Source organism: Caenispirillum salinarum AK4 (assembly GCF_000315795.1).
GTDB lineage: Bacteria > Pseudomonadota > Alphaproteobacteria > Rhodospirillales > Rhodospirillaceae > Caenispirillum > Caenispirillum salinarum.
The window spans coordinates 54,790-143,460 of record NZ_ANHY01000014.1 but is presented as its reverse complement, the minus strand read 5'-3'; the positions used below and the strand labels follow the sequence as shown (position 1 = coordinate 143,460).

Here is an 88,671-nt window from a genome sequence, read left to right as displayed (position 1 = left end):
CTCGCCCACCGGCTGGCTGGCCGGCGCGGGAACGGGCGGCGGAGCCTCGGCCGGGGCCGGCGGCGCGGCGGGCGCCGGAGCCGGCTCGGGACGGGCCTGCGGCTGCGGCTGCGGCTGCGGCTGCGGTTCCGGGCGCGGCGGCGGCGTCGGTTTGCGGGCCGGCTCGGGAGGCGGCTCAACCGTCTCGACCGGCTCCACCGTTTCGACCGGCTCCACCGTTTCGACCGGCTCCACCGCCTCGACGGGCTCGACGGGTTCGGGGGGCTCGGCGGTCTCGACCGGCAGGGTGTCGACCGCCTCGACCGCCTCCACAGGTTCCACGGCTTGGACGGGCTCGGGCACGGGCGCCGGCTCGACCGGCTCCACGGGGTCCACCATCTCCATCGGCTCCACGGCTTCGGCCGCGTCCACGGTCTCCGGCGGCACCTCGGATGCCTCGGGCACGGCGGCGGCCTGGGCCGCCCCGGCCGCGGCCCCGGACGGGCCGAGATCCACCAGCATCCCGCCGACCCCCGGCGCCTGGGCCGTGGCCGGCGTCGGCGGCTGGCGGCTCACCCACCAGGCGAGCCCCACGTGCAGGCCGACGGCGAGGCCCACGGCCACGGCCACATGCAGGCCGCGACGGCCGCCGGCGGGCAGGACATGCGCGGTCATCGGCCGCCCTCCGTCGCCAGCAGGACCACCTGCTCGATGCCAGCCGCCCGCAGGTCCTCCAGCAGGCCGACCACGGCCAGCGCCTCAGCCGCGGCATCGGCCTTGACCTTGAGGACCGTCTCGGGATTGGCCGCGCGCCATGCCTGCACGGCGGCGGCCAGGTCATCCTCCCCGACCACCACGCCGCCCAGCGCCAGCCGCCCGTCGGCGGCCATGAGCAGCAGGCCCTGCCGGTCCTCGGGCTCGGCGTCGAGGGCCGCCTCGGGCGGGGTCACCTCGAACAGGTCGGCGCGTTCCAGCGCGCCCGCCACCATGAAGAAGACCAGCAGCAGGAACACCACGTTGATGAGCGGCAGGACGTTCTCGCCGTCCGGTGCGGGGCGATGGCGCTGACGGAACCGCATGGCTCAGCCCCCCGGCCCGCGCACGATGGACACGCCGGACAGACCGGCGGCCGTGACGGTCTCCATCACCGTCACCACGCGCTGCAGCGGGACGCCGGCATCGGGCTGCACCGCCACCCGCCGGTCGGGATTACGCTCGGCGACGGACGTCATGCGGGCGGCCAGCGCCTCCGCGTCCAGGCGCTCGCCGGCGATGTCGAGGCCGCCGTCGGCGCGCACCCGCACCAGCACCGCCCCTTCCACCGACGCCGCCGACACCGCCTTGGCGGAGGTGGCGAGGTCGATGGCGCGCCACTCGGTAAAGCTTGATGCCAGCATGAAAAAGACCAGCAGGATGAAAACCACGTCGATAAGCGGCGTCAGGCTGATGAGTGCCCGGCCGCCGCGTTTCTTGCGCACCACCTGCATGGGGTCACTCGGCGCCCTGGACCGCCACGCCGGCGTCGGAGACCGGCTTGCGGAACGCCGTCGCCGGCTGGCGGGTGAAGACCTGGGTCGCGGCATCTTCCATGGCGCGGCCGGCACGCTCCACCACGCCTTCCAGCCACTGGTGGGCGGCGGCGGCGGGAATGGCGACGACCAGCCCGGCGGCGGTGGTCAACAGCGCCACCCAGATGCCGCCCGACAGGATGGAGGGATCGACCTTGCTGCCGGCGCTCTCCAGCGCCTGGAAGGCGTCGATCATGCCGATGACCGTTCCCAGCAGGCCGAGCAGCGGGCTGAGCGTGGCGATCACCGCCAGCAGGCGCAATCCGCCCGTCAGGCGGTCGATGTGCAGGGCCGCCACGCGCTCCGCCTCCTCCCGCGCCTCTTCCGCCCGCATGTGCGGGTTGAGGCGCATGTGCAGGGCGACCAGCAGGACCTGGGCGACCGGCCCGCGCTCGCGGCTGAGCACCGGCGCCGCCTCGTCGGCCCGGCCGGCGTGCCACAGTTCCAGCGCCCGCCCGACACCGCGCCGCGCCCAGACACCGGCGGTCAGGAACTGGATGACCTTGTAAAGCACCACCGCCAGCGTCACCACCGACAGCGCCGCGAGAACCAGCATGATCGGTCCGCCGGCCGCCAGCAGCTCCACCACCTCGCCGAAGGGACCGACGGGCGCCGCGGCTGGAACCGCCTGCCCCTCCATGCCGCCCGGAAGCGGCGCTCCGTCGAGGGAGCCGCCACTGGCTTGCGGAGCGGCCGTCGGAAGGCTGCTGGGTGCGTCGGTCATGGGTGTCGCTCCCCGATGGGCGCCGCAACGGGCGCGAATATCACTGAATGAACGGAACGGCGGCGCGCGATGCGGTGCCGGGAACGGTGGCGCAGGCGTCGGCGCCGGCGTCCGCCCCGGTCTCACAGGTCAGGACGCCGTTCAGAAGAAGACGGCTGATGCCCTGGCAGGTCAGCCCTGCCAGGTCGAACAGCTTCACCCGCGTGGCCTCGGCCGGCAGCGGCCCCATCTCGGCGCCAAGCCGCTTCGCGACCACGCCGTTGGCGTCGAATGCCACGATGTCGAGCTTGAGCCGGTCGTAGTCGTGCGACGAGGCGTTGTTCAGCACCCACGTCACGCGGCAGTCGCCGCCCGCCGTCTCGAGCTTGTTCAGTTCCACGGTGACGGGGCGTGCCGGCTCTTCCGCCTGGGCCGGCAGGCAGACGCCTAGCGCCCCGCACAGGGCCACCGGCGCCAGCAAGTGCTTGCAGCGCATTCCTGTCCTCCTCTGAGGCCCCAATAGGAATGCGAGTCATTTTCATTGTCAAGGCAAAACAGCCCGACCACCGCTAAGGAATTGAGCCGCCGCCCCCCGGTTTGCCGGCGATTCACCCGGCGGCAGGCGGGGACAGACCTACGCGGCGGCAAGCGCCTCGCGCTTTCGGCGAACCTTGGCCAGCCGCTTCTCGAGCTTACGAATCTTCTTGTCCATCTTCTTGACCTTCTTCGAAGACGGCTTGCCGCCGGCCGTCATCAGCGGGCGGACGCGGAGGTTGACGCGGATCTTGTCGGCGTCGCTCATCTTCTTCCAGCCGCGCACCTCTTCCCTGGTGCGAAAACAGCCCCGGCACGGTTCAGCGCCCGAGAACTTGCAGACCCCGGTACAGGGACTCTTGGTGGATCGGTCACTCATGAGGTCGTTCCGTGCAGATCATTCGTGCGAGCCAGAACGGCGGCGGCAGGCCGGGGGTCACAGGAAAAGCGGGCATTTTCGTGGCGGCGGCGGCCGCTTGTCCGCGGAAAACCGCCTGCGGCCAGCGCCGAAAGGAGGGGTTGATTCGTCAGCCGATTGGCATGCATGACCTTCAAGCGATTCCACGGCTAAAAAAGTTACACATCGAACGCTAAATGCGTTATGACCTTACCTTATCGCGCACAGCGTCGAAATGAGCCTTTTTGGGGGGAAGGGTGCGTTCGAATGCCCGGCACCCCCGCGCGAACGGGGAGACTGGATGTTGGAGACGTGCCGTTTTTCAGGCGTTTTCAAATCCGCACGAGAAGCCGTCGCCGTCCAGGGCGCACGGCCGGGAGCCTTTTCGGCACCCGGGCGTCGCATCCGTCTGGGCCGGGACAACGGCGCCTCGTCCGGTTCGCTTCCTCCTGAAAGGTCGACAGTGCGACGATTCGGGGCCCGTGGCGTTCCAGCCGACCGGCTGGGACCCTGCGCCTTGACCGCACGGATCACCGACACGGGCCGCAGCCCCGGCGATGACCAGGCGACCTCGGACGCCGGGCCCGCCCCTCATTGCGCCTGCGAATCACCCCCTGCGATGGCAAGGCTGCGCCCGATGATAAACGGAGCGACGGCAGAATCGTACCGGAGCGCACGCCATACCCGTGCCAATGCCGTCGATGTTGCGGCGTCGGGCAGCGGCCCCGCGAGAGGTGGACCCGTTTGGGGTCCAGATGCAAGCTTGGCGACGATCCAGTGAGACTGTAAACAGATTCCGTCGTGCCCCGGCACGACAGGGAGCGAGGAGGCCAGGCCCGGGGGGCCGGCTTGGAAGGAAATTGGGAGACGTCATATGTCAGACACATCGGCTGCCGCTTACTGGAAAGCGAACGTGCGCATAATCTCCATTTGCATGGCGATTTGGGCACTGGTGTCTTTCGGGTTCGGCATCGTTCTTCGCCCGCTGATTTCGGGCATCCCCATCGGCGGTACCGATCTTGGGTTCTGGTTCGCGCAGCAAGGCTCGATCCTGACCTTCATCGCGCTGATTTTCTATTACCGCTGGTACATGAACAAGCTTGACCGCAAGTTCGACGTCGACGAATGAGGGGTGCCTGACCAATGGATCAATTTGTACTTAACCTGATTTTCGTGGGCGCGTCGTTCGCCCTCTACATCGGGATCGCGATCTGGGCCAAGGCCGGATCGACTTCGGACTTCTACGCCGCCTCGCGTGGCGTCAACCCCGTCGTCAACGGCGCGGCCACGGCGGCCGACTGGATGTCGGCGGCCTCGTTCATCTCCATGGCGGGCCTGATCGCCTTCGTCGGCTACGGCAACTCCACCTTCCTGATGGGCTGGACGGGCGGCTACGTGCTGCTGGCCATGCTGCTGGCCCCCTACCTGCGCAAGTTCGGCCGCTTCACCGTGCCCGACTTCATCGGTGACCGCTTCTACAGCCGCACCGCCCGCCTGATGGCGGTGGTGTCCCTGCTGGTCATGTCCATCACCTACGTGATCGGCCAGATGACCGGCGCGGGCGTCGCGTTCTCGCGCTTCCTGGAAGTGGACAACACCACGGGCCTGCTGATCGCCGCGGCGGTCGTGTTCGTCTACGCCGTGCTCGGCGGCATGAAGGGCATCACCTACACCCAGCTCGCCCAGTACGTCGTGCTGATCATCGCCTACACCATTCCGGCGGTGTTCATCTCGATGCAGCTGACGGGCAACCCGCTGCCGCAGCTCGGCCTGTGGTCCGACCACGTCGGGTCCGGCGAACCGCTGCTGAAGACCCTGAACGAAGTGCTGGTGGAACTGGGCTTCCAGGACTACACCGGCCATCACGGGTCGACCTTCAACATGGTGCTGTTCACCCTGTCGCTGATGATCGGCACGGCCGGCCTGCCGCACGTCATCATCCGCTTCTTCACCGTGCCGCGCGTGGCTGACGCCCGCACCTCGGCCGGCTGGGCGCTGGTGTTCATCGCCCTGCTGTACACCGTTGCCCCGGCCGTGGGCGCCATGGCCCGCCTGAACATCATCACCACCATCTACCCCGAGGGCGTTCAGGAGCAGCCGATCTCCTACGACGAGCGTCCCGACTGGATGCGCACCTGGGAAGAAACCGGCCTGCTGGCGTTCGAGGACAAGAACAACGACGGCCTGATCCAGTACTACAACAGCGAAAATCCGCCCGCCTTCGCCGCCGAGCGCGGCTGGGAAGGCAACGAGATGGTCACCTTCAACCGTGACATCCTGGTGCTCGCCAACCCCGAAATCGCGCAGCTTCCGGGCTGGGTGATCGGCCTGATCGCCGCCGGCGGCCTGGCCGCGGCGCTGTCCACGGCGGCGGGTCTGCTGCTGGCCATTTCCTCGGCCATCAGTCACGACCTGCTCAAGCGGACCTTTACGCCGAACATCTCTGAAAAGTCCGAACTTCTGGCCGCCCGCATATCCATGGCCTTCGCCATCGCGTTTGCGACGTGGCTGGGCCTCAACCCGCCGGGCTTCGCGGCACAGGTGGTGGCCCTGGCGTTCGGTCTGGCGGCATCGTCGCTGTTCCCGGCCATCATGATGGGCATCTTCTCCAAGACGATGAACTCCACGGGTGCGATCGTGGGCATGGTCGTCGGCCTCGGCTCGACCCTGCTCTACATCTTCACCTACCTGGGCTGGTTCTTCATCCCGGACACCAACATGCTGGCCAACACGCCTGACAACTGGCTGTTCGGCATCTCCCCGCTGAGCTTCGGCGCCGTGGGTGCGGTCCTGAACTTCATCGCCGCCTACATCACCCTGAAGATGACGCAGGAAGCCCCTGCCGAAATTCAGGAGCTGGTGGAATCCATCCGCGTGCCCAAGGGCGCGGGTGCGGCGTCGGACCACTGATCCAGTCGACGTAAATGCTACGGCCTGCCCTCTTCTAACGGGGGCAGGCCGCCCTACATCCAGACGATGTACACAGGACAGCAGGACGGGCAGGCGACATGACGCAAGACACCCAACAGGTACGGGAGTTCCTGCAAACCGTTCCGCCGTTCAATTCGCTGCCGCTGGACGAGCTGGCCCGCGTGGCCGGCTCCTTCAGCCGCAGGGACGTGCCCAAGGGCACAGTCATCCATGCCGAAGGGGAACCCATCGCCTCGGTCTGGCTGGTGCAATCCGGCAGCGTCGAGCGAACCGATGCCAACGGCGCGCTGGTTTCGCTGCTCAACCCTCGCGATTTCTTCGGGGTCCGCGGTTTTTTGCGCGACGGCCGCGTCATGACCACGGCCACGGCCGCCTCGGACGCCGTGCTGCTCTGCCTGCCGGGGCGCGAGCTGCACCGCCTGATCGACGCGCATTCGGCCTTCGACCGCTTCTTCAGCCGGGGCGGCGGGTCCAGCGCCAGGGTGGGACGCCAGACCGATCTGGCGACGCTGAAGGTGACCGACCTGATGGTCAGCAAACTCCTCAGCGCCGCGCCGCAGACAAGTGCCCAGGACGCGGCGCGGCTGATGCGGGAAAACCGCATTTCCAGCCTGCCGGTGGTCGAGGGGGAAAAACTGGTCGGCATCGTCACCACCCGCGACCTCTCCGGCCGCGTGCTTGCCGAAGGGCGGTCCGCCGACACGCCCCTGGCCGACATCATGACGCCCGACCCGCTGACGCTGTCGCCCCAGTCACTGGGGTCCGACATCCTGAACATGATGCTGGAAAACCGCGTCGGGCATTTGCCGGTGGTGCGCGACGGCAAGCTGCTGGGCATGATCACCCAGACCGACGTGACGCGGTATCAGGCCACCAGTTCGGCGCATCTGGTGCGCGATGCGGCGATGGCCGGCAGCTTCACCGACCTTGCCGAGGTGACCGAGCGCATCCCGCAGCTTCTGGCGCATCTGGTCGGGGCTCACAACGCCCATGACGTGGTCACGCGGCTGATCACCGACATCGCCGACGCCGCGACGCGGCGCCTGCTGAAGCTGGCCGAGGAGAAGTTCGGTCCGGCGCCCGTTCCCTTCGTCTGGGCGGCCTGCGGCAGCCAGGGGCGCCAGGAGCAGACGGGCCTCAGCGATCAGGACAACTGCATCATCATCGACGACAGCGCGTCCCCCGATGACATGGCCTACTTCACCGAGCTGGCGCGCTTTGTCTGCGACGGGCTGAACGCGGCCGGGTACTATTACTGCCCCGGCGACATGATGGCCTCCAACCCGCGCTGGTGCCAGCCGCTCAAGGTGTGGCGGCGCTACTTCCAGGGCTGGATCAACACGCCCTCGCCCGAGGCGCAGATGCTGGCGTCGGTCATGTTCGACCTGCGCCCGATTGGCGGGAAGGCGAGCCTTTTCGAGACCCTTCAGGAAGAGACGCTGGAGTCCGCGTCGAAGAACTCCATCTTCGTCGCCCACATGATCTCCAACTCGATCAAGCACACGCCTCCGCTGGGCCTTTTCGGCGGCCTTGCCACCATCCGGTCGCGAGAACACAAGAACCACGTCGACGTGAAGCTCAGCGGCGTCGTCCCGGTGATCGACCTCGCGCGCGTCTACGCCCTGCGCGGGCGGATTCCCGCGGCCAACACGCGGGCGCGCCTTCTGGCCGCCGAGGAGCAGGGCGTCGTCTCGGCGTCCGGGGCGCGGGACCTGATCGAGGCGTTCGACCTGATCGCCGATCTGCGGCTCAAGAACCAGGCCAACCAGGTACGCATGGGGCGCAAGCCGGACAACTTCCTGGCTCCCGCCGATCTGTCGGATTTCGAACGGTCCCACCTGCGCGACGCCTTCGTCGTGGTCCGCACCATGCAAAATGCGGTCGGCAGAATCGCCGGCACGCTCGGTTAACAGGAAAAACACGTACATGCTTATCGAATTTCTGGCGGTCATCATGGCGGGGTTCGGCGGTGCCGGCACTGCCCTGATCCTGCGCAAGTTGACCGCGCGGCGACTGCCAGCCTGGCTGGTGCCGGGCTGTACCGCGGCCGCGATGCTGGCCATGGTGATCTACCTGGAATACTCCTGGGCCGACCGGTTCGAGGCGGGACTGCCCGAGGAGATGGTCGTGGTCAGCAAGAATGAAGACCGCAGCTGGTATCGCCCGTGGACCTATGCCGTGCCGCTGACCACCCGCCTCATGGTGGTGGACAACCGAATCCGCAAAACCAACCAGGCCGACCCTGATCTTGTCCTGACGGGCATCATCCTGCAGGAGCGCTGGGCGCTGGCCTTCGGATTCAAGTCGCTGTTCGACTGCGCCGGCGCGCGGCGGGCCGACCTGACGGAAGGAACGAAGCTTGATGACGACGGCATCCCTCTGACCGCTGAGTGGTACCAACTGTCGCCTCAGGACCCGGTTTTGATCGCTGCGTGCCGAGGAGGAACGCATGGAGGACCCAGCGAAGAAAGTTGACATCCTGGTGGTCGAGGATGAGGACAACATTGCCATTGCCCTGAATTTTCTTCTGACCCGCGAAGGATATAACCACAAACGCCTGGAAACCGGGACGGGCGCGGTAGACGTCATCCGCGAGAGCAAGCCCGATCTGGTACTGCTGGACGTGATGCTGCCCGGCGTCTCGGGATACGACATCTGCCAGACCGTGCGTGCGGACCCGGAGTGTGCGGGGGTCCGCATCCTGATGATGACGGCACGCGGATCGGCCGCGGAATGGCGCAAGGGCATGGCCCTTGGCGCCGACGGCTTCATTTCGAAACCCTTCGACCTGGACCAATTGCGCAAGGAACTGCGCAGGCTGCTGGACGCTCCGCCCGGCGGCGCCCGTCCGCCGGAGGGCGACGCCGATGCTTGAAACCCTCAGCCTTCGCCTTCGCATCCTTCTTTTTTTCATTTTTCTCGCGGTGGGGTCCATTGGCGCCGTGGCGCTGGGCGGTGCGGTGGTGCTGTCCCGCAGCGACCTGCCGGGCCTGGACGGCGCCATGCTCCAGGCCGCCATTCTCAGCGGCATTCTGATCCTGTTCCTGGTGACGGGCATCTGGTACCTGTTCGACGCCCACGTCGCGCGGGCGATCGACAGCCTTGCCAACGCGATCCGCACCCGTGCCCACACCGACGTGTGCGAGGAGATCCGGGCCGAGCGCGAACACGCCAAATACCTGGGCGATCTGGCACCGGCGGCGGCCGCGATCACGCAGTCGCTGGCCGAAACCCGGTCCGCTCTTGCCGAATCCGTGGCGCGCGAAACGTCCCGCCTGTCGGCGGAAAAGGCGTGGCTGGAAAAGCTTCTCGCCGATGTGCCGGTGGCCGTCTTGATCTGCACGGCCGACTACGAACTGGTCTTCTACAATGGTCAGGCGGTTCACATTCTCGAGGCCGGGGCGGCGGCGGGTCTGGGCCGCAGCCTGCTCGACTATGTGCGCGAAGGTCCGGTGCGCTATGCCTACGGGCGCCTGAGCGACCTGAACGACCCCGAAGCCGCTTCGGATCTGGTGTGCGCCACCACGGGCAGCGGCCGGATGCTTCTCGGCCGGATGCGCATGCTGCGGCGCACGGACAACACCCGCCGGCCCGGTTTCGTGCTGACCCTGCGCGACGTGACCGCCGACCTGGCGACCCACGCCACGCGCGAGGCGCTGCTGGCCGAGGTTTTCGATCGCGTGCGGCGCCCCGCAGCCAACCTGCAGGTCGCCATCGAGGTGATCGCCGAGAGCCCGGACATGGCGCAGTCGCCGGACCTGCTGGCGGCCGTCGGCTCGGAGGTGAAGGCCCTGAGCGCGGCGATCGTCGACCTGGGCGCCCGCTATGACGAAGGCCGGGCCGACTGGCATCCGAAGACGGAAATCCGCTCGCCGGACCTGTTCGACGTCATCAGCGCACAGTTCAATGCGCAGGGCCTGCGGGTGACGACCGAGGGCCCCGAGTTGATGCTGACCTGCGACGGGTTCGAACTGGCGACGTTGTTCCGGTGGCTCGGCAACCGGCTGGCGCAGTCCGGGCGGGGAAATGCGTTCCGGCTGGTGCTGTCCGAGGACAAGGGCCCCGGCGCGACCATCGACCTGGTGTGGGAAGGGGCGCCGCTGCCCGTGGGGGAACTGGACAGCTGGCTGACCGAGCGCATGGATGAGGAACTTCCCAACCTCACCGCGCGCTCCGTTCTCAATGCCCACGCCACGGAAACGTGGACCGAGACCCGTCCGGGCAATATTTCGGTCGTGCGCCTGCCCATTCCTTTCGCACGCCACACCACCCACCGGCCGCCGCCGATCGAGCGGGAAGTGGTCTACGACTTCGAGCTGCTGTCCAAGGAGCGCAACGCCGACGTCCTGGAAAGCCGGCTGGAGGACCTGACCTACGTGGTGTTCGACACGGAAACCACGGGCCTCACGCCCTCCACCGACGAGATCGTGCAGATCGCCGCGGTCCGCATCGTCAACGGCCGCCGCGTGCGCGGCGAGGTGTTCGATACCCTTGTCGATCCCCAGCGGTCCATTCCGCCGACCTCGACCGACGTTCACGGCATCACCGAAGCCATGGTCGAGGGCGCGCCCACCATTGCCGAGGCAGGACGGCGGTTCCACGAGTTCGCACGCGGCGCGGTCCTGATCGCCCACAACGCCCCCTTCGACATGGAGTTCCTGCGCCGCCACGAGGAAGACATCGGCGCCAGCTTCGACCATCCGGTCCTGGATACGGTGCTTCTGTCGGCCGTCGTTTTCGGACAGCTGGAGCAGCATTCCCTGGATGCCTTGACCGCACGGCTTGGCATCACCATCCCCGAGGAGGCGCGCCATACGGCCATCGGCGACACGATTGCCACGGCCGACGCCTTCCTCAAGATCGTGTCGATGCTGAAAGCGCGGGGACTGGAAACCTTCGGGGACGTCCTGACGGAGGTGCGCCGTCACGGGCGGCTGTTGAAGGACCTCAACACCACCTGACGCAACGCGACACCCCCGCTCCAGGGGAACGGGGGTGTCGCCTGCCAAAACACGAATGTTCTGGACGACCGGGCGGCCTTATTCCGCGGTTTCGTCCGCCATGGGGCCGGCGCCACCGGCGTAGTAATCGCCGTTCGCCCGCAGGGTGCCCCAGTCGGCGTCGATCATTTCTTCCTCGTCCCAGTCGCGCAATTCCGCCGTCTGGTCTTGCGTCATGGGAACCTGTACGGCCAGGTCGACTTCGTCCAGCCTGAAGGACACTTCGCGATCCTCACCATCCAGTTTGACCACGACCATGCGAGCCTGGCCGTCCGGATCGATCACCACGTCGGCCACCTGACCAAGCTCCTCACCGGTCGATCCCAGGACCTTCTTGTCCATCAGGCTTCGCGCATCCATCTGCGGAGTCTGCGCGGCCTGCTGCATCTGGGTTTGCTGCATCCCCTGGTTCTGGTCCTGGGTCTGGGCTTCCTGGGCGTTCGCCGCCGTTCCCAGCGCCATCGCCGAAACCATCAGAGTGCTGAGGATGGGAAAACGCATGTCGGTCGACTCCCTTTTCTGAGTGCCTTTAGGAAACGAACGCGACAAGGCGCCGAATGTTGCGCAACGGCGGGATCATGAACAAGGCTCGCCGTCGCGACGGCCTCGGCCGCCGGGCCACTGCGGTCGCCAGGGACCCGGTCGGACGGGGCCTGTCAGGTCGCTTCAGACGCGGCATCACGTCCGAATGGATAGAACGTGCGCCGGCCCAACTGAAGGTCGGGCCCGATGGTCACGGTTCCACCGCCGCGCGCGGGAACGTCGCGCGGCGCGTCATGGGTCCCGATGACGGTCACGTCCGCCTCGGGAACCGGCACCCCCAGGGACTCGACTGCCGCCGCATACAGGTCGTCGCGGAAGACGCGCCGTGCCAGGGCCGTCGCATCGGCGGCGGACAGGGCGGCCTGGCCGGCCTCGACCATGCGATCGAGCAGCCATATCGCGCGCGACGGCCAGGGATAGGTCGCCTGCCAGCGATAGAAGATGTGGCGGTCCAGCGCCTCCGCCGGCGCATCCGGTCGCAGCACCGGACGCCCCGACAGCGCAGGCTCCAGGATCTTCGGCGAGACGCCGACATAGCGCATGTCAGCCAGGATTGCCGCCAGTGCCGGACGGTTCTCCGCAGCGTCGGCCCACTGCGCCGCCCGCACCAGGGCACGCACCAGCGCCGCCGTCGTGTCCGGCCGCTCCGCCGCCCAGTCCTCGCGCACGCCCAGCACCTTTTCCGGCGCATTGGGCCAGATGTCAGCCTTGGCCGCCACCACCACGCCGACCCCGCGCTGCACGGCGCGCAGGTTCCAGGGCTCGCCGACGCAATAGCCGTCGATCCAGCCCATGTGGAGGCTTTCCGCCATGCGCGCGGGGGCGATGATGCCCAGGTTGACGTCGCGGTCGGGGTCTATGCCGGCGTCGGCCAGCCACAGGCGCAGCTCGTAGGTATGGCTGGAGAACGGGAAGACGCTGGCGAAGGACAAGCGCGGACGTCCCGCTGCCCGGTCGGCCTCGATCACCTTCCCCAGCGCGCGCGCCGACTGACCGCGCGGTCCGGCCATGACCTCGGGAGCGGCCTCTTTCATCCGCTCGAAAAGGGCGGTTGAGACCGTGATGCCGTTGCCGCCCAGCCCCAGCGCCATGGGTGCGACCACCGGCACCGCCGGCGTGCCGCCCAGCCCCGCCGTCATGGCAAGCGACAGCGGCGCCAGCAGATGGGCGGCGTCCAGAAGTCCGAACGCCAGCTTGTCGCGCACGGCTGCCCATGACGCCTCGCGCACCAGGTCCAGGGCCAGCCCTTCCTCGGCGGCGAAGCCCATCTCGTGGGCGACGACGGGAATGGCGCAGTCGATCAGCGGCACGACGCCCAGCTTGACGGTCTCGGACATTGCTCAGAACTCCATCTCGAAGGCGGTGATCACGCTCTGCGCGATGTCGGAGAGCTTGCGGTTCTGCTTCATGGCGGTGCGGCGCATCAGGGTGTAGGCCTCCTCCTCCGCCAGCCCCCGGTTTTTCATGAGAAGCCCCTTGGCGCGCTCGATCAGCTTGCGGTCTGCCAGCCGGGCCTGGGCCTCGTCGCGCTCCCTGATCAAGCGGTCGAAGGTGTTGAAGCGCGAAATCGCCATGTCGACGATGGGCTTGATGCGCTCCTGGCGCAATCCGTCCACCACATAGGCGCTGACCCCCGCTTCCACCGCGCCGCGGATCATGGCGCTGTCGCTCTGGTCGACGAACATGGCGATGGGCCGGCGCACGGCGCGGCTGACCTGGAACATCTGCTCCAGCGTGTCGCGGTCGGGGTTTTCCAGGTCGATGATGATGACGTCGGGACCCAGCGCCTGCACCCGCTGCAACAGGTTGACCGACGGCCCGATGACGCTGACCCGCAGCCAGCCGGCCTCCACCAGGCCCCGCTCCACCACGGCGGCACGGTCGGGGTCGCCGTCGATGACCAGGATGGTGAGGTCCGCCTCGGCGGTTGCTGCCGTCATTCCCCCTCCTCCCCCTTGTCCGGCGACGCGGCACGACGGCCCGGCCGAAGCCGGACCGCCGCACGCGCGGCATTATCGACGCGCAATCCCGTCACTCGGCCGGCACCCCGACCGGTGCGGCGGCGTTGCGCTCGGCCATGGCGTCGTCGAAGCGGCGCTTCTCGTCGGCCGCCGTCTCCGGCGAGAACCGCACCGCCAGCGCGAAGAAAGAGCACACCACCACGGCCATGCCCAAATACAGCAGGCCCTCCTGATAGGTCAGCGACTCCGACTTGAACAGGAAGCCCGCCGCCACCGCACCGGCATTGCCGCCGGCGCCGACGATGCCGGCCACCGCGCCCAGCGCCCTGCGGTTGATGAAGGGCACCACGCCGAAGGTCGCGCCCTCGCTCATCTGCGTGAACAGCGAGAACACCACCATGGCGCCGATGGCGACGATCAGCACGCTCATCTGCGAGAACAGGATGAGCGCGAGGCCCTCCAGCAGCAGGACCAGGAACAGGAACGTCACCCGGCCCTTCAGCCCGGCGCGGCCGGCGAAGCGGTCGGAGAACACGCCGCCCAGCGTGCGGGCGAAAATGTTCATCAGGCCGAACAGGCCGGCGATGATGCCCGCCGTGGCGAGGCTGAGGTCGAAGGTGTCGTAGAAGTAGATGGCGGCGATGTTGTTGATGGTCAGTTCGACGCCGAAGCAGGCGCCGTAAACCAGGAACAGCGCCCAGACGCGCACGTCCTTGGCGGCGGCGAGGAAACCGCGCGTGGCGCTGCCCTCGCCCTTGGCCTCGGGCAGCTCGCCACGGGCGCGCAGGTCCTTGAAGTCGCCGTCGGGCGCGTCGGTGGTGAACATCCAGTAGAACGCGGCGGCACCCAAAAGCACCAGGCCGGGAACAACCATGGCGAGGCGCCAGCCCAGCGTTTCCCCGACGCCGAACATCAGGATGCCGGCGAAGACCAGCGGCATGACCATCTGCGTCACGCCGCCGCCCAGGTTGCCCCAGCCGGCCGTCGTGGCGTTGGCGGTGCCGACCACGTTCGGCGCGAACATGACCGACGTGTGGTACTGCGTGATGACGAAACTGGCCCCGATGGCGCCGATCGCCAGCCGGAACAGCAGGAACGTCTCGTAACTGTCGGCCAGGCCGATGGACATGACCGGGATGCTGCCCAGCGCCAGCAGGCCGGTGTAGGTGCGGCGCGGGCCGATCTTGTCGCACAGCGGGCCGATCAGCAGCCGCACCACGACGGTGATGGCGACAGAAGCGATGATGGTGTTGCCGATCTCGCCCTTGGTCAGGCCCAGGTCGTCGCGCACGACGGCCATCAGCGGCGCGATGCCGAACCAGCCGAAGAAACACAGGAAGAAGGAAAGCCACGTCAGGTGGAAGGTGCGCATCTGAACCGTCTTCAGGCTGAAGAGGGTGATGCGCGGGGCCTTATGCCGGAGTTCCATGGTGCAAGCCCTTCACGTCGGGGCCGGCCCGCCCTTCTCTCGGTGACGCGGAACCGGCCGAATGTCGTCCCAAGGCCAGCCGCGATCCTGTCGGTTCTCGTCCCGCGGCGGCCACGCATGAAGACACCGTGACCTTCGACGGCCCGCCGTCTGCGCGGTGCCGTCTGGATGGTCAGGCGCCTGTGCCTGGTCGTCCGCCGTTGGACGATCTGTATGAAGAGCCCCCGCCGTCGGAGGCCGCGCGCTTCCCGGCCACGCCGGAAAGGCACCGGAGTATCAGCAACCCTCGTGCCAAACCTCCGAAAGGCTGAGTGCGGTGCGGTAAGACGCTGTTAATGAACTCTTTTCCCGCCACGTCCCACGGCCGGAGGAAGCGTCGAACAATCCGCCGGCGCCTTCTCAATGTCTATTTTTTAGACATTGTGCAGTGAAGCGCACAAGATTTAAGCATTGCGCACAAGCCCCGCGACCACCTCTATCAAGCCATCGGTATCATTATTCGCGCGGAAACAGGCACTTACGGCTATATCGGCGAGACGGCCCGATTTGGCACGCAGCTTGTAAGAGGAGGGGCGGCAGCGGGTAACGACGCCCGCGCCACCGCTCAGATGGCGGATAGACATACTGGGTGCCCAAGGCCGGGCCCCACCGGATAACGGCGTCCGACCATGCAGTTGCCTCACGGGGCGGCGGCACGGTCGGGCGCCTTTTTGTTTCGCACAGAATTTGTGCACCGCGAGATGGAGCACCAGACGATGACCCACATCTCCCACCCCTCCCCCTCCGGCGCCGGCCGTCCTCGGCTGGTGGTGATCGGCAACGGCATGGCGGGCATCCGCGCCGTGGAGGACCTTCTGGACCGTGCGCCCGGCCTCTATGACATCACCGTCTTCGGCGCCGAGCCCCGCGTGAACTACAACCGCATCATGCTCTCGCCCCTGCTGTCGGGCGAAAAGAGCTTCACCGACATCGTGCTGAACGACGCCGACTGGTACACGGCCAACGGCATCACCCTGCACGCGGGCGACCCGGTGGTCAGCATCGACCGCCTGGGCCGCAAAGTGCTGGCCCAATCCGGTACGGAAGTCCCGTACGATCGTCTGCTGATCGCCACCGGCTCCGGCCCCGTCATCATTCCGGTGCCGGGCCACGACCTGCCGGGCGTCGTCACCTTCCGCGACGTCGACGACGTGGACAAGATGCTGGCGGCGGCCGGCGGCGGCGGATCGGCCGTCGTCATCGGCGGCGGCCTGCTGGGGCTCGAGGCCGCTGTCGGGCTCCAGTCCCAGGGCATGGACGTCACCGTCCTGCACCTGGCCGACCACGTCATGGAGCGCCAGCTCGACGCCTCCGCCGGGCACCTTCTCGCCGAGGAGCTGGAGCGCCGCGGCGTGCGCGTCATCACCGGCGCCGACACCGCCGAGATCGCCGGCGACGATCACGTCCGGGCCGTCCGCCTGAAGGACGGCACCGAGATCCCCGCCAGCCTGGTCGTCATGGCCGTCGGCATCCGCCCCAACACGACACTCGCCGCCGAGGCCGGCATCGACGTCGAGCGCGGCATCGTCGTCGACGACTTCATGACCACCTCCGACCCAGCCGTCCTGGCGGTCGGGGAATGCGTCCAGCACCGCGGCCAGTGCTACGGCCTCGTCCAGCCGCTGTTCGAGATGGCGAAGGTGGTCGGCGCGCGGCTGGCGGGGCTGGAGACCGACGGCTACGCCGGCTCCGTCACCTCCACCAAGCTGAAGGTGACCGGCGTGGACGTGTTCTCGGCCGGGGACTTCTCCGGCGGGCCGGGCACCGAGGACATCGTGTTCCGCGACGCCGGGCGGGGCGTCTACAAGCGCCTTGTGCTGGAGGACGGCCGGGTGAAGGGCGCCGTGCTCTACGGCGACACCGCCGACGGTGCCTGGTACTTCCAGCTTCTCAAGGCCGGCGAGGACGTCAGCGACCGCCGCGATACCCTCCTCTTCGGCCAGGCCTTCGCCGCAGCCGGAGGAGCCGGCACGGCAAACCCTACCGACGCCGTTGCGGCGCTGCCGGATGATGCGGAAATCTGCGGCTGCAACGGCGTCTGCAAGGGCACCATCACCAAGGCCATCGCCGAGCACGGCCTGACCACGCTGGAGGAGGTGAAGGCGCGAACCAAGGCCAGCGCCTCCTGCGGCTCGTGCGCCGGGCTGATGGAAGGCCTGCTGGCCCACGCGCTGGGCGACGGATACGAGGCGTCGGAGGTCAAGGCGCTGTGCACGTGCACCGACCATGACCACGACAGCATCCGCCGCCTCATCAAGGCCAAGACGCTGAAGAGCATACCCGCCGTCATGCAGGCGCTGGAGTGGAAGACACCCGACGGCTGCGCCTCTTGCCGTCCGGCGCTCAACTTCTACCTGCTGGCCGCGTGGCCGGGCGAATACGTCGACCACGCCGCCAGCCGCTTCGTGAACGAGCGCCTGCACGCCAACATCCAGAAGGACGGCACGTATTCCGTCGTCCCGCGCATGTGGGGCGGCCTGACCAACCCGCGCGAGCTGCGCGCCATCGCCGACGTGGCCGACAAGTACGACATCCCGACCCTGAAGGTCACCGGCGGCCAGCGCATCGACCTCTTGGGCGTGAAGAAGGAGGACCTGCCGGGCGTGTGGGCCGCCCTCAACGCCGCCGGCATGGTCTCGGGCCACGCCTACGGCAAATCCCTGCGCACGGTGAAGACCTGCGTCGGCAGCGAGTGGTGCCGCTTCGGGACGCAAGCCAGCATGAGCATCGGCATGTCGCTGGAGCGCATGACCTGGGGGTCCTGGACACCGCACAAGTTCAAGATGGCGGTCTCCGGCTGCCCCCGGAACTGCGCGGAAGCCACCATCAAGGACTTCGGCGTGGTGGCGACGGACGGCGGCTTCGACCTGTACGTCGGCGGCAACGGCGGCATGAAGGTCCGCGCCTGCGATCTGCTGTGCAAGGTGACGACCGAGGACGAGGTCCACGAATACGTCGGCGCCTTCATGCAGCTCTATCGCGAGGAAGCCCGCTATCTGGAGCGCACCGCGCCGTGGATCGAGCGCGTCGGCCTGGACTTCGTCCGGTCCCGCATGGTGGACGACGCCGGGAACCGCGCCGCCCTGCACGCCCGCTTCCTGGACAGCCAGAGCCACAGCCAGTCCGACCCCTGGGCCGAGCGCGCCACGCCCTGCGGCCAGCACGCCAATGATTTCAAGACCCTGGCTTCGGTGGAGTAACGCGACATGGATCAGATCATCACCTGGACCGACATCGGCCCGCTGACCGACATCCCCCGCCAGGGCGCGCGGACCGTCGAGCATCCGGCCGGACGCATCGCCGTCTTCCGCACCATCGACGATCAGGTCTTCGCCCTCCGCGACGCCTGCCCCCACAAACAGGGCCCTCTGTCGGAAGGCATCGTCCACGGCCAAGCCGTCACCTGTCCGCTGCACAACTGGGTCATCGACCTGGTCTCGGGACAGGCGACCGGGCCGGACGAGGGCTGCACCGGCACCATCCCCGCGCGGCTGGAGGACGGCCGCGTGGTCCTGGGTCTCGTCCCCTGGCGCGAGGGGGCGGCCCATGGCTGAGGACACCGTCAAGACCACCTGCCCCTACTGCGGCGTCGGCTGCGGGCTGATCCTCAGCCGGGGGCGCGAGGGATGGGAGGTCGGGGGCGACCCCGACCATCCTGCCAACAAGGGCCGCCTGTGCTCCAAGGGCGCGGCGCTCATGGACACGGTGCGTGCCGAGGATGCCGGCGGCATCCGCCTTCTGCACCCGGAAGTGGACGGCCGTCGCGCCTCGTGGGACGAGGCCGTCGCCGCCACCGCCGCCCGCCTGCGGGAGACCGTCGAGGCCCACGGACCGGACGCGGTGGCCTTCTACGTCTCCGGCCAGTTGCTGACCGAGGACTACTACGTCGCCAACAAGCTGCTGAAGGGCTTCATCGGCAGCCCGCACATCGACACCAACTCGCGCCTGTGCATGGCCTCCACCGTCGCCGGCCACAAGCGGGCCTTCGGGGCCGACGCCGTGCCCGGCACCTACGAGGACCTGGAGCTGGCCGACCTTGTGGTGCTGGTGGGGTCGAATCTGGCGTGGTGTCATCCGGTGCTGGCCCAACGGCTGCGGGCGGCGCGGCGGGATCGGGGGACAAAGGTCGTCGTCATCGACCCGCGAGAGACCGCCACCCGCGACCTCGCCGACCTGCACCTGAAGATCACGCCCGGCTCCGACGTCGCCCTGTTCAACGGCCTGCTCGCCCATCTGGCGCGGACGGGCGCGGTGGATGGGGAATACGTCGCCCGCCACGTCTCCGGCCTCGACACGGCGCTGGAGGCGGCGGAGGCCGACGCGGCGGCGGTCGCGGAGACCTGTGGCGTCGACGGCGCCGACCTCGCGCGCTTCTACCAGTGGGTCGCCGCCACGCCCCGCACCGTCAGCGTCTTCAGCCAGGGCGTGAACCAGTCCAGCCGGGGCACCGACAAGGTCAACGCCATCCTGAACGTTCACCTGGCGACGGGCCGCGTGGGCAAGCCGGGCGCCTCGCCGTTCTCGGTCACCGGCCAGCCCAACGCCATGGGCGGGCGCGAGGTGGGCGGTCTCGCCAACCAGCTCGCCGCGCACATGAACCCCGACGATCCCCACGACGTCGACCGCCTCCGCCGCTTCTGGAAGGCTCCGGCGCTGACCGGCGGCCAGGGCTTGAAGGCCGTCGACCTGTTCCGCGCCGTCCGCGACGGACGCATCAAGGCGCTGTGGATCATGGCGACCAACCCCGCCGTCAGCCTGCCCGAGGCCGGCCTGGTGCGCGCGGCGCTGGAGGCGTGCCCCACCGTCATCGTCTCCGACGTGGTGGCCGACACCGACACCATGCGCCACGCCCACATCCGCCTGCCCGCCGCCGGCTGGGGCGAGAAGGACGGCACCGTCACCAACTCCGAGCGCCGCATCTCCCGCCAGCGCGCCTTCCGGCCGCTGCCCGGCGAGGCGCGGCCCGACTGGCGGATCATGTCCGACGTCGCCCGCGCGCTGGGCCACGGCGCGGCCTTCCCCTACAAGCGCCCGGCCGACATCTTCCGCGAGCACGCCGCCCTGTCGGCGTTCGAGAACGACGGCGCGCGGGCCTTCGACATCGGCGCCTTCGCGGCCATCAAGCCCAAGGCGTTCGATGCCCTGGCCCCGGTCCAGTGGCCGGCGCCAATGGACGCGGCGCGGGGCACCGAGCGGATGTATGGCGACGGCCGCTTCACCCATTCCAACGGGCGCGGCCGCATGATTGCCGTCCGGCACGCCGCACCGATGGAGCGGGCTTCCCTGCGGTATCCGCTGATCCTCAACACCGGCCGGTATCGCGACCAGTGGCACACCATGACCCGCACCGGCCTGTCCCCGCGGCTGTCCGCCCACCGGCCGGAACCGCTGGTGGAGGTGCATCCCGACGACGCCGGAGCGCTCATCGACGGCGGTCTGGCCCGCGTCACCAGCGGCCTTGGCAGCCTGCTCGCCCGTGTGGCGGTGACCGAGGCCCAGCGGCCGGGCGAGGTTTTCCTGCCCATGCACTGGAGCGACACCACCGCCGCTGCCGGCGCCGTCGGGCGTCTGGTGGCGGGGCATGTGGATGCCCTGTCGGGCCAGCCGGAAAGCAAGCATGTGCCCGTGCGGGTGGAGCCCTGGGCGCCGGCGTGGGAAGGGCTGCTGCTCTGCCGCGCCGCGCCGGACCTGTCCGCCCTGCCCTATTGGGTGCGGCAGGCGGCCGGGGAGTGCCTGGCCTTCGACCTGGCGGGCGACGTGGCACCGGACCTGGACTTTCCCGGCCTGACGCCGCTGGAGTTCACCGACCCGCGCCACGGCGTCGTCCGCCGTGCCTGGATGGACGGCGACCGGCTGGAAGCTGTGCTGTTCACCGGCGCTGACCGCCCGCAGGTGGCGCGCTCCTGGCTGGTCGAGCTGTTCGCCGCCGAGACCCTCTCCGCCGCCGACCGCGCAGTGCTGCTGGCCGGCCGGGCGCCGGACGGATCGGGGGCCGAGGACGGAGGCATGGTGTGCTCCTGCCATGCCGTGTCCCGCGAGGCCATCACCGTCGCCGCCGAAGACGGCGCCGCCAGCGCAGAAGACATCGGCCGGCGGACCAGGGCCGGCACCGGGTGCGGCTCGTGCGTGCCCGAGATCAAGGACATCCTGCGCCGTGCGAAACCCGCCGTCGCGGCCTGAGGAGGCTTTCACGATGACCGACGACACCCTCATGCCCTACTTTCCGGTCTTCATGGACCTGCGCGGCCGCAAGGTGCTGCTGGTCGGCGGCACCGAAGCCGCCGCTTCCAAGGCGCGCCTACTCACCCGTGCCGGCGCCGCGGTGACCGTTGTGGCCGACACCCTGTGCGAGGACCTGGCGGCCATGGTCCGCGAAGACCGCGTGACCTGGGAGCGCCGCCCATTCACCGCCGACATGGTAAACGGCGCGCGGCTGGTCATCGACGGGGCGGGCGACGCAGGCCTGACCGATGCGGTGCAGGCCGCCGCCGAGGCGCGGAACGTTCCGCTGAACGTGGTCGACGTGCCCGAGCGCTGCGACTTCACCGTGCCGGCCATGCTGGACCGCGCGCCGGTGATGGTCGCCATCTCCACCGGCGGTGGGGCGCCGGCCCTGGCCCGGACCCTCCGCCAGCGCCTGGAAACCGCCATTCCCGCCGGCACGGGACGGCTGGCGGCGGCGGCCGAGGCCTGTCGCCGGCGGGTGAAGGACGCGCTGCCCACCACCCGCGCCCGGCAACGCTTCTGGGACTCCGTCCTCACCGGCGAAGTGGCCGATACCCTCATGGGACTGACCGAGGCCGAGGCCACGGCCCGCATCGAGACGGAGCTTGAGCGTTTCGCCGCTGCGGGCACGGCCGACACCGGCTCCGTCACCCTGGTGGGCGCCGGTCCGGGCGACCCGGGCCTGCTGACGGTCAACGCTGTGAAAACCATCGGCACCGCCGACGTCATCCTGCACGACGCCCTGGTGCCCGAGAGCATCCTGTCGCTGGCCCGCCGCGAGACCCGCCTGGTACCCGTCGGCAAGCGGGCCGGGCGACCGTCGGTGCCGCAAGGATTCACCAACCGCATGATGGCGACCTGCGCACGACGCGGCCTGCGGGTGGTGCGCCTGAAGGGCGGCGACCCCTTCATCTTCGGCCGCGGCGGCGAGGAAGCGGCCTTCCTTAGGGAAGCGGGCATCGCGGTGCGTATCGTGCCGGGCATCACGACGGCGGTCGCGGCGGCGGCGGACCTGGGCCTGCCGCTCACGCACCGGGGCGTGGCGCGATCGCTGCGGCTGGCGACGGCCTCATGCCGGACGCCGCAGGAGACGGCGGCGGTCGACTGGCGGGCCATGGCTGATCCGACGACGACCCTGGCGGTCTACATGGGCCGGGACCAGATCGTCGGAATCGCCCGGTCGTTGATAGCCGCCGGCCTTCCGGCCGCCACCCCGGCGGTCATGGCCGCAAGCGTCTGCCGTCCCGACGCGGCGCGCGTATGGGCGCCTCTTTCGGATTTGGCGGACCGCGTGATGGAACGCCCCCTGGACACGGCAGCACCCGCCCTGCTGCTGATCGGCAACGCCGTGGCCGAGGCGCCGGGTTGGCCGGCGCAATCTCGCCTCGACAGCGCCGCCGCGTTGTGACGCAGGGCTTTTCCGGCAGGCAGGCACCCGGTATGCGGTGGCAGCGCTTCCCCCATCGGCCCTGCCCGCCCCCTGACGATCTTCATGTTCCGCCGCCGATTGCACAGTCGTTCCTGTTTCCGTACCATGCAGCAAATGATACTCACTCGCAGCGCCGACTGCGGGCGCCTGCATGAACGACGTGAACGCCGGGACGAGATGACGAAAGAGCCGCGGATGCTACAGGTCTACCTCAGCCATCGGGACGCCCTGCTTGGCTATGCAGCCCAGATCACCGGCTCCAGGGCGGAGGCCGAGGACGTCGTTCAGGATGCCTACGTCCGGCTGATGGGCTCCACCGCCACCGCCGGGTCGCCGCATCACCTGCGCAATCCGGCGGGGTACCTGTACAAGATCGTCCGCAACCTGTGCCTCGACACCAAGCGACGGTCCCGCGCCCAGGTTCATGACCTGCCCATGAGCGACCCGACCTGGAACGCATCGGCCGATGAGGCCCTGCTCCGCGACGAAGTGCGCTGCATCGAGAAGGCGCTGACCAGGTTGCCCGAGCGGACGCGCACGGCTTTCGAGCTTCACCGCCTGCATGGCTACACGCTTCAGGAAACCGCGGCCGAGTTGAACGTCTCCGCCGCCAGGGTCCACCAGATGATACAGACCGCCATGCTCCACTGTGCCGCGGAGTTGCGGGACGGCGATGTGGACAGAAAGGAAACAGACGCATGAGTCACGGAGGCAGCACCACCGGCCGCCGTCCCGCGCCAGCCATCGCCGCGGCAGCCGAGGACGATATCCGGCTCCAGGCCATGCAATGGTTCACCCGCCTGCGGGAGCGGCCGGACGACCCGGAACTGGCGGACAGGCTCGCCGACTGGCTGGCCGCCGACCCCCACCATGCCGCCGCCTACACCGAGGCGGAACGGGTGTGGCGCGTGGCCGGCCATCTGCGGCCGTCCGCCGCGTCGACGGCCGTGCGGCCGGCATCCCCGACCCGCCGCCGACGTGCCGAGCCGCCGCGCCGCGCCTGGGCTGGCGCAGCCCTTGCCGTCGCGGCGACGCTTCTCGTCGCGGTCCTGAACTGGCCGACGCTGCACCTGCACCTCAACGCCGACGCGGTCAGCGGTACCGCCGAGATCGCGCACCTGGACATGCCGGATGGCAGCACCATCACGATGGGGCCCGAAAGCGCGGTGTCGACGCACTACGCCGCCGGCGCCCGCACGATTTCTCTCCACGCCGGCGAGGCCTTCTTCTCCGTGACGCCCGATAAGGACCGGCCATTCTCCGTCCGCACGGGGGACCTGACGGTCACCGCCGTCGGAACCGCCTTCGACGTGCGCGTCGGGCGGGACACCATGACGGTCGAGGTGGCGGAAGGCACCGTCCGGGTGGACGCCCCGCCGTCGTTCGCCGAGACCGTCACCACCCTTTCGGCGGGGCAGCGCCTGATAGCAGCACCGTCCTCCGGAGCGATGCACGTCGAGCCGATCCCGCCGGCGCAGGTCGCGGCGTGGCGGACGCACCGGCTCGTTGTGGAAGGCACGACCCTCGGCTCGTTCCTGCACCGCCTGGAGCCGTACCTGCACGGCCACGTCGTGGTGACCGCACCGGCCCTGCTGGACCTGTCCATCAGCGGTGTCTACGACCTGGAACGGCCGGTCGACGCGCTGCGGGCGGCCTTCGGCACCCATGGAATCACGGTGTCGAAGGTCGCGCCCTACCTGTTCGTCGCGCACCGCTGGTGACCCGCTCCGCCGCCCGATAAAAATTTTTCCCTCTTGCCCTTTAAAAATCTGTGGGTTGCGCGTCTTTCTCCTGAAGTCGCGATTGCATCGCATTTTCAGATTGCCGCTCAGGCACGCAACAAGAGGGAATGATCAATGGGAACTGGGGTTAACGGGAAGGGGCTGCGGTCCGTCACCGCGGCCGGCCTGGGGGCGGCGGCACTAGCCATGGCGCCTGCGCCGGCCTGGGCCGCCCCGACCTCGGGTGAAAGCGCGCCGACGCAGGTCGCGCAGGCCGAACAGGCTCTTGCGTTCGACATCGCGGCGCAGCCGCTGCGCCAGGCTCTGCTGGACTTCGGAACGCAGAGCGGCCTTCAGGTCGCCTTCGCCGCCGGCATCGGCGAGGGCCTGATGGCGCAGCCCGTCCGGGGCCGCCACACCCCGGCCGAAGCGCTGCGCCTGCTGCTGGGCGGGTCGGGCCTGTCGTTCGAATTCACCGACGGGCGCACGGTGACCGTCACGGAACCCGTGCAGGGCGCCGCGGACACCATGATCCTCAACCCCCTCCTCGTCGAGGCGGAAAGCGACCAGATCCTGGTGCAGGACGGATACGTACCCCTGGCCGGCCGCATCGGTTCGAAGACCGACACCCCGCTGATCAAGGTCCCGCAGGCCGTGTCGGTGGTGACCGAACGGCAACTGGACGACCGCGAGCCCCAGACGCTGAACGAGGTTCTCGAGTACGTTCCCGGCGTCAACACGACCAACTTCGGCTTCAATCCCCGCTATGACACCTTCGTCGTGCGCGGGGTCGACGGCACCTACAACGGCGTGTTCCGCGACGGCCTCCGCCAATTCCAGGGCTCGACCGCCGTCTACACGAGCGAGCCCTACGGCATGGAAGGCGTGGCCGTTCTCAAGGGACCGTCCTCCACGCTCTACGGCGCGACGTCCGCCGGCGGCTTCGCAAACGTCATGACCAAGCGTCCGACGAAAGACCCGTTGTACGAGATCGAGGGCATCGTCGGCAGCCACGACAGGCTGCAGGGCAACGTCGACGTCTCGGACGCCGTGACCGAAGACGGAAGCCTGCGCTACCGCGCCACCGCCGTGCTGCGGGATGCCGAGACGGAAATGCCCGGCGTTCCCGACGACCGCCAGTACATCGCGCCGGCCCTGACGTGGGAGCCCAGCGAGGATACGCGGGTGACCGTGCTCGGCTCCTACCTGCACACGCTGCAGGGCGGCGCCAACACCTACTACAACGCCAACAACACGGCGACCGACATCCCCAACCCCCATCCCGACCATAACGAGTTCGACCGCGAGCAGTACCGCGTGGGCTGGGAAATCGACCACCGCATCAACGACACCTTCACGGTGCGCCAGAACGCCCGCTACTCCCAGATCGACATCGACCTGACCTGGAGCGTCCTCACCAATCCCGCCACCGCATCCTACTTCGGCGGCCGCGTGCTCGAGGAGTCGGATGCCTTCGTCATCGACAACCATGTCGAGACCCGCTTCGAGACCGGGGCGCTGTCCCACACCGTCCTGACGGGCATCGACTACGGCATCACCGACCGCTTCCAGCAGCAGGGCATGGGCGTTCTTCCCATCGCCACGCCGAAGTTCACCATGAACCCGGCAAGCGACGTCGAACAAAGCCAGGAACTGACCGGCGTTTACATGCAGGACCAGATGGCGGCCGGCCCGTGGCTCTTCGTTCTCGGCGGCCGCTACGACTGGCTGGATGCGGAAACCGTCTCGGCCGGCGGCGCGCCGGTTGAGCACGACGCCAGCGAGTTCTCCTGGCGCACGGGCATTTCTTATGTCACGGATTTCGGTCTGGTCCCCTACGCCAACTACACGACGTCCTTCACCCCCAACGTCGGGACGGTGGTCGGCGGCGACCCGGCGAAGCCGACCACGGCCGAGCAGGTCGAACTGGGCGTGAAGTACGAATTCCCCGACCGGAACGCCCTGCTCACGGCCGCCGTCTATCAGATCGATCAGACCGACGGCGTCGTCTGGGATGCCGCCACCGGCGTCAACCGGATGGTCCAGCAGGACCTGCGGTCGCGCGGCGTGGAGATCGAGCTGGTCGCCTCCCTCGCCGAGGGCCTCGACGTCACCGCGTCCTACGCCTACAACGACCTCGAGATCGTCGAGGGCGCCACAGGCACCGACGGCAATACCCGGTCCGGCTCGCCGCACCACATGGCGTCGGTCTACGCCGACTACACGGTCCAGAGCGGCGCCGCCGCGGGTCTGGCCGCCGGGGCCGGCGTCCGCTACCAGAGCGAAAGCTGGGGCAACGACGCCAACACGTTCAAGAACGATCCGCGCTACTTTGTGGACGCCAACCTGCGGTACGACCTGGGACAGCTCAGCCCGCAGTTGCAGGGGGCGGAATGGAAGCTGCATGTGGACAACCTGCTCGACCAGGATTCCACGACCTGCACGGACGGCTACTGCTACCGCGATCCGGGCCGCACCTTCCTCACCAGCGTGCGCTACCGGTTCTGACGGCGTGACCGTGCATCGTCACGCCCCACCGACCGACGTCCTGTTCTCCGGCCGCGACCTCAGTTTCGCGGCCGGAGGCAGGACCGTGCTGCATCCGCTCGACGTCGACCTGACGGCGGGCGGGACCTACGGCCTGATCGGTCACAACGGATCGGGCAAGTCGACCCTGCTCAAGCTGCTCGCCCGGCAGGTCAGGCCGACGGCGGGCCGGGTGCGCCTCAATGGCCGCGACCTGGAGGACTGGGACGGCCGCGGCTTCGCCCGCACCGTCGGCTATCTGCCGCAGGAACCGGCCGCGCCGCCGGGCCTGCTGGTCCGCGAACTCGTTGCCTACGGCCGCTACCCCTGGCACGGCACCTTCGGCCGGTTTTCCGACGCCGACCGCACCGCCTGCGCCGAGGCGATGACGCTGACCCATGTCGACCACCTGGCGGACCGCACGGTCGAAACCCTGTCCGGCGGCGAACGGCAGCGCGCCTGGATCGCCATGCTCGTGGCCCAGCGGGCCGACTGCCTGCTGCTCGACGAACCGACGTCGGCGCTCGACGTCTCCCACCAGATCGAGGTGCTGGCCCTGGTCCGTGACCTGTGCCAAGCGCGGGGCCTGACTGCGCTGATCGTGCTGCACGACATCAACATGGCGGCGCGCTTCTGCGACCGGCTGATGGCCCTGAAGGACGGCCGCCTGATCGCCGAGGGTGATCCGGCGGCCCTGCTGAAGCGGGACACGCTGCGGACGATCTTCGACATCGGGATGGGCGTGATCCCCCATCCCGCGGGCCACGGCATCATCACCTATGTCGACTGAACGCACCGCCCTTTCCCGCCGCCATTTTGCCGGCGGCCTCCTGGCGGGTGCCGCGTTTCTGGCCGCGCCCCCTGCCAAGGCGGCCGGAGGGGCGGCGCCGCGCGTCGCCGTTCTCGACTACGGCGCCGCCACTACGATGCTCGCCCTGGGGGTGGAGCCCGTGGGCGTCGCCTCGGCCGATGCCTGGGACCGCTGGGTGAAGACGCCGGAGTTGCCGCCGGGGACCATTGATCTCGGGCAGGACCTGGCCGTCAACCTGGAACTCCTCGCCTTTCTGGAGCCCGACCTGATCGTCATCAGCCCCTATGTCGCCGCCGCCCGCCCGGCGCTGGAGCGTATCGCACCCGTCGAAATGGTCACGATCTACGCGCCCGACGGCCCCTCGCCGCTGGAGCGCGCCGTCGCCGAGACGCGGCGCCTTGGCGCTCTCCTCGGCCGCACGGGCGCGGCGGATGCTTATCTTGACGCGACCTTCGCGGAGCTTGCCGACATGCGCGCCCGGCTGTCGCGCCTGCCGCTTCCTGCCGTGGCGCTGGTCAGCTTCATGCTGGATGCGCGACATGCCCGCATCTACGGGCGCCACAGCCTGTATCAGGACGTGCTCGACCGCCTGGGCGTGGAGAACGCCTGGACCGGCGCAACCAATTTCTGGGGCTTTCAGACCATCGGCCTCGAACGGATGGCGAGCATGGCGGACGCGGCGGTCGAGTTGATCGTCTTCGAACCGATTGCCGACGAAATGCGCCCGACCCTGGAAAAAAGCCCGTTGTGGCTGAGCCTGCCGTTCGTTCGGCGTGAGGACTTCGTGATGTTTCCGCCGGTGCTCATGTTTGGAATGGTGCCGTCCGCCATCCGGTTTGCCCGCCTGTTGACGGAACATCTGGAGGCACGCTTCTCATGATGGCCGAGACGCGGGACAAGACACCCGCCATTGCGCTGACCCTTTTCGCCGCGGCCGCCGCCGCGGCGTGGCTCCTGCTGCGGGAAGACCTGCCGCACCTGCTTGAGCCGGCGGCCGGATACGGCGCCGACCGGATGGTCCTGCTGTACTCCCAGTTGCCGCGGCTGGTGGTCAGCCTGCTGTGCGGCGCGGCATTGGCCCTCTCCGGCGCCATCCTGCAACGGGCCCTGCGCAACCCTCTGGCCTCGCCGACGACATTGGGGCTGTCCGCCGGCGCCAGCCTGGCGCTGGTGCTTGCCGGCCTGGTCGCACCGGGCCTGCTGGTGGCGGGGCGCGAGATGGTGGCTCTTGCAGGCAGTGCCGCCACCGCCGGCGTCGTGTTCGCCATCGGCGCCCGGCGCAATTTCGATCCGGTGGCCCTGGTCCTGGGCGGACTGATCGTCAGCCTGTACTGCGGGGCGCTGGCGACGCTGCTCATTCTCCTCAACGATCGCTATCTGGTCAGCCTGTTCATCTGGGGCTCGGGTTCGCTGGCGCAGCAGGATTGGTCGACGGCCGTGACACTGGGGCCCCAGCTTGCCGTGCTTTGTCTCGGCGTCGCCTTGATCGCCCGCCCCCTTGGACTGCTGGAGCTGGGCGAGGCGGGCACGCGATCGCTGGGGCTTTCCCCGAGCGCCGTTCGGGTCCTGGCGGTCAGCATCGCGGTGGCCTTGGCGGCCGCCGTCGCCAGCGCCGTCGGCGTCATCGGCTTCATCGGCCTTGCCGCCCCCACCGTGGCGCGCCTTGCCGGCGCGCGCCGGGTGGGACCGCAGCTGGTCTGGTCCGCCCTGATCGGCGCGGCCATGCTGTGGCTCACCGACACAAGCGTCCAGCTGCTGGCCGCGGACATGGGCGCCTTCATCCCGACCGGCGCTGTCACGGCGCTGCTCGGGACGCCTCTCCTGCTGCTCGTCCTGCCGCGCCTGAAGCTTTCGTTCGCCGGCGGCATGGCGGTGCTCAGCGCCCGGCGCTGGCGCGGGCCGACCATGCCCGCCGTGGCGGTCGCGCTGGGTGGCCTGGCCCTTCTTGCGCTCGCCGCGCTGTTCATCGGCCGCACGCCTGCGGGTGCCTGGCAGGTCAATGGCCTGGAGGATTGGGACGTCCTGGCCGACTGGCGGCTGCCGCGCGTGGGCGCCGCCCTGGCCGCCGGCGCGATGCTGGCGGCTGCGGGCGCCATCCTGCAGCGGCTTACCGGCAACGAGATGGCAAGCCCCGAGGTCCTGGGCATCAGCGCGGGGGCGATGATCGGGATGGCGGCCATCCTTTTCCTGATCACGGACCCTGCCTATCCCGTGCTGATGACGGGCGCGGCGGTCGGCACCGCGCTGGTGCTTGGCGCCCTGTTCATCCTCACCCGGCGGAGCGGGTTCCTGCCCGAACGCCTCGTCCTGGCCGGCATCGCGCTGGGTGCCATGCTGGACGCCTTCATCGGCGCCCTGGCGGCCACCGGCGACCCGCGCTCGCTCGTTCTGCTACGCTGGATGAGTGGCACGACCTACGGCACAGGCACGGCCTCGGCCCTGGTCAGCCTGGTGCTGGCGGGGGGGCTGGTCGGGCTCACCGTCGCGCTTGCCCGCTGGCTCGACCTTCTGCCGCTGGGGGCCTCCGGAGCACGGGGCCTCGGCCTTTCCGTCCCCCGCGCGCGTGGCGTGTTGCTCGTCCTCGCCGGCCTGATGACAGCCGCCGCGACGATCATCGTCGGGCCCTTGAGCTTCGTCGGCCTCATGGCGCCGCAGATCGCGCGCGCCGCGGGCTTCGTGCGTGGTGGGCCGCAGATCCTGGTCGGCGCGGCGGCGGGCGGCGGACTGATGCTGACGGCCGACTGGTTGGGGCGGACGCTGCTGTATCCCTACGAGATGCCGGCCGGCATCGTCTCGGCGCTGGTCGGTACACCGCTCCTCCTGGCCCTCATGCGACGGACGTAAGGCGGGCAATCGGGCTCTCCCGGCCGGTCCCTACAGGATTGACCAGCGTCAAGGCCTGCCATCCCGTCCCGTGGCACGACCCTCTGGACAGGAGGCACCGCCTCTCGCTTACACTGCAATTGCAACGCATTTTCATTCGTGATAGCCATTTTTGCAGCAGGCGATGAAACAAATGGGCCCGAAACCGAAGCAAGGAAGAGTAGCCATGACCAGCATGACGCGCCGCGGCCTGTTCACGGGCGTCGCGGCCTTGGGGTGTGCGGGCCTCCTGGCGGGCCGCGCCCGTGCCGACGCAGCGATCCCCGAGTTGACGGTCTGGGGACCGCCGGCGGGACCATCCGTGACCGTCGTTCACGCCATTGAAACCGGGCGCCTGCGCGGCATCGCCGATACCGTGACGTTCCGCGCCTGGCGCAATCCCGACGAACTGCGCGCCGGCCTGACGTCGGGCACCATGAACGTGTTCGTCCTGCCCACGCAGTCGGCGGCGAACCTGTTCAATCGCGGGCTGGACGTCCGGCTGGTCAACGTCATGACCAACGGCCTCCTGCATGTGGTGTCGGCCGATCCGGCGCTGACGTCGCTGGAGGCGCTCAAGGGCCGGAGCGTCGCCGTGCCCTTCCGCAACGACACCCCCGACATCATCTTCCGCCGCCTGCTGACGGCCCGGAACATCGGCGAGGACGACCTGGACCTGCGGTTCGCCGGCACGCCGCTGGAAGCCGCGCAGTTGCTGGCAACCGGCCGCATCGACGCCGCCCTTCTGCCCGAACCGGCGGCCAGCGCGTCGATCGTCAGGGGCGCGATGGCCGGACGGGCGCTCACGCGCGTCATCGACATCCAGGACGCCTGGGCAAAGGCCATGGACCTGCCGCCCGCCCTGCCCCAGGCGGGGCTCGGCGTGACCGGCGCCTTCCTGGAGGCCCACCGCCCGGCGGTGGAAGCCCTGCACCAGGGGCTGGCGCAGGCGGTCGAAGCCGTCAACGCCGCCCCGGCCGAGGCCGCCGGCATCGTCGCCGGCACGGTGGGCCTGCCGGCCCCGGTGATCCGGCAGGCGATCCCCCACTCGAACCTGGTGGCGACGCGGGCCGGCGCCGCGCGTCCCGTCCTTGAGCCTGTCTTCAAGGCGCTCGCCGATACCGATCCGGCAATTCTTGGCGGCAAGCTGCCCGACAGCGCCTTCTATCTGTAGGAGCGGATCATGGCAGCGGCGCTTCTGGACCGGCTGGGCCGCCTTGGCCGCTTCCTGTGGTCGGGCTGGGCGGGGCTGACCGGCCTTGCCCTGTTCGCCGCCCTGTGGCAGGCCGGGCACGAGTTGTACGGCGACTTCATCCTGTCCGCGCCGGCCGCCACGGTCCAGGCCGCGGCGCTTATCCTCACCGATCCGGCAAGCCTTCTGCTGGTGGTGGAAACCGTGCGCCGCGCGGCGGAGGGCTTCCTGCTCGCCGTCGCCTGCGGTGCGGCCGGGGGCCTCGCGGCGGGCTATTCGGCAGCGACCATGCGGGTGGCGCGCCCCATCCTGACCGTTCTGCTGGGTGTGCCGCCGATCGCCTGGATCGTCCTGGCGATGATCTGGTTCGGCTCGTCCGACGGCACCGTCACCACCACCGTCGTCGTCGCGGCCACGCCCATGATCTTCCTCGGCGTGGCGGAAGGCGTGATGAGCCGCGACCGCAAGCTGGACGACATGGCGCGGGCCTTCGGCGCCGGTCCGGTGCAGCGCCTGCGCACCCTCGGCCTGCGTCACGTCTCGGCCTATCTCTTCCCCGTCCTGACGGTCGCCCTGGGCACCGCCTTCAAGGTGGCGGTGATGGCCGAGCTTCTGGCCAACACCGGCGGCATCGGCGGCGCCCTGGCCATGGCGCGCGCCAACCTCGACGTCACCACGGCGCTCGCCTGGGTCCTGGTCGCCGTCGGCGGTCTGATCGCGGTGGAGTACCTTGTGGTCCACCCGGTCCGCGCCGAGTTCGAACGCTGGCGGGAGGCCAGCCGCCCCTGGGGCGTCAAGCGATGAGCGGGCGGTGCGGCCCTGCGCGCACGCCGCGCGCAGCGGCATCCCTCGAAGCGGCGGACCGCCGGACGATCCGCCGCGCAAGCATTTTCGGCGCACTCGATGACGCCACCTTCGACCTGCTCGTGGAGCCGGTGCGCGTCGAAACGGTGGCGGAAGGGGGAACGCTGTTCCTTCAGGGCGATCCGGCAGAGGCCTTCTATGTCGCCGTCGACGGCTGGCTTCAGATGGTCCGCGACACCAGCGACGGTGCCCGCACCGTCATCAAGCTGATCGGGCCGGGGGAGTCCTTCGCCGAAGCCCTGATCATGCCGGGCGCCCGCTATCCCGTCGCCGCGGAAGCCGCGACGCCGGTGCGCGCCGCCCGTTTCGAAGCGGCCCGCTTCCGTGCGCTGGTGGAGCAGACGCCCGGCCTGGGATTGTCCATCGTCGCCGCGACCTTCCGACAGATGCAGCGGTTGGTCGACCAGATCGAGCACCTGAAAAGCTGGTCCGTGGACCGCCGTGTCGCCGACATGCTGCTTCAGATGCACGCCGGAGCCGGTCACCCGGCGACGGCCTTCCCGCTGCCTGTCGAACAGTCCGTCATCGCCGCCCGGCTGGCCGTCACGCCGTCCACCCTGTCGCGCAGCCTGCGCAAGCTGAGTGCGCTGGGCGTCGACGCGCGCCGGGGCCGCATCACACTGCACGACCCCGACCGCCTGCGGGCGTACGTCGCCGAGGCGGCCGACTGAACCTCCCGCTTTTTCGGCTCAACTTGCCCAGGATCAAGAGGGCACGTGGCGAAGGCGGCTATGATCGCGAATGACACTCGTTCGCAATATTATGAGAGGTTTCCATGACGACTGATGGACGCGCGTCCCAGGGCCGCAGCAGCCCGCGGCGGAGGCCGGGCCGCACCGGCGCCGCCCTCATCACCGGGGCTGTCGCCATGGGCGTTGCCGGCGGGGTTCCCGCCGATGCCCGCGCGCAGTCGGCCACTCCGGGCTCGACGGTGTATCTGGAGCCGCTCACCGTCGAAGGCCTGCAGCTGATGACGGAAGACCGCTCCCGCATCCGGCTGGAGGCCATTCCCGGCGGCACCGGCCTGGTCGCGACCGACGACCTGACGGGCAAGGCGGACCTGTCCATTTCCGACACGCTGGCGGCGGTTCCCGGCGTGGTGGTGCAGGATTTCTTCGGCGGCAACGACCAGCCGCGCATCCAGATCCGTGGCTCCGGCCTGCAGCAGAACCCGGTGGAGCGCGGTGTGCTGGCCCTGCAGAACGGCCTGCCCATCAACCGCGCCGACGGCTCGTACATCGTCGGCCTCGCCAACCCGCGCCAGGCGGAGGTGGTGGAAATCTACCGCGGCTACACGGCCAACCGACTGGGCGCGGCCATGCTGGGCGGGGCGATCAACTTCGTCTCCCCCACCGGCACCTCGGACCCCGGCGTCGAGGCCATGCTGGAAGGCGGCAGCTTCGGCCACGTCAAGGGCGCGCTGCAGGCCGGCGGCCGCCTGGGCGATGCCGACGGCCTGGTGCGCCTCGACCACAGCCGCCGCGACGGCTACCGCGACTACAACAGTTCCGAACGGACGAGCATCGACGCCAACGTCGGCCTGGACGTGACCGACGATGTCAGCACGCGGTTCTTTGCCGGCTACACGGACCTGCGCTTCGACGTGGCGGGACCGCTGCCCAAGGCGATCCTGGAGTCCGACCCCGATTCCGTCCACGGCGGACCGGTCATGGTGGGCGGGCAACCGACCAATCCGGGCCCCAACGTGCTGCGCGACCGGCCGCAACGGGACGCGGAACAGTTCCATGTCGGCAACCGCACCTCGGCCACCTTCGGCGACCATCTTCTGGACGGCGGCATCGGCTATACCCACACAAAGGACGCCTTCCGCTTCCCCATCCCGTCGGGCATCCGCGAGACGGAGGGCGGCGATCTGACGCTGGTCGCGCGCTACGCCTACGCGCCGGACCCCGACGCGCCCCTGCCGCTGGTGGACACCAGCCTGCGCTATGTGACGGGCTCGGCCGACCGGCGTGACTACATCAATGCCTCGGGCGAGCGCGGGCCGCTGTTCGGCAGCAGCGACCTTGAAGCCTCCACCCTGACGCTGCACGGCGGCCTCAACCTGCCGCTGGGGGACGGGTTCACCCTGTCGCCGGCCATCACCTATGCGCTCGCGACCCGCACCAACACCGACACCTACGGCGCCGCCACCCGGCCGACCATCGCCTACAATCCCGGCCAGCCGAACCAGCGGCTGCCCGATGGATCGGTGACCGCCGGCGACACCAGCTACGACCATGAGTATTCGGCGGTCAGTCCCAGCCTCGGCCTGTCCTACCGCCCGAACGACGACCACATGGTCTTCGCCGCCGTGAGCCGCAGCTTCGAGCCGCCGACCCACGACGACCTGCTGGCCACCGTCAACGGCACGCCGAACAGCAGCGCCGGCCGGCCCCGCCCGCCTGCGCCGAACTTCCCCGCCGCGGCCTACCGCACGCCCGACCTGGACGCCCAGACGGCGACCACGATCGAGGCGGGCTGGCGCGGCTTCCTTGGCCCCGTGGGTGTCGACGCCGTGACGTACTACTCTTGGGTGAACGACGAACTGCTCAGCCTGCGCGACGAGACGGGGGCCTCGCTGGGCGCCGTCAACGCCGACGAAACACGGCACTTCGGCGTGGAACTGGGTGTGACCGCGCATCTGTCCGACGATCTGTCGACGCGGCTCGCCTACACCTTCCAGGACTTCCGCTTCCATGACGACCCGGTGCGGGGCGACAACCGCCTGGCCGGCGCGCCCCAGCACGTCATCAACCTGACGGCCCGCTATGCCGTGACCGAGGACCTTGCGGTGGGCGCGGGGCTGGACTGGATTCCGACGGAAACGCCGGTGGACAACATGAACACCCTCTACCGCGACCCCTACGCCACAGTGGACCTGAGCGCCGACTACAGTGTCGCCGAGGGCGTCGTTCTGTATGGCGAGGCGCGCAACATCTTCGATGCGACCTATGCCTCATCGACCCTCATCGTCGACCAGGCGCGGCCCGACCAGGCGGCGTTCCTGCCGGGCGACGGGCGGGCGTTCTACGCCGGCCTGCGGGTCGCATTCTGATCGGGGCGGAGGCACCATGGACCAGGCCCTGACCCTGAGCGGCGTCGGCCACTCCTACCTCGGCCGGACGGTGGTCGACGGGATCGACCTGAGCCTTGCCGTGGGCGAGGTGGTTGCTCTCGTCGGCCCGTCCGGGTGCGGCAAGAGCACGCTCGCCCACATCGCCGCCGGCGTGGTCGACCCGCTGCGGGGGGCGGTGGTGCGGGGCTACGAGCGCCATGCCATGGTGTTCCAGGAGCCGCGCCTGCTGCCCTGGGCCACCGCGCGCGACAACATCGCCTATCCGCTGCGCCTCGCCGGCGTGTCCCGCCGCGAGCGTCGGCGGCGGGCCGAGGCGGCGGCGGACCGGGCGGCGCTGGAAGCACGCGACCTGGACAAGTTCCCGGCGGAGCTTTCGGGCGGGATGCTCCAGCGCACGGCCATCGCCCGCGCCCTGGCCGTGGCGCCGGACTTCATCTATTTCGACGAGCCGTTCACGGCGCTGGACGTGGCGCTCAAGCGGCGAATGCAGGACCTGGTGATCGAGGCGGCGGGGCTTTACCGCTTCGGCGCCCTGTTCATCACCCACGACCTGATGGAGGCCGCGCGCATCGCCCACCGCATCGCCGTCATGGACGTGCACGGACGCGGCATCGTCGGCGCCCGCACCCTGCCCGGCAGCCCCGGAGAGCGCACCGAGGCCGAGGTTTTCACCCTGGTCGGCGCCTTCCTCGGCGACGACCCGCTGTTCCGGCATGTGCACGACGTGGATGAAAGGCGGCTGGCATGACGGCCCAGGCGATCCGGCAGACGCTTTCCGCCCGGCTGGAGGTGCTCGGCGACGAGGGCCTGCGGCCGTTCTTCCTGCTTTCGGCGCTGCACGCCGCGCTGTGGCCGTTCCTGTGGGTGGCGGGCGATTTCGCCCTGCCCTTCGAGGAACCCCTGCCGCCAACCCTGCGCCACGCCAACGAAATGCTGTTCGGGGCCTACGGCGCGGCCCTTATCGGCTTCGTCACGACGGCCGTGCCCGAGTGGAGCAACACCGCCCGCTTCAGGGGCCGGCCGCTGTTCATCCTGGCCGGCCTGTGGCTCGTCGGGCGACTGGCGGGGCTGCTGGGGGCGGCACCGCTGGCGCCCGTTGGCGCCGCCGCCGACCTGGCGTGGCTGCTGTTCCTGCCGGCGTACGTGGCCTGGGTGCGGTGGCGGCGCCCGCACGCCCGGCTGATCGGAATGCTGTTCTGGCTGACGGCGCTGGCGGCCGCCGGCGCCACGGCGCAGGCCGCCATCATCTTTGTCGCGCCGGACCTCGCCGCCGAGGCTCTCCGCGCGGCGGCCCTGGTGTTCATCGGGCTGCTCGGTTTGGTCCTGGGACGGATCACTGTGCCCATCACCAACAAGGTCCTGGACCCGACCGAGGAAACCTCGCCCTACCGCCCGCACCCGGGACGCCTGAACCTGGCGCCCGGCATGGCGGCTGTCGCGCTGGCGGGAACCCTTGCCGGCCTGTCGCCCGCCGTCACCGGGTACCTGATGATCGCGGCCGGCGCAGCCTTCCTCGACCGCGTCGGGGAAGCCTTCGTCGGGCGGGAGGCCGTGCGCGCACCGCTTCTGGCGCCGGCGCTGTCGAGCCTGCTGGCCGGGATCGGCCTGTTGCTGATCGGCGCGGCACGACTGGGCGCTCCCTATCCGGAGACGGCCGCGCTGCACATGGTGTTGATGGGCGGCCTGGGCCTGGGCGTGCTCACGGTGTTCGCCGTGGCCGGCCTGATGCACACGGGGCGCAGCCTGGCGTTTCCGCGCACGGTGCCGGTCGCGCTCACGCTGCTTGTGGCGGGGACCGCGCTGCGCGTGCTGCCGGACCTGGGCGTGATGCCCTATCCGCCGGGACCGCCGCACCTGCTGGCCTCGGTGGTGTGGGCGGCCGCCTTCCTCCTCTGGCTGTGGAGCTACTGGCCCATCCTGAGCCGACCGAATGTGAGCGGGGACGGCTGCTGCTGAGCCCAGGTATCGCCGGCAAACTCCGAATTTGGCGCACCCGCGGCCGTCCCGGTGGTGCCTCACCTTGGACGACGATCAACTGTTGCCCATCATCATCCGATAGCGCACCTGGTCGAACACGACCGCCAGGATCAGCAGACCGCCCAGCAGCACCATCTGCATGTAGGAACTCACCTGCGCCAGGTTCATGCCGTTCTGCACCAGGACGATGAAGAAAGCGCCCAGCACCACGTTCTCCACCCGGCCGATGCCGCCGCGCAGGGAGACGCCCGCGATGACGCAGGCGGCAATGGATTCGAGCGCGATGGAGCCACCCAGGTTCGCCTCGCCGCTTTCGACACGGGCCGTCAGCAGAAGGCCGGTCAGGGACGCGATCAACGCGCACAGGCCGTAGGCGAAGATCAGCGTGCGCTTGGTGTGAATGGCTGAAAGGTGGGCCGCCTTGATGTTCCCGCCGATGGCGTAGATGTGCGCGCCGGTGCGCGTGCGCGCCATGACGATCCACATCACCGCCACCGCCACGGCGGCGACGATCACTGGCACCGGAATGCCCCACAGGCGCCCGAAGCCGAAAACGTCGGCGAACTCGAACGGCAGGCCGGAGACAGGCACGCCGCCCGTCAGGAACAGCGAGATGCCGGCGGCGACCGAGCTGACGCCGAGCGTCATGATGAAGGGCGAGACACCGAAGTAGGCGACGCCGACGCCGTTCACCAGCCCGATGACCGACGCGGCGGCGAAGCCGGCGAAGGCGCCCAGCAGGATCGCCAGCCAGATGGCCTCGGGGAAGACCGCCGCCAGCGCCACCATGGCCATGGCAGAGACCACGGACGTCAGCGCGATGGACGCGCCGACCGACAGGTCGAAGCCGCCCGTGATCAGGACCAGCATCTGCCCCAGAGACACCAGCATCAGATAGACCGACTGGCGCACCACGTTGACGATATTGTCCAGCGTCAGGAAGCGGTCTGACATCACAGTGAAGACCACCAGCGCGCCGGCCAGGAAGAACGGCAGCACGCCCAGGCGGATGAACAGGGCGCGGGCGGCCGCCCCGGCGCCGGCATGGCGGGCGGGCGGAACGGCGGACGGCGCCGGATCGGCCTTCGTGGCGGGCGAGGCGCTCATGCGGGAACTCCTTCCTCATCGAAAAAGTGTGCGAGGACGGCGGATTCGCTGATTTCCTCCCCGTCCAGTTCGGCCGAGATGCGGCCGCGGGAGAACACCACCAGCCGGTGGGCCAGGTTCATCACCTCCGGCAGGTCGGAGGAGATGACCACCACCGCCTTGCCGGCCTCGGCGATGTCGCGGATCAGGCCGTAGATGGCGGCGCGCGCCCCCATGTCGACGCCCACCGTCGGCTCGTCGAAAATGTAGACGTCGTAGTCGCGACCAAGGCCGCGGCCGAACAGCGTCTTCTGCTGGTTGCCGCCCGAGAGCTTGGCGACCAGCCGGTCGCGGTAGGCCATGGGCAGGTCGACGCGCTCCGCCACCTGGTCGCCCTGCTCGCGGATGCGACGCCAGGGCAGCAGGCCCAGGCGGCCCGAATCACAGGCCAGGATGCCCTGGGCCAGGTTCTCCCGCGCCGTGAAGGCCAGTTGCAGCCCTTCGGTCTTGCGGTCGGCGGTCAGGTAGTAGGCGCCGGCGCGCATCATGGCGCGGGTCGGGTGGCCGGTGACGTCGCGCCCGGCCAGGGTGACGCGGCCGAACTTCACCGGCAGCAGGCCCATCATGGCCCGGAACGCCCGCGACTTGCCAGAGCCCACCAGCCCCGCCACCCCCAGCACCTCGCCGGGACGGACCTCGATATCGACACCATGCACGCCCCAGGCGTGCAGGTCGGTGGCCGCCAGCAGCGGCGGGCCGGGGTTGCGGGCGATGCGGGGATAGATTTCGGCGATGGCGCGGCCGGCCATCATTTCCACCAGTTCGGCCTCGGAGGTTTCGTCCATCTTCACGGTGCCGATCCAGGCGCCATCGCGCAGCACCGTGATGCGGTCGGCGATACGGGCGAACTCCTGAATCCGGTGGGAGATGTAGATGATACCCACCCCGCGCGCCTTCATGCGCTTCACCACCGTGAACAGGTGATCCACCTCGCGGTCGGTAAGCGATGCCGTGGGCTCGTCCAGGATCAGGATGGACACGTCGCGGTGCAGCGCCTTGGCGATCTCCACCATCTGCTGCTCTGCGCGGCTGAGGGTGGAGACGCGGCGCGTCGGGTCGATCTCGAATTCCAGGTCGGCGAACAGGGTGCGCGCCTTGGCGGTCATGGCGCGGCGGTCGAGGAACGGGCCGACGCGCGGCTCGTCGCCGAGAAAGATGTTCTCGGCCACCGTCAGCGTCGGCACCAGGGAGAACTCCTGGAACACGGCGGAAATGCCGACGGCGCGCGCGTCGGCGACGGACTGGAAGTGGACCGGCGTTCCGCGCACGCGGATCTCGCCCTCGCTGGGCGTGTTGGCGCCGGCGATCATGGAGATCAGGGTGGACTTGCCCGCACCGTTCTCGCCGAACAGCACATGCACTTCGCCGGGGCGCAGATCGAAATCCACCGCATTCAGGGCGACGACGCCGGGATAACGCTTGGTCAGCCCGACCGTCTCGATCAAGGGGGTCTGGCTCATGAGGCTGGTCCGTCCATGGCGGAAACCATGCCCAGCGGGACCGGGACGACCGGCCGGGCGGACAACGGTCCGTCCCGGCCGGTCCTGCACCGGATCACTCGACGCTGAACACCGGGCTGAAGCTGCGCGGCGGCAGGATGGTGTCGCGGTCGACCGACGCCACGTTCTCCTGATCCACCACGAAGATCTTCGGGCCGACGTGCTTGATGACGTCCTTGCCCTCCAGCAGGCGTACGGCCTGGTCCATGGCGATGCGGCCCTGGATAACCATGGAGTCCGCCGGCGCGGCCTGGATGAAGCCGCGCTCGATGCCCTGGTGGACGCCCGGCGTCATGTAGAAGGCCAGGATGCCGACGCTGTCGGTCAGGCCGCGCTCGCGCAGCAGGCCCTGGGCCGCCTCGGCGGTGACCGCCGTGCCGGCGATGTAGTCGACGTCCGGTGTCGCCTGGAGCACGTCCTCCACGAGGCGCAGCTGGGCCTCCTTGCCGGTGTCGCCGTAGCGCGGTTCCAGCACCTCGACGGCCGAACCCTCGACGGCCTCCATGAAGCCCTTGTGGGCCGCCTCGACCCAGCCGGCGCCGGCCGGACCGGGGAACCAGCCGACCTTCACCGGGTCACTGCCGGCCGGGTGCTTCTCGGCCAGGTATTTCCCGGTCTCGCTGCCCATGGTGTAGAAGGACACCAGCGACTTGGCGGACAGGCCGGGCGAGGACATGCCGTTGATGACGTCGATGACCGGCGTGCCCTTGCCGGCAATCTCGCCCACCAGGTTGTTGAGGCCGTCATAGGAGATGGCGCCGATGATGACGGCGTCGGCGCCGCGTGCCACGCAGTCCTCGATCTGGCTGATCTGGTTGGTCAGTTCGGTGTAGCCGCCGGCTTCCACCAGATTCATCTTCACGCCCAGGCGCTTGGCCTCTTCGGCAACGCCGTAGTTCACGCCCAGCCAGTAAGCGTCCTTCATGTGGGGGAAGGAGACGCAGATGTCCCAGGGCTGCGAGGCCTTGTCCAGCGGCGTGTACTCGACATCCTGCTGGGTTCCGTCGGTGGCGAAGGGCGGGACGGTTTCCTGCGCCGGATAGGGAAACCAATCGGCGGCGTAGGCGCCGCTGCTGAGGGCCGTGCCCAGCGCGAGGGCAAGCGCAAGCGTCTTCATGATCGGGTGCCTCCACTGTGACCTGTTCATAGGGTCGGGGTTGTCGTTTTCGACTTTTTTGTATGCTCCGCCCGCCCGGACGGCCCGGGCGGGCGCATTAAGCCGCGTCAGTCGAGCGCGGCGCGCAGGCTGTCGAGCAGTCGCGCGCGGTCCTTGCGGGCCGTCAGCGCCTGCTCCATGTCCACCTTCACGAACCGCGTCGGCGTGTGCGGCTGCAACTGGCCGATCAGGTCCATGTCGGCCGAGATCACCGCGCCCAGCGTGAAGTAGCCGCCGCCGGACACCGCGTCGCGGTGCAGGATGATGGGCTCCGTGCCGCCGGGCACCTGGATGGAGCCATAGGGGTAGCAGCCGTCCACGATGTTCGACGGGTCCGACCCCGCGCCGAAGGGCTGCTCGCGCGGCTCGAACTCGACCGGGCGGCCGCCGCGGAAGCGGTAGCCCATGCGGTCGGCCTCCGGCGCGACCTTCCATTCATCGTCGAAGAAGTTGCGGCCGGCCTGTTCGGTGATGAGGCGCCAGTACAGGCCCGGCAGCACGCGCAACTCCGCCGGGGAGCCCGGCAGGCGGCGCAGGTTGGCGGGCACCTCGCGGCCCTCGCCGCGGCCGGGATTGTCGCCGGTGGGCACCACGTCGCCCACGGCCAGCGGCCGCCCCTGCACGCCGCCCAGCGCCCCGATGGGATAGGTCGAGCGGCTGCCCAGGTTCTTGGGCGTGGCGATACCGCCGGAGATGGCGATGTAGGCCCGCGCACCGCCGCGCAGGTACTCGAACGACAGCGTCTGACCCGCCTTGATCGTGAACGATGTCCACGGCGCCTTGGCCTCGCCATCGACCAGCGCGGGAAGATCGGCGCCGGTCACGGCGACCGTGCAGTCCTTCTCGAACTCAAGCTGCGGCCCCATGAAGACTGCCTCCAGGCCCGCCTCGCCCTCGTCGTTGCCCACCAGCAGGTTGGCGGCGCGCAGGGCGTAGCGGTCCATGGCGCCGGACACCGGAATGCCCAGGTGGAAGTAGCCCGGACGGCCCAGATCCTGGATCGTCGTCAGCAGGCCGGGGTTGAGAACCTTAAACGCCATAGAGAGCCTCCATCAGCCGCTTGTTGGTCCCGTCCATGTCCGCATTGAAGGCGTCGAGGTCGAAGGTGGCCTCGCGGATGCGGGGCTCGAACCGGTTGGCCTCCACGTCGGCCAGGATCGCGTCGTATTCGGCGCGGTCGATGGGCTTCCACTTGACGATGTCGCCGGGCTTGAAGAACACCAGGAAGTCCCGCAGGTAGGAGACCGTCTGCGTCGGGTCGTAGATGGGCATGGGCGTGATGCCGAACATCTGGTAACCGCCGGCCCCGCGCACCGAATAGATGCACGAGAAACTGCCGCCGTAGCCCACCGTCTGCTTGGGCGTGTCGGTGCGCGGACGCAGGTACTTGGGCACCTGGATCTGCTTGGAGCGGTCGACCAGCTGGTAGAGGAACGGCAGGCCGGAGACGAAGCCGACCATGGAGACGAACCACGGCGTCGAGTGGTGGGCGGTGATGAAGTCGGCCACCGTCTCGTAGCCGTTGATGCGCGCCGCGTAATCCAGGTCGGTGCCGCTGGGGTCCTGGTGGCGCTCGCGGAACCGCATGAGGGTTTCATGGGTCCACGGGTCCTGGTAGTACACCGGCACCTCGATGATGCGGGTGTTCAGGCGCTTTTCCGCCGTTTCCGCCGTGTGCTCCAGGGCCTTCAGCTCGGACAGCATGGCGTCGGGCGCGATGACGTCGGGGTTGAACTTGACCTGGAAGCTGGCGTTGGCGGGGCAGACCTCGGTCACGCCGTCGATCTTCGCCGCGCGCACCGCGTTGCTCATGGACAGGCTTTTGAAGAAGGCGTCGAGCGACATTTCCTCGTCCATTTCGACGAAGATGTGCTCGTCCCCTCCGAAGGAATAACGGGTCTTCATCCAATCCTCCCTATTCGGCGGCGAGTGTCTGGCCCGCGAGCCAGGGTTCGAGGAACTGGGTGTGGAACTCCCCGGCCTTCACCGCCGGGTCGGCCGCGAGCGCGGCGTGCAGCGGCACGGTGGTCTTCACGCCCTCGATGCAGAGCGTCTTCAGCGCCTCGGCCATGCGGTCGATGGCGGCGGCGCGGTCAGGCCCGTGGACGATCAGCTTGCCGAGAAGCGAGTCGTAGAAGGGCGGGATGGCGTAGCCCTCGTAGATCATGCCGTCGAAGCGCACCCCCTCGCCTTCCGGGATCGACAGCGCGCCGACCAGGCCGGGAAACGGCATGAAGTTGTTGGCGGGGTCCTCGGCATTGATCCGCACCTCGATGGCATGGCCGTCCAGGCGGATGTCCTCCTGGCGCACCGACAGCGGCTCCCCGCCGGCGACGCGCAGCATCTCGGCAATCAGGTCCAGTCCGGTGACCATCTCCGTGACCGGGTGCTCCACCTGGATGCGGGTGTTCATCTCGATGAAGAAGAACGACCCCGTGGTCGGCTCGTAGAGGTATTCCAGCGTGCCGGCGCCGCGATAACCGACATTCTCGGCAAGCGCCACGGCGGAGGCGCAGAGTGTGGCGCGGGTCTCCGCATCCAGGCACGCGGCCGGGGCTTCCTCCCACACCTTCTGGCGGCGGCGCTGGAGCGAGCATTCGCGCTCGAAGCAGTGCACGGCGCGGCTGCCGTCGCCCAGGATCTGCACCTCGATGTGGCGGGCATCGCGCACCACGCGCTCCAGGTACAGCCCGCCGTCGCCGAAGGCGGCCTGCGCCTCGGACTGGGCCTGCGGAGCGAGGCGGCGCAACTCCTCCTCGGTCTCCGCGATGCGGATGCCGCGCCCGCCGCCGCCGGCGGCGGCCTTGATCATGACCGGGTAGCCGACCTTCTCGGCCGCGGCCACGGCGGCATCGGCGTTGGCGAGGCGGCCGTCGGAGCCCGGCACCACCGGCACGCCGGCGGCGATGGCGGCGGCGCGGGCGGCGGCCTTGTCACCCATGGTGCGGATGGTGTCCGGCGAGGGACCGACGAACACCATCCCCGCCGCTTCCACCTTCTCGGCGAAATCGGCGTTCTCGGCGAGGAAGCCGTAGCCGGGGTGGACGGCGTCGCACCCGGCGTCCCTGGCGGCGGCGACGATGCGGTCGGCATCCAGGTAGGATTGCTTGGCGGCGGGCGGACCGATGCAGACCGCATGATCGGCCAGGCGCACGGCGAGCATGTCCGCGTCGGCCTCGGAGTGGGCCTGCACGGTCTCGATGCCCAGCGCCTTGGCGGAGCGCACGATGCGGACCGCGATCTCCCCCCGGTTGGCGATGAAGAGACGACGGATCGCCATGGCGTCAGCCTTCCACTTCGGCGAGCACGGCACCCGCCGTCACGGGCTGTTCGTTCTCGGCGACGAAGCGGGTGATCTTGCCGGCCACCTCCGCCTTCACCTCCATGAAGGACTTCATCACCTCCACCAGGCCGATGACGTCGCCCACGGCGACGGCGTCGCCCTCGTTCTTGAACGGAGGCTCCTCGGGCGACGGGGCGCGGTAGAAGGTGCCGGGCAGCGGCGAGCGGATGTCAGCCATGAAACTCTCCCTTGGTTCGGGCGTGGCGCCCGTGTTTGCGGCGCGGTCGCGCGCCGGTCAGGCGGCGTTCCGGATCTTCAGGACCTCGGCGGCGGAGGCGATGCGGATGCCGTTCTCCACCAGCCCCGCGCGCACCGCCGTGCCGATGGCCAGCGCGCCGGGGGTGTCGGAGTGGAAGCAGATGGAGTCGAAGGCGATGTCGATGTCCTCGCCCTCCACCGTGCGGACCTTGCCCTCCAGGCAGGCGCGGACGCACTTGTCGGCGACCTCCTGCGGGTCCAGGCGGCGCATCTTGCGCGAGAAGACGATGGAGCCGGTGTTGGCATAATCGCGGTCGGCGTAGAACTCGCGCACCACCGGCACGCCGGCGGCGCGGGCGACGTCGTGGGTAATGGACGCCCCCATGCAGAACAGCAGCGTCTCGGGGCTGGAGCGCGCCAGCGTCTCGGCCAGCTGGCGCGACAGGTCCTCGTCCTTCGCGACCTCCATGTACAGCGCGCCGTGCGGCTTGACGTGCTGCAGCCGCACGCCGTGGCGGCGGGTGAACTCCCGGATCGCGCCGACCTGATAGACGATGTCGTTGATGAGTTCTTCCGGCCGGGCATTGATGACGCGGCGCCCGAAGCCCTGGAGGTCGCGGTAGCCGGGATGCGCCCCGACGGCGACACCGCGTTCGGCGGCCAGGCGCACCACGCGGTCCATGATGTTGGGGTCACCCGCATGGAATCCGGCGGCCACGTTGGCGGAACTGATGAGATCCATCAGGTCCTCGTCCGCCGCCTCCAGCGTCCATTGCCCGAAGCCCTCGCCGAGATCGCAGTTGAGATCGACAAGTCTGCCAGTCACGAGCGTCTCTCCCTTTTCCAGCGGGCCGGGCTCTGGAGGATCGAGCCGCGGCCTCGGTTAAGGAAAAGCGTGTGCCTGCCGAGCGGCTTTGACAAATTCTATTTTCGAAGCCATCATTATTGAAAAATCATATATCTAGAACTCATAACATTTGCGCCTGATCGTTGATTTTCCCCGGTTTACCCTGGGTTGCAGCCACGGAAGCGGTGGCGTAATTCGAAAATCTCAAGGGACCTGTTCTGAAAACCAGAGGGGCCGATGTCTCTGAACTTCCGCCACGTCAAGTATTTCGTTGCGACGGCCAACCTCGGGCAGGTGTCACGCGCCGCCAAGGAACTGGCGATCTCGCAATCCGCCATCACCACCGCCATCAAGGAGCTTGAGGCGATGGTCGGCGCGCGGCTGTTCGAGCGCACGGCCCAGGGAATGGAACTGACGGAAGGCGGGCGGCGGTTCCTGGCGTCGGCGAACCGCATCCTGACCAGCATTGACGAGGCCCTGACCACCAGCGCGACGACGGAAGAGGTGTCGGGGACGCTTTCGGTGGCGGCAAGCTACACCGTGCTGGGATACTTCCTGCCGCAGCACCTGGAGCGGCTGGAGAAGCGCTATCCCAACCTGCGGATCCAGCTTTATGAACTCAGCCGCGAGATGATCGAGGACGGGCTGGTCACCAACCGCTTCGACATGGCGGTGGTGCTGACGTCCAACATCGCCAACCCTGAACTGGTGACGGAAACGCTGCTGAGCAGCCAGCGCCGCCTGTGGGTGCCGTCCGGCCATCATCTCCTCGGGCGCGATGCCGTGGGCCTGAAGGACGTCGCCGAGGAGCCCTACATCATGCTGACGGTGGACGAGGCGGCGCACACCGCCCTGCGCTACTGGAACCAGACGCCGTACCAGCCGCAGGTCAAGCTGCGCACGTCGTCGATCGAGGCCGTGCGCTCCATCGTCGCCAACGGGCAGGGCGTGACGATCCTCTCGGACATGGTCTACCGCCCGTGGTCGCTGGAAGGCCGCCGCATCGAGACCGTGGTGCCCACCCCGCCCGTGCCCGCCATGAGCATCGGCCTGGCATGGCGGCAGGGCGTGGAGCTGACACCGGCCATGAAGCTGTTCCGCCACTATTTCAGTTCGGTCTATCAGACGCCGGTCAGTCAGCTTCCCGCATGACGCGGCGGCGCTTTCGTCGTTCTCCGGCTCTGGAAGCAGGCATTTCCCGCACCGGCGGGAAAATCACGCACATCCAGCGCAGGGGCCGATCCTGCACGGTGCGCGCGGCAGGGTAAACGCATTGGAGCGTTTGAAGAATCGTCGCCCCATCCGGGACTGGCACGGCATATGCAAAGCCAGCGGCAGGCCCGAAGAAGGATGAACCTCGGGGCCGCTCGAACCACGGGAGGTTTGACACATGAGACTCAGGACGACCCTGCTTGCCGCGGCCGTCGCCGCCACCGCCGGCGTGACGCTCGGTGCCCCCGCCCCGGCCGGGGCGCAGGAGTTGCGCGTCGGCTTTTCCGCCGATGCGCTGACGCTGGACCCGGCCAACCACCGGAACCGCGAAACCGAGACCATCATCCGCAACATGTATGACGGGGTGCTGACCCGCACGCCGGACATGCAGCTCGCCCCGCAGCTTGCCGAAGGCTGGAGCCAGACCAGCCCGACGACCTACGAGTTCACCATCCGCGACGGAGTGACGTTCCACGACGGCTCTGCCCTGACGGCTCAGGACATCAAGTACACCTTCGATCGACTGATCCAGGACGGGGCCATGAACGGCCAGACCAGCCCGCGCAAGTCGCTGCTCGGGCCGCTGGACCGCGTCGAGGTCAAGGGCGACCGCACGGTCGTCTTCACGCTGTCCGAGCCCTGGCCAATCTTCCCGGCCATGCTGCCCTTCCAGGAGGTGGTGCCGGACGGCTTCACGGGTGCCGGCGCCGAAGGCGGAGCGAACGTCACGTCCAACGGCACCGGCCCCTTCAAGCTGGTGGAGTGGCGTAAGGGCGACGCCGTCATCATGGAGCGGTTCGAGGACTATTACGGCGGGTCTCCCGACAACCCGCCGGTCGGCAAGGCCTGCGTCGAGCGCGCCATCTTCCAGATCATTCCGGAAAGCGCCTCGCGCGTCGCCGCACTGCTGGCCGGCGACGTGCAGATCATCAACGAACTGCCGGCCCACGCCATGGGCCAGGTGGAGAACAACCCCGACACCGAGGTGCTGACCGTCAACGGCACCCGCACCTTCTTCGTGGCGCTGAACAACGCCCAGCCGCCGTTCGACGACCCGCGCGTGCGCAAGGCGGCCAACTACGCGCTGGACAAGCAGCTCATCATCGACCGCATCCTCAATGGCACGGCGACGCCGCTCAATGGCGTGCTCAGCCCCGATGCCTTCGGCCATAATCCCGACCTGAAGGAATACGGCCACGACCTGGAGAAAGCCAAGGCGCTGCTGGCCGAAGCCGGCCATGAGGACGGGCTGGACGTGACCATGGATGTGGAGGGGCCGTTCAAGGACACCGCCGAGGCCATCGCCTCGCTGCTGTCCAAGGCCGGCATCCGCGCCAAGGTTCAGGTGGCCGAAAGCGCCATCCTCAAGGACAAGTGGCGCAGCGACGAGGCGCCGGAGGACGGCCAGATGTGGTTGACGTCCTGGGGCAACGGCTCGCTGGACCCGGTGGGCATCTTCAACCCGACCCTGACGACGGGCGGGCGCGGAAACTCCGCCCACTACTCCAACCCCGAGGTCGACGCGCTGCTGGAACAGGCCGCGACCGAAATGGACCAGGAGAAGCGCGCGGCGCTCTACCGCCAGGCGCAGGAGATCGTCAACGAGGACGCGCCCTGGATCTTCCTGTGGCTGCCGCAGGACATCTACGGCGTCTCCAAGCGGCTGACCAACTGGCAGCCCAGCGCCGACAGCCGCATCAACCTGCACGACGCCTGCCTGAAGTAGGCGTCGAGCAGGACCGCGCGTACTCCACGACCACCCTCCAGCCCCCCGAGGAGGAGACGGACCCGTGACCCTGGGCAAATTCATCGAACGGCTCGCGCAGCTCGTTCCCGTGCTCCTGGGCGTCAGCCTCATCGTCTTCCTGATGATGTCCCTGACACCCGGGGACCCGGTCGAGATCATGCTCGGCGACCAGCATGTGACGCCGGAGCAGGAACAGGCCCTGCGCCATGACCTGGGCCTCGATCGGCCGCCGCACGAACGCTTCCTGGTGTTCATCGGCAATGCCCTTCAGGGCGATTTCGGCACCTCGTTCTATCACCGCCGGCCGGTGGGCGAGGTCATCGCCGAGCGGCTGCCGGCGACCATCGAGCTGACGCTGGTCGCCATGATCCTGGCCCTGGTGACGGCCATTCCCCTCGGGGTGCTGGCGGCGGTCAAGAAGAGCACCATCTTCGACAAGGCGTCGACCGTCGGCTCGCTGCTCGGCGTATCGATGCCGCACTTCTGGTTCGGCATCCTGCTGCTGATGCTGTTCGCGGTGCACCTGCACTGGCTGCCGGTGGCCGGGCGCATCGACTATGAATATCAGGTGGAGCCCATCACCCACCTGCTGCTGGTCGACAGCCTGCTGCGCGGCAACATCGCCGCATTCGGCAACGCCCTGTCGCACATCATCCTGCCGGCACTGACGCTGGGGCTGGCCATGGGAGCCATCCTCATGCGCGTCACCCGGACCTCCATGCTGGAGGTCATGCGCGCCGACTACGTGCGCTTCGCCGAGGCCAAGGGCCTGGCGCGCCACCGCATCCTGTTCCGCCACGCGCTGAAGAACGCCCTCATCCCGACCGTCACGGTGGCCGCGCTGGAAACGGGGACGCTGCTCGGCGGCAACATGATCGTCGAGACCATCTTCGGCTGGCCCGGCCTCGGGCGGCTGGTGGTGGAGAGCATCTTCCAGCGCAACTATCCGCTCGTCCAGGCCGCCGTGCTGTTCTACGCGGTGACCTACGTGATGCTGAACTTCCTTGCCGACATCCTCTACACCATCCTGAACCCGAGGGTGAAGCTATGACGACGGCCGTTCCCGCTTCCTCCGCCGGCGCTTCCTCCGCCGCGTCCCCGGACCGCGCCGCCCGCACGCAGTCGCCCTTCTGGCGCAACATGCGCAAGTTCGCCGACAACCGCCTGGCGCTGGCGAGCGGCGTCGTGGTCCTGCTGTTCGTCGTCATGGCCGTTGCAGCGCCCCTGATCGCGCCGCACGATCCCAACGCGACCGACCTGTTCCGCCGCCTCCAGCCGCCGGCGTGGATGGCCGGCGGCGAATGGGCCTATCCGCTGGGCTGCGACGCGCTCGGCCGCGACATTCTCTCGCGCATCATCTACGGCGCGCGCATCTCGATCTTCATCGGCACAGCCGTCATCCTGGTGGCGACCACCATCGGTATCCTGGCGGGACTGGCCGCCGGTTACCTGCGCGGCTGGGTCGACACCGCGATCAGCCGGCTGGTCGACATCCTGCTGGCCTTCCCCTACCTGATCTTCGCCATCGGCCTCATGGCGATGATGGGCCCGGGCCTGAGCAACATCGTGATCGCGCTGGCCTACAAGGAATGGGTGATCCCCTGCCGCGTGGTGCGCGGCGAGACGCTGGCGGCCCGCGAGATGGAGTATGTCGAGGCCGCCCGCGCCCTGGGTGCCGGCCGCGCACGGATCATGTGGCGGGAGATTCTGCCCAACATCCTGTCGCCGGTCGTCGTCGTCTCCACCATCCGCATGGCGAATGTCATCATCCTTGAGGCGAGCCTGAGCTTCCTGGGCCTGGGCGTGCAGCCGCCGACGGCATCGTGGGGTTCCATGGTCGCCGACGGCCGCGCCTTCATGCTGGAAGCGTGGTGGGTCAGCACCTTCCCGGGCCTCGCCATTCTGCTGCTGGTGCTGTCGCTGAACGTCGCCAGCCAGGGCCTGCGAGACGCCTTCGATCCCAAGTTCCACGACTGACGGGAGGCCCCGGCCATGACGACCACCACCCTCCCCCGCCCCGACACCGCCGCCGGCGACCGGCCGGAGCCCGTGCTGTCGGTGCGTGACCTGCGCACGGCCTTCAAGACCAGCCACGGCATCGTGCGCGCCGTCAGCGGCGTCTCGCTGGATGTCTACCCCGGCGAATGCCTGGGCGTCGTCGGCGAGTCCGGCTCGGGCAAGTCCGTCACCTTCGCCTCGGTCATGGGGCTGGTGAAGAAGCCGGGCTGGGTCGAGGACGGCGAAATCCTCTACCGCGGCCGCGACCTGACCCGGCTGAGCGACCGCGAGCTGCGCGCCCTGCGCGGCAAGGACATCGCCATGACCATGCAGGACGCCCTGACCGCCCTCAACCCGGCGTTGACCGTGGGCGAACAGATCCTGGAGGTTCTGCGCGCCCACGCCGACGACCTGCCGCGCGGCCGCGCCGGCCGGGCCGAGGCCAGGCGCCGCGCGGTGGAGATGCTGGACCTCGTCGGCATCCCCTCGCCCGCCGACCGCCTGAACGAGTATCCGCACCAGTTCTCCGGCGGCATGAGGCAGCGCATCATGATCGCCATCGCGCTGGCCTGCCGGCCGCGCCTGCTCATCGCCGACGAGCCGACCACGGCGCTGGACGTCACCATCCAGGCCCAGGTGCTGGAGTTGATCGCCGACATCCGCGCGCGCCTGGGCATGAGCGTGGTCCTCATCACCCACGACCTGGGCGTGGTGGCCGAGCACTGCGACCGCGTGGTGGTGATGTACGCCGGTCAGGTGGTGGAGACCGGCCCGACGCGCGCGGTGATCTCGGACCCGAAGCACCCGTATACGCAGGGCCTTCTGGACTCCATCCCGCGCCTGTCGGACCTGTCCCACCCCATCCGCCCCATCCAGGGGCAGGTGCCCGAACTGATCGACCTGCCGCCGGAGTGCCGCTTCATCGGCCGCTGCCCCAAGCGGACACCCGACTGCCGCACCGGCATCGACATGCGGCCCGCCGGCCCCGGCCGCGCCGCCCGCTGCATCCTCGTGGGCGAGGAGACGGAGGCATGACCCACATGACGACCGACATCCGCCGCGACGCCGCTGCCACAACGGCCACCGCGACCGGCCGCGCCGCCGAGCCCCCCGTCCTGCTGCGCACCACCGACCTGGTAAAGCACTACGACAGCCGCCGGGGCCTGTGGGGACGCATTACCGGGCGGCCGGGGTCGCTGGTGCGTGCCGTCAACGGCGTCAGCCTCGACATCCGGCGCGGCGAGACGCTCGGCATCATCGGCGAAAGCGGCTGCGGCAAGTCCACGCTCGGCCGCGCCATCCTGCGGCTGCACGAGCCCACCTCGGGCTCCGTCGTCTTCGACGGCGCCGAGATCACGGAGCTGGGCCGCGACCCGATGATGAAGATGCGCCGCCGCATGCAGATCATTTTCCAGGACCCCTACGCCAGCCTCAATCCGCGCAAGACGGTGGAGGACATCCTGATCATGCCGCTCAAGCTGCACGGGCTGGCGAAGGGCAAGGCGGCGCGCGACGCGGCGGCGGCCATGATCGAGAACGTCGGGCTCAAGACCGCCCACCTGGACCGCTTTCCGCACCAGTTCTCGGGCGGCCAGCGCCAGCGCATCGGCGTGGCCCGCGCCCTGATCCTCAACCCCGAATTCGTGGTCTGCGACGAACCGGTGTCAGCCCTGGACGTCTCCATCCAGGCGCAGATCATCCAGCTTCTGGCGGAACTGAAGCGCGAACTGGGGCTGACGTATATGTTCATATCCCACGACATCGCCGTCATCGGCTACGTCGCCGACCGCACCGCCGTCATGTACCTGGGCGAAGTGGTGGAGACCGGCCGCACCCGCGACATCCTGGCCGAGCCCCGCCATCCCTACACCCAGGCCCTGCTGTCGGCGGCGCCGCGCCTGGACGAGCCCGGCAAGGCGGCCCGCATCAAGCTGACCGGCGACCTGCCGAGCCCCCTCAATCCGCCGCCGGGCTGCAAGTTCCACACGCGCTGCCCGCACGCCATGGACGTCTGCCGGAAGGTGGCGCCGGCGCCGGTCGCCGACGCGCAAGGCCACATGGCCGCATGCCACCTGATCGACGGCGCGAGCGGCAAGGCGGAGGCGCCCGCATGACGTCCGCCCCCGTATCCCTCTGCGGCGCGGCGCGCGACCGCGGTCTTGCCCAGGCTGCCGCCGCCTCCGCCGATGATATCGCACGGGTGCGCCGCGCGGTGGAGGAGCGGGTCGCCGCAGGGCGCGACCTTCTCCAGCGCGAGGACCACCGGACCCTGATGGCCGGGTGCGTGGATGCCGCCGACGTCCATGCTCCGGCCTCGCGGGCGGAAGTCCGGGGACTGGCGGAAGGATTCGGGCTGGCGGAGGACGACCTGCTCGCCTTCCTGCACATGCCGGTGCTTCTGGACACGGCCAAGGCGCGCGCGGATGCGTCCGTCGAGGACGGCTGCTCCACCTGGGCCGCCGTCGACGGCTCCGGCCGGCCGTGGGTCGGCAAGAACCGCGACTATGGCGGCGACCACGCGGCGCTCCAGCGGCTGTTCCGCCACGACGGCCCCGACCTGCCCGCCGGCCCCATGCTCTGCCTGGGCAGCCTGGGCGCGCCGGGCGCCTTTTCCAGCGGGATCAACGCCCGCGGCCTTGCCCTGGTGGACAGCCAGGTGCCCACCGCCGACCACGGCCCCGGCCTCTGCCGGTATTTCCTGATGTCGGAGATCCTGGGCCGCTGTGCCACCGTTGCCGAGGCGCTGGCGCTGATCGACGCCACGCCCCATGCGGGCGGCGGCTGCCTGACCCTCGCCGATGCCTCCGGCGCCATGGCGGCGGTGGAGCTGGGCCATGCGGCGGTGCGGGTCGAGACGGCGCGGCAGGGCTGGCTCGCGCGCACCAACCACCACCTTTCCGACGCCTTGTCGGGACGCCTCATCGAGCGGCCCGGCGAGCCGATGGGGCGCAGCACCCGCGAGCGCCTGGAGACGATCCGCGCTGCCTTCGCGACGGGGGTGCCCAAGGATGTTCCCGCCTTCGCCCACGCGCTGATGGCAAGCCACGACGACGATGCGCCCGCCGACGGACAGGGCCTGTGCCGGCACGGCCAGGACGGCGACAGCCGCACCATTTCGACGGTCCTGTTTGAACCTTCGGCCCGGCGGCTGTACGTTTCCATGGGTCCGCCCTGCTCGACCCCGTGGAACCGCCATGCCGTCTGACCCGGCTCCGGCGCGCCACCGGACCAGGCATGACCGGCGGACGCGGCAGTGACATGACGGGCCTGGGCATGGCGGCATACGGCGACCTGATCGGCGATCATCCTTCCATCCGCGCGGTGCGCGCGCTGATCGCCAAGGTGGCGGGCAGCCCGGCCAGCACGGTGCTGATCTACGGCGAGACCGGCACCGGCAAGGGGCTCGTGGCCCGCATGGTCCACCAACAGTCGAACCGGGCGCGGGAAAGCTTCGTCGACGTCAACTGCGCCGCCATTCCGCCGAGCCTCATGGAAAGCGAGCTGTTCGGCCATGAACGCGGCGCCTTCACCGGCGCGGCGCAGAAGAAGACCGGCCTTGTGGAAGCCGCCCATCACGGCACGCTGTTCCTGGACGAAATCCGAGAAATGGAGCTGACGCAGCAGACCAAGCTGCTCAGCCTGCTGGACACCCAGCAGTTCCGCCGCGTCGGCGCCACGCGGCCCATCGACGTGGACGTCCGCTTCATCGCCGCCACCAACCGCATCCTTCTGTCGGAGGTGCGCGAGGGCCGCTTCCGGGAAGACCTCTACTACCGTCTGCAAGTGGTCAGCATCAACATTCCGCCCCTGCGGGCGCGCGGCGAGGACGTCCTGATCCTGGCGGAGCATTTCATCCGCAAGTTCAATGCTCGCTACGATCGCCGCATCTCCGGCCTGACACCGGCGGCAGCCGACGTCTTCCGCCAGTACCGCTGGCCGGGCAACGTGCGCGAGCTGGAAAACCTGCTGGAACGGATCTTCATTCTGGAAGAGGACGACGAGATCGACGTCACCCACCTGCCCTCGCGCATCCGCCGCGACGTCGGCGACCTGCCGGCGCAGGCGGTGGACGGCCTGGCGTGGGACGTGGACTCCGTTCTGGAAGCCCCCATACCGGACCTGGCCGACCCGGCCGGTGAAACCACCGCGGACGCGGATGCGGCAGTCATGGCACCGGCGCGAATGCCGCTGGCGGCGGAGCGCGGAACCGGCGTGCCTGCCACCTGCGCGGTGTGGAGCGACTTTCACACCGCCACCAACCATTTCCAGGAAACCCTCATCCGCGACGCGCTGGCCCGTGCCAAGGGAAACCAGACGGAGGCCGCCGCCCTGCTCGGCCTGTCGCGCCACGCCCTGCGCCACCACATGCTAAAGCTCAATATCCGCTGAACGCGGGTAAAACCCGCGCCATAGCGTGCAGAGCCCGCGCAATGCCGGCCCCGGTGTCCCGTGCCCGACAAGCACCGGCGCAACAGCTTGGTTTGCCTGGAGAAACGGCCCCGCTGCGGGTTGGCACGCCTTGTGCTGATCCTGCCCACGACCCGCCACGGCCACGCGAGATTCGGCCGGGCGAAGGAGGCAGCCAAGGTGAGGACCATGAAGTCTCTGAAGATCATTTGTCCCAACGGCCATCTCGGTTTCGCGCCGCTGAAGGTCGAGAGCTTCCGCCTGGGCGTGGAGGCCAAGCCCGACTACATCGCCGCCGACTCGGGCTCCGACGACGTAGGCCCGGTGCCGCTCGGCTCCGACGGCTGCGCCAGCCCGCGGGCGTGGCAGGAACACGACCTGGAGCACATGCTGCTGGCCGCACGCGAGCTGAACGTGCCCATGATCATCGGCTCGGCCGGAGACACCGGCACCGACAGCCGCGTCGACATGTACGTGGACATCATCCGCCAGCTTGCGAAAAAGCACGCTCTCGCGCCCTTCAAGCTGGGCTGGTTCCATTCCGAGGTGGACAAGGAGGTGGTGCGCGAACGCATTCGCGCCGGGTCGTCCATCGACGGGCTGGACGAACGCCCGGCCCTGACGGAAGAGGAACTGGACGCCACCGACCGCATCGTCGCCATGGCCGGCGTGCACCCCTACATCGAGCTTCTGAAGGCCGGCTGCGACGTCATCATCGGCGGCCGCTCCTCCGACAGCGCGGTCTTCGCCGCCCCTGCCCTGTTCCACGGCTTCCCGGCGGACCAGGCGTACTACCTGGGCAAGGTGCTGGAGTGCGCGTCCTTCTGCGCCGAGCCCTACGGCGGCAAGGAAACCGTCATGGGCGAAATCACTCACGACGAGGTCAAGGTGACGGCCATGCACCCGGCCCAGCGCTGCACGCCCGCCTCCGTCGCCGGCCACGCCATGTACGAGCGCTCCAATCCCTACGACGAGTTCGTGGCGGGCGGGCGGCTCGACATGCGCGATTGCGTCTACGAACAGATTTCCGACAAGACCACCCGCATCACCGGCGCCCGGTTCATTCCCGCCGAGAACGTGCGCGTCAAGCTGGAGGGCGCCGGCAAGGTCGGGGAGCGCTTTGTCGGCATCGCCGGGGTGCGCGACCCCTACACCATCGCCCACATCGACGAGGTCATCGCCTGGGCCCGCAAGGCAGTCGAGGATCGCTTCGGCCCCGAGGGCTGGGAGTTGCACTACAACGTCTTCGGCCGCGACGGGATCATGGGCCCGCTGGAGCCCCTGCGCGAAACGCCGGGCCACGAGCTTTGCGTCGTCGTCCAGGGCATCGCCCCGACAAAGGAGATGGCGGAAGAGGTCACCATGACCGGCACGCGGCAGATGTTCTATGCCCGCCTGCCCGACGTGAAGGGCACCGCCGGCTCCGTCTCCTTCGTGCTGGACGAGGTGCTGCCGGCCTCGGCCGGCTACCGCTGGACGCTGAACCACACCATGGCGGTGGACGACCCGATGGAGCTGTTCCGGACGGCCGCAGAGACCGTCGGCGCACCGGCGCACGCTTGATTCGCATCGCCTCGAAGAAGGACATCCAGACCATGACGGCCAGCACCGTTCCCCTGTCCCAGCTTGCCAAGACCATCCGGTCCAAGAACGCGGGCGTGGACAAGATCACCTTCGACATCATCTTCCGCGAGCGCGCGACCTTCGACGCCGTGCGCCGCTCAGGCGCCCTGACGCGCGAGAGCGTCGCCGCGCTCTACGGGATTTCCGACAGCAGGATCAGCGACTTCGTCGAGTTCCCGCCGGCCAACGCCGTGAAGTTCACGATCTACCGCGAGCGCCCGAGCGGCAGTCCCGGCGACCCGGACATTTTCGGCGCCCAGCAGTATGCGCCCCTGCTTTCGCTGCCGGTCGCCGTGCCGGAGTAGGCCGAGCGGGCACGGGAGGCGATCACGCAAGGCGCCCTTTTGCGACTGGTGCTGCCGCCGGCGTGATCGCTGGCGCGGGGGACGTCCGCCAGCGACGACAGCCACGTCGCGAAGCAGGACCACTCTTTCATGACACAAGGCACCGCCGCAGCATGTCGACGCGCCGGGCATAGGCGTGCGGGTGCCGCCGGTGGAGGCGGCCGTCCAGTGTCGCCCCGCCCTGCTCGTCCCCTGTCAATTCCAGCCCGCGCGCGACAAGGTCCAGCCGGCGCTCCTTGAGCGTGCGCCCCTGTGCCAGCGGCCACAGCGGATTGTGGCGCCAGTGGCCCCAGGCCTTGAACCACAGCGGTATCCCGGCGTCGGCGCAGGCATCGCGGACCCAGCGCATCCAGGCCAGGTCCGGCCGCCGCGCCCGCGCACCGGACTCGCCGCCGCAGATGACCCAGTCCAGCCCCGACAGGTCCATCCCCTCGGGCGAGGCGATGAGCGGTTCCAGGCAGCCGAGCGCCGTGAACGGCCCGACCTCCCGCCTCAGCCGGTGCAGGTGGCCGAGGCGCCCGCCCTGCGCCGCGCCCTCGACGCTCACGCCCAGCCAGACATGATCCGGCACGCCCCGGCCGCCCCAGCGCGCGGCGCAGTAGCGCGCCATGCGCGGGACGCGCTTGGTGAGGCACACGAAGACGGCGTGCGGCTGGGCCTCCACGGCGTCGAACACCTGGTCCAGGTAGGCGTCGGGCACGTCCGCGTGCCACAGGTCGCTCATGGAGTTGACGAAGACGATGGGCGGACGCGGCCCCTCGGGCGTCTGCACCGGCTTGAAGCGGGCGGCGTCGCGCAGGCGGTGGGGCTTCAGTCGGAGTGCAAAGCCGCCGTGGAAGCGGTTGGCGATCACTTCGGCATAGCAGTTGTCGCAACCCGGGGAAACGTGATCGCAGCCGAACGTCGGGTTCCAGGTGGCGTCGAAACAGGAGATGCGGGTGGAAAAGACCGTCATGCCCGCACCTCCCGTTCCGTTGCCGCGCAATCAGTGACCGGCGGCGGCGGTCTGCGTCATGTCCTTGGCGTGGTACTGGAGGAATTTCAGTACCAGCCGGTTTTGTTCCTTGGACAGCTGGCTGAAGCGTTCCATGGACTTCAACTGCCCGATCCACTGATTGGCGAGGAAGTGGTTCGGCGTGTGCGCCGTGTGGCAGGTGGCGCAGTCGCCCTGGTAGATCGATTCCGCATAGCTCCACACCGGCTCGATGCTTGCCGTCACGCTTTCCTGCGGCAGCCAGACGTCGACGCTGACGGGCATCCAGGTCTGGCCGGTCTCGGGCAGCACCTTGCCCTCGCCCACCTCGGCCTGCTCCACCGTCGGCTTGGCCATGACGGCCGTCAGGATGCGCTGGCCCGGCGCGCCGTAGATGACGCTCTCCGCCCCTTCCTGGCGCCAGCCGGAGACGGTGGCCTTCAGCCAGTCACCGCTTTGTTCGGTGATCTTCAGTTCCGTCGCCGGCAGAAGCTGACCGGCCTTCTGGTCGCCTCCCTGCTCCAGATAGAAGGGCATGGTTTCCAGCGTGTAGGCGGTGTCCTCCAGGTCCGCGTCGGCGGCGGTTTCCTTCAACTCCTCGAAGGCGCGGGCGAAGGCCTTCTTCATGTCCGGCAGGCTGTGGGCGATGCCCTTGTGGCAGTCGATGCAGGTGCCGCCGGTTTCCATGGCCTCGGTGTGGCGCTTCTGCGCCTCCTGCTTTTGGGCATCCACGGTCATGGCGTCGAAGGCGTGGCAGCTGCGGCACTCGCTGCTGTCGTTCGCCTTCATGCGGTCCCAGACGGCTTGCGCCATCTCCAGGCGGTGTTCCTCGTAGTCCTCGGGGGTCGCCAGGGTGCCGATCAGGTGGTGGTAGAGGTCCTTGCTGGCGCGGACCTTGGCCTGCAGGTACGGCCAGCCCGTTTCCGGGACGTGGCAGTCCGAGCAGCCGGCCCGCACGCCGGTCGGATTCTGGTAGTGGACCGTTTTCTGGTACTCGGCCAGCGGCGTGCCCATCTCGTGGCAGGACACGCAGAACTCGTTGGACGAGGTGGCCGTCATGGCCGTGTGCGCCACGCCCCAGCCACCGACAGCGACCACGATCCCGAGCAGGAAGACGACGCTCCACGCCAAGGAGGACGGCCGACGCAGCCAACCCCAAATTCTTTTGAACATGATACACCCCTTGGTTCCCGAACGGTCATGCGTGGTATGGGGTGAACCGTAGCAGGGCCTCGTTAACGGGTTTGCGGCCCCCACCTAAACAGGGCGTGTCCTCTTGTTAAAGATCGCCCGCAAATGTTAACGTTCCATATACAAAATTTATCCCAAGTCAATCCAATATACGCTTGGGTATATTCTATACCGGGGCGCAACCGACAAGAAGAAAGCGAATGAGTGCTAAGCCTACCGTCCTGCTGACCGGCCCCCGCAACGAGGAGCACGGCGCCTTGATCGCCCTACTGGAGGGCAGCGGCCTGGATGTGCGGACGGAACACTGGTCGGACCCGCGCGCGATGCATGTCAATGGCACGCGGCCGGCGGTCATCGTTCTGGACGCCGACATGCCTCCGCCCGGCGGCGTCGACATTGTACAGGCGCTGCAACGGGCCAGTGAGTTCGGCGTCATCGTGCTGTGCGACAAGGCCGACCCGGTGGACTGCATTCTGGGGCTGGAGGCCGGCGCCGACGACGTGGTGGAGCGCAACCGCGACCCGCGCGAGGTCGCCGCGCGCGTGCGCAGGTTACTGGCGCGCGGCCGGGCCCTGCGCGACGCTGCGGCCGGGGACCGCCCCATCATCTTTTCGGACTGGCGCCTCAGCCTGGAGCGGCGGGAACTGACCGATTCCCAGGGGCAGCGTGTCCACCTCACCCGCGGCGAGTTCGAATTGTTGGCCGCACTCGCCGGCCGCCAGGGCAAGGTGCTGAGCCGCGACCAGTTGCTGGACTACATCAGCCACCGCGACTGGGCGCCGAGCGACCGCACCGTCGACGTGCTGGTCAATCGCCTGCGCCACAAGATCGGCGACAACCCGCGCGAGCCACGGCACCTGATTACCGTCCACGGCGTCGGCTACGCTTTCCAGCCCTGAGCCGCGCCCGTCCCCCGCCAACGGAGCCATCATGACCGTCATCCTTGCCGCCACGGACCGTGCACACCTTCTGGACTGGCTGGCGTCGGTATTTCTGCGCGAGCCCGATGCTGCCGCCATCGCCGCCCTGCGCGGCCCGCTCGGGCAGCGCGCCGTCACCGACCTGGCCGAAGCCCCCGCCCTGGCCGGCGGGGTGGAGGCCATGCTGGACGCCCTGCGCGCGGTGCATCGCGACGCGGGTAGCGACGCCGACGCAGCGCTGGCCCTGTCGGCGCGCTTTGGCACCCTGTTCCTGGGCGCCGGCGGGCCTGATGCCGCCCATCCCTACGCCTCCGTCTACGAAGAGGGCCGCACCCACGGCGCCGCCACCGACCGCGCCCGCGCCGTCCTGGACGCCCACAACCTGTCCGTCGCCGAGGGCACGGCGGAGCCCGCCGACCACTTCGGAATCATGCTGGGTGCGCTGGCGGAGCTGTCCCGGCGCGAGGCGGCGGACGCGGCGCGGGCATCCAGCCTGTTCGCGGCGCAGGCGGCGTTTGCGCGCGCCGATGTGGCGCCCTGGCTGACGCCCTTCCGGGAACGGGTGGACCGGGATGATCCGACCGGTTACTACGCCGCCGCCGCCCGTCTGGCGGAGACGGCCGTGGCCGCCTTCTATGCGCGAGAAACCGATTAACAAGGCGATAACAAGTTGTCGCCGCTATTTCACATACAAATCGAAGGGCATTAACGACGGCCCTGTATGCTCCCTCCCATGGTCAATCCCGGCCTCGACGCGATCGCATGTCGAGACACCGGCGCAGGGCCGGACGACACCTGGGCTCAGGTGCTTGTCGTCCGGCAAGGCCGACCGGCCGCCGCGCCTGCTGGCGCGCGAGGCTGCGGGCCGCATGAACGCAGCGACGACGATGGCAATCGGCGTCGCGCATAGTAGGGAGGCAACGATGGGTTTCCAGTCAAAGCACGCGCACGACGGTGACGTGAGCCGCCGCCTGTTCCTTCAGGGATCATCGGCGCTGGCCGGGCTTGCCGCCGTCGGCGGTGCGTCCGTCCTGTCCAGCGGCCGCAAGGCGTTCGCGCAAGGGGCCGCCGGGCCGATCCTGTCCGGGTCGCACTGGGGCGTCTTCAAGGCGGAGGTCAAGGACGGCAAGTTCGTGACCGCCATCCCCATTGAGGCCGACAAGCACCCGACGCCGATGCTCCAGGGCCTGCCCGACTCGGTGTACTCCGCTTCGCGCATTCGCTACCCCATGGTGCGCGCGGGCTTCCTGAAGAACGGCCCGCAGGCCAACGACGCCGCGCGCGGGTCGGAGGAATTCGTCCGCGTCTCCTGGGACGAGGCCATCGAGCTGGTCTCCAAGGAACTGAACCGCGTGAAGGAGCAGCACGGCAACGAAGCCATCTTCGGCGGCTCCTACGGCTGGAAGAGTGTGGGCAAGCTGCACAACTGCCGCAACCTGCTGGGCCGGCTGCTGAACCTGCACGGCGGCTATATCAACCACACCGGCGACTACTCCACCGGCGCCTCCCAGGTCATCATGCCGCACGTGGTCGGCCGGCTGGAGGTCTATGAACAGCAGACCGCCTGGCCGGTGGTCGTGGAAAACAGCGAGCTTGTGGTGCTGTGGGGCGCCAACCCGTCCATCACCAACCAGATCGACTGGATCCTGGCCGAGCACGGCGGCTACGAGGGCATGGCCGCGCTCAAGGAAAAGGGCACCCGTGTGGTCGCCATCGACCCGGTGCGCAGCGAAAGCATCGAGTACCTGGGCGCCGAATGGATCGCGCCCCGGCCGCAGACCGATGTCGCCATGATGCTCGCCATGTGCCACACGCTGGCAAAGGAAGGACTGCACGACACCGCGTTCCTGGACGAATACACCGTCGGCTACGAGGAGTTCGAGAAGTACCTCATGGGCCAGGCCGCCGATGGGGTGGAGAAGACCCCGGAGTGGGCTGAACAGATCACCGAAATTCCCGCCGACGTCATCCGCCAGCTCGCCCGCGACTGCGCGGCCAACCGCACCATGCTCATGAGCGGCTGGGCCATGCAGCGCATGGACCATGGCGAACAGGCCCACTGGGCGCTGGTCACGCTGGCCAGCATGCTGGGGCAGATCGGCCTGCCCGGCGGCGGCTTCGGCCTGTCCTACCATTACTCCAACGGCGGCACGCCGACCGCCAACGCCCCGATCCTGCCGGGCATCACCGCCACCGGCAAGGCGGTGGAGGGCGCCGCATGGCTGGAAAAGAGCGGCCTCGCGAGCATTCCGCTGGCACGCATCGCCGACATGCTGCTCAACCCTGGCGAGACCATCGACTTCAACGGCGACAAGGTCACCTATCCCGACATCCAGCTCATCTACTGGGTGGGCGGCAACCCCTTCGTCCATCACCAGGACACCAACCGCCTCGTGAAGGCGTGGCAGAAGCCCGAGACCGTCATCGTCCACGACATCTACTGGACGCCGACGGCCAAGTTCGCCGACATCGTCCTGCCGGCCACCACGTCGTACGAGCGCAACGACATCGAGCAGGGCGGCAGTTACTCGCTCCGCCTGATGGCCGGGATGCACAAGATCGTCGATCCCGTGTTCGAGGCGCGCAGCGACTTCGACATCTTCAACGACGTCGCCAGGAAGCTGGGCTACGGCAACGGCTTCGACGAGGGCAAGTCGGAGATGGACTGGATCCGGCAGTTCTATGACGCCGCACTCGACCAGGCGAAGGCCCGCCGCATCGACATGCCGGACTTCGACGCCTTCTGGGACGCCAACGAGCCGCTGGTCTTCGAGCCCGACGAGGAGGGACTGAACTACGTCCGCTACGCCGACTACCGCGAGGAACCGCTGCTGGAGCCGCTCGGCACGCCCTCGGGCAAGATCGAGATCTACTCGCGCGCCATCGAGCAGATGGGCTACGACGACTGCCCGCCGCACGCCACCTGGATGGAACCCGTGGAGTGGACCGGCGCCGCGGACGCCAAGTTCCCGCTGCATATCGACACGGCCCACCCCAAGTACCGCCTGCACTCGCAGCTGTCGGGGGCGGCCAACCTGCGTGACGAGTACGTGGTCAACGGCCGCGAGCCCATGCTCATCAACCCGCAGGATGCCGAGGCCCGCGGCATCGCCGACGGCGACATCGTCCGCGTCTTCAACGACCGGGGCGAAATCCTGGCCGGCGCCGTGGTGACCGACCGCGTTCGTCCGGGCGTGGTGCGCGTCAACGAAGGCGGCTGGTACGACCCGGCCAAGCGCGGCGAGCCCGGCGCGCTGGACAAGTACGGCAGCGCCAACGTGCTGGCCGTCGACAAGGGCACGTCCAAGCTCGCCCAGGGCAACTGCGGCCACACCGCCATCGGCGACGTGGAGAAGTACGAGGGCGAGGCACCGCCGGTGACCGCCTTCGACCGCCCGCCCATCAGCAGCTGAACCAGGGCCGCACAGGCACCGGGGCCGCGACGCACCACCGTCGCGGCCCCGTCTGTATCATACCGGACGACACTCGAAGACGTACACTTGTCGTCCGGCAAGGCCGACCGGCCGCCGCGCCTTATGGCGCGTGAGGCTGCGTGCCGACTGAACGCAGCGTCGATGATTTCAATCAGCGACGCGTATTAAGGGGGGATGCGCGACCCGCACAATGGGAGCCCGACCCATGCGACACCTGCCTCTGCCCGTCCTGGCCGCCGCGACGCTGGCGGCCGCGCTGACGCTTTCCACGCCGGCCCAGGCCCAGGAACCCGGCGCGGAGTTCCCCTACGAGCCCCGAACCGTCGACGTGCTGGACTCCACCATGGCCTATGTGGAGACCGGCCAGGGCGACCCCATCGTCCTGCTGCACGGCAACCCGACGTGGTCCTACCTGTGGCGCAACGTCATCCCCTACCTGGAGCCGCACGGCCGCGTCATCGCCGTCGACCTGATCGGTTTCGGACGCTCCGGCCAGCCGGACATCGCCTACACCTACGCCGACCATCGCGCCTACATGGACGCCTTCATCGACGCCATGGCGCTGGAGGACATCACCTTCGTCCTGCACGACTGGGGCTCGGCCATCGGCCTGCACTACGCCGCCCGCAACCCTGACAATGTGGCCGCCGTCGCCTTCATGGAAGCGCTGGTGCCGCCGGCCTATCCCATCCCCTCGCTGGAGGCCATGGGCGACTTCGGCCCCGTCTTCCGCGACCTGCGGACCGATGGCGTGGGCGAGAAGATGGTCCATGACGACCACATCTTCATCGAGCAGATTCTGCCCGGCGCGGTCATGCGGGACCTGCCGGCGGAGGTCATGGACAACTACCGCGCGCCCTTCGCGCCCGAGGACCGGACGCGCAAGCCCATCCTCGTCTTTCCCCGCGAACTGCCCATCGCCGGGGAACCGGCCGACGTGGTGCGCGAGTTGGAGACCTACTTTTCCTGGATGCGGGAGACCGACATGCCGTTCCTGCACGTCTACGCGCGCCCCGGCGCGCTCAACCCGCCGCCCGTGGCCGAGTGGCTGGCGGCCAACCTGAAGACCATCGAGACGGCCTTCATCGGCGAAGGACTGCACTACATCCAGGAAGACCAGCCGGAAGCCATTGGCCGCGCCCTCGCCGACTGGCTGCGCCGGACGCGCCAGGGCACCGGAGACTGAAACCGTGGCCGACATCACCCTCGCCACCATCGGTTTCACGCAATCCAGCGCCGAACACTTCTTCGGCCGGCTGCGGGAGGCCGAGGTGGCGACGGTGGTCGACGTGCGGCTGCGGACGGGGTCGCAGCTCGCCGGGTTCGCCAAGGCGCGCGACCTCGCATACTTCCTGCGCGCCATTGGCGGCATCGGATACCGGCACGAACCGCTGCTGGCGCCGGAGCCCGAGATGCTGGACGCCTACCGCAAGAAGGTGGAGCGGTGGGACGCCTACGCCGACCGCTACCTGGCCCTGATCGCGGCGCGGCGGGTTGAGGAGCGCCTCCGGCCGGAGGATTTCGACCGCGCCTGCCTCCTGTGCAGCGAGGCGGCCGCCCACCACTGCCACCGGCGCCTCGCAGCGGAATACCTGCGGGACCGGTGGGCGGTGCCTGTCGATGTTAACCACCTATGACACGCAGGTAGAACGCCCTTGGCGATCGACGGGGGACGCCGTGTCGCATGAGCGGCGGCGGGCACTCTCGGCCTTTGTCTTCGGCTCGGTGCCCTGTGGGGTGAGACTTTGGTTTGGCCCAGGTGCCCGCAGTCGGCCGGAGGCCGGCGCGACGGGGACGAAAGACTGAATTCACCGGTTCCGGTTAAGCCGAAAGCCCCGCGGAACATGAGCGCTGGTGGAGTGTTCCAACTCCCCCGACCAGCGAGGTTTCCGCGCCTGGTGACACAGCCGCCCAAGGACAAACCGATGCCATCGGCCGCGCCATCCTTTCCGGGTCTTCGTGTTCTTCTGGCGGAGGACAACTGGTCCATCGCGCTGACCATGTCGACCATGCTGGAGGATTGGGGATGCACCGTCGTCAGCGTCGCCGCAGACTGCGCCTCGGCGGAGGATCTGGCCGCGACCGCGGATGCCGACTGCGCGGTGCTCGATATCGAATTGCTCGACGGCCTGTGCTACAGCGCGGCGGAGCGCGCCGCAGCCAGGGGCATGGCGGTGATATTTACCTCGGGATATGACACGCCGCCCGACCTGCCGCCAGCGCTTCGCGACACCCCCTGGCTCGTCAAGCCCGTGGCTCCGGCGCATCTCCAGCGCGCCCTCCAGTCCCTGCTGGAAACGCGGAACGCCTGACATTCCAGGCGCCACCCCGGATAACGACCCAGTCCCATCGGCCTGCCGGTCATCCTCGGGCCTGGTCGCCCGCCGGGCGGCGGCGGGGGAGTATTGGTACCGGCGCACCCCCGGCGCAGTGGACAAGGTCGTGACTTGGGCCTCGGCCACTGGTACCTGTAAAGCAGTACCAGACCGTGACGCCGACGGGTCCTGGCCGGGAAAGGACGAAGAATGACAAAACACCAGAAGTCACACGAGGCCGCCGTCACACCAGTGTGCGCGATAGGAGCCTCGGCCGGTGGCATCACGGCGTTGCGGCAGTTCTTCAATCAGCTTCCGGCGGACCTCGGCTTCGCCTATGTCGTCATCGTGCATCTGGCGCCGGACCGGCCCAGCCAACTTGCCGAAATCCTGGGCGCTTGCACGACCATGCCGGTTCAGCAGGTGGAAGACAGCCCGCACCTGACCCCCAACTGCATCTACGTGATCCCGCCGGACAAGGAACTGGTGATCGACGGCGACGACGTGTCGGCCCGGCCGTTTTCTGAGCCGCGCGGCCACCGTGCCCCCATCGACATGTTCTTCCGCTCGGTCGCTGCCGGGCGGGGCGACGGCATGGCGGTCGTCCTTTCCGGCGCGGGCTCCGACGGGGCGGTGGGCGTGCGCGCGATCAAGGAGGGGGGCGGCGTGGTCTTCGTCCAGGACCCCGCCGAGGCCGAATACGCCATGATGCCGCGCAGCGCGCTGTCGTCGGGCACGGCCGATTTCGTGGGTCCCGTCGACCGACTGGTGGAGCGCTTCGTCGAGGTGACCCGGAGCAAGCGGGCGGTCGGGGCGCTGGATGTTGATGAGTCAGAGCGCGAATTGCGGCGGATCGTGCATTTCCTCCGCGCCCGGACGGGGCATGACTTTTCCAGCTACAAGCGCGCCACGGTCATGCGCCGGGTGACGCGGCGGATGCAGGTGACGCGGCGCACCAACCTTCACGACTACGCCGGCTACCTGAGCACGAACCCCGAGGAGGCGCAGGAGCTTTTCAGCGACCTGCTGATTTCCGTCACCACCTTCTTCCGCGATCCCTCCGCCTACGAGGTGCTCGTGGAGGACGCCATCAAGCCCATCTTCGACGACGCCGACCCCGAGGCCGGTCTCCGGGTCTGGGTTGCCGGTTGCGCCACCGGCGAAGAGGCCTACAGCGTCGCCATCCTTTTGCTGGAGGAGGCGGAGCGGCGCCGCGTGACACTGCCGATCCAGATCTTCGCCACCGACCTGGACGAAGGGGCGCTCGGCACGGCGCGGGAGGCGCGCTACCCCGAGGCGATACAGGCCGACGTGTCGGAGGAGCGCCTGCGGCGGTTCTTCGTGCGCGAGGGACGGCACTACCGCGTCAAGAAGGACGTGCGCGACACCGTCCTTTTCGCCACGCACAGCGTGCTGAAGGACCCGCCCTTCATGCGCCTGGACCTCATCACCTGCCGCAACCTGCTGATCTACATGGAACGGGAACTGCAGCGCCAGGTCTGCACGCTGTTCCATTACGGCCTGAAACCGCACGGCTTCCTGTTCGTGGGATCGGCCGAGACGGTGGAAGCCACCCCCGACATCTTCTTCACGGTCAGCCGCGATGCGCGGCTCTACCGCGCGCGGCCGCAGGCGTCCCGGAACCTCCCGAAGCTCAACCAGATGCCGGCCGAGCACAGGCCGCACGTACCGGCCCCGTCGCGGGAACCGGAGCGGGAGGAGCGGGAGCGCGGGCTGGGCGCCACGCACATCCACGCGCTGGAGGGCGGCGCGCCGCCAAGCGTCCTGGTCGACCACGAGCATCGTATTCTGCACCTGTCGCCCAACGCCGGCCGCTATCTTCTGCCGAGCGCCGGCCCCTTCACCGCCGATCTCGCGGGTCTGGTGCGGCCGGAATTGCGGCTGGACCTGCGGACGGCCCTGCGCCGCGCCTTCGACCACGGCGACCACTCGCTGACGCTGCCCGTGCCGGTCGCCTTCAACGGTACGCGCCGCCGGGTGCTCATGCAGGTAACGCCGGTCCGCACGGACGATGACGGACCCGCAAGCCAGGCGCTGGTCTTCTTCCTGGAGGGCGGCGCGGTCGAGGAGGTGGAACTGGCCGCGGGCTCCGGCGGGGCCGACGAAACCCAGCGCCTGCGGGAAGAGTTGCGGGCGGCCGAGGAACGGCTGAAGAACTCGCGCGTCGAGCACGAGAACACCATCCAGGACCTGCGCGTCGCCAACGAGGAATTGCAGTCCATCAACGAGGAATACCGCTCCACCTCCGAGGAACTGGAGACCTCGAAGGAGGAACTGCAGTCCATGAACGAGGAGTTGCAGACGGTCAACTCGGAGCTGAAAAGCAAGCTCGAAAGCGTCTCCACCTCCCACAGCGACCTGCAGAACCTGGTCGCCGCCACCGATATCGGCACGCTGTTTCTCGACCCGGAACTGCGCATCCGCATGTTCACGCCGCGCATCGCGGACCTGTTCAACATCACCGAGGCCGACATCGGCCGCACCATCACCGATTTCACCCATCGGCTGACCTACGACGGCATCACGACGGATGCCACTGCCGTGCTGCGCGACCTGGCGCCGCTGGAGCAGGAGGTCGCCACCGCTGAAGGCGGGTGGCTGATGATGCGGCTGCGCCCCTACCGCACCATTGACGACCGCATCGACGGCATCGTCGTCACCTTCATCGACGTGACGGAGCGGCGGGAGGCGGTCGCCCGGATGCAGGAAAGCGAGGAGCGGTTCCGCGCCCTGGTGCAGGCGACCTCCGACGTCGTGTATCGCATGGGCCCCGACTGGACGGAGATGTGGGAACTGCAGGGGCGCGGCTTTCTGGAGGATACGGGAGCGCCCGACCGAAACTGGCCCGACAAATACATCCTCCTCGAGGATCAGGCCGCCGTGTGGGAGCGCATCAAGAGGTCGGTCCGCGACAAGGTGCCCTTCGAACTGGAGCACCGGGTGCGACAGGCGGACGGTTCCGTCGGCTGGACGCAATCCCGCGCGGTTCCCCTGCTGGACGACGAAGGCGAGATCCGGGAGTGGTTCGGCGCGGCCTCGGACGTGACCGAGCGGCGGCGCAGCGAGGAGGAACTGCGCGAGGCGCGCGACCTGCTGACCATGGCGACGAACGCCTCGCACGTCGGATGGGGCGCCTGGGACTTGCGGACCGGGAAAGTGACGTGGGATGCCCGTGGTCAGGAAATCATCGGCCTGGGCAGCGGCATGGCGGACCGGGACTGGCTCGACCGCGTGCTGCCCGACGACCGGCCGGAGATCGACGCGCACCTGACCGAGAGCATGCGCGAAGGCCGGCACTTCGACGTGGAATTCCGCGTCACGCATCCCGACGGCAAGGTGTGCCATGTTCATGCCACCGGCATCTTCGAGCGCGACGCGCAGGGACAGCCGTTGCGGGGCACCGCGCTGGTGCGCGACATCACCGAACTGCGCAACTGGCAGGAGGCCCAGCGGCTGCTCATCGGCGAGTTGAATCACCGCGTCAAGAACATGCTGACGGTCGTCCAGTCCGTGGCCTACCAGACCCAGCGGTCCAGCGGGACCATGGACGATTTCTGCGCCGCCTTCGAAAAGCGGCTCCAGGCGCTGGCCGCCGCCCACGCGCTGCTGACGCGCGGCAACTGGACGGGCGCGTCCCTGCGAACGCTCGTGCACGACATGCTGCAGGGCTTCAGCCTGGACGGCAGCGACTCCGTGGCCGTGGAGGGACCGGACGTCACGCTCTCGCCGAATGCGACCATTTCCTTCACGATGGCGCTGCACGAACTTGTCACCAACGCCCTGAAGTATGGCGCCCTGTCCGTTCCCGAAGGCAACGTCGCGCTGACGTGGCGCGTCGATTCGGATAACGGCGGCAAGCGGCTGTGTCTCTCCTGGGCCGAACACGGCGGCCCCGCGGTCACGCCGCCGACGCGCAACGGCTTCGGAACCCGGATGCTGAAGCAGGGCGTGGCCCATGAATTGAACGGTGTTGTCTCGCTGGACTACCGCCCGGATGGCCTCGTCTGCTCGATGGAGATGCCGATGGACGGAAGTATCCGCAATGGCCGATGACGGCACGCTCGCCCTTCTGGTGGTGGAGGACGAGGCCCTCATCGCCATGACGCTGACCGACATGATCGAAGATCTGGGCCATCAGGTCATCGGGTCGTGCGGCAACGTGGACCAGGCGGTGGACATCATCGTCCGACGCCGTGCCGAGATCGACGGCTGCATCCTGGACGCCAACCTCGGCGGCACGTCGTCCGCCCCGGTCGCCCGGTCATTGCGGGACGCCGGCATTCCGTTCCTGCTGGCGTCCGGCTACGGGGGCTGCGAACTGGCGCGGCTGGGGTTTTCCGAGCCAGCCCTGGAGAAGCCCTTCCGCCGCGATCAGTTGGCAACGGCGCTTGACAATTTGTTCAGCTGACCGGTGCACCCGTACGCAATCCGGCCCGCCATGGTTCGGGCGGCGGCCCGGTGGTCGCGTGGTTCCTTTCGCCGGGCCCGGACGCGATTGCGCCCCGCAAACGGCCGGGACCAGAGGAGCAACCGCTTGCCTGAAGACCATGGACTGCCGGCCGCCCTTTCCGGAGGCGGCGACATGGGGGCGCTGATCCGCTCCCACGACTGGGCCGCGACGCCGCTCGGCCATCCGGAGGACTGGCCGGTGCCCCTGAAGACGGCTGCGGGCATGATGCTCCGCGCGACCACTCCGGTGGGCATCTATTGGGGGCCCGACTTCGCCCTTCTCTACAACGACGCCTGGCGCGACCTGATCGCAGACAAGCACCCCGCCGCGCTGGGCCGCCCGGCGCGCGAGGTGTTCCCGGAAATCTGGGGGACGATCGGGCCGCTGTTCGCCGGCGTGTTGGCGGGAAACGGCTCAACTCATGCCGAGAACCAGTTCCTGCCGATCCGCCGCCACGGCAGGATCGAGGACGCCTGGTTCGACTACAGCTTCATGGAGATCCCCCTTGAGGATGGCACGATCGGCGGCATCCTGAACACGGCGACGGAAACCACGAACCGCGTCGTCGCCGAGCGGTCCCGCTCAAAGGCCGAGGCTGCCCTGCGGACGAGCGAGGCACGGGCGCGGAACATCGTGGACAGCATTGCCGACGGCCTCATGACCTTCGACGCCGACTGGCGCATCACGTTCGTCAATCCGCGCGGCGAAGAGATCATCCGCCCCATGGTGGAGTCCGGCCAGGCCATCCTCGGCAAGGTGTTCTGGGACATCTTTCCCGGTGTTGACGACACCGCCTTCGGCGCGCCCTACCGCAGGACGATGACCGAGCGGGTGGCGACGACCGTGGAGGCCTACTATCCGCCGCTCGACGCATGGTTCTACGCGCGCTGCTATCCCCATGCGGAAGGGGTGGCGCTTTACTTCCTCGACATCACGGCCCGCGTGCGGGCGGAGGAGGAGTTGAGCCGGGCGCACGCGATGATCGACGGGATCACACAGGGCACCCAGGACCTCATCGCCGCGCTCGATACCAGCTACCGGACCCTTTACTTCAACGACGCCTACGGGCGCGAGTACGAAAAGCTCTGGGGCCACCGCATTCGCATCGGAGAAAACCTGCTGGAGCCGCTGGCGCCCTGGCCGGAGGAGCAGCGGAAGGCCCAGGAGATATGGCATCGCGCATTGGCAGGCGAAGCGTTCAACGTGATCATGGAATTCGGGCCGTCGAAGGCCGACACGCGCGTCTACGACCTGCGTTTCAGCCCGGTGCGCGACCGGGACGGGCACCAGATCGGCGCGGCCCACATCTTCCGCGACGTCACCGACCAGAAGACGCTCGAACGGGCCCTGCGCGAGAGCGAGGAACGGTTCCGCGCCCTGGTCACCTCGACCTCCAACGTCGTCTACCGCATGAGCGCCGACTGGTCGGAGATGCGGGACCTGGAGGGGCGCGGCTTCATGGCGGACACGGAGGAACCGCGCCAGAACTGGATGGACGCCTACATACCTCCCGATGACCGGCCCCAGGTCACAGCGGCCATCGATGAAGCGATCAGCGGCAAGACGATCTTCGATCAGGAGCACCGTGTGCACCGTGTGGACGGCAGCGTCGGCTGGATGCGGTCGCGGGCGGTCCCGCTGCTCGGCGACGACGGCGAGATCGTCGAGTGGTTCGGCGCCGCGATCGACGTCACCGACCGCAAAATGGCCGAGGAGCACCAGACCATGCTGATGGCCGAGTTGGACCATCGCGTGAAGAACGTCCTCGCGGTGGTCCAGGCGATCGCCCAGCAGAGCCTGGGACGGAGTGGCGGAAACGACGGCACGGGCGCCAGGGCCTTCGTCGGCCGCATCGAGGCCCTGGCGCAGTCGCACGCGCTCCTGGCCGCCAGCCGGTGGGAAGGGGCGCGGTTTCGCGACCTGATCGACGACGCCGTCGGCCCCTATGTCGATGCCGAGGCCCCGCGCATCCGAATGACGGGGCCGGACCTGCGGGTGACCCCTAAGGCGGCGCAGACGCTGTCGCTGGCGCTGCACGAGTTGGTCACCAACGCCGCCAAGTATGGCGCACTCTCCACCCCCGACGGGCGCGTCACCATAGATTGGTCGCTGCACGACGACGACGGCCGCCGCCTGGTGCTGCGGTGGGCCGAGCACGGCGGCCCGCCGATCGAGGAGCCGCCGGAGCGCAAGGGCTTCGGCTCTCGCCTGATCGAACAGGCGGTGGCGTTTGAGCTGAGCGGCACCGTCACGCTCGATTTCGCGCGGGACGGGCTCAAGGTCGCCTTCGACCTGCCGCTCCACCGGCTGCGGGCCCCGGACGACCGGGATGGGCCTGCCGCGCGCCGGACCCCGAAGCCTGCGGCCGGGCATCCCGAAGCCCTGAAGGGCCGACGAATCCTTCTGGTCGAGGACCAGCACCTCGTGGCCGAGGAGATGGGGGATGCCCTGCGGGCCGCCGGCTGTTCCGTCATCGGCCCCGCCCCCACCCTCGGCCATGCATTGCGCAGCGCCGACGTGGACGCCCTGGACGGGGCAGTGCTCGACATCAACCTGAACGAAGAGTTCGTCTGGCCGGCGGCGCGGGTCCTGCGGGAGCGCGACATTCCCTTCGTCTTCACGACCGGCTATTCGGAGACGATCACATTCCCGCCGGAGCTTTCCGACGCCCCGCGCATTGAAAAGCCCGCCCCGCCGCATCGACTCATCTCGGTCCTGGCGGCGCTCGTCGGCGGCGGGTAGGCGTGTCTTGATTGACCGAGGCGCCGGCCCCGCCAGCCTCACCCGCTGCGAAATGGCCAGTGCCGACCGGACATCGTCGAAGACGGAAACCAGGGCGTCTGCCGCGATCACGGCAGAACGCTGGCAGTCCTCGCAGATGAAGCGGGCTTACGCCGACACCGGACGGAAGTTCATGGGGACCGCTGGCGTGCGGGTGGTGGCGCTGCCGGGGCAAGACGCCGCGGCCACGGCGGCGGCGGCGCGGATTGCCACCGCCTGTGGACCTTGACCGTTCCTCCCATTGACGACGCAGCAGCCGGGCGGGCGGCGCGACGCGACGGGAGGAGCGGCCTGATACACAAGGACCTGATACTGCTCGGGGGCGGGCACGCGCACGTTCACGTCCTGAAGCGGATGGGAATGAAGCCCGAGCCCGGCGTGCGGGTGACGCTGGTCGCGCGGGACGTGGAAACGCCCTATAGCGGGATGCTGCCCGGCCGGATCGCCGGCCTCTATACCCACGATGAAATGCACCTCGATCTCGACCGCCTGTGCCGGTTCGCCGGGGCCCGGCTCATCCATGGGGAAGCCGTTGGCATGGACCGCAAGCGGCGAGAGGTTCTGCTCCCGGGGCGCCTCCCGCTGCATTACGACGTCCTGTCGCTGGACATCGGCTCGACCCCGCGCGTAAGCGTACCCGGTGCCGCCGAACACGCGGTCTGCCTCAAGCCGATCGCGCGCCTGGAAAAGCGGTGGGACGGCGTTCTGAACCATGCGGCACGGTTGGACCGGCCGTTCCGGCTGCTCATCGTGGGGGGCGGTGCGGCGGGGGCCGAGGTGGCCCTGGCTGCGGAGCGCCGCCTTCGCACCATGCGTCCGCCGAACCATGCGCCCGAGGTGAGACTGCTGACGCGCGGCCCCCTGCTGGCGGGTCACGGACGCCGCGCCGCCGGGTATCTGCGCCGCGCGCTGAGCCGTAGGGGGATCGCCGCGCACGAGCATGTGGACGTCGTGCAGGTCGACGCCGGCGCGGTCGTCAGCGGGGACGGCCGGCGGTTCTCCTGCGACGGGCTGCTGTGGGCGACGCAGGCGGGCGCGGCGGACTGGCTGCCGCAGACGGGGCTCGCACTGACGGACGAGGGCTTCATTGCCGTCGACGATTGCCTGCGGGCCCTCAACGACGACCTCGTTTTCGCCGCCGGCGACGTGGCCACGATGATCGACCATCCGCGCCCGAAGGCCGGGGTCGTCGCCGTCCGCCAGGGTCCGCCGCTGGAGCGGAACCTGCGGCGTGTCCTGCAGGGGCTGGAGCCGAAGCCCTTCCGTCCTCAGCGGCGGATGCTCGCGCTGATCGGCACCTCCGACGGCCGGGCCATCGCCTCGCGCGGACGGTGGGCGCTTGAGGGCCGGTGGCTGTGGCGCCTGAAGGACGCCATCGACCGCCGCTGGATGAAACAGTACCAGCACCTTCCGGCGATGACGGGAACGCCCGCCGAGCCGACCGCCATGCGGTGCGCCGGGTGCGGCGGCAAGCTTGGGGCGGACGTCCTGAGGCGCGCGCTGAGGACGGTGGGCCTGCCCGATATCCCGGCGGATGCCGCGCCCCTGCCCTCCCCCGCGCCGGGCGAACGGCTGGTCCAGTCGGTGGACCAGTTCCGCGCACCCGTCAGCGACCCCTGGGTGGCTGGACGCATCACGGCGGCGCACGCGCTGGGAGACCTTCATGCCGTCGGCGCGCGCGCCCTGACGGCTCTGGCCGTCGTGGGGCTTCCGGCGGGTGCCGATCCGGTGGTCGAAGCCGATTTGACGCAGGTGCTCGCGGGACTGCGCGATGTGCTGGGCGAAAGCGGCTGCGCCTTGTCCGGCGGCCACACCTTCGAGACCGACAGCCTGACCATCGGCCTGACGGTCACGGGCGCAATGCCGGCCGGCTCCACGTCGGGAAAGGACGGCCTGCGCGTCGGCGATCGCCTCGTGCTTACCAAGCCGCTCGGCACGGGCACCCTGTTTGCGGCGGCCATGCACGGCGCGGCGAAGGCGCGCTGGCTCGCCGCTGCCACCGATGTCATGCAGCGGCAGAGCGGGGCGGCGGCGACGGTCCTGCGGGAGGCAGGCGCCGCCGGATGCACCGACGTCACCGGCTTCGGGCTGCTCGGCCACCTCACGGAAATGCTGGAAGCGTCAGGTGTCGACGCGATCATCGATCGGGCGGCCGTTCCAGCCCTCCCGGGCGCCCTTGAATGCCTGGCGGCCGGCCGGGTGAGCACGCTGCATCCGGCCAACGCGCGATTCGCCGTGAGGGCGGCTGGGTTCGATCCCGCCGATCCCCGCCACATGCTGCTGCTTGACCCGCAGACAGCTGGCGGATTGCTGGCGGGCGTGCCGGCGGATGAGGCGGCGGCCGTGGTGGCGCGCCTGCGGGAGTTGGGGCACGACGCAGCGGAGGTTGGCGTCGTGGCGCCGCGCGCGGGGGCTGCTCCCCGCGTGACGCTGCGGGAGGGGATGGCGGAGGCGGATGGGAATCGAACCCACCGCTCGCCTCTTCGACGAGCCGCTGGTTTTGAAGACCAGGGGGGCCACCAGACCCCGTTCACCTCCCCGACCGCGCCGGCTCCTTGACCGCAGCGCGGATGATGCGCCGGGTGTTGTCGCGCCTGGACGTAACGCCCTGTCTATCCAGATGTTCCAGAAGCGGGATCGTGAACTTCCGGGTCGTGCCCAGCGCCCTGCCCGCCTCTCCCGCCGTGAATGGCCTGTCGCCGAACCCGGCCGCCAGGCATTCGGCCGCACGGCTGACCGCGGAGACGTGAAAGATGATCTCCCGCTTCTGGACGCGGTCCACCGTGCGCACCAGGACTCCGGTCCGCACCAGAAACCGCAACGCCTGCTGCCGGGTCCGCCGCCGCGCCACAAGCTCCGCCACGTCCGGCGGCGCCAGCCCGCCGTCGAGCACCGCCCGTTCCATCTGCCGGACCAGCGCACGCTCCTGCGCCTGAAGAAAGTCCGCAGGGTTCAGGTCCCTGCGCCGGATCAAACCGCCCTGGCTCTCGACCCGGCCGTCGGCCGCCAGTGCGGCCACGGTGCCGCCGACGACGGCCCAAGGCACCTCCGGCAACAGCGTTCGCAACCGCTCGGCCGTCACCCCGGCCTCGGTAGGATTGCGGCGGAGGAAGGCCTCAAGAGCCTTCAACACCTCGCACCGCACCCGCGCGCCGCCCTCGGCCGAAAGCACAATTTCACCCAGCGACACCGCATCGATGGCCGCCAACCGCTCGGTCACGCGCGCCGGTCCAAGCGCCGCGAGAGCCGGGAGGTCCCGGCGCGCACAACCGTTCACGCCCTCGGCCGTCAGCACGGCCGCGAGGCGATCCCCGTCCCCCAAGGCCTCCAGCCGAGCCACCGTCTCCGGCCGCTTCCGCCGGCGCCGGCTCAGCGGGTCCAGCACCACGCCGCCCCCGATGGTGCGCGGCGGAGACGCCTCGCGGAGCACGAAACGATCGCCGCCCGCCAGCGCCACCGCCGGGTCCGTCTTTACCTGCGCCACCGCCGCCTCGCCCGGACGCAGCGCCGCGCGATCCAGCAGCCGGAGCCGGGCGTCCGCCTCCGCCGTGCCGCACAAGAGCCGAAACGGCCGCCCCCCATCCACGCCGCGGGGCGCGGCGGGCAGAAGGCTCACCATCACGTCCAGCCATGCCGACGGCCGCAGGATGCCGGGCGTCGCCAGCGTCATGCCCCGCATCAGCGTGTCGCACCCGTCTCCCCGCAGGTTGACCGCGACACGGCTGCCGGCCGTCGCGCGGTCGACCGCTTCGCCATGCACCTGAAGGCGGCGCACGCTCAACGCGCCCTCGCCCGGCAGCGCGACAAGATCGTCGCCGACACTCAGGGGACCGTGACGCAGGGTGCCGGTGCCGACGATGCCATGGCCGCGCACCGTGAAGACCCGGTCGAGCGGAAGCGCGCACCAGCCCCGGTCCTCGTCGTCGTCCTCCGTGGCCAGGGCGGCCAGGGCATCGGCCAGCGCCTCCACGCCCCGCCCCGTCGGGGCCTCTGTCGCCACGGCGGCGGCGCAGGCGATGCCGCGCTCCGCCAGCAGGTTTCGTGACGCTTGCTCCACGGCCGGAACCCGGTCCGGCGCCTTGTCCGCTCGGGTGACGGCGACGACGGCCCGCCGGAGCCCCAGAAGCGCCGCGATGTCGGCGTGTTCGATCGTCTGGGGCATGACGCCTTCATCGGCCGCGACGCACAGAAGCCCCGCGTCCAGACCGCCGGCACCCGCGATCATGGTCCGCACGAAGCGCTCATGCCCCGGCATGTCCACGAAGGAGAGCATGATGCCGCCGCGCCGGACGTGCGCGAAACCAAGCGTGATGGAAAGGCCGCGCCGAATCTCCTCCTCCAGCCGATCGGTCGTCATGCCGGTCAGGGCGCCCACAAGCGAGGTCTTGCCGTGATCGACGTGCCCCATGACGCCGAGAAGGACGCGCGTCACGACAACGCCTCCGCCACCGCCGCCGCGACGGCCGGCAGGTCGGCGTCGGCCAGGGTACGTGCGTCCAGCCATGCCGCGCCGTCGCGCACCCGCGCCACCACCGGAGGGGAAGCGCGCCGCAGAGTCCGCGCGACGGCCTCAGCGTCCGCCACCGCCAGCCGCACCGCGCTGGACGGCAGCGCCCGGTCCGGCAGCGCCCCGCCGCCCACGTAGGCCTCGCTGTCCACCACATCGGCCCCCGCACCGGCTGGAAGCATGCCGCACAGGCGCCGCGCCCGTTGCGCCACCGCGTCCAGAGGCTCGGCCATCATGCGCGCGACGGGTGGATGGGCGCCGTCCTCGTACAGCCGAAGGACGGCGCCGAGGGCGGCCAGCGTCATCTTGTCGGGGCGCAGCGCGCGCAGCAGGGGATGCCGCCTCATGCGGTCGATGAGGTCCCGGCGGCCGACGGCCAGGCCGGCCTGCGGCCCGCCCAGAAGCTTGTCGCCGCTGAAGGTCACCACGTCGACGCCGGCGGCGATGCTGCTCGCGACCGTCGGCTCATCCGGAATGCCGAAGGGGCCGAGGTCCATGAGCGTGCCGCTGCCCAGATCCTCCATCACCGGCACGCCATGCCCGCGCCCGAGCTTCACCAGGTCCGCCAGCACGGGCGCCTCGGTGAAGCCGACGATGCGGTAGTTGCTCTGGTGGACCTTCAGGATCAGCCGCGTCTCAGGGCCGAGCGCGTTCGTGTAGTCGGCTACGCGCGTCCGGTTGGTGGTGCCGACCTCCACCAGCCGCGCGCCACCCTGCTGGATGATATCGGGAATGCGGAACGAGCCGCCGATCTCCACCAGTTCGCCCCGCGACACCACGGCCTCGCCGCCCGCCGCGAGCGCCGACAGCGCCAGCAGGACGGCGGCGGCGTTGTTGTTGACCACCAGCGCGGCCTCCGCCCCCGTCAGGGTGCGGATCGTGTCAAGGATGCCGTCATAGCGGGACCCGCGGCGCCCGCTCTCCAGGTCGAACTCCAGGTTGGAGTATCCGGCCGCCACCCCCCCAACCGCCGCCACGGCCTCGGGCGGAAGCGGGGCCCGGCCGAGATTGGTGTGGACAATGATCCCGGTGGCGTTGATGACCGGCTGCAGCGCGCGGCGCGCCTCCGCCGCAAGCCTCCGGGCGACGGCGTCCATCAAGGCGGCGTCGTCGGGCGGATCACAGGCGCCGTCGACAAGCGCCCGGCGCAGGCCGTCCAGTTCTGCCCGCGCGGCGCGGACCGTGGCCGGACGGCCATGGCGGGCGATGAGCCCCTCACCCTCGGCCAGCACCAGCAGCCGGTTGACCGACGGCAGGTGTCGCAGGAGCGCGTGGTTGTCCTTCGGCATGGCGGCCCGGCCCGGTCCTGGAAGCGGCTCCTGTAGAACGGGCGCGCCGCCGCTTCGGGTCCATCACTTTCCGGCATCCCCGACCGAAGCGGTGCGTTGCTGGATCATGGACAGCGTCATCGGCGTCATCATCATGGCTCAGGAAAGCCGCTTCCGCCTGGTCGACCGCGCCGACCGGGCGTGGCACTTCATGCTGGCCCCGGACGCCAACGTCGAGCCCCAGGACCTGCCGCCCCTGTTCCGCGATGGCCGCGAAGTGCATGTCGCCTGGTCGAACGCGCCGGGCGTAACCGCCGCCCTCGCCCATGACGTATCCCCCCAGCCCCACGAGCAGGAGGCCCCCGCATGAGCCGCGACCGCCGCACCCCATTCAACCGCGTCGGGGAGTTCCTGAACCAATGGTCCGTTCCCCGCCAGATGCGCGGCGCCGACCACCGCACCGACGCCGCGCGCAGCCGCATGTCCGAGACCCTGCGCCCACGGCTGGAGGATGCCGACCGTGTCGGCACCAGCATCTGCCCCTACTGCGCGGTGGGCTGTGCGCAGCTGGTCTACGCCAGGGACGGCCGCGCGATCCACGTGGAGGGCGATCCGCGCAGCCCGATCAACGAGGGCACGCTCTGCCCCAAGGGCTCGGCCACCATCGGCTGGATGAACGCGCCGGACCGGCTGAGCAAGGTGCTGCACCGGGCGCCGTACTCGGACCGCTGGGAGGAAAAACCGCTCGATTGGGCCATGGACCGCATCGCCCACCTCACCAGGCAGACCCGCGACGAAACCTTCGTTGAGGCCCTGCCGGGCGGCGAGACGGTCAACCACACGCTGGGCCTTGCGTCGTTGGGCGGCGCGACGCTCGACAACGAGGAAAACTACGCCATCAAGAAGCTGTTCGGTGGCGGCCTCGGCATGGTCTGGATCGAGAACCAGGCCCGCGTCTGACATTCCAGCTCGGTGCCCAGTTTGGGTACCTCCTACGGCCGAGGCGCCGCGACACTGGCGCAGTGGGACCTCGCCAAGTCCGACTGCGTGGTGATCATGGGCTCGAACATGGCCGAGAACCACCCGATCGCCTTCCGCTTCGTCATGCAGGCGAAGGCCAAGGGCGCGGCCGTGGTCCATGCCGATCCGCGCTTCACCCGCACTTCCGCGCTGGCCGACATCTATGCGCCGGTGCGCGCGGGCAGCGACATCGCGTTCCTGGGCGGGATCATCCGCTATCTGCTCGAGAACGACGCCTGGTTCCGCGACTACGCGCTGGCCTACACCAACCTGTCCACCATCATCCGGGACGACTTCCAGGGGCCGGAGGACCTGGACGGCGTGTTCTCGGGCTTCGAGCCGGACATGAAGGCGTACTTTGTCGACAGCTGGCAGTACGAGGGCATGGCCGTGCCCTCGCCCCGGTCGGAACACCACCCGCAGACGGAAATGGATTTCACCGCCTGCGCCGGGCGCATGTCGGAGAAACCGCCGCACCGCGACCCGACGCTGCGGCATCCGCAGTGCGTCTACCAGATCATGCGCCGCCACTATGCCCGCTACACGCCCGAGATGGTGGAGCGCGTCACCGGCTGCCGCAAGGAAACCTTCCTGAAGATCTGCGAGACGCTGGCGCGCAACTCGGGCCGGGAGCGCACGAGCGCCTTCTGCTACGCCGTCGGCTGGACGCACCACTCCACCGGCGTGCAGATCATCCGCGCCGCCGCCATCATCCAGGCGCTGCTGGGCAACGTCGGGCGGCCGGGCGGCGGCATTCTGGCCCTGCGCGGGCATTCCAGCATCCAGGGCAGCACCGACATCCCGACGCTCTACAACATGCTGCCCGGATACCTGGCACAGCCCAACGTCAACAAGTCCCACGGCAGCCTGGACGACTACCTGAAGGGCGAAACCCCGCCCACCGGCTGGTGGCACAACGAGCCCAAGTACGTGATAAGCCTGCTGAAGGCGTGGTACGGCGACCGGGCCACCGCCGCCAACGACTACGGCTTCGACTGGGTGCCGAAGATCATCGGCGACCACTCGCAACTGCCCATGACGCTGGCGATCCGTGACAATGTCATCAAGGGCATGTTCCTGCTGGGCCAGAACCCGGCCATCGGCGGCAGCAATTCGCGCCTTGTGCAGCGGGGGCTGGCGGAACTGGATTGGCTGGTGGTGCGCGACTTCGCCGAAACGGAGACGGCCGCCTTCTGGTACCAGGGCTGTCCGGTGCGCGACGGCGAGTTGGCGCCAAGCGACATCAAGACCGAGGTGTTCCTCATGCCGGCCTCCATCGCCGGCGAGAAGGACGGCACCTTCACCAACACGCACCGGCTGGTGCAATGGCATGACAAGGTGGTCGACGGCCCCGGCGACAGCCGGTCCGAACTGTGGTTCATCCACCACCTCGCCAAGCGGCTGAAGGCTCTTTACGCCGACAGCCGGGACGCCCGCGACCGCCCCATCCAGGCGCTCAACTGGCCGTACCCGGAGGTCGACGCGCGGGGCGAGCCCGACGTGGAAGCCGTGTTGAAGGAGATCAACGGCTACACCTGCGGCGACGAGACACCCGTCGGCACCTTCAAGGACCTGAAGGACGACGGCTCCACCGCCTGCGGCTGCTGGATCTATTCCGGCGTCTACCCAAAGGAGGGCCACAACCAGGCGCGGTCGCGCAAGGCGGACGGCCCCGGCGGCCCCGGCACGCACCTCGGTTGGGCCTTTGCCTGGCCGGCCAACCGGCGCACGCTCTACAACCGGGCGTCGGCCGACCTGGACGGCAAGCCGTGGTCGGAGGAAAAGACGCTGGTGTGGTGGGACGCCGACAAGGAAAGCTGGCAGAGCCCCGACGCCATCGACTTCGAGCCATCGAAGGCCCCCGGCTACCAGCCGGACTGGAACCAGAAGCCTGAGGGCATGGACGCCCTCGACGGCGGATCGCCGTTCATCATGACGGCCGACGGCAAGGCCGCCCTGTTCGTGCCCTCGGGCCTGAAGGACGCGCCCTTGCCGACGCACTACGAGCCGATAGAAAGCCCGGTCCTGAACCCGCTCTACGCCCAGCAGAGCGTGCCCACCGCCAAGCGCTGGAACCGCGAGGACAATCCCTATCACGCGCCGGAGGATGCGCAGTATCCGCACATTCTGACCACCTACCGGCTGACCGAGCACCACTCGGGCGGCACGCCGACGCGGTCGGTACCGTCGACGGCGGAACTCCAGCCCGAGGGGTTCTGCGAGATTCCGCCGGAACTGGCCGCCCGCCACGGGCTGAGGACGGGCGACTGGGTGGTGCTGGAGACGTCGCGCGGGGCGGTCGAGACGCGCGCCCTGGTCACCAGCCGGCTGCGGCCCTTCGAGATCGACGGCCGGGCCGTGTTCCAGATCGGGATGCCCTGGCACTTCGGCTGGCGCGGCTACGCCACGGGCGACGTCGCCAACGTGCTGACGTCCATCGTCGGCGACGCCAACACCACCATGCACGAAAACAAGGCCCTGACCTGCCGCCTGCGGCCGGGCCGACTGAGCGGAGGCCGCCGATGACGCATGTCCACCCCCGCGCCGCCGACTATGGACAAAGCTTCCTGGACGGACCCATCGACGACGAGTCCGAACTGACCGCCGGCGTCAAGATCGAGCCGGGCAAGAGCTACGGCTTCTTCACCGACACGACGCTCTGCATCGGCTGCAAGGCCTGCGAGGTGGCGTGCAAGGAGTGGAACGTGCTTCCCGCCGACCATGCCGAGTTCAGCGGCATGAGCTATGACAACACCCGCGATCTCTCGGCCCACAGCTGGCGCCACGTCACCTTCGCCGAGCGCATGGACCCCGACGACCGCCCGGATGAAATGCCGCCCTACCAGACGGCGTGGCTCATGATGAGCGACGTCTGCAAGCACTGCGATCCGGCGCCGTGCCTGGAAAGCTGCCCCACGGGATCGCTGTTCCGCACGGAGTTCGACACCGTGGTGGTGCAGCAGGACATCTGCAACGGCTGCGGCTACTGCGTGCCGTCCTGCCCCTTCGGCGTCATCGACCTCAGCACGCTGGACGGCAAGGCGCACAAGTGCACGCTCTGCTACGACCGCCTGAAAGGCGGCCTTGAACCGGCGTGCTCCAAGGCCTGCCCGACGGACTCCATCCAGTTCGGCGAGATCACCGAGTTGCATGAACGGGCGGATAAGCGCGTGGAGCAGCTCAAGGACATGGGACGGGAGGACGCCTACCTCTACGGCGCCCCCGACACGCCCGGCGCGACCGGCGGGATCGAGAAGTTGAACGCCTTCTTTCTGCTCACCGACGCGCCCGAGGTCTACAACCTGCCGGCCGCGCCCAGCCGTTCCGCCGAACGCCTGAGGCCGGCGCTGGCGACGGGTCTGGCCGCCTTCGCCGGGGTGGCGGCGGTCGCGGCGGTCCTGCTGGGCGGACGACGGAAAGGACGATGATGAACTGGAAACGAACGCGGCGCATCGGAAAGACTGAGATTCCGCGCTGGGACGGCGAGACGTACTACGACGTGCCGCCGGTCAAGCCGGTGCCCTGGGATTGGAAGGTCGCCACCTATGTCTTTCTTGGTGGCGTCGGTGGCGCGGCGCAGGTTCTGGGACTGCTGGCCGATTGGCGCAGGCCTTCTCCGCGCCCCGCTCCGCCGCCGGTGACGCGCCGCGCCCGGTGGCTGGGCGTGGGCGGCGTCACGCTCGGCGCTCCGCTCATCATCGCCGACCTGAAGACGCCCCGCCGCTTCTACAACATGCTGCGGATCATCCGGCCGACGTCCGGCATGTCCATCGGGTCGTGGCTGCTCGCGGCCTTCGGCGCGTCGAGCGGCCTTGCCCTGCTCGCACAGCTCACGGGCTTCCGCAGGACCGCCCGCGCCGCCCACCTTCCGGCGGCGCTCGCAGGGGCGGGAATGGCGACCTACACCGGCGCGCTGTTCGGCGCCACCAGCACGCCGCGCTGGGCGGCCGCGTCCAACCTGCTGGCCGCGCGGTTCGGGCTTTCGTCCATGGCGGCCGGCGCGGCGGCGCTGTCCCTTGGCGAGAGGCACGGGCCGACCTGGCAGGCGCTGGACACGGTGAGCCTGGTCGCGCTCTCCGCCGACACCGCCCTGTCCTTCGGCGTCCAGAATGAGCGCCGGGCGGAAGGCACCGACGCGGCGGACCGGTTCACGCGCGACGCCGAGTTGGCGGCGAAGGTCCTGCACGTCCTTCCTGTCGTGCTGTACGCCGCCAACGGCCTGTCGCGCCGCCCGTCCCCCACCCTTTCCACGGTCGCGAGCACCTTGGCCATTGCGGCGAGTTGGCTGACGCGCGTCAACGAGATGCGCGGCGCCCGGGCTTCGGCGCGGCGGCCAGAGGATACCTTCCGCCTTGCCCAACCGCCCGGCAGCGGAGGGCGTCGGCAATGACGGACGGGAAAGCGACCCGCGAACGGGCCGTCGCGGCACTGGACCGGGCGCTGGATAAATCGCCCGATGGCGCGAAGGATGACCTGACGGACGCCATTCGCGCCGTCGCGGAACTGAGGGACGATCGGGTGAAACGGTGGCGGCACACCGGGGCGGCGGACGATCGTCACGGCCTGGATGCCGTCAATGCGATCCTCAGCCTGCTCGCCGGCCTGGAGTATCCGCTTGCCGGCATAAAGTGGAAGAGGGTCAGCGAGGCCCGCGACAGTTTGAAAAAGTTGTCGTGACGCGCCAGTCACCGAACGCACCGCCTTGGGCAGACGTCGGACCGGTGTCCGCGAAGGCGGTGCTTCAATGATGAGACCGGCACATAAGGCGCCGCTGCAGGAAGCGCGGCAGCAAATTTTTTGCTACTTCTTCTTATCGGGGTCTTCCTTGGCTTTTCCAACCGCTTCCTGGGTTTTACCCTCGACCTGATCGGCCTCGCCCTTGCGTTCAAGGTCCTTCTTGTCGGTTGCCTTGCCGGCCATTTCCTTGCCGGTCCCGATGATGTCCTTGGCTTTGCCCTTGCTGCGATCTTCGTCCATTGGGAGCTCCTGTTGGCAGTTTCAAGCGGAACGCCGGCGGAGGATAAGCGATTCGAAGACGCCGGGCTGAACGCGGCCGGGATGACCGACGGCTCGGCGAGGCGGCCGAGGTAGATCAACACGGCCTCCCCTGGCGGTCGGTTGTTCAGCGGCAGCCGCCAAGGATGATCAACGCTTCTGCCCGAACAGAGGTCCGCCGCCCGCCTTTGGTTGAAGCGGACGTCGTGGCAGGACAATCCTGTGGCAGATGCGTGAAAAACCCGCCGCTCCCTGCAACACAGGCGTGAACAGGCGCACCCTCCGCGCATCTGGGCCGTTGCTGGCACAGAGGCGGGCGCAATCTCGCTTCGTCATCGTCCGGGCCCAAACTTGGGCCCGGAACTTTTTTATCTGGGGGGGGCCATGAACAGGTGCCGCCATGAGGATACCTCGCAGCATCCTTTTCTACGCCTTGTTTCTTGTCGTGGGTTTCGGTTGCCTCGGCCTGGTGGAGATGGCCGTGGAGGCGGTCTCGATCATCCGCTGGGGCCGGCCGTTCCCGCTCGACTTTGACATGCCGCCCATGACCCCCGACGGGGAGCTTGGCTTTCGGTAACACATACCGCTTCGAAAGCGCTCTCTTCGGCAACAGGACGCCACCGGGCGGCCGAAACAACCGGAAGGGGCGGAGTCAATGACCGCCCGCCCGACGACGTCGGTGTCATCCTCGGCCGGAGACCGGGAACGATCCGACGTAACTGCATGGGCACTTGATGCAAAATCTTTGCTGCGCCTGGGACGGCAAGCCTCCGATCGGCGCCGAGAGGAGGTCGCGCGGGTGACCCACGGCATCGGGCAAATCTATCTGCGCCAAAACGGCGCTTATCTTCGTTCGCATTCGAGAGACCGCGGGCGGAGGCTGTGCCACCTTTCGCACCAGCAGACCGGCAGTCCGGCCATGATCGTCAAGAGGTGGCCCAACGGGCTTCACCTGTTCTTCATCCTTCGCGGCTCGGTCATCCCCCGCATCATCCGGCCGCTCGCCGCGACCATCGGTTACCGGATCAGGACCTTCAGCCGGCGAGAGTCGTCCTGAAGGTCCTTGCGGAGGCGGTTTAACTCCCCGTGCAGCGCGTCGTCTGCGATCCGGGGAAGGATGTCCTTGAGGCAGGCGGCCACGGCCGAATGCCGTTCCGCCATGAGAGCCACCGACGTCTTGTGGAATGCCTCGGGCCTCATGTGCCGGCTGCCGTCTCTCGACAGCTTGAAACGCCCTCTGAACCGCCCAAGCTGCCGCCGCAGCATCAGCCAGTGGCGCACGCGCCGGCGCTCAAGGCCGGCGACCGTGGCACTGGCCGTACCCAGGCTTTGCTGGCGCCGGCATTGAGCGAGATGCCGGACATCTGCCCGCGCCTCGCGCTCAAGATCGCAAAGCAGCGCGACAATCTCGTTCGGCTCAGCGAAGCCGGCATAGGACGAATGCTCATGCTCTTGCAGCATGCAGGGTGAGCCCGAGACGTCGATGCGCCAATCGTTCGCCACCATGATCTGTCGCCTCCCTTCAGCTGTTGGGCCGGCAGCTCTTCGTCCGCAAACGCGCCGGCATCAGCCTGACGGCGGCGGGAAAGCAAAGTCTAGCCGGTGCGCCGGGCTTTGTTCACCTGTGGGAACGCGCGAATCAGCAGGTGGCGGGTCCGACCGGCCATCGAGCCGTGCTCGCCACTCAGCCGTGACAGCCGACCATGCGCCCGTGACGTCCCGTCGAACGACCGTGGCAGTCGACGGAAGAGCCGTGACGCGCTGTGCGGAAGGCGCGACAGAGGAAGAAGCCGGCTGAGAGGGCGCCGAGGAGACTGCGAGCGCGACCGGATTGCAGTATGCGAACATGAACGGATCCGATTAAACAAGCGCATCCAGGCCGAACCCGGCAAAATAGAAAATGACCTCGCGCTTGTCACCTCAAGTTGTTGCCCACACCAACGTCGACTGCTAAAAATGTTCTCCAGCCAGCAAATCGCCCGGAGGACACCGCCATGCCCGTCCTGTCACCGCTCTCCCCGAACGCGGCACAAGGCCGGCGCCGCTGGTCGCTCGCGCTGGATATCGGCGAGGGCAGCATCGGCTGGGCGGTGGCGGAGGTGGACGCCGAGGGCCGGGTCCTCCAGCTGACCGGCACCGGCGTCACTCTGTTCCCCAGCGCCTGGAGCAACGAGAACGGGACCTACGTCGCCCACGGCGCCGCCGACCGCGCCGTGCGGGGGCAACAACAGCGCCACGACAGCCGGCGCCGGCGCCTGGCCGGGCTCGCCAGGCTATGCGCGCCGGTGCTGGAGCGCTCGCCGGAAGACCTCAAGGACCTGACGCGCACGCCCCCGAAGGCAGACCCGCGCGCCATTTTCTTCCTTCGCGCCGATGCCGCCCGCCGGCCGCTGGACGGGCCGGAGTTGTTCCGCGTTCTGCACCACATGGCGGCCCATCGCGGCATCCGGCTGGCGGAGCTTCAGGAGGTCGACCCGCCCCCTGAATCGGATGCCGACGACGCCGCGCCCGCCGCCACCGAGGACGAGGACGGCACCCGCCGCGCCGCCGCCGACGAACGCGCCTTCCGCCGCCTGATGGCCGAGCATATGCACCGCCACGGCACGCAGCCCACCTGCGGCGAGATCATGGCCGGGCGCCTGCGCGAAACGCCCGCCGGCGCCCAACCCGTCACCCGCGCCCGCGACGGCCTGCGCGTCGGCGGTGGTGTCGCCGTGCCCACCCGCGCGCTGATCGAGCAGGAGTTCGACGCCATCCGCGCCATCCAGGCGCCCCGGCACCCGGACCTGCCGTGGGACAGCCTGCGCCGGCTGGTGCTGGATCAGGCGCCCATCGCCGTGCCGCCGGCCACGCCCTGCCTGTTCCTGGAGGAACTGCGCCGGCGCGGCGAGACCTTCCAGGGCCGCACCATCACGCGCGAGGCCATCGACCGCGGCCTGACCGTGGACCCGCTGATCCAGGCCCTGCGCATTCGCGAAACCGTCGGCAACCTGCGCCTGCACGAGCGCATCACCGAGCCCGACGGGCGCCAGCGGTACGTTCCCCGCGCCATGCCCGAGTTGGGCCTGAGCCACGGGGAACTCACCGCGCCCGAGCGCGATACCCTTGTACGCGCCCTGATGCACGACCCCGACGGACTGGCCGCGAAGGACGGGCGCATCCCCTACACCCGCCTGCGCAAGCTGATCGGCTACGACAACTCGCCGGTCTGCTTCGCCCAGGAGCGGGATACCTCCGGCGGCGGCATTACCGTCAATCCCACCGACCCGCTGATGGCCCGGTGGATCGACGGCTGGGTCGATCTGCCGCTGAAGGCGCGGTCGCTCTATGTGCGCGACGTGGTGGCGCGCGGCGCGGACTCCGCCGCCCTCGCCCGCCTGCTGGCCGAAGGGGCTCACGGCGTGCCGCCGGTCGCCGCCGCGGCGGTGCCCGCCGCCACCGCCGCGATCCTGGAAAGCGACATCATGCAGCCGGGCCGCTACAGCGTCTGCCCGTGGGCGGCGGAG

At 69.1% G+C, this 88,671-nt stretch carries 71 protein-coding genes, 1 tRNA gene and 2 pseudogenes (1 of these 74 only partly in view); 49 read left to right on the top strand and 25 right to left on the bottom strand.

The annotated features are described in order from the left end of the window. The 6 genes and pseudogenes from C882_RS24405 to C882_RS25695 all read right to left on the bottom strand — a co-directional run. Window positions 1-654: pseudogene (locus C882_RS24405) on the bottom strand (hypothetical protein); the annotation flags it as partial. Continuing rightward, the gene (locus tag C882_RS14625) at window positions 651-1,058 is read right to left on the bottom strand and encodes an ExbD/TolR family protein (RefSeq protein WP_009541409.1); all 408 of its coding nucleotides are present in this window, start codon (window positions 1,056-1,058) and stop codon (window positions 651-653) included. The gene C882_RS14625 and the pseudogene C882_RS24405, both read right to left, overlap by 4 nt. A 3-nt stretch (window positions 1,059-1,061) precedes the next feature. After that, on the bottom strand, window positions 1,062-1,466 hold the full coding sequence (locus C882_RS14620; RefSeq protein ID WP_009541408.1) for an ExbD/TolR family protein: 405 nt from the start codon (window positions 1,464-1,466) through the stop codon (window positions 1,062-1,064). Window positions 1,467-1,470: 4 nt separating this feature from the next. Next, on the bottom strand, window positions 1,471-2,271 hold the full coding sequence (locus C882_RS14615; RefSeq protein ID WP_236262692.1) for a MotA/TolQ/ExbB proton channel family protein: 801 nt from the start codon (window positions 2,269-2,271) through the stop codon (window positions 1,471-1,473). A gap of 40 nt (window positions 2,272-2,311) precedes the next feature. Beyond that, the gene (locus C882_RS14610) at window positions 2,312-2,746 is read right to left on the bottom strand and encodes a hypothetical protein (RefSeq protein WP_009541406.1); all 435 of its coding nucleotides are present in this window, start codon (window positions 2,744-2,746) and stop codon (window positions 2,312-2,314) included. 138 nt (window positions 2,747-2,884) lie between these two features. Further along, window positions 2,885-3,163: a DUF1289 domain-containing protein gene (locus C882_RS25695; protein ID WP_043645716.1), complete on the bottom strand. Its 279-nt coding sequence runs from the start codon at window positions 3,161-3,163 to the stop codon at window positions 2,885-2,887. A gap of 11 nt (window positions 3,164-3,174) precedes the next feature. On the opposite strand from C882_RS25695, the gene C882_RS24710 reads away from it, so the two are divergent. The 7 genes from C882_RS24710 (at window position 3,175) to C882_RS14575 (ending at window position 11,073) form a co-directional block, all read left to right on the top strand. Then, entirely contained in the window at window positions 3,175-3,378 is a 204-nt protein-coding gene (locus tag C882_RS24710) for a hypothetical protein (RefSeq protein WP_152415350.1), read from the top strand. A 677-nt stretch (window positions 3,379-4,055) separates the two neighbouring features. Then, window positions 4,056-4,310, top strand: a complete 255-nt coding sequence (locus C882_RS14600) for a DUF4212 domain-containing protein (RefSeq protein WP_043645715.1) — start codon at window positions 4,056-4,058, stop codon at window positions 4,308-4,310. 14 nt (window positions 4,311-4,324) lie between these two features. Then, the gene (locus C882_RS14595) at window positions 4,325-6,091 is read left to right on the top strand and encodes a sodium:solute symporter family protein (RefSeq protein WP_009541403.1); all 1,767 of its coding nucleotides are present in this window, start codon (window positions 4,325-4,327) and stop codon (window positions 6,089-6,091) included. Between the two features lie 98 nt (window positions 6,092-6,189). After that, window positions 6,190-8,022 carry a DUF294 nucleotidyltransferase-like domain-containing protein gene (locus C882_RS14590; RefSeq protein ID WP_009541402.1) on the top strand — a complete coding sequence of 611 codons (1,833 nt, stop codon included), beginning with the start codon at window positions 6,190-6,192 and terminating at the stop codon, window positions 8,020-8,022. Window positions 8,023-8,038: 16 nt separating this feature from the next. Further along, window positions 8,039-8,587 (top strand): hypothetical protein, encoded by a 549-nt coding sequence (locus C882_RS14585; RefSeq protein ID WP_009541401.1) that lies wholly within the window; start codon window positions 8,039-8,041, stop codon window positions 8,585-8,587. Next, complete coding sequence (locus C882_RS14580) at window positions 8,562-8,987, top strand: response regulator transcription factor (protein WP_009541400.1); 426 nt, start codon at window positions 8,562-8,564, stop codon at window positions 8,985-8,987. Before C882_RS14585 ends, C882_RS14580 begins: the two co-directional genes overlap by 26 nt. Further along, window positions 8,980-11,073, top strand: a complete 2,094-nt coding sequence (locus C882_RS14575) for a 3'-5' exonuclease (protein ID WP_009541399.1) — start codon at window positions 8,980-8,982, stop codon at window positions 11,071-11,073. Before C882_RS14580 ends, C882_RS14575 begins: the two co-directional genes overlap by 8 nt. 78 nt (window positions 11,074-11,151) lie before the next feature. Here the strand turns inward: C882_RS14575 and C882_RS14570 are convergent, their stop codons facing one another. The 4 genes from C882_RS14570 to C882_RS14555 all read right to left on the bottom strand — a co-directional run bounded on the left by C882_RS14570 (window position 11,152) and on the right by C882_RS14555 (window position 15,045). Next, entirely contained in the window at window positions 11,152-11,613 is a 462-nt protein-coding gene (locus tag C882_RS14570) for a PRC-barrel domain-containing protein (protein WP_043645712.1), read from the bottom strand. Between the two features lie 155 nt (window positions 11,614-11,768). Next, window positions 11,769-12,992 carry a CmpA/NrtA family ABC transporter substrate-binding protein gene (locus C882_RS14565; RefSeq protein ID WP_009541397.1) on the bottom strand — a complete coding sequence of 408 codons (1,224 nt, stop codon included), beginning with the start codon at window positions 12,990-12,992 and terminating at the stop codon, window positions 11,769-11,771. Between the two features lie 3 nt (window positions 12,993-12,995). Beyond that, entirely contained in the window at window positions 12,996-13,595 is a 600-nt protein-coding gene (locus C882_RS14560; protein ID WP_009541396.1) for an ANTAR domain-containing response regulator, read from the bottom strand. Between the two features lie 91 nt (window positions 13,596-13,686). Next, a complete protein-coding gene (locus tag C882_RS14555; protein ID WP_009541395.1) occupies window positions 13,687-15,045 on the bottom strand; it encodes an MFS transporter in 1,359 nt (452 codons plus the stop codon). A 755-nt stretch (window positions 15,046-15,800) separates the two neighbouring features. On the opposite strand from C882_RS14555, the gene nirB reads away from it, so the two are divergent. The 16 genes from nirB (at window position 15,801) to C882_RS14475 (ending at window position 37,749) form a co-directional block, all read left to right on the top strand. Next, window positions 15,801-18,284: a nitrite reductase large subunit NirB gene (gene nirB, locus C882_RS14550; protein WP_009541392.1), complete on the top strand. Its 2,484-nt coding sequence runs from the start codon at window positions 15,801-15,803 to the stop codon at window positions 18,282-18,284. Window positions 18,285-18,290: 6 nt separating this feature from the next. Then, window positions 18,291-18,638 (top strand): nitrite reductase small subunit NirD, encoded by a 348-nt coding sequence (gene nirD / locus C882_RS14545; RefSeq protein ID WP_009541391.1) that lies wholly within the window; start codon window positions 18,291-18,293, stop codon window positions 18,636-18,638. Beyond that, complete coding sequence (locus C882_RS14540; protein ID WP_009541390.1) at window positions 18,631-21,264, top strand: nitrate reductase; 2,634 nt, start codon at window positions 18,631-18,633, stop codon at window positions 21,262-21,264. The genes nirD and C882_RS14540 overlap by 8 nt, the downstream gene beginning before the upstream one ends. Before the next feature lie 13 nt (window positions 21,265-21,277). Then, window positions 21,278-22,717 carry a siroheme synthase CysG gene (cysG, locus tag C882_RS14535; protein ID WP_009541389.1) on the top strand — a complete coding sequence of 480 codons (1,440 nt, stop codon included), beginning with the start codon at window positions 21,278-21,280 and terminating at the stop codon, window positions 22,715-22,717. A gap of 216 nt (window positions 22,718-22,933) precedes the next feature. Beyond that, a complete protein-coding gene (locus C882_RS14530) occupies window positions 22,934-23,440 on the top strand; it encodes a sigma-70 family RNA polymerase sigma factor (RefSeq protein WP_009541388.1) in 507 nt (168 codons plus the stop codon). After that, on the top strand, window positions 23,437-24,459 hold the full coding sequence (locus C882_RS14525) for a FecR family protein (RefSeq protein ID WP_009541387.1): 1,023 nt from the start codon (window positions 23,437-23,439) through the stop codon (window positions 24,457-24,459). Before C882_RS14530 ends, C882_RS14525 begins: the two co-directional genes overlap by 4 nt. 207 nt (window positions 24,460-24,666) lie before the next feature. Next, window positions 24,667-26,967: a TonB-dependent siderophore receptor gene (locus C882_RS14520; protein WP_009541386.1), complete on the top strand. Its 2,301-nt coding sequence runs from the start codon at window positions 24,667-24,669 to the stop codon at window positions 26,965-26,967. Between the two features lie 85 nt (window positions 26,968-27,052). Next, entirely contained in the window at window positions 27,053-27,775 is a 723-nt protein-coding gene (locus tag C882_RS14515) for an ABC transporter ATP-binding protein (protein ID WP_268870316.1), read from the top strand. Continuing rightward, on the top strand, window positions 27,765-28,676 hold the full coding sequence (locus C882_RS14510; RefSeq protein WP_043645705.1) for an ABC transporter substrate-binding protein: 912 nt from the start codon (window positions 27,765-27,767) through the stop codon (window positions 28,674-28,676). Before C882_RS14515 ends, C882_RS14510 begins: the two co-directional genes overlap by 11 nt. Then, window positions 28,673-30,640: a Fe(3+)-hydroxamate ABC transporter permease FhuB gene (fhuB, locus tag C882_RS14505; RefSeq protein ID WP_009541383.1), complete on the top strand. Its 1,968-nt coding sequence runs from the start codon at window positions 28,673-28,675 to the stop codon at window positions 30,638-30,640. The genes C882_RS14510 and fhuB overlap by 4 nt, the downstream gene beginning before the upstream one ends. A gap of 205 nt (window positions 30,641-30,845) precedes the next feature. Continuing rightward, entirely contained in the window at window positions 30,846-31,832 is a 987-nt protein-coding gene (locus C882_RS14500) for an ABC transporter substrate-binding protein (RefSeq protein ID WP_043645702.1), read from the top strand. Window positions 31,833-31,841: 9 nt separating this feature from the next. Further along, entirely contained in the window at window positions 31,842-32,654 is an 813-nt protein-coding gene (locus C882_RS14495) for an ABC transporter permease (protein WP_009541380.1), read from the top strand. Continuing rightward, window positions 32,651-33,385, top strand: a complete 735-nt coding sequence (locus C882_RS14490) for a Crp/Fnr family transcriptional regulator (protein ID WP_009541379.1) — start codon at window positions 32,651-32,653, stop codon at window positions 33,383-33,385. The genes C882_RS14495 and C882_RS14490 overlap by 4 nt, the downstream gene beginning before the upstream one ends. 104 nt (window positions 33,386-33,489) lie before the next feature. Further along, entirely contained in the window at window positions 33,490-35,772 is a 2,283-nt protein-coding gene (locus C882_RS14485) for a TonB-dependent receptor family protein (protein WP_009541378.1), read from the top strand. A 16-nt stretch (window positions 35,773-35,788) separates the two neighbouring features. After that, on the top strand, window positions 35,789-36,541 hold the full coding sequence (locus C882_RS14480; protein ID WP_009541377.1) for an ABC transporter ATP-binding protein: 753 nt from the start codon (window positions 35,789-35,791) through the stop codon (window positions 36,539-36,541). Next, a complete protein-coding gene (locus C882_RS14475; RefSeq protein ID WP_009541376.1) occupies window positions 36,538-37,749 on the top strand; it encodes an NnrS family protein in 1,212 nt (403 codons plus the stop codon). Before C882_RS14480 ends, C882_RS14475 begins: the two co-directional genes overlap by 4 nt. Before the next feature lie 75 nt (window positions 37,750-37,824). On the opposite strand, the gene C882_RS14470 is transcribed toward C882_RS14475, so the two are convergent. From C882_RS14470 to C882_RS14435, 8 genes are all read right to left on the bottom strand, one after another. Next, the gene (locus tag C882_RS14470; protein WP_009541375.1) at window positions 37,825-38,877 is read right to left on the bottom strand and encodes an ABC transporter permease; all 1,053 of its coding nucleotides are present in this window, start codon (window positions 38,875-38,877) and stop codon (window positions 37,825-37,827) included. Further along, on the bottom strand, window positions 38,874-40,376 hold the full coding sequence (locus C882_RS14465) for a sugar ABC transporter ATP-binding protein (RefSeq protein WP_009541374.1): 1,503 nt from the start codon (window positions 40,374-40,376) through the stop codon (window positions 38,874-38,876). The genes C882_RS14470 and C882_RS14465 overlap by 4 nt, the downstream gene beginning before the upstream one ends. 94 nt (window positions 40,377-40,470) lie before the next feature. Next, window positions 40,471-41,532 (bottom strand): TMAO reductase system periplasmic protein TorT, encoded by a 1,062-nt coding sequence (gene torT / locus C882_RS14460; RefSeq protein WP_009541373.1) that lies wholly within the window; start codon window positions 41,530-41,532, stop codon window positions 40,471-40,473. A gap of 107 nt (window positions 41,533-41,639) precedes the next feature. Next, window positions 41,640-42,611 (bottom strand): 5-oxoprolinase subunit C family protein, encoded by a 972-nt coding sequence (locus tag C882_RS14455; RefSeq protein WP_009541372.1) that lies wholly within the window; start codon window positions 42,609-42,611, stop codon window positions 41,640-41,642. Beyond that, on the bottom strand, window positions 42,601-43,476 hold the full coding sequence (locus C882_RS14450) for a 5-oxoprolinase subunit B family protein (RefSeq protein WP_009541371.1): 876 nt from the start codon (window positions 43,474-43,476) through the stop codon (window positions 42,601-42,603). Before C882_RS14450 ends, C882_RS14455 begins: the two co-directional genes overlap by 11 nt. Before the next feature lie 10 nt (window positions 43,477-43,486). Next, the gene (locus C882_RS14445) at window positions 43,487-44,851 is read right to left on the bottom strand and encodes an acetyl-CoA carboxylase biotin carboxylase subunit (protein ID WP_009541370.1); all 1,365 of its coding nucleotides are present in this window, start codon (window positions 44,849-44,851) and stop codon (window positions 43,487-43,489) included. A 4-nt stretch (window positions 44,852-44,855) separates the two neighbouring features. Further along, on the bottom strand, window positions 44,856-45,092 hold the full coding sequence (locus C882_RS14440) for an acetyl-CoA carboxylase (protein WP_009541369.1): 237 nt from the start codon (window positions 45,090-45,092) through the stop codon (window positions 44,856-44,858). Between the two features lie 57 nt (window positions 45,093-45,149). Further along, window positions 45,150-45,938 carry a 5-oxoprolinase subunit PxpA gene (locus C882_RS14435; protein WP_009541368.1) on the bottom strand — a complete coding sequence of 263 codons (789 nt, stop codon included), beginning with the start codon at window positions 45,936-45,938 and terminating at the stop codon, window positions 45,150-45,152. A 258-nt stretch (window positions 45,939-46,196) separates the two neighbouring features. Here C882_RS14435 and C882_RS14430 point away from each other — a divergent pair, with 258 nt between their 5' ends. From C882_RS14430 to C882_RS14385, 10 genes are all read left to right on the top strand, one after another. Further along, on the top strand, window positions 46,197-47,111 hold the full coding sequence (locus tag C882_RS14430) for a LysR family transcriptional regulator (RefSeq protein WP_009541367.1): 915 nt from the start codon (window positions 46,197-46,199) through the stop codon (window positions 47,109-47,111). Between the two features lie 238 nt (window positions 47,112-47,349). Continuing rightward, window positions 47,350-48,897: an ABC transporter substrate-binding protein gene (locus C882_RS14425; protein ID WP_009541365.1), complete on the top strand. Its 1,548-nt coding sequence runs from the start codon at window positions 47,350-47,352 to the stop codon at window positions 48,895-48,897. A 64-nt stretch (window positions 48,898-48,961) separates the two neighbouring features. After that, the gene (locus C882_RS14420; protein ID WP_009541364.1) at window positions 48,962-49,969 is read left to right on the top strand and encodes an ABC transporter permease; all 1,008 of its coding nucleotides are present in this window, start codon (window positions 48,962-48,964) and stop codon (window positions 49,967-49,969) included. Then, window positions 49,966-50,895 (top strand): ABC transporter permease, encoded by a 930-nt coding sequence (locus C882_RS14415; RefSeq protein ID WP_009541363.1) that lies wholly within the window; start codon window positions 49,966-49,968, stop codon window positions 50,893-50,895. Before C882_RS14420 ends, C882_RS14415 begins: the two co-directional genes overlap by 4 nt. A gap of 15 nt (window positions 50,896-50,910) precedes the next feature. Then, window positions 50,911-51,951, top strand: a complete 1,041-nt coding sequence (locus C882_RS14410) for an ABC transporter ATP-binding protein (RefSeq protein WP_009541362.1) — start codon at window positions 50,911-50,913, stop codon at window positions 51,949-51,951. Beyond that, window positions 51,948-53,030 (top strand): ABC transporter ATP-binding protein, encoded by a 1,083-nt coding sequence (locus C882_RS14405; RefSeq protein ID WP_009541361.1) that lies wholly within the window; start codon window positions 51,948-51,950, stop codon window positions 53,028-53,030. Before C882_RS14410 ends, C882_RS14405 begins: the two co-directional genes overlap by 4 nt. After that, a complete protein-coding gene (locus C882_RS14400; RefSeq protein ID WP_009541360.1) occupies window positions 53,027-54,121 on the top strand; it encodes a C45 family autoproteolytic acyltransferase/hydolase in 1,095 nt (364 codons plus the stop codon). Before C882_RS14405 ends, C882_RS14400 begins: the two co-directional genes overlap by 4 nt. Before the next feature lie 29 nt (window positions 54,122-54,150). Further along, window positions 54,151-55,305, top strand: coding sequence for a sigma-54 interaction domain-containing protein (locus C882_RS14395; RefSeq protein ID WP_201448374.1), 1,155 nt, complete (start codon window positions 54,151-54,153; stop codon window positions 55,303-55,305). 207 nt (window positions 55,306-55,512) lie between these two features. Further along, a complete protein-coding gene (locus tag C882_RS14390; RefSeq protein ID WP_009541357.1) occupies window positions 55,513-56,886 on the top strand; it encodes an acyclic terpene utilization AtuA family protein in 1,374 nt (457 codons plus the stop codon). A 32-nt stretch (window positions 56,887-56,918) separates the two neighbouring features. After that, complete coding sequence (locus tag C882_RS14385; RefSeq protein WP_043645802.1) at window positions 56,919-57,251, top strand: DUF4387 domain-containing protein; 333 nt, start codon at window positions 56,919-56,921, stop codon at window positions 57,249-57,251. A 127-nt stretch (window positions 57,252-57,378) separates the two neighbouring features. Here the strand turns inward: C882_RS14385 and C882_RS14380 are convergent, their stop codons facing one another. Both C882_RS14380 and C882_RS14375 read right to left on the bottom strand, forming a co-directional pair. Beyond that, window positions 57,379-58,245, bottom strand: coding sequence for a DUF5131 family protein (locus tag C882_RS14380; RefSeq protein WP_009541355.1), 867 nt, complete (start codon window positions 58,243-58,245; stop codon window positions 57,379-57,381). Between the two features lie 30 nt (window positions 58,246-58,275). Further along, on the bottom strand, window positions 58,276-59,436 hold the full coding sequence (locus tag C882_RS14375; protein ID WP_043645695.1) for a NapC/NirT family cytochrome c: 1,161 nt from the start codon (window positions 59,434-59,436) through the stop codon (window positions 58,276-58,278). 218 nt (window positions 59,437-59,654) lie between these two features. Between C882_RS14375 and C882_RS14370 the strand changes: the two genes are divergently transcribed. From C882_RS14370 to selD, 10 genes and pseudogenes are all read left to right on the top strand, one after another. Continuing rightward, on the top strand, window positions 59,655-60,353 hold the full coding sequence (locus C882_RS14370; RefSeq protein WP_009541352.1) for a response regulator transcription factor: 699 nt from the start codon (window positions 59,655-59,657) through the stop codon (window positions 60,351-60,353). A 31-nt stretch (window positions 60,354-60,384) separates the two neighbouring features. Continuing rightward, a complete protein-coding gene (locus C882_RS23365; RefSeq protein WP_009541351.1) occupies window positions 60,385-61,029 on the top strand; it encodes a TorD/DmsD family molecular chaperone in 645 nt (214 codons plus the stop codon). A 268-nt stretch (window positions 61,030-61,297) separates the two neighbouring features. Beyond that, window positions 61,298-63,787: a trimethylamine-N-oxide reductase TorA gene (torA, locus tag C882_RS14360; protein WP_009541350.1), complete on the top strand. Its 2,490-nt coding sequence runs from the start codon at window positions 61,298-61,300 to the stop codon at window positions 63,785-63,787. Window positions 63,788-64,013: 226 nt separating this feature from the next. After that, on the top strand, window positions 64,014-64,994 hold the full coding sequence (locus C882_RS14355; protein WP_009541349.1) for a haloalkane dehalogenase: 981 nt from the start codon (window positions 64,014-64,016) through the stop codon (window positions 64,992-64,994). Window positions 64,995-64,998: 4 nt separating this feature from the next. Further along, window positions 64,999-65,445, top strand: coding sequence for a DUF488 domain-containing protein (locus tag C882_RS14350; RefSeq protein ID WP_009541348.1), 447 nt, complete (start codon window positions 64,999-65,001; stop codon window positions 65,443-65,445). 288 nt (window positions 65,446-65,733) lie between these two features. Beyond that, a complete protein-coding gene (locus C882_RS14345) occupies window positions 65,734-66,120 on the top strand; it encodes a response regulator (protein WP_009541347.1) in 387 nt (128 codons plus the stop codon). A gap of 213 nt (window positions 66,121-66,333) precedes the next feature. Next, the gene (locus C882_RS14340) at window positions 66,334-70,197 is read left to right on the top strand and encodes a chemotaxis protein CheB (RefSeq protein WP_052000170.1); all 3,864 of its coding nucleotides are present in this window, start codon (window positions 66,334-66,336) and stop codon (window positions 70,195-70,197) included. Further along, window positions 70,187-70,552: a response regulator gene (locus C882_RS14335; RefSeq protein WP_009541345.1), complete on the top strand. Its 366-nt coding sequence runs from the start codon at window positions 70,187-70,189 to the stop codon at window positions 70,550-70,552. Before C882_RS14340 ends, C882_RS14335 begins: the two co-directional genes overlap by 11 nt. A 174-nt stretch (window positions 70,553-70,726) precedes the next feature. Then, window positions 70,727-73,336 (top strand): PAS domain-containing protein, encoded by a 2,610-nt coding sequence (locus tag C882_RS23360; RefSeq protein ID WP_009541344.1) that lies wholly within the window; start codon window positions 70,727-70,729, stop codon window positions 73,334-73,336. A gap of 393 nt (window positions 73,337-73,729) precedes the next feature. Then, a pseudogene (gene selD / locus C882_RS25820) lies at window positions 73,730-75,727 on the top strand (selenide, water dikinase SelD); the annotation flags it as partial. 91 nt (window positions 75,728-75,818) lie between these two features. Here the strand turns inward: selD and C882_RS14315 are convergent. The 3 genes from C882_RS14315 to selA all read right to left on the bottom strand — a co-directional run bounded on the left by C882_RS14315 (window position 75,819) and on the right by selA (window position 79,171). Further along, a tRNA-Sec gene (locus tag C882_RS14315) sits at window positions 75,819-75,913 on the bottom strand. Beyond that, complete coding sequence (gene selB, locus C882_RS24030) at window positions 75,906-77,807, bottom strand: selenocysteine-specific translation elongation factor (RefSeq protein ID WP_009541342.1); 1,902 nt, start codon at window positions 77,805-77,807, stop codon at window positions 75,906-75,908. Before selB ends, C882_RS14315 begins: the two co-directional genes overlap by 8 nt. Beyond that, window positions 77,804-79,171 carry an L-seryl-tRNA(Sec) selenium transferase gene (gene selA / locus C882_RS14305; protein ID WP_009541341.1) on the bottom strand — a complete coding sequence of 456 codons (1,368 nt, stop codon included), beginning with the start codon at window positions 79,169-79,171 and terminating at the stop codon, window positions 77,804-77,806. Before selA ends, selB begins: the two co-directional genes overlap by 4 nt. A 106-nt stretch (window positions 79,172-79,277) precedes the next feature. Between selA and C882_RS14300 the strand changes: the two genes are divergently transcribed. The 5 genes from C882_RS14300 (at window position 79,278) to C882_RS14275 (ending at window position 84,847) form a co-directional block, all read left to right on the top strand. Continuing rightward, window positions 79,278-79,520, top strand: coding sequence for a hypothetical protein (locus C882_RS14300; protein ID WP_009541340.1), 243 nt, complete (start codon window positions 79,278-79,280; stop codon window positions 79,518-79,520). 68 nt (window positions 79,521-79,588) lie between these two features. Further along, on the top strand, window positions 79,589-82,696 hold the full coding sequence (fdh, locus tag C882_RS14290) for a formate dehydrogenase (RefSeq protein ID WP_322090751.1): 3,108 nt from the start codon (window positions 79,589-79,591) through the stop codon (window positions 82,694-82,696). Next, window positions 82,693-83,598 carry a 4Fe-4S dicluster domain-containing protein gene (locus tag C882_RS14285; protein ID WP_009541337.1) on the top strand — a complete coding sequence of 302 codons (906 nt, stop codon included), beginning with the start codon at window positions 82,693-82,695 and terminating at the stop codon, window positions 83,596-83,598. Before fdh ends, C882_RS14285 begins: the two co-directional genes overlap by 4 nt. After that, window positions 83,595-84,560 carry an NrfD/PsrC family molybdoenzyme membrane anchor subunit gene (gene nrfD, locus C882_RS14280; protein WP_052000169.1) on the top strand — a complete coding sequence of 322 codons (966 nt, stop codon included), beginning with the start codon at window positions 83,595-83,597 and terminating at the stop codon, window positions 84,558-84,560. The genes C882_RS14285 and nrfD overlap by 4 nt, the downstream gene beginning before the upstream one ends. Beyond that, the gene (locus tag C882_RS14275) at window positions 84,557-84,847 is read left to right on the top strand and encodes a hypothetical protein (protein ID WP_009541335.1); all 291 of its coding nucleotides are present in this window, start codon (window positions 84,557-84,559) and stop codon (window positions 84,845-84,847) included. The genes nrfD and C882_RS14275 overlap by 4 nt, the downstream gene beginning before the upstream one ends. A gap of 123 nt (window positions 84,848-84,970) precedes the next feature. Here the strand turns inward: C882_RS14275 and C882_RS24025 are convergent, their stop codons facing one another. Further along, window positions 84,971-85,147 (bottom strand): CsbD family protein, encoded by a 177-nt coding sequence (locus tag C882_RS24025; RefSeq protein WP_009541334.1) that lies wholly within the window; start codon window positions 85,145-85,147, stop codon window positions 84,971-84,973. 1,035 nt (window positions 85,148-86,182) lie between these two features. Further along, window positions 86,183-86,671 carry a hypothetical protein gene (locus C882_RS14270; RefSeq protein ID WP_009541331.1) on the bottom strand — a complete coding sequence of 163 codons (489 nt, stop codon included), beginning with the start codon at window positions 86,669-86,671 and terminating at the stop codon, window positions 86,183-86,185. A gap of 488 nt (window positions 86,672-87,159) precedes the next feature. Between C882_RS14270 and cas9 the strand changes: the two genes are divergently transcribed. Further along, a protein-coding gene (cas9, locus tag C882_RS14265; protein WP_009541330.1) for a type II CRISPR RNA-guided endonuclease Cas9 crosses the window boundary here: on the top strand, window positions 87,160-88,671 show its 5' end (the start). Its footprint extends 2,817 nt past the window's final position; the window shows 1,512 of its 4,329 coding nt (coding positions 1-1,512); its start codon is at window positions 87,160-87,162; its stop codon lies beyond the right edge, outside the window.

Bases quoted from the DNA above. Each gene is read 5' to 3' on its own strand.
- C882_RS25695 (WP_043645716.1), bottom strand. From the start codon at position 3,163: ATGAGTGACCGATCCACCAAGAGTCCCTGTACCGGGGTCTGCAAGTTC.
- C882_RS14285 (WP_009541337.1), top strand. From the start codon at position 82,693: ATGACGCATGTCCACCCCCGCGCCGCCGACTATGGACAAAGCTTCCTG.
- C882_RS14525 (WP_009541387.1), top strand. From the start codon at position 23,437: ATGAGTCACGGAGGCAGCACCACCGGCCGCCGTCCCGCGCCAGCCATC.
- C882_RS14440 (WP_009541369.1), bottom strand. From the start codon at position 45,092: ATGGCTGACATCCGCTCGCCGCTGCCCGGCACCTTCTACCGCGCCCCG.
- cysG (WP_009541389.1), top strand. From the start codon at position 21,278: ATGACCGACGACACCCTCATGCCCTACTTTCCGGTCTTCATGGACCTG.
- C882_RS14480 (WP_009541377.1), top strand. From the start codon at position 35,789: ATGGACCAGGCCCTGACCCTGAGCGGCGTCGGCCACTCCTACCTCGGC.
- C882_RS14575 (WP_009541399.1), top strand. From the start codon at position 8,980: ATGCTTGAAACCCTCAGCCTTCGCCTTCGCATCCTTCTTTTTTTCATT.
- C882_RS14610 (WP_009541406.1), bottom strand. From the start codon at position 2,746: ATGCGCTGCAAGCACTTGCTGGCGCCGGTGGCCCTGTGCGGGGCGCTA.
- C882_RS24025 (WP_009541334.1), bottom strand. From the start codon at position 85,147: ATGGACGAAGATCGCAGCAAGGGCAAAGCCAAGGACATCATCGGGACC.
- C882_RS14585 (WP_009541401.1), top strand. From the start codon at position 8,039: ATGCTTATCGAATTTCTGGCGGTCATCATGGCGGGGTTCGGCGGTGCC.
- C882_RS23365 (WP_009541351.1), top strand. From the start codon at position 60,385: ATGACCGTCATCCTTGCCGCCACGGACCGTGCACACCTTCTGGACTGG.
- C882_RS14405 (WP_009541361.1), top strand. From the start codon at position 51,948: ATGACCCACATGACGACCGACATCCGCCGCGACGCCGCTGCCACAACG.
- torT (WP_009541373.1), bottom strand. From the start codon at position 41,532: ATGAAGACGCTTGCGCTTGCCCTCGCGCTGGGCACGGCCCTCAGCAGC.
- C882_RS14560 (WP_009541396.1), bottom strand. From the start codon at position 13,595: ATGACGGCAGCAACCGCCGAGGCGGACCTCACCATCCTGGTCATCGAC.
- C882_RS14470 (WP_009541375.1), bottom strand. From the start codon at position 38,877: ATGAGCGCCTCGCCCGCCACGAAGGCCGATCCGGCGCCGTCCGCCGTT.
- C882_RS14375 (WP_043645695.1), bottom strand. From the start codon at position 59,436: ATGTTCAAAAGAATTTGGGGTTGGCTGCGTCGGCCGTCCTCCTTGGCG.
- torA (WP_009541350.1), top strand. From the start codon at position 61,298: ATGGGTTTCCAGTCAAAGCACGCGCACGACGGTGACGTGAGCCGCCGC.
- C882_RS14445 (WP_009541370.1), bottom strand. From the start codon at position 44,851: ATGGCGATCCGTCGTCTCTTCATCGCCAACCGGGGGGAGATCGCGGTC.
- C882_RS14500 (WP_043645702.1), top strand. From the start codon at position 30,846: ATGACCAGCATGACGCGCCGCGGCCTGTTCACGGGCGTCGCGGCCTTG.
- C882_RS14620 (WP_009541408.1), bottom strand. From the start codon at position 1,466: ATGCAGGTGGTGCGCAAGAAACGCGGCGGCCGGGCACTCATCAGCCTG.
- C882_RS14425 (WP_009541365.1), top strand. From the start codon at position 47,350: ATGAGACTCAGGACGACCCTGCTTGCCGCGGCCGTCGCCGCCACCGCC.
- C882_RS14485 (WP_009541378.1), top strand. From the start codon at position 33,490: ATGACGACTGATGGACGCGCGTCCCAGGGCCGCAGCAGCCCGCGGCGG.
- C882_RS14625 (WP_009541409.1), bottom strand. From the start codon at position 1,058: ATGCGGTTCCGTCAGCGCCATCGCCCCGCACCGGACGGCGAGAACGTC.
- C882_RS14455 (WP_009541372.1), bottom strand. From the start codon at position 42,611: ATGGCGTTTAAGGTTCTCAACCCCGGCCTGCTGACGACGATCCAGGAT.
- C882_RS14495 (WP_009541380.1), top strand. From the start codon at position 31,842: ATGGCAGCGGCGCTTCTGGACCGGCTGGGCCGCCTTGGCCGCTTCCTG.
- C882_RS14590 (WP_009541402.1), top strand. From the start codon at position 6,190: ATGACGCAAGACACCCAACAGGTACGGGAGTTCCTGCAAACCGTTCCG.
- nirD (WP_009541391.1), top strand. From the start codon at position 18,291: ATGGATCAGATCATCACCTGGACCGACATCGGCCCGCTGACCGACATC.
- C882_RS14465 (WP_009541374.1), bottom strand. From the start codon at position 40,376: ATGAGCCAGACCCCCTTGATCGAGACGGTCGGGCTGACCAAGCGTTAT.
- C882_RS14510 (WP_043645705.1), top strand. From the start codon at position 27,765: ATGTCGACTGAACGCACCGCCCTTTCCCGCCGCCATTTTGCCGGCGGC.
- C882_RS14415 (WP_009541363.1), top strand. From the start codon at position 49,966: ATGACGACGGCCGTTCCCGCTTCCTCCGCCGGCGCTTCCTCCGCCGCG.
- selA (WP_009541341.1), bottom strand. From the start codon at position 79,171: ATGCCGAAGGACAACCACGCGCTCCTGCGACACCTGCCGTCGGTCAAC.
- C882_RS14595 (WP_009541403.1), top strand. From the start codon at position 4,325: ATGGATCAATTTGTACTTAACCTGATTTTCGTGGGCGCGTCGTTCGCC.
- C882_RS14410 (WP_009541362.1), top strand. From the start codon at position 50,911: ATGACGACCACCACCCTCCCCCGCCCCGACACCGCCGCCGGCGACCGG.
- C882_RS14475 (WP_009541376.1), top strand. From the start codon at position 36,538: ATGACGGCCCAGGCGATCCGGCAGACGCTTTCCGCCCGGCTGGAGGTG.
- C882_RS14300 (WP_009541340.1), top strand. From the start codon at position 79,278: ATGGACAGCGTCATCGGCGTCATCATCATGGCTCAGGAAAGCCGCTTC.
- C882_RS14530 (WP_009541388.1), top strand. From the start codon at position 22,934: ATGCTACAGGTCTACCTCAGCCATCGGGACGCCCTGCTTGGCTATGCA.
- C882_RS14355 (WP_009541349.1), top strand. From the start codon at position 64,014: ATGCGACACCTGCCTCTGCCCGTCCTGGCCGCCGCGACGCTGGCGGCC.
- C882_RS14615 (WP_236262692.1), bottom strand. From the start codon at position 2,271: ATGACCGACGCACCCAGCAGCCTTCCGACGGCCGCTCCGCAAGCCAGT.
- C882_RS14395 (WP_201448374.1), top strand. From the start codon at position 54,151: ATGACCGGCGGACGCGGCAGTGACATGACGGGCCTGGGCATGGCGGCA.
- C882_RS14275 (WP_009541335.1), top strand. From the start codon at position 84,557: ATGACGGACGGGAAAGCGACCCGCGAACGGGCCGTCGCGGCACTGGAC.
- C882_RS14400 (WP_009541360.1), top strand. From the start codon at position 53,027: ATGACGTCCGCCCCCGTATCCCTCTGCGGCGCGGCGCGCGACCGCGGT.
- C882_RS14600 (WP_043645715.1), top strand. From the start codon at position 4,056: ATGTCAGACACATCGGCTGCCGCTTACTGGAAAGCGAACGTGCGCATA.
- C882_RS14520 (WP_009541386.1), top strand. From the start codon at position 24,667: ATGGCGCCTGCGCCGGCCTGGGCCGCCCCGACCTCGGGTGAAAGCGCG.
- C882_RS14380 (WP_009541355.1), bottom strand. From the start codon at position 58,245: ATGACGGTCTTTTCCACCCGCATCTCCTGTTTCGACGCCACCTGGAAC.
- C882_RS14570 (WP_043645712.1), bottom strand. From the start codon at position 11,613: ATGCGTTTTCCCATCCTCAGCACTCTGATGGTTTCGGCGATGGCGCTG.
- C882_RS14565 (WP_009541397.1), bottom strand. From the start codon at position 12,992: ATGTCCGAGACCGTCAAGCTGGGCGTCGTGCCGCTGATCGACTGCGCC.
- C882_RS14370 (WP_009541352.1), top strand. From the start codon at position 59,655: ATGAGTGCTAAGCCTACCGTCCTGCTGACCGGCCCCCGCAACGAGGAG.
- C882_RS14540 (WP_009541390.1), top strand. From the start codon at position 18,631: ATGGCTGAGGACACCGTCAAGACCACCTGCCCCTACTGCGGCGTCGGC.
- C882_RS14580 (WP_009541400.1), top strand. From the start codon at position 8,562: ATGGAGGACCCAGCGAAGAAAGTTGACATCCTGGTGGTCGAGGATGAG.
- nrfD (WP_052000169.1), top strand. From the start codon at position 83,595: ATGATGAACTGGAAACGAACGCGGCGCATCGGAAAGACTGAGATTCCG.
- C882_RS23360 (WP_009541344.1), top strand. From the start codon at position 70,727: ATGGGGGCGCTGATCCGCTCCCACGACTGGGCCGCGACGCCGCTCGGC.
- C882_RS14270 (WP_009541331.1), bottom strand. From the start codon at position 86,671: ATGGTGGCGAACGATTGGCGCATCGACGTCTCGGGCTCACCCTGCATG.
- C882_RS14335 (WP_009541345.1), top strand. From the start codon at position 70,187: ATGGCCGATGACGGCACGCTCGCCCTTCTGGTGGTGGAGGACGAGGCC.
- C882_RS14345 (WP_009541347.1), top strand. From the start codon at position 65,734: ATGCCATCGGCCGCGCCATCCTTTCCGGGTCTTCGTGTTCTTCTGGCG.
- nirB (WP_009541392.1), top strand. From the start codon at position 15,801: ATGACCCACATCTCCCACCCCTCCCCCTCCGGCGCCGGCCGTCCTCGG.
- C882_RS14555 (WP_009541395.1), bottom strand. From the start codon at position 15,045: ATGGAACTCCGGCATAAGGCCCCGCGCATCACCCTCTTCAGCCTGAAG.
- C882_RS14340 (WP_052000170.1), top strand. From the start codon at position 66,334: ATGACAAAACACCAGAAGTCACACGAGGCCGCCGTCACACCAGTGTGC.
- fhuB (WP_009541383.1), top strand. From the start codon at position 28,673: ATGATGGCCGAGACGCGGGACAAGACACCCGCCATTGCGCTGACCCTT.
- C882_RS14385 (WP_043645802.1), top strand. From the start codon at position 56,919: ATGACGGCCAGCACCGTTCCCCTGTCCCAGCTTGCCAAGACCATCCGG.
- C882_RS14390 (WP_009541357.1), top strand. From the start codon at position 55,513: ATGAAGTCTCTGAAGATCATTTGTCCCAACGGCCATCTCGGTTTCGCG.
- C882_RS14450 (WP_009541371.1), bottom strand. From the start codon at position 43,476: ATGAAGACCCGTTATTCCTTCGGAGGGGACGAGCACATCTTCGTCGAA.
- C882_RS14490 (WP_009541379.1), top strand. From the start codon at position 32,651: ATGAGCGGGCGGTGCGGCCCTGCGCGCACGCCGCGCGCAGCGGCATCC.
- C882_RS14430 (WP_009541367.1), top strand. From the start codon at position 46,197: ATGTCTCTGAACTTCCGCCACGTCAAGTATTTCGTTGCGACGGCCAAC.